The sequence below is a fragment of the Sphingomonas sp. SP5 genome, assembly GCF_058313455.1.
Genome location: NZ_JBZFLF010000003.1, coordinates 435167 through 545029, shown reverse-complemented (window position 1 = coordinate 545029; position 109863 = coordinate 435167). Strand labels below are relative to the sequence as shown.

Here is a 109863-nt window from a genome sequence, read left to right as displayed (position 1 = left end):
CTCGGCGCGGTTGCCGCCGCCGTCGTGCAGCAGGATGACGTTGCGGCTGCAATCGTCGGCGGAATCATCGTTGCAGGTCGGCGGCGCGCTGGTGACGCGGGCGATCGTGTCGTCGATGATCCGCTGCACGCCCGGCCGCTTCCAGTCGCCCGGATCGACGTGCAGCCCGACGGAGATGTAGCCGCGCTGCTGCGCCGTCCACACCGGGTCCATTTCGTCGGCGGTGGTCGGCTCGGCATCGCCGAAATAGGGCGGGCGGAACAGGCGCAGCGAACGCCCGGTAAACGCCTGGAACAGGCGCTGGTTGGCGTTGAGTTCGAACCGCGTTTGCGCCGGCGATGCGGTGGCGAGATTGGGATGCGTATAGGTGTGGCTGCCGATCTCATGCCCCTCCAGGATCATGCGCTGGAGGATGCCGCGGTTGGTCAGCGCGTTCTCGCCGACGATGAAGAAGGTGCCGGGCGCATGTTCGTGCTTCAGCACGTCCAGGATCTGCGGCGTCCAGGTCGGGTCCGGCCCGTCGTCGAAGGTAAGCGCCAGCAGGCCCTTGCGATAGCCGGTCCGATCGACCTCGAACGGGGTCGGCAGCCGGTCGAACTGCATGTCGCTGATCGTGCCGTCCTGCGCGGTCGTCGTCCGCCGCACGCCGCCGACCGGCGTCGCCGCGATCTTCAGGATTTCGCCCGGCCCCTCGATATCGACATTGGTGCCGGCGGGGATCGCATCGATCGCATTCGCGGCGGGCAGCGTGCGATGATCGCGGCCGAACATCGCCCAGACACCGGGATCCTCGGCGCCCAGTCGCCACAGCGCGATGCTGTTGACGCCGGCGCGGTGCAGGAACGCCATCTGGTTGTAGGCCGATGCCGCATCGAGCAGCCAGATCGTATGTTTCGCCCCATCCTCCATATAGGCGAAGCTGCTGTTGCCGCTCGCCCGGTCGAAGGTCGGCATGACGCCCGATTCGCGGGCATTCTCCCACGCTTCCTCGACGCTCAGCGACTCGCCGCCCTTGTCGTGCCAATCGTAGGCATAGGATCCGATCGCCACGACCAGCTTGGCCGCCGGAATGCCGCGGGCGGCGTTGGCGACCTGTTCGGCGAACCAGTGCTGCGAGGCGATCGGCCCCGGCGCGCCGGACGTCTCGTGCTCGTCATAGGCCATCAGGAAGATCTTGTCGGTGACGGCGGCGTAGGCGGGCAGGTTCCAGTCGGGGTTGCCGACCGGCGCGGCGATCGCGACCACCCAGCCGCGCGGTGCGAAGCGGCGCTGCGCCTCGGCGAGGAAGGTGCGGTAGTTCGCCTGCGCGCTGGCGGGCAGTTCCTCGAAGTCGAAGAAGGCGCCACCAGCGCGGTTCTGCGCCAGCCAGGGGACCAACCGATCGAGGAAGGCGGCACGCGCGCGCGGATCGGCGAGCAGGGCTGACGTGCCCGCGGCATCCCATTGTCCGTTCAGCGCATTCTGGATCATCGGCACGACCAGCGGCCGGTGCACGGCGCGATTGAGGATGGTGCGCCCTTCTGTGTCGCGGAACACGGTGATGCGGTGGTCAGGCCCGGTGACCGAGACCCAGCCCGGGATCACCCAGTCCAGTTGCTCGATGTGCCGCCGCAGGCTGGCCGCACTGGACGGATCCCATGGCGTATGGAATCCGATGGCGAGCGCCTGGTTGCCGGAGGCCGTGCCCTTGGCGCGGGCCGTGCCGAACAGCCGGTTCGCATAATAATCGATGCCGCGTTCCGCGCGCCGGATCACCCCGCGCGGTGCCGCCAGCCGATGCACCACCGGCCGTTCCACCTCCACGGGCAGCAGCGGCGCCGCCGGCACCGCGCCGATCGACACGGCAAAGGCCGCCACCGACAGGATCAGCAGCACGATGAAGGCGAGCACGCCGAGCGTGAAGCGGCGTTTGCGACGGCCGCTGGCATCATAGAAGACGGGATTGAGAGACATGGGCGACACTCCGGATCGTCGCTTTGCGGCAAGGCGGATGGCGCCGCCCCCACGGCATCATGACAAACACGTCATCTGCGCGAAGCAATGGGCGGCAGCGGGCTCAGTTCATTGCACTATTCCGGTGACGATGCCGGCCGGGGCGGCGCCTTGCGGCCGGCGGGCGCGCCATCCCTGACGATGCTGCGCGCGATCTCGCCGACCTTGGTCACACTGCGCTGGTTGCCCGATCCTTCGTAAAGCGCCTTCAGGTAGCCGCGGTCGAAGGGCGTCATCGCCGCCGGCGGCGTCGCCGCACCCGGATCGAACAGGGTCAGGATGGTGTCGCCACCCGTCGCCCCCTTCGGCCGCACGGCGGCGAGTGTCCGCATCGCGACATAGTCGGCGACCTGTTGCAGGCTCCGCCCCAACACCGCCTTGCGATCGATGAGGATGAGCGATGTCAGCATGTCGCGGCGGGTCGGCAGCACGATGCGGGACGCGATCGGCACGTTCAGCGTCGGGATATTGTTCGCCCCCAGGTACAGCCGGTCGCCGTCGCGGCTGCGGACCTCGCTGACGGTCCAGGCATGCACCGGACCGGGTTCGTTGATGACCGCCCGGATCGCGCTCAGATCCATATTGCCGAACAGGCTCGGCCGCCGCTTGAGCAACCGCTTCACTTCCGCCTGGCCGTCATCGACGAACAGCAGCAGCACGTTGACGTCGCAGCCCTCCCCGGCAAGGCGGATGCCCGCCTCCGCGGCATCGTCGGCGAGGCGCGCACCGATCGCCTGCAGCATGTCGCGCGAAAGGCCGCCGGTGCCGAAGCACACCGGATCGGTGAACCGCGCCAGCGGCTCGTCCCAGCCGGTACGCGGCGTGATCGCCCGCGCCAGCGCCCGGATCTTCGCCTCCTCCGGCAGCGGCCGCGCGGTGACGATGATCGGATCGCTCGCCTGCGCCTGCGCCTGCGCCGACGGCGGAGCGCTGGCCGGCGGAGGCGCCTCCTGCGCGAACGCCGCCGTCGGCAGCGCAAGCGTCAGAACCGCCCATATCGCGCCTCGCCCGATCCTCATGCGCGTCGTGCCCCATCGCCCCCAACGGTGTCGCCCGAGGGGTTCACCACCGCCTTATCCCAGCGGCGTTCCCGTCAGGCAATGGGGTTCGGCGTCACACCAGCAACACGCTGCTGCCACGCGTCTCTCCCGCCTCCAGCGCGCGATGCGCCTCGGCCGCATCCTCCAGCGCAAAGGTCTGGCCGATCTCCGGCCGGATCGCGCCCGAACGCAGCATCGCGAACACCCGCTCGACACCCGCCCGCCGCTCGTCGGGCGTGACGTAATAGTCGAACAGGGTCGGACGGGTGACGAACAGCGAGCCCCTGCTCGCCAGCACGCCCAGCCCGACGCCGGTCACCGGCCCACCGGCATTGCCGTAGCTGACGATCAGCCCACGGCGTGCCGTCGTCGCCAGCGTCGTCTCCCATGTCGCCTTGCCGACGCCGTCGAACACCACGTCGACGCCGCGGCCGTCGGTGATCGCCTTCACCCGTGCCGCGACATCCTCGTCGCGGTGCAGGATGACGTGGTCCGCGCCGGCGACCGTCGCGTGCGCCGCCTTGTCGCGCGTGCCGGCGGTGCCGATTACCGTGGCGCCGATCGCGTGGAGCCAGCCGACCAGCAACTGCCCGACGCCGCCCGCCGCAGCCCACACCAACACCGTCTGCCCGGCCTGCACGCGGGCGCAGCGTTCAACCAGCGCCTCGGTGGTGCAGCCCTTCAGCAGCAGCGCTGCCGCCGTCCTGTCGTCCACGTCGTCGGGCAGCGGCAGCAGTTGCGCCGCGGCAACGTTGCGCGCTGTCGCATAGGCCCCGCGCGCCGGGCCGAAGGTGCCGACCCGGTCGCCCGGCGTCAGGCCCGTCACGCCCTCGCCCACCGCCTCGACCACGCCCGCCGCCTCGCTGCCGAGCCCCGCCGGCAGGTCGACCGGATAGACGCCGCTGCGGTGATAGGTGTCGATATAGTTGAGGCCTACCGCCCGGTGGCGCATCCGCACCTCGCCCGGCCCCGGCGGCGGCAGGTCGACATCCACCCATTCGATCACCTCGGGGCCGCCGGTGCGGGTGATCCGTGCCACGCGCTCGCTCATCGCCTTGCATCTCCTTCGTGTCCGCGCATCCGAACGGCAGATACGCGTTTCGGGTTGCAACCTTTCGCGCGCCGTCGCACTCTCCCGCCCAAGCGATAGGCGCGGGAGAGCGATGCCATGAACAGCGAACATTTCTACATCGACGGCGCGTGGGTAGCGAGCGACGGCGGCCGCAGCCACCAAGTCATCGACCCGTCGACCGAACAGCCGGTGACGACGATCACGCTCGGCACGGTCGCCGACGTCGATCGCGCGGTCGCCGCCGCGCGCCGCGCCTTCGATGATTTCTCCCGCACCAGCCCCACCGAGCGCGCCGACCTGCTCGACCGCATCGTCGAAAGCTACAAGGCGCGCATCCCCGATCTCGCCCGTGCGGTCAGCCGCGAAATGGGCGCACCGGTCGGCTTCGCGCAGGCGGCACAGGCGCCGGCGGGGCTCGGCTACATCATGGGCACGCTCAAGGCCCTGCGCGAATTCGAATTCTCCGAACGCGTCGGCAAGGCCCGCGTGGTGCATGAACCGGTCGGCGTGGTGGCGATGATCACGCCATGGAACTGGCCGCTCAACCAGATCTGCGCCAAGGTCGCGCCGGCGCTCGCCGCCGGCAATACGATGGTGCTGAAGCCGTCGGAGGAGGCGCCGAGCTGCGCGATGATCCTGGCCGAGATCCTGCACGAGGCGGGCGTGCCGGCCGGCGTCTTCAACCTCGTCAACGGCGACGGCCCGACGGTCGGCGTGGCGCTGTCCAGCCATCCGCAGGTCGACATGGTGAGCTTCACCGGCTCTACCCGCGCCGGGATCGCGGTGGCGCAGGCGGCGGCCGCGACGGTGAAGCGCGTGCACCAGGAACTGGGCGGCAAGGCGCCCAATCTGGTGCTGGAGGGCGCCGACCTCGCCGCCGTGCTGCCGCCGACGTTGCAGGGCGTGCTGGCCAATTCCGGCCAGAGCTGCATCGCACCCACCCGCCTGCTGGTCCACGACACGCAGGTTGACGACGCCGCACAGGTCGCCCGCAGCATCTTCGAGGCGACGCCGGTCGGCGACCCGGCCGAACTCGGCGCCCATATCGGCCCGGTGGTCAACAAGGCGCAGTTCGACAAGATCCAGGACCTGATCCAGTCGGCGATCGATGAAGGCGCGACGCTGGTCACCGGCGGCCCGGGCCGGCCCGACGGCCGCAATGCCGGCTATTACGTGCGCCCCACCGTCTTCACCGACGTGACCCCGGACATGCGCATCGCGCGCGAGGAAACCTTCGGCCCGGTGGCGACGATCACCCGCTACGCGACCCTGGACGAAGCGGTACAGCTGGCGAATGCGACCGAATACGGTCTGTCCGCCGCGATCTCCGGCGATCCGGCAGCGGCGGCGGAGGTGGCGCCGCGGCTGCGCGCCGGCCTCGTCACCATCAACGGCTGGAGTGGGACGATCGGCACGCCGTTCGGCGGCTACAAGCAATCGGGCAATGGCCGCGAGGGCGGCAAATACGGCATCGCCGACTTTACCGAGCTGAAGACGATCGTCGGCGAACCGGGCTGATCCCCGCCTTCCGCTACCGTCCCGTGGCGAACCAGATGGTGTGGGTCGCGCCTTTGCCGTTGCTGCGGGCGCGGACGCCGACCTCGTCGACGGCGAAACCGCCTTCGCGCAGGCGGCGGGTGAAGGCGGGGTCCTTCGCCGCGGACCACACGGCGAGCACGCCGCCGGGCGCCAGCGCCGCACGGGCGGCGGCGAGGCCGCGCGCCGAATAGAGGCGGTCGTTGGCGGGCCGCACCAGCCCGTCCGGCCCGTTGTCGACATCGAGCAGGATCGCATCATACGCGCCGCGCGCGTCGGCGATCACCGCGCCGACATCGGCGAACGTCACCGCGACGCGCGGATCGTCGAGGCAACCCGCGGTCAGCGCCGCCATCGGCCCTTGCGCCCAGGCGACGATCTCCGGCACCAGTTCGGCGACGGTCACGCGCGCCTCCCGTCCCAGCTTCGCCAGTGCGGCCCGCAGGGTGAAGCCCATGCCATAGCCGCCGATCAGCAGGTGTGGCGCCTTGCGACCGCCGAGCCGCTCGATCGCCAGCGTCGCCAGCGCCTCTTCCGACCCGCTCGTCCGGCTGTTCATCAGCTCGTTGCGATCCATGACGATCATGAAATCGTCGCCGCGTCGGAACAGGCGCAGCGGCTCGCCGCCCGGCACTTCGGCGGTTCCCAACAATTCTCGCGGCGTCATCGCCCTGATCCCTCGCGCTATTCCCTCGGTCGCCAACGCCCTACAGCCACGCCTGGCCGGAAGCGAGCGACGTTCCGCATCCGTGCCGATGGCACGATTTTGGAGATTCGCGCGTTTTGCTTTATCGGGCGCGGCGGAATGGCGCGTATCCGACGTGCCACGACACACCACGACAGGATCATCATCACCCACATGCCCGCCTACAAGCCCCAGACGTTCCAGGAGCGCGCCGCCCTTTCCGCCAAGGCCAAGGAAGCCGCGCTCGAGAAACTGCGCAACAAGGCGCCGGTCGACCCCGAAATCGTCGCCGCGCGCGTCGCCGCCGCCGAGGCGAAGGAAGCCGCCCTCGCGCAGAAGCGCGCTGAAAAGCAGGCCGAGCGCGAACGCGCGATCGCCGAGAAGAAGGCCGCGGCCGAAGCCGCCGCCGCCGCTGCCGCGGAAGCCGCCGCCAAGGCGAAGCCGCGCATGCCGACCGAGGCGGAGATGAAGGCCGCGCGCGACGCCCGCTACGCTGCCCGCAAGGCGCGCGTCGGCAAGCGCTGACGTTTGCCGCTCCCCCCTCGGCGCGCGGCCGGGGGATCGGACACGAAAAAGGCCGGCTGTTTCCAGCCGGCCTTTTTGCGTCGGGAAAGGTCCGGCGCACCCGCGCCGGACCGATCGATCAGAACTTCACGGTCGCCGCAGCGCGGAAATAGCGGCCGAGGATGCCCGAGAAATAGGTGGTCGTGCCACCGCCCGCCGGCGACGGATACGGCGGATTACGGTCGAAGACGTTGTCGACGATGAAGCGCAGGCCGAACTGCTGGTTCACCTTTACGCCCACCGTCGCGTTGAACACCGTCCAGGCACCGACGCCGCTGATGTCGCGGGCATTGTCCGCCGCATCGAGATCGAACGCGCCCTTGCCGATGTAGCGCATCTGGAACAGCAGGTTGAAGGCGTCGGCATCGTAGGTCAGGTTCGCCGTGCCCGAATGGCGCGGATAGCCGATCTCGCCGGCGTCGTGGTTGATGTCGCCGGTGCCGACCTGCGTCTCCAGCTTGTCGCGGTAGAAGTAGTTACCCGACAGGCCAAGCGTGCCGCCGCCGGTGACGCCGATGTTCTCGAGCGGCAGGCGATAGGCCGCAGTGACGGTCAGGCCGGCCATCTTGTACGCGGCGGCGTTGAAATAGCCCTCGCGAATGGTGGTCAGCTGGCCATCGGCACCGCGATCGAACGATCCGCAGAACTGGTTCGGATAATCCGCCGAGTCATAGCAGGCGTTGAGGATCGACGTGCCGTCGAGTGAGGTGATCGCGTCCTTCAGCTTGATGTTCACCCAGTCGACCGCGAGCGAGAAGCCGCGGATGAACTTGGGCTGGAAGATCGCGCCGACCGTCCAGCTATCCGCCTTTTCGTTACGCAGATCGGGGTTGCCGGCGATCGTCACCGGAATGGTGAAGTTGCTGAAGTTCGAATCGAACGTCGCGGTGTTGATCCCCGCCGCCGCGCAATTCGCCGCGCGCGTCGCCGGATTGGCACCGCCGCCGACATAGCGCGAATCGCAGGGATCGTTGCCGGTGTCGAACGCACGCGACGTCGGGTTGAACACCTCGGTGATCGCGGGCGAACGGATCGAGCGGGTGAAGTTGCCGCGGAAGGTGAGATCGCGGAAGAAGCCGAGGCGACCACCCGCCGTCCAGGTGAGGTCGCCACCCGACAGCGAGTTGTCGACGTAACGGGCCGCGCCGTCGAACTCGAGCGTCTTCAGCCAAGACAGCTCGTTCTTGCTCGACACGAACGGCACCACCAGCTCGCCGAACACTTCGTCGGTGTTGAACTTGCCGGCGATCGGATCGATCGGGATCGAGCGGCCGTACTGCTGGCGGCTGCCGTCGGCCAGCGTCTCGCCATAGTAATAATCGCCCGGATCGAAGCGCGTCTTCTCCTCGCGATGCTCATAGCCCAGCGACACGTTCACGTCGTTGCCGAACAGCTGGAACACCGGGCCGTTGATGTTGGCGTTGAACACATATTGTTCGTTCACCGACCGCGGCGTCGCGATCGCGAAGATATAGTCGCGTGCCGCCTGGCTCGCCTGACCCTGGCCGAAGATGTTCAGGGGTGCGCAGGTGCTGTTGAGCGTCGGAATCGTCGCGTTGACGGCGCCGGGGCGGCAGGTGATGTTGCCCGAGGCATCGCGCACCGCATCGATCGCATTGGCGAAATTCTGCTGCACCAGCTCGTAGTTGCGGCCGGTGGTCTCCGACCGGCCATAGACGCCCGACACCTCCCACTTGAATTCGTGGCCGGCGACGCCGAGCGAACCGTCGAAACCGCCGACGAAGCGATAGGTCTCCACGGTCGCCTGCGAGCGGCCGGTGGTGAGGTCGGCGAGCGCGCGGCCGACGTAGAATTGCTGCTGGCCGGGCGCGAGGTTGGCGGCGATCGTCGCGCGGTCGGCGGCCGTCAGATACGGGTTGTTGATGTTGACCAGCAGGTTGCCGTCGGCCGTGCCGGCATCGTCGAACAGCGCGGTGTTGTAGTTGGGCTGGTCGATCAGGTTGACGCCCTTGGCATGGACATACCAGCCTTCGCCGAAGAAACGGATGTTGTCGGTGAGCTGGTAGCTCGCCTGGACGCTGCCGATATAGCGTTCAGAATTGGTCAGCAGGTTGGACTGCGCGGGCAGGTCGAACCCGTTGCCGCCGCTGCTGATATAGCCCTGGCGCAGCACCGTGCCCAGGTCGAGCGGCACCAGCGTGCCGTTCGACCCGAACTGGAGCAGCTGGCCGGCCGCATTGCGGATGCCCGAACGCGAGGCGAGGTAATCGTCGGCGCTGAACGGCACGCCGCCGATCGTGAACGCCGAATAGCGCTGCGCGGGATAGAGCAGGCGCTGGAACTGCGAATTGGCGGACGCGGGCGGCGTGCCGAAGAAGTTGCCGGCGGCGGTGATGCCGCGATCGGCGGCGGTGAGGCCGGTGACCTTGTTATACTCGCCCGAGATCGTGATGTTGCCGCGGCCATCCGCGAAGTTCTTGCCGGCCAGCAGGCTGAGGCGGTTGTCCGGTGCGTCGCCGCGGTCGGAGATGCCCGCCTGCCCTTCGAGGTTCAGACCTTCGAAGTTGCGCTTCAGGATGATGTTGACGGTGCCGGCGATCGCGTCGGACCCGTAGATCGGCGCGCCGCCGATCGCGACCGTCTCGATCCGCTCGACCAGCGTCGAGGGGATGTTGTTGAGGTCGACCTGCGTACCCGCCGAGACGGGACCGAAGATGCTGGCGGTGTTGGATGATACGAAGCGGCGGCCATTGACCAGCACCAGCGTGCGCTGCGTGCCGAGGCCGAAGAAGTCGACGAAGGTCTGCGCCGGGCCGAACGACGACTGCGCGCCGACGCCGCTGTTGCCCGGGGGGCCGAAGGCCGGCAGCTCGGTCAGCGCCTGGCCGACGTTGGTATAGCCGCGGTTCTGGATCTGCGCGGCGCCGATCACCTGCGTCGGTTGCAGCGTCTCGAATTCGGGACGGGCGATGCGCGAGCCGGTGACGACGATGTCCTGGCCGCCGGCCTGATCGCCCGCCGCTGCATCGCCGGCCGTCTGGCCGGTGCCGGTCTGGTCCTGCGCCGGGTCCTGCGCGGCGACGTCGGGTGCCTGCGTCGGCGCGGGCGTGGTGGTTTGAGCGGCAGCAGTGCTGGCCAATCCGGCGAGCACCAGAACGCTCGCACCCATCAGCGCCCGCGAGCGCAAGATACCAAGATACATAGCGATTTTCCCTGAACCTTATGATCGACTACAACGTCGTGGTTAGGTTCGCGCCTCGCACTGGGTCAACGTAGCTGCCCGATAAAAATGGGAAAGTTTCAGACTGTTGCGGAAATGAGACAGGATGCGTCACCCATTGCCGCAATGCAGCCTCGTCCGGCCATTTTAGCGCAGGCGGCCGCTCGCGGTGTCGCGGGCCGGATCAATAGTCCTTGGACACGCGCACGTTGGCGCTCTGGCGGCCAAGCGTCGAAATGCTGGACAAGAGCGAAAGCCAGCGGGTGACCTGGAACTCGACCTGCGTCGCCGAATAGCCCTGCCCGTCCGTGACGATCTCGGCATACAGGCGCCGCGTCACGAACTTGCCTGCGGCGATCGACGTCCCCTGCCCCGTCTGCGGATCGGCGGGCAGGATGCGTAGCCGGTCGAGACCTGCGGCGCGCCGCACCGCGTTGATCGGGTTGAGGCCCCTGCCGCCATCCTGCAGCGCCGCCACCGCGGCGGCGAGCTGCAACGCCTCCGGCGCGGACAGCCGCGTGATCGACGTGCCGAACAGCAGGCGGGACAGCAGCTCGTCCTCGGGCAGCGCCGGCACGCTGCTGAAGCCGATCTCCGGCTTCAAGGCGGTACCTGTCACCCGGATCGAGGCGCTGAGCCCGGTGGTGTCCGCATTCGCCTCGATATCGAGCGCTGGGTTGGCCGGCACCTCGCCGGCGAAGCGGATGATGCCGCGGCGCAGCTCGAACTTGCGGCCGGCGAATTCGTAATCGCCGCGCACCAGATTGGCCTGGCCGCTGATTGCCGGATTGTCCGGCTGTCCCGCGATGCCGAGGTCGGCAGACCATTCGCTCGACAGGCCGAGGCCGCTGACGATCACCTTGTCGGCTGCACGCGCCTTGATCGCCAGCGTCCAGGGAGATGCCGGCGCCTCATCCTCCTCGCCGCCGTCGGGCAGGTTGATCTCGCGGATGTTGAGCCGCGGCACGGCGGTGGCGGCGGTCGCCTGGCCAAGGCGATAGCGGCTGCGGTTGAGCACCACGTCGCCGCCGATCCGCCCGCCCGCGCCATCGGAGGTGAAGGTCAGCGGCCCGGTGACGGTCGCGCCCACATCGTCCCGGTTTATCATCACCGCGTGATCGGCCTGCAACCGGATATCGAGCCCGATGCCGTGCGCCGCGGCGAAATCGAACCCGCCGCTGCCGGTGACGCGTCCGCCCTTGCCGGCGTCGGCGGCGAAGCGGTCGATCTGGAGCCGCGATCCGCCGAAGCGGCCGTTCGCCACGACATTGGTCAGCACGGTGCCGGTGGTGGCACTCTCGATCCGGGCGCCGTTCGCCTGCAACGCGCCACGGATGACGGGCGCGCCGATGCGGCCGCTGACGTCGGCTCCGATCGCGACCGGACCCGACAGGTCGAACAGCTCGACCCCGGTCAGCCGCCAGATCGTGTCGGCCGGCCCCTGATAGCGGACCTGCGCGATCAGCGGCGCGGCCGCGATCCGGTCGGCGAGGTCGCCGCTGCCGAGCGGCTTCAGCAGCGCCTGCGCCCGCCCGATCGTCTTCCCGCCCGACGCCATCACCGCGCGCACGCCCAGCCGGTCGGCGGTCAGCACCGCGGCGAGCCCGAGGTCGATCGGACGCGCCGCCAGCACCAGCCCCGCCCGGCTCAGCCCGCGCACGGTCACGTCGGCGCGGCCCGTGGGCGCCTCCCCGTCGGCACGCGCATAGCTGAACGACCCCGATGCCGTGCCGCCGAGCCCCAGGCGGGGAAAGCCGATGTCGAGGATGGCGAGCGGCATCCGCGTGAGCGAGGCATCGATCGCCAGCCCCGTCCCGGCGAAGCGTCCGGCCACCTGCCCCTCGCCGCCGGCAAAGCTCAGCCGCGTCGGCGCGAGGCGCCAGCCGTCGCCGTCCCGCGTGAACTCCGCCGGGGTGAGTAGTTTCAGCGGCCGCCGGTCGAGCGTGCCTTGTGCCGCGACCGAGACGCTCTGCGGCGTCACTTGCGTCACGCTCTGGATATCGAACGCCCGGCCGCGCGACCCCGCGATGGAGGCGCGGATCTCTCCCGTTCCCCCGCGCAATTGCGCATGGCCGGCGAAACGCGCGAGGCTGAGCCGTCCCTGCCGCAGGCCCTGGCCGGTCGCCGTCGCCTCCAGCGACGCTCCCGCCGGATCGAGCAGCACCACTGCGTCGAGGTGCCCGCGGCGCAACGTCGCGCCGGCGAGTTGCGCGTTGGCGGCATCGAGGTGCGTCTCGATCCGCTGCACGGTGTCGACCGGCCGGAACAGCAACTCGCCCGTCATGCCTCCACCCGCTACGGCCAGCCGCCCGTTGAACCCGCCGCTGACGATCGCGAGCCGCCCCGCCGCCGCGGTGCCGCTGACCGCCAGCCGATCGACGATCAGGATGTCGTCGACGCCGGGCGGCATCAGCAGGATCGATCCGGCGAGCGTGAACGGCCCCAGCCGCGATCCTCCTTGCGCCCGATAGACGAAGCCCTGCGGCGTCGGATCGAGGTGCGCGCGAACCTGCGCGAGGCCCAGCGTCGCATTGGGGCTGGTGAAAGCGAGATCCAGCGTCGGCCGATCGATCTTGCCGTCGAGCGTCAGCGTGACGGGGCCATAGGTGCCGTGGCGGCCGCTCGCCTCGATATGGAAGGTTTCGTCGCGGCGGCGATAGCCGTTGCCACGCAGCGTCAGCAGCGGCGCGGTCAGCACCATGTTCGAAAAGTGCAGCACGCCGTCGGGGCTGCGCTCCAGGCCGGTGACGATCCGCGGCAGGCCCCCGGCCAGCCCGCGCAGGAAGCCGTTGTCGAGCCGCACCACCTGCACCGCGCCGCGCCCGACGATGCGTGTGCCCCGCCCGCCGGCGCCCGGCACGACGCGCAGGTCGGATCGCAGGTCGACCACCCCCAGCCCCTTGATATACAAGCGGTTGAGCGTGCCGTTGAGGCCGACCTCATAGCGGCCGGTGGCGAAATCGATCGCCAGCATCAGCCGCGCGGCGAGCTTGTCGGAGCGCAGCCGCAGCGCATCGCCGGTCAGCAGATTGCCCTTCAGCGTCAGCGGCCCGTCGAGGCTGAGGTTGCGCAGGATACCGCCGGCGACGGCGCCGATGCCGGTCACCTCCGCTGCGGCGAAGCGGGTCGGCATGACGAGGTGACGCTGGCCGAGACGGCCTTGGCCGGCAAGCCGCACCCCGCGCATGCCGGTGCGATCCACCGCCAGCCGATCGGCCCGCAGGCGATAGTCGAAGCGGGCGGTGGCGAAGCTGCCGTCGAGCACCATCCGCGCCTCCATCCCGCTGCCGCTCATCGCCGGGATCACCGCGGCGGGCCGGAGCAGCCGCGTGACGATGCGGACGTTGCGCCACGCGTTGGCGCCGAGATCGATCACACCGGTCGCGCGCGCCGCCAGCGCCGGGCTGCGCAGCGACAGCGTGCCGTCGAGCCGCCGTGCCGCGAAGGTCGCCCTGCCGTCGATGCGGACCCGCGGCCCCGCCAGCCGCTGGACCAGGCCACCGAACTGCCCGGCGGGCACGAGCTCACCCGCCAGGGCGTAGCGGCCCGCGTCGGCGGCGAGATTGAGGTCGATCAGGCGCGCGGTGCCGCTGCGCCCGATCGCGCGGCCGCGCCAGTGCGACCAGCTGCCGGTACCGCCGATATCGAGCGCCAGCGACCGGCGGCTGCCGATGCTGCGCGCCAGCACGCCGCCCGCCGCGCCCGCGGCGCGCACGTCGATATCGAACCGGTCGCGGTCGGGCTCGGCATCGAGGCGCAGCGCGAGCCGGTCCGAGCCTGCCACCGATGCGGCGAGCCGGACACGCGCGTGACCGCGGCGGATATCGGCACGGCCCCGCACCCGCCCGACCCGCTCGGTGCCGAGCACCGGTCGGGCGAGCACCAGCCGGTCGATCGCAAGATCGCCGATCGCGATATCGAAATCGGGCAGGATCGGGCCACGCCGCCGCGAAGGCCGCGTGTGCGGCGCGTGGAACAGCGTCGCCTGCGGAATCGCCAGCCGCCGGATCACCAGCCGGTTGTCGAGCCACAGCCACGGCGCCCAGTCGAGCGTCACCGCCGGCGCCTGCGCCAACAGCCCGTCGAGGTCGTGGACCCGCACGTCCTTCAACTGCGCCCGCCCGTACAGCGAACCGTCGATCCGGCCGACCGTGAAGCGCAGCCCGTTGGCGGTGCGGATCGCACCGATCCGCTCGGCGACCCAGCGATGGCCGACATCGGTGTCGACGATCGCCAGCGCCAGCGCGACGATGCCGGCCAGCGCCGCGAGCACGCCGGCGATGCGCCGCAGCCAGCGCGTCAAAACGCCTGCCCCAGCGATACATAGACCGCGATACGGCTGTCGCCCGGCTGCGGGTTCAGGGGCGTACCGACGTCGAGGCGGATCGGACCGAAGTTGGAATAATAGCGCACGCCGACGCCGGCACCATATTGGAAGTCGCCGAGCCGCGGCAGCGCGCTGGTATAGATCGTGCCGCCGTCGAGGAACGGCACGATGCCGAAATTGCCGAACGCCTTGACCCGCGTCTCGATCGAAAATTCGGCGAGGCTGCGGCCGCCGATCGGGTCGTTGTTGACGTCGCGCGGGCCGATCGCCTGATAGCCATAGCCGCGCACCGAGGCGCCGCCGCCTGCGTAGAAGCGCCGCGACGGCGCGATCCGATCGCGCGAGGCGCCGAGGATCGATCCCAGCCGGATGCGCTCTGCCAGCACCACGCCGCGCTTCACCGGCTGGTACGCGCTGCCGTCGACCTGCAATCGGGCATAGCCGAAGGCGGCGCCCTCCAGCGAGAATTCCGGGCTGATCCGGCCGCCGAGGCGGAAGCCGCGCGTCGGGTTGAGCAGATCGTCGGACCCGTCGTAGTTGAGGCTGGTCGGCGCGGCGGCGATGTAGAAGGTGCGCCGGCGCGGCTGGCCGGTGGCGGCGATCACGTCGCGCTCGTCCGAACTGAGCAATTCGCCGCCGAGCGACCAGGTCCATGCCTTCTGGAAGAAGATCGTCGTCTGCCGTTCCAGGCTGGCGGCGAGCGTGAACGTCTTGGCCTCATAGGCGTCGCGCTGGACGTGGCTGGCGGCGATCTGCGCGGTCAGCACGCGGTCGCGCGCCCCGAGATTGTTGCGGCGGAACACGACGCTGCCCAATTGCTCGCGCGTACCCAGCACGCTGCGCAGGGTCAGCGCGCCTTCGGGCGGAAACAGGTTGCGATGCGTCCAGCTGAGTTCCGCGCGCGCGCCCTCGCCCGATCCATAGCCCAGCTCGCCCGCGATGGTATGCGGCGGCGCCGGCTCCAGCTTGACGCCCACATCGACCGTCTCGGGGTCGCTTCCCGCCACCGGCTTCACCTCCACCGACGAGACGAGGCCGGTCTGCACCAGCGCCCGCCTCAGGTCCTCGAGCGACGCCGAATCATAGGGGTCGCCGGGGGCGAATCGCGCGATCTCCTGCACATGGTGCGGGCCGAACACCTGGTTGCCGGGCAGCGCCACGACCTGGCCGAAGCGGCGCGCGCCGCCCGGTGCCACGGCGAGGTCGAGCGTCGCCGTCTTGGTCGCGTGATCGACGACGATCTGCGGCTCGCCCACGTCGGCGAAGGGAAAGCCCTCCTGCCCGATCCGCGTCGTCAGCCGCGCCTGCCCCGCGACGATCGCATCGGCATTGACCGGATCGGCGGGCTTCACCCCGAACGCCTGGCGCAGATCCTGCGCCTTGCCCTCCGCCGCGGCGATGCCGCCCAGCGTCACGTCCTTGAAGCGGTAGAGCGTGCCCGGTTCCGCCTGCAACACCACCAGCGGCTTGGGCCCCGGTTCGACCCGCGTCGTCACCCGCGCATCATAATAGCCTTCGCCGCGCAGCAGCGTCTGCAACAGGTCGGCATCCTCGCGCGCCCGGCGATCGAGCTGCGCGGCATTGGCGGGGCTGCCGTCGTTGGCGTTGAGCGTCGAGAGTTCGTCGAAGCGCTGGCGCAGCAGCGGCGTCGCCGCGCTATCCAGCCCGTCGAGCCGCCATGCATAGCGCGCCTCCGCCGCCACGTCGGTCGTCGCGACCGGCGTGGCGGCGGCCGCGTCCTTGCCGAGGTCCGGCCAGGCGACGCCGATGTCGGGCAGCGGCGCCAGCGGCGCATCGGGGTCGAGCGGGATCGCCTCCGCGGGGCTGGTCTGCGCCGCGGCCTGCCCGGAAAGAAGAATGGCGGCCGCGCCTAGCCCGAACCACCCCACACGCGACACCATGGCATGCGTCCTAGCGTGGCGCGACGCTGGACAATAGTCCCCCGACAGGCACTTGCCCGATCGGTCCGGCGCGGCCGCGAACCCGACCGTCGGAAGGACGCGCTCAGTGGACGGTGCCGACCGCCTCTTCGGACACCATCAGCGCGACCAGCCGCTCGGTCTGCCGCCAGCGGCAGAAATGCAGATAGTTGCCGATGTCGCGCATGTGCCCGGCGCGAATCGCCGCCTCGACCGGCGCCTGCTCACCGAACGTCGCGATCAGGTCCGCCGCATCGGCAACCTGCTGGGCGTCGGCAAGATACATGGCGGCCATAAAAAATTCCTGAAGGCGTGGGGTTGGCCCGCCCTTCTTCACAACGCGTGCCAAGTTTCCCCCGGGTGCGGTGCACGGCGGCTGCCGATGGTAAACAGGGCCGGCGCGGCGCCGTGGGCGTGTCCCATATGTCCCGGGAGGGGACGGGTGGCGTCCCGCGGCGGGACGTGGCAGGGCGTCCCGCATGGCCGAAACTCCTCCTTCCGCCGCGGGCGGCATCCTGATCGCCATCTGCTCGATCGGCGGCACCGTCGTCGGATTGATGCAGGGTCAGGTGACGATCGGCTTCCTCGCCGGGCTCGTCATCGGCAGCCTCGGCGCCGTGGCGGTGTGGCTGCGCGACCGGCGCCGATAGGCGCGCTCGTCCGCCGTCTCATTGCGGCGCGCGCATCAGCCACACCACGCGGCCGATCACCTCGATCGTCCCGTCCGGCAGCGGCAGTGCCGCCGGGTTGTCGCTGGTCGCGATCAGCGCCCCCCGTGCCGCCCGGACGCGCTTGACCATCACCGCATCCTCGATCCGGATCACGAACACCCCGCCCCGCGCATCGGGCGCACGGCGGGCGCGATCGACCACGATCAGGTCGCCGTCGACCAGCCCCGGCTCCATCGAATCGCCGCGCACCCGCACGATCGCCGCCTGCCCGTCGCGCAAGCCCAGTTGCGCGGCGAGCGCCGGGTCGATCGCCGCCGCCCCGAGCACGATCTCGCCATCGACGAACGCGCCCGGCCCTGCCGATGCCGCCACGTCGAGCCGCGGCAGCGCGAAGCTGCGCCGGCGCGCGTCGGCGCCAAGCTCCACCTCGTCCACCCCGAAATAATCGGCGAGCCGCCGCCGGTCCTCGCCATCCAGCCGCCGCGGCGATCCGCGCGATACGAACTGGTGGAGATAGGCGGCATTGCGCCCCAACATCGCCGACAGCGCCGCCAGGCTGTCACCGCGCGCAGCCGCCAGCGCCCGCAGCCGCTCCCTGGGATCGATCGTCTCCACAGTGGATGCGATGCCATAGGAAATTTTCCTAGACAAGTTGGATCATGCGGAACAGATCAAGAACACAAATCACTGGACTCGAGAGGGAACGATGTGCCTGCTCATCAAGATCGACCGCTATCTTCGGCAAACCCGTATGTCGCGCACGCAGTTCGGGCGGCTGGCGGTCAACGATCCGCGGCTGGTGACCGACATGATGCGCGGCCGCGTCATCGGGCCACGGACCGCGGCGCGGATCGAACGCTTCATGGCGCGGAACGGGTGATGGTGCACCGGCCGAACCCCGCCGCGCGGCTGCTGCGGGCCCTCGCCGCGGACGCACACGGGTACGGGCTGACCCTGCGCCCCGTCAGCGACGACACGATCCCTTGGGCGAGCGCGACGTTCGTCGGCGTGCGCCTGTCGGTGCATCTGGCGGTGACCGGCGGCGATCCCGCCGCGTGGCTCGCCGCCCTGCCGGAAGCGGACCTGCCCGTTCCCGGCCACCTCGTCGCCGACTGCGTCGTCGCCCGCGCCGATCCGTCGGCGGTCGCGCTCGACGTGCTGCTGCTGGAGGCGTGAACGGCGATGCGATAGACAGGCGGCCATGACCCTCACCTACCGCAGCTACCTGCGCCTGCCCGAACTGCTCGACCTCCAGTCGCCGCTCAGCGGCGTGCACGACGAATTGCTGTTCGTGACCATCCACCAGGCATCCGAATTGTGGATGAAGCTGTGCCTGCACGAACTCGGCGAGGCGCGGCGCCGGATCGCGGCGGACGACCTGCCGCCCGCGCTCAAGATGATGGCGCGGGTCAGCCGCATCCAGGCGCAGCTGATCCAGTCGTGGGAGGTGCTGGCGACGATGACGCCGGCGGATTACGTCGCGATGCGCGGCAGCCTGGGCAGCAGCTCGGGCTTCCAGTCCGATCAATATCGCTGCCTGGAATTCGTGATGGGCAATCGCAACGCCGCGATGGTCGACATCTTCGACGAAGCGGCGGTGCGCGAGCGGCTGGCCGACGAACTCGCCCGTCCCAGCCTGTACGACGAGGCGCTGCGCCTGCTCGCCCGGCGCGGGCTGCCGGTGCCGCCCGAACGGCTGGAACGCGATTTCGCCCGCACCGCCCCGCCGAGCGACGCGGTGCAGGCCTGCTGGGCGACCGTGTACGGCAACCCGCACGATCATTGGGACCTGTACGAACTTGCCGAAAAGCTCGTCGACCTCGAATATCACGTCCAGCTCTGGCGCTTCGGCCATCTCAAGACGGTGGAGCGCGTCATCGGATTCAAGACCGGCACCGGCGGCACGTCGGGCGTGCAATATCTGGCCAAGGTGGTGGAACAGCGCTTCTTTCCCGAACTGCTCGACGTGCGCACCAGCCTGTGACGCACGGTCATGCCGAATTCACTTTGATATAATGTAACATCTCCGCTAAGGGCGCGTGCGATTGCACCCACGCACCAGTATCCCCGCGGAGTATCGATGCTGAAATCCACCCTGTTCGCCGGCGCCGCCCTGATCGCCCAACCCGCCCTGGCCCAAACCGCCGTGCCCGCCCCCACGCCCACGCCGGCACCCGCAGCTGGCCAGCAGGGTCGCGACATCATCGTCACCGCCGCCCTGCCGCAGAGCGAGCGAGACGTGCTGCAAGGCACCTCGGTGCTCACCGGCGAGGAACTGGCGCGCAACCTGCGCCCGACGATCGGTGAGACGCTGGCCCGCCAGCCCGGCGTGTCGGCGACCTCGTTCGGCCCCAGCGCCTCGCGGCCGATCCTGCGCGGTTTCCAGGGCGACCGCATCCGCGTGCTGACCGACGGCATCGGGTCGATCGACGTCAGCAACACCAGCGTCGACCATGCCGTCATCATCGATCCGCTACTCGCCGAGCGCGTCGAGGTGCTGCGCGGCCCGGCGGCGCTGCTGTACGGGTCGTCCGCGGTCGGCGGCGTCGTCAACGTCATCGATACGCGCATCCCCCGGTCGGTGCCCGAAAACGGCTATCGGCTGAACGGCATCGCCAATTACGGGTCGGCCGCGAACGAGCGGTCGGGCGGCGCGGCAGGCGACGTGGCGGTGGGCCAGCACCTCGTCCTGCATGCCGACGGCTCCTACCTCAAGTCGGACGACCTGCGCACCGGCCACGGCTATATCTTGTCGCCGCAGGCGCGTGCCGCGGCGCTGAGTCAGGTCGGCCTGCCGCAGCCCGGCGCCGACGAGCCGATCGACTTCGCCGCCTCCGCCGCGCTGCGCAACCGCCTGCCCAATTCGGCGGCCGAGACGTGGACCGCCGGCGCCGGCGCGTCGATCATCACCGACACCGGCAACCTCGGCATCTCCTACAGCCATTACGACAGCCTCTACGGCGTGCCGATCCGCTATGCGACCGAGGTCGGGCAGGAGCAGGAGGCACCGCGCCTGTCGGTCGTCCAGAACCGCGTCGACCTCCGCGGCGAGGTGCAGACCGGCGGCGGCTTCCTCGATCGCGTCCGCATCCGCGCCGGCCAGGCGAATTACCGCCATTTCGAACTGGAAGAGGACGGCAGCGTCGGCACCGCCTTCTACAACAAGGGGCTGGAAGGGCGGCTGGAGGTCGTACAGGCCAACCGCGGCGGCTGGCAGGGGGCGAGCGGCGTCCAGTATTTCAACCGCATCTTCAACGTCGTCGGCGACGAAGCCTTTCTGCCCAAGAACGAAACCAACCAGACCGGCTTCTTCACCCTGCAGCAATATGCCAACGGCCCGTTCCGCGCAGAGGGCGGCCTGCGCTACGAACTGACCGACGTCGCCGGCCGCGTGCCGGTCGGCAACGATCGCTTCTACGGCGGCACCCGGCATTTCGATGCGCTGTCGGGATCGATCGGCGCCTCCTATGCGATCGGCGACGGCATCCGCGTCGGCCTCAACGGCTCGCGCACCGAACGCGCGCCGTCGGCGGAGGAACTGCTCGCCAACGGCCCGCATGCCGGCACGCAGGCCTATGAACTGGGCGATCCGAACTTCCGGCTGGAGAAGAGCTGGGGCCTGGAAGCGACGCTGCACGCGCATGGCGACGGCTACAGCTTCGATGCCTCCGCCTATTACAACTGGTTCTCCAACTACATTTCGGAAAACCGCGTCGATCAGGCGGTGTGCGAGGCGCGCTCGGACGAGGTCGACCTGCCCTGCTTCCAATACCAGCAGGGCGATGCCCGCTATTGGGGCTTCGAGGCGAACGGATCGGTGCGGCTCGCGCGGATCGGCGGCTATACGATCAACGCCGACCTGCTCGGCGATTACGTGCGCGCCAACATCGTCGACGTCGGCCCGGTGCCGCGCATTCCCCCAGCGCGCGTGCTCGGCGGCCTGGAGGCGCAGGGCGACCGGATCGGCGGCCGCGTCGAGGTGGAACACGTCTTCCCGCAGAACCGCCTCGCCGCGTTCGAGACGCGCACCGCCGACTATACGATGGTCAACGCCACCGCCTCGTTCAGCCCGTTCGGCAAGGACAGCCGGACCAGCCTGCTGGTGTCGGCGAACAACATCTTCGACGTGGTAGCGCGCCGGCATTCCAGCTTCCTCAAGGACTTCGCGCCCCTCGCCGGCCGCGACATCCGCGTAACCCTCCGCTTCGGCATCTAAATAAATCCTCCCCGGCACGGGGAGGGGGACCGCGCCGCAGGCGTGGTGGAGGGGGCTCTCCGCGCAACATGTCGCCTGTGGAAGCCCCCCTCCGTCAGCGCTGAAGCGCTGGCACCTCCCCGTACCGGGGAGGAATTAGCGCCCCCTTGCCCCCCGCCCCATCCTCCCGTACCGCGCCTTCAAAAGGAGACGGATGATGGCCGGCATGGGCAAGTTCGACTGGGCGGACCCGTTCCTGCTCGACGAGCAGTTGAGCGAGGACGAGCAGATGATCCGCGACACGGCGCGCAGCTATGCCGAGGATCGGCTGGCACCGCGGATCGTCGAGGCGTTCCAGCACGAACATACCGATCCCGCGATCTTCCGCGAGATGGGCGAACTCGGCCTGCTCGGCCCGACGGTGCCGGAGGAATATGGCGGCGTCGGCGCAAGCTATGTCGCCTATGGCCTGGTCGCGCGCGAGGTGGAGCGGATCGATTCCGGCTATCGCTCGATGATGAGCGTGCAGTCGAGCCTGGTCATGTACCCGATCTACGCCTTCGGATCGGAGGCGCAGAAGCGCACCTTCCTCCCCAAACTCGCCAGCGGCGAATGGATCGGCTGTTTCGGCCTCACCGAACCCGATGCCGGCTCCGACCCCGGCGGCATGACGACGCGGGCGCGCAAGGTGGACGGCGGCTATGTGCTGTCGGGTACCAAGACGTGGATCTCGAACGCCCCCATCGCCGACGTGTTCGTGGTGTGGGCGAAGAGCGATGCGCATGGCGGCGCGATCCGCGGCTTCGTGCTCAACAAGGGCGTGTCCGGCCTGTCCGCGCCGAAGATCGAGGGCAAGCTGTCCCTGCGCGCCTCGATCACCGGCATGATCGTGATGGAGGATGTCGAGGTCGGCGAGGACGCGCTGCTGCCCGATGTCGAGGGGCTGAAGGGTCCGTTCGGCTGCCTCAATCGCGCCCGCTACGGGATCAGCTGGGGCGCGCTGGGCGCCGCCGAGTTCTGCTTCCACGCCGCGCGGCAATACGGGCTCGACCGCAAGCAGTTCGGCACGCCGCTCGCCGGGCGGCAGCTGTTCCAGAAGAAGCTCGCCGATATGGAGACGGAGATCGCGCTCGGCCTGCAAGCCTCGCTGCGCGTCGGCCGCCTGATGGACGAAGGCCGCTTCGCGCCGGAGATGGTGTCGATCGTCAAGCGCAACAACGTCGGCAAGGCGCTTGATATCGCCCGCCACGCCCGCGACATGCACGGCGGCAACGGCATCTCGGGCGAATATCAGGTGATGCGCCACGTCATGAACCTCGAAACGGTCAACACCTATGAAGGCGCGCATGACGTCCACGCGCTGATCCTCGGCCGCGCGATCACCGGGATCGCGGCGTTTTGAGTACAACCGAAAGCCCCTCCCCTTCAGGGAAGGGGCTTAAGAACACCCCCCTCGCCGGCCTCAAGGTCCTCGAACTCGCCCGTATCCTCGCCGGGCCATGGGCGGGACAGGTGCTCGCCGACCTCGGTGCGGAGGTCACCAAGGTGGAATCCCCCGCCGGCGACGACACCCGCACATGGGGGCCGCCCTTCGTCGACAATGGCGACGGCACGCGCGATGCGGCCTATTTCCACGCCTGCAACCGCGGCAAGACCTCGATCGTCGTCGACTTCGCCACCCCCCAGGGCCAGCAGCGCATCCGCGACCTCGCCGCGGAGGCGGACGTGCTGATCGAGAATTTCAAGGTCGGCGGCCTCGCCCGCTACGGCCTCGATTACGCCAGCCTCTCCGCGCTCAATCCGGCGCTGGTCTATTGCTCGATCACCGGGTTCGGGCAGGATGGCCCCTATGCCCCCCGCGCCGGCTACGACTTCATCGTGCAGGGGATGAGCGGCATGATGGACTTGACCGGCGAGCCCACCGGCGCGCCGCAGAAGATCGGCGTCGCCATGGCCGACATCACCACCGGGCTTTACGCCGTGATCGCGATCCAGGCGGCACTGGCGATGCGCGCACGCACCGGGCGCGGCCAGCATATCGACATGGCGCTGCTCGACACGATGACCGGCGTACTCGCCAACCAGGCCGCCAATTACTTCGCCAGCGGCGTCTCGCCGGCACGGGTCGGCAACGCGCACCTCAACGTCTGCCCCTATGCCGTGTTCGAGACGGCGGACGGATGGTTCATCCTCGCGGTCGGCAACGATGGCCAGTTTCGCCGCTTCTGCGGCGTCGTCGGCCTGGACGCGGGCGATCCCCGCTACGCCAGCAATGCGCTGCGGCTGGAGCATCGCGAGCCGCTGTTCGCAGCGATCACCGCGGCGACGCGCACCTTCGCGCGGGACGACCTGCTCGCCCGGCTGGAGGCGGCGGGCGTGCCGGCCGGCCCGATCAACACGGTCGAGCAGGCGCTGGCCGATCCGCAGGTGCTGGCGCGCGGCATGGTGCTGGACGGCGGCCCGATCCGCGGCTTGCGCACGCCGATCCGCTTTTCGGATGCGGAACTCGCGACCGGCCGGCCGGCCCCGCGGCTGGGATCGGGCTAGGCGGGCTGACCCTTTTCCCTCCGTCCATGCCGAGGGACAACGGGGCATAACATTTGTTGTGCTCCTTCGACACCGGGCCTAGCCTCTCCCGAAAAGGAGAGACACATGGCGCCACCGCCGCTCGCAGGCCTGCGCATCGTCGAGATGGCGGGGATCGGACCGGGGCCATTCTGCGGCATGATGCTCGCCGATCATGGTGCGGAGGTGATCCGCATCGATCGCGGCGTAGAGCCCGGTTTCAGTGACCCCGCGAAGGACCCGTTGCTCCGCTCGCGCCGCTCCGTGGCGCTCGACCTCAAGACCGCCGCGGGCGTTGCCGCGGTCAGGCGGATCGCGGCCGGTGCCGACGGCCTGATCGAAGGCTTCCGCCCCGGCGTGATGGAGCGGCTGGGGCTCGGCCCCGACGTGCTGCTCGGCGACAATCCGCGCCTCGTCTATGGCCGCATGACCGGCTGGGGGCAGGACGGACCGCTCGCCCAGGCGCCGGGTCACGACATCAACTATATCGCCCTGTCGGGCACGCTCCACGCCTTCGGTCCGGCAGGCGGCAAGCCGACACCGCCGATCAACATGGTCGGCGACTTCGGCGGCGGCGGCATGCTGCTCGCCTTCGGCATGCTGGCCGCGCTGCTCCACGCGCAGCGTACCGGCACCGGTCAGGTCGTCGATGCCGCGATGACCGACGGGTCGGCATTGCTGATGAGCATGATCTGGGGCTTCCGCAGCATGGGTCGGTGGAGCGACGCACGCGGCACCAACCTGCTCGATGGCGGCGCCCCCTTCTACGACACCTACGCCACCGCCGACGGCCGCTGGATCGCCGTCGGTGCGATCGAGCCCGCCTTCTATGCGGCGCTGCGCCGCGTGCTGGCGCTGGATGCGCCCCTGTGGGACCGGCAGTTCGATCCCTCAGCGTGGCCGGCGATGCGAGGGGAGCTGACGGCGCTGTTCCTCACCCGCTCGCGCGACGACTGGGCGGTGGCGTTCGCCGGCACGCAGGCATGCGTGACGCCGGTGCTCGCCCCCGACGAAGCGCTCGCCGATCCGCACAATCGCGCACGCGGCACGCTGGAGGTGGTGGACGGCGTCGCCCAGCCCCTCCCCGCGCCGCGCTACTCGTCGAGCGGCACGGTGCCGCCGGCACTCGCCACCCGGCGTGACGATGCGGTGGTGCTCGCCGACCTCGGCTTTTCCGCCGCAGAGATCGCCGCGCTTCAGGCGGCGCGCTCGACCTCGGGTGCCGGACGGCGCGCGTAGAGGCCATAGCTCAGGATCAGCGCGTAGCAGATCGCCGGCAGCAGCAGCGAAAACTGCATCGATCCGGTCACGTCGGCGATCATGCCGGTCAGCGGCGGGATGATCGCGCCGCCGACGATGGCGGTGGCGATGACGCCCGATCCCTCCGCCGCGCGCTTGCCCAGCCCCTCGCTGGCGAGGGTGAAGATGGTCGGGAACATGATCGAATTCATCAGCCCGATCGCCAGCAGCGTATAGCCCGCCACCGCGCCGGTGGTGTTCGCCGAAACGAGGATCAGCGCGATCGCACCGGTCGCCACCGCCGCCAGCACCTTGCCCGGCGCGATGCGGGTGAGCACGTAGGAACCGATGAAGCGGCCGACCAGCGCACCGCCCCAATAATAGGGCACGTAATTGCCCGCCGCCTGATCGCCGATGCCGAACACCGATGCCTGCATCAGGTACAGCACGATCACCGATCCGATCGCCACTTCCGCACCGACGTAGAGGAAGATGCAGGCCGTCCCCATCGCGAAGCGCGGCCGCTTCAGCAGGGTAAAGGCGTGGAAGATGCTGCCGGTATGATCCTGCTCTTCCTTCAGCCGGTTGCGCCGCGTCCACACCACCGCGGCGATGACCAGCAGCGCGACGGCGAGGCCCAGGTAGGTGTGCACGATCGCCTGCGCCGCCTCCTGCCGGTACGAGACGAGCGCCGCACCGGTCAGCGATGCCGCACTGACGCTGGCAAGGCTGCCGAGGATCAGCGACGAGCCGACGCGCGGGAAGATCGTTGTGCCGAGCGAGTTGAAGGCCTGCGCGAAGGTCAGCCGGCTCGACGCCGTCTCGGGCTTGCCGAGCAGCGAGATCAGCGGATTGGCCACCACCTGCACGATGGTGATCCCCGCCCCCAGCACGAACAGCGCGACCAGGAACATGGCGAAGGTGGCGCTCTGCGCCGCCGGGATGAACAGCAGGCAGCCGACCATCATCGTGACGAGGCCGATCGAGGCGGTCCGCATATAGCCCGCCCGCCGCACGATCGCCGCCGCGGGCAGCGAGAACAGCGCATAGGCGAGGAAGAACGCGGACTGCACCAGCATCGACGTCGCATGGTCGAGCGTGAACAGCTCCTTCAGCTTGGGGATGATGATATCGTTGAGGCTGGTGATCCCGCCGAAGATGAAGAACAGCGCGATCACGAAGACGCGCAGGTCGGGCGCATCATAGCCGTGCTGCGCATCGCCGGAGGCGGCGGCCGCGCTGGAAGACGTGGTATCGACATGCATGGCCATGGAAGGGCAGCCTTTTGGCAATAAACGAGTGCGCCGGGCATAGGCGTCGCCCCCCGCGGCTGGCAAGCATCTGGATCGCCTGCCCTCCGCTCGGCTAGAGCGGCTGTCATGTCGCGCCTCACGGTCAACAACCAGCCGGTCGAATACCGGCTCGATCCCGCCACGCCCCTGCTGTGGGCGCTGCGCGACGCCTCCAACCTCACCGGCACCAAATACGGCTGCGGCACCGGCCATTGCGGCGCCTGCACGGTGGATGTCGACGGGCGGGCGGTGCTGGCCTGCCAGGTGCCGATCGGCTCGGTCGAGGGGACCTATGTCACCACGATCGAGGGGCTGTCGCGCGAACGCAACCATCCGCTGCAACTCGCCTTCATCGCCGCCAACGTGCCGCAGTGCGGCTTCTGCATCCCCGGCATCATCATGGCGGCATCGGTGCTGCTCAAGCGGCGGCCCGACCCCAGCGAGGACGAGATCGGCGCCGCGATCCGCAACCTGTGCCGCTGCGGCATCTATCCGCGGCTGGTGGAGGCAATCCAGCAGGCCGGCCGCGCCAGCCGCGGCGAAGAGACGATCCCCGCGGCGGCGCGCCCCGGCATCGACCCCGCCGATGCCGCCCGCGTCGTCCCCGCCCTGGTGCCGCCGCAGCGCGACCGTCCCGACAAGCTGTCGGAACGCTGACGAACCCATTTAACCTGCGCACACGCAGGCGCGGCTATACCCGGCGTCATCATCGGGGCCGGCTCGTGCGCCGGCAGGGTTTGAGGACACAGGCGTCATGAGGAGCATGATACGGGCGCTGCTGGCGGCATCGATGCTGATGCCGATCGCCGCGCAGGCACAGGCGCAGGAGGGGCGCGAACGCGGCGAGCGCCCGAATCGCGAATGGGGCGAGCGCGGCGGCCGTCCGCAGCGCGCCGCGGAGGTCGGGCCGGACGCGCAGGTCCGCAACGAACGGCCGCAATGGCGCAGCCGCAGCGAGGGCCAGCTCGATCGCCCGCCAGCCCAGCCGCCGGCGGCAGGCGAGCGCCCCGCCCGCGTCGACTGGCGCCAGCAGAACAGCGGCGGCGACCGTCCGCAATGGCGCGGTGGCGAGCGCCAGCCGGGCGAGCGCAGCCCGGTGGACCGCGGTGACGGCCGCTGGAACCGCGGCGACCGGCCGCAGCCGGGTGCCGACGGGCGCCGCCCGGCCTTCGGCACCCCCGACGGCAACGCCGCCCCCGGCTGGCGCAACGGAACGCGTGATCCGCGCGCCGACGGCCGTGGCCGGGACGGCGGCGGCTGGAACGGCGACCGGCGGCAGGCAGATCCGCGGCAATGGCGCGCTGACCGCGGCAGCGATGGCCGGGGCTGGAATGATCGCGACCGCAACGACCGGGGCTGGGACGGGCGCGGCTGGAATGACCGCGGTCGGGAAACGCGCTTTGGCGGCACCTGGAACCGTGGCTGGCGCAACGACCGGCGCTACGACTGGACGCATTATCGGATGGAGAATCGCGGCGCCTATCGCCTGCCCCGCTATTACGCGCCGTCGGGCTGGGACTATGGCTATCGCCGCTTCTCGGTCGGCGTGTCGCTGTCGTCGATCCTGTTCAGCCAGAACTACTGGATCGACGATCCCTTCGCCTATCGCCTGCCGGAGGCTTATGGCCCCTACCGCTGGGTGCGCTATTACGACGATGCGCTGCTCGTCGACATCCGCAGCGGCGTGGTGGTGGACGTGGTCTACGACATCTTCGACTGATTCGGCCACGAAACGACACAGGGGCCGGTGGTTACGCCGGCCCCCTTGTCTGCATCCCGGCGCAGCGCCATGATCGTCGCCATGTTCTCCCGCAGGAAAGCACCCGCCGCCGCCGCCGCCCCGCTCCAGCAGATGGGGCTGGAGGTCGCTCGCCGCCTCGATGCCAATCCGGCCGTCTCCAATGCCGGCGTCGCCGGTATCCAGGTCTATTATCACCTCGACTTCCTGGATGCCGCGCAATGCGACATGCTGGTCGCGATGATCGACGCGCGGCGGCGTCCCTCGTCGCTGCTGTCGGATCGGGCCGACCCCGATTTCCGCACCAGCGACAGCTGCGATATGGATCGCTACGCGCCGCAGGTGCAGCCGATCGACGAATCGATCGCCGCGCTGCTCGGCCTGCCTCCCGAACATGGCGAGACGATGCAGGGCCAGCGCTACGCCCCCGGCCAGCATTTCCGCGCGCACCACGATTATTTCCACGCATCGGAAAGCTATTGGCAAAAGGTCAGCGAGGCCGGCGGCCAGCGCACCTGGACGACGATGATCTACCTCAACGACGTACCCGAGGGCGGCGCGACCTGGTTCCCGCAGGCCGGCTTCAAGGTGGCGCCCCGGCGCGGGCTGCTGCTCGCCTGGAACAACATGAACCCGGACGGCACGCCCAACACGCTGACCCTGCACGAAGGCATGGATGTGGTGGAGGGCACGAAATACATCGTCACCAAATGGTTCCGCGAACGGCCCTGGATCCAGTGACCGGCATGCACGGATAAGGCGCGGGACCGAAGGGCGGCTACCGAGGCCAGCCCATCAGGCCGATCCCCCCGTTTGCCCTGAGCCCGTCGAAGGGACGCCCTCCACACGCGTTACGTCAGCAGCTTCACGCGCTTCCGACGCCCGACGAGGATAATTGCATCCGGCCGATCCACCCCCCCGTTCGCCCTGAGCTTGTCGAAGGGCCGCTCTCCACACGCGTTACGCCCGCGGCTCAACGCTGTTCCGGCGCCTGACCAGGATAATTGCATCGCCCCCCCCCGTTCGCCCTGAGCTTGTCGAAGGGCCGCTCTCCACACGCGTCACGTCCGCGGCCCAACGCTCTTCCGGCGCCGCACGCGAAATTCCGGTGCCGCATGGCCGTGACGATGCTGTGGAAGCGTCCCGGCAAAGCCGTGACGTCGGACTGCGCCGGGCGCAGCCGGCCGCGCAGCATGAGCCCGCTCATGCTGCGGTGGGAGCCGGGACGACCCGCGGCGAAATCGTTGCGGCTGCTTCCTTCCGGACCTGACCGGGTTGGCGACGACCACGTCCGCCCGACTCCCGCGCGTCCTATGGCGGGGTCGGGCGACGGGATCAAGCCTTTAGTGCATCAGCGATAGGCGCGGAAACAGCGCCGCTCCGGCCCGTAATAGCCGCGCACGATCCGGCAGACCACACGGCTGCGGCCATAGCCCCGTCCATAGCCATAGCCACGCCCGCGGTCCCAGCCCCGGCCGCGATCCCAGCCACGCCCACGATCCCAGCCGCGCCCACGATCCCAGCCGCGACCGCGATCCCAGCCGTGACCGCGATCGTGATGGCGATCCCAGCCGCCGCGGTCGCCCCAGCGTTGCGCGTCGGCCGGTGTGGCGGCGACCACCGTGCCGGCGGCCAGCGCCACGGCACCGAACATTGCGATGAGCTTCATCGATCCTACTCCTCACACGCCCGTCATCGGGCATGCCGCCACACATGACGCCCCCGCCATGCACCCGTGCTGAACCCCCGGTTGTGGAAATGTCAGGATCGCGAACCCATCGCTCAGCCGGGCACGCGCACGCTCAGCCCGTCGAGCGACGCCGTCAGCCGGATCTGGCAGGCGAGCCGGCTGGTCCGCGACGCGGCCGGTACCAGGTCGAGCAGGTCCTCCTCCTCCTCGCGGGCCGGGGGGAGGCGCGCAAAATCCTCCGCGGCGACGACGACATGGCAGGTCGCGCAGGCCATATCGCCATCGCACGTCCCCTCCAGCGGCTGACCCGCCGCCTGCGCCACGTCGAGCAGCCGCGCGCCCTCCACGCCCGATGCCTCGCGCACCGATCCATCCGCAGCGACGAAGCGCACGCGGATCACGCCGCCAGCCCCTGCCGCGCCGCCGCGGCGGTGATCGCCGCCAGACCGTCGCGCAGTTCCGCCTCCGTCGTGTAGCGACCGAAGCCGATCCGGATGCTCGATCGCGCCTGCGCCTCGGACAGCCCGATCGCGCGCAGCACGTGGCTCGACCGGCCCGATCCGCTGGCGCAGGCGGAGCCGGCCGAAAAGGCGACATCGCGGCATTCCGACATCAGGCGCGCGACATCCAGGCCATCGCGCTGCGCGTTGAGGTTGCCGCGATAGCGCCGCTCCACCGCACCGTTGATCGTCCAGCCGGCCAGCATGGCCGATGCCATAGCCCACAGCCGGTCGACATGCCGCTGGTCCGCATCCCGCGCTTCCCCCATCGCCTGCGCCGCCGCCCCGAAGCCCGCGCACAAGGCCGGCGACAGCGTGCCGGATCGTCCCGCCGCCTCCTGCCCGCCGCCGTGGATCAGTGGTGAGAGGGCGACGCCCTTGCGGATCCACAGCGCCCCGATCCCCTTCGGCCCGTGCAGCTTGTGCGCCGACACCGCGATCAGGTCGCAGGCCGGCGGCACCGCGATCCGGCCATAGCCCTGCACCGCGTCGCACAGCATCAGCGCACCGGCATCATGGGCCAGCTTCGCCAGCGCCGCGATCGGCTGGATCACGCCGATCTCGTTGTTGACCAGCATCGCCGCGACCAGGCCGGTGCCCGGCCGGATCGCCTCGGCAGCGCGATCGAGATCGACCAGCCCGTCCGGCCCGACCGGCAGCACCGTCACCGCACGGCCGCGCGCCGCCTCCGCCGCCACGGTGTCCAGCACCGCGGCATGCTCCGTGGCGAGCGTGACGATCGGCCCGCTGGTCCCCTTGATCGCCCAGTTGAGCGCCTCGGTCGCACCGCTGGTGAAGGCGAGCGTTCCGTCGGCGGCGGGGCCAAGGCCCAGCACCGCCGCGCGCGCGACCTCCACCGCCGCCCTCGCCGCCCGGCCGGGGCGGTGCGCGGAATGCGGATTGGCATGCTGCGATTCGAGCCAGGGCAGCATCGCCGCCAGCGCTTGCGGCGCGAGCGGCGTCGTCGCCTGGTAATCGAGGTAGATCATGCCGCGCGCCGCACCTGCTTCGCCATCGCCCGCCATGCGGCGATGAAGGCGTCGACCTCTGCCTCGCCGGTGGTGCGGCCGAAGCTCACCCGGATCACCTCGCGACCCGCCCCCTCGTCCCAGCCCATCGCGGCAAGGACGTGGCTCGGCTTCATGCTGCCGCTCGAACAGGCGCTGCCCGCCGACACGGCGAAACCGGCGCTGTCGAGCAGGATCAGTTGCGCCGCCGCGGCGGTGCCGCGCAGGCGGTAGGATCCGATCGCCGGATGGCGCGGGCCGTCTTCGGCGACGATCTCCCCGCCCGAACGCCGGATCGCATCGTCGAGCCGCGCGCGAAGGCGGGCGTGGTCGGGCTCCGGCTCGGCCAGTGCCGCGGCATAGCCGAGCGCGCCCGGCAGGTTTTCGGTCCCCGGCCGATAGCCACGCTCCTGCCCGCCGCTGGGATGGAGCAGGCCGAGATCGCGCACCAGCAGCGCGCCGACGCCCGGCGGCCCGCCGCGCTTGTGCGCCGACAGCGCGACCATGTCGGCATATTCCGCCAGTTCCGCCGACGCGGGCATCTGCGCCGCATCGACCAGCAGCCGGCCGCCCGCGGCGCGTACCACCTCCGCGATCGTCGCCAGCGGCTGGCGCACACCGGTTTCGCTGTTCGCCCATTGCACGCAGAGGAGCGCCGGTCCGTCCGGCATCGCCCGGGCAACCGCGGCCGGATCGACCAGTCCGTCGGTGCCGACCGGCACCACCTCGGCGCCCGGTGCCGCGCGCAGCACCGCATCATGCTCGACCGCGGTCACCAGCCGGCGCGCCAGCGTGGTGCGGCCGAGCGCGATGGCCAGCGCCTCGCTCGCGCCGCTGGTCAGGATCGTCTCGCCCCGCCAGCCATGGGCCGCGGCGATGGCGCGCCGCGCCTCCTCCAGCGCCGCCCGCGCCGCGCGCCCCTCGGCATGCGGCGACGAGGGATTGGCCCACAGCGCCTGGCCGCGCGCCATCGCGGCGCGCGCGGCGTCGGTCATCGGCGTCGTCGCGGCGTGATCCAGATAGATGCGGTTGGCCAGGATTCGTTCCAATTGCGTGAGCGAGGCTCCGTCCTATATAGCGCGCAACATTCTGCGCTCCACCGGCGCCTCCTCATTCCGTGGCGAGACCCATGCCCGAAGTCATCTTTCCCGGCCCCGAAGGCCGTCTCGAAGGGCGTTTCGCCCCCGCTCCCCGCCCCCGCGCGCCGGTCGCGATGATCCTCCATCCGCACCCGTCGGCCGGCGGCACCATGAACAACCGGCTGGTGCAGGAGCTCTACAAGACCTTCCAGCGCCGCGGCTTCGCGACGCTGCGCTTCAACTTCCGCGGCGTCGGCAAGAGCCAGGGGACGTTCGACAACGGCGTCGGCGAATTGAGCGATGCGGCGAGCGCGCTCGACTGGGTGCAAAGCTTCCACCCGGAGGCATCGACCACCTGGATCGCGGGCGTCAGCTTTGGCGCGTGGATCGGCATGCAGCTGCTGATGCGCCGGCCGGAAATCCGCGGCTTCATCTCGATCGCGCCGCCGGCCAACATGTACGATTTCAGCTTCCTCGCCCCCTGCCCCTCCTCGGGCATCATCATCCAGGGCGAGGCGGACGAGGTGGCGACGCCGGGCGCGACGCAGAAGCTCGTCGACAAGCTGCGCACGCAGAAGCACATCACCATCCACCACGACACCATTCCCAAGGCGAACCACTTCTTCGAGAACGAGACGCCCGAACTGATGCAGTCGGTGGACCGCTACCTCGACATGCGGCTGGACCCGAACTCGCCGATCCGCTGACGGCGGACCGATGGACAGGCGGTGGCGTATTGGTATGGTACCAATATGCTCCGCCGCATCGCCCCGCTCGCCCTGGCCCCCCTTACTCTCGCCCTGTGCCTCACCTCGCTGCCCGCAACCGGCTGGGCGCGCGACGGAGCGTCGCAGCCCACGGACGCACGCCCACTGAGCAAGGCTGCCGCAGCGCAGGCGCTGGTCGCGCTCACCGCCGAGCGGCGGCGGGCGATCGTGGCGGAATACGGCCCGGCGATCGCCGCCAAGACGCTGACGATCGGCGACAAGACGATGAAATGGGGCGACCGTGAATATGGCACCGCGCCCAGGAGCGGCCACAGCCTGTGGATCTCGCTGCACGGCGGCGGCAATGCCGAACCGGCGGTCAACGAACAGCAATGGCATAACCAGATCCGCCTCTATCGGCCAGCCGAGGGGCTGTACCTGGCGCCGCGCGCGCCGACCAACACCTGGAACCTGTGGCATGAGAGCCATATCGATCCGCTGCTCCAGCGACTGATCGATGCCGAGGTGGCGGTGAACGGCGTCGATCCGGACCGCGTCTACCTGATGGGCTATTCGGCGGGTGGCGACGGCGTGTGGCAGCTGGCGCCGCGCATGGCCGATCGGTTCGCCGCGGCGGCGATGATGGCCGGCCATCCCGGCGATGCCTCGCTGCTGCCGCTGCGCAACCTGCCGTTCGCGATCTTCATGGGCGGGGCGGACAGCGCCTATGATCGCAACAGGCTCGCTGCGGAAAAGACCGCGGACCTCGACCGGCTGCACGCCGCCGATCCGGCCGGCTACGTCCATATGTCGCGCATCTACGAAGGGTTGCCGCACTGGATGAACCACCGCGATGCGGAGGCGGTGCCGTGGATGGCGACCTTCACCCGCGATCCCTGGCCCAAACGCATCGTCTGGGTGCAGGACGACGTGCCGCACGACCGCTTCTACTGGCTGCAAATCCCCGATGCGGCGGCGGCCAGGGCTGGCGACAGGATCGACGCGACCGTCACCGGCCAGACGATCGCCCTCACCGGCAACGTGCCCGCCGGGCTGACGCTGCGCCTGTCGGACCATCTGGTCGATCTCGACCGCCCGGTCCGCGTCACCGCCAACGGGCGCGCGCTATTCGCCGGCCGCGTTCCGCGCACGCGGGCCGCGATCAGGGCGTCGCTGCTGGAACGCTTCGACCCCAAATCCGCCGCAACCGCACTGCTGACGCTTCCCTGACGGGTGGAGGGAGGGTGCGGGAACTGCCGCTCATGCCACCCTACATCTGCCAGATCAGCACATTCCCCAGCAGCACCGCCGCCATCACCAGCAGCAGAACGGCTTTCTTCCGGTCGCCCCCACGCGCGATCAGCGCACCGCCGCCGATCAGGCAGGCGAAGCAGCCGAGCATCGCGATGGCGGGGGCGGCACTGGCGATCGATCCGAGGGGGCCTTGCATGATGCGATGTTGGAGCGGCCCGGCCCGAATGTCGAGCCAAGCCCCGCGTCGGCAAGGGATTCTCCGCACCGCCCACGCGGCGCTGTCCTATTCCCGCCGGGCATGGCACATGACACGTCCGCCGCTCGGAAGGCCCGCTCCCCCAGCCGCCGCCGACCGGTGACGGGACCCGTCTGGGCGTGACTTTTGTGACCTTTCGCGGCGTTGCCGGTCACGCGATCGCGCGCGCATAGGCCTCGATATCGACATTGCCGCCAGACAGGATGACGAGCAGCCCCGGCTCCACCGCCACCTTGCCCGCCAGCACCGCCGCCAGCGCCACCGCGCCGCCCGGCTCCACCACCAGCCGCAGGTGTTCGGCCGCCCAGCGCTGCGCCGCCGCCGTCTCCGCCTCGCTCACCGCAACGCCGGTGGCATCGCGTCTAGCCAGCACGTCGAAGGTGAGCGGCGATACGCGCTGCGTCTGCAACGCATCGCAGGCGGTCGGCGGCGGATTGTCACCGACCGGCTCGATCCACGAGGCTTCCAGGCTGCGGCGCATGTCGTCCCAGCCCTCCGGCTCGACGACGGTGATCGCCGCGTCCTTCAGCCCGAGGGCGATTCCCGCCGCCAGCCCGCCGCCGCCGCACGGCACGACGACCCGCGCCGGTGCCGGCAGGCCGAGCGCCAGCATCTGCGCCTCCGCCTCCAGCCCCGCACTCCCCTGCCCCTCGATGATCCAGGGATCATCGAAGCTCGGCACCAGCGTCGCGCCGCGCGCCTCGGCCAGGCGCGCCGCGATCTGCTCCCGGCTCTCCGTCGCCCGGTCGTAGCGGACCACCTCGGCCCCCAGCGCCAGCGTCCCCTCCAGCTTGGCGCGCGGCGCATCCGCCGGCATCACGATCGTCGCCGGAAGCCCGAGTCTCCTCGCCGCCCAGGCGATCCCCTGCGCGTGATTGCCGGACGAGAAGGCGACCACCCCGCGGCGCCGCGATTCCTCGTCCAGCGCGGTCAGCCGATGCCACGCGCCGCGGATCTTGAACGCGCCGATCGGCTGCAGCGATTCAGCCTTGAAGACGACCTCCACCCCTTTGATCGCCGACACATAAAGCGGCGTCGGCGGCAGGATGCGCGCGATCTTCTCGGCGGCGTCGCGCACGCCTGCGCGTGTCGGTTGTCGCAGAATCGTCACTTTTCATCCTTTCGTGCGCTAACCCACTTTACATGGGGGTCGGACGACCATAGATCGCGCCTCCGCTGCCCCATGGGACTTCCAACCGCAAGGCAGCTTTTGTCACCGTATGCCGCAAGGCAATTGGAGGTCCCTTGAATTGGCCAAGCACGATAGCGCGCTGGGGCTAGCGCCCCGTTCGACCGCTTCCGCACCCGTTGCCGGAGGCATCGACATCGCCCAGAGCCGCCCGGTCGATCCGGTGACGCTCGTCCGTCCGCACGCCGCGGCACGGGCTGCCCGATTTTTTGTTCAGGAGTTTCCGGGCCGCTCGATGTACGCGGTGAAGGCGAACCCGAGCGCGGCGTTGCTCCAGATCCTCTGGGACAACGGCATCACCCATTACGACACCGCGTCGATCGCGGAGGTGCGCCTGGTCAAGGCGACGCTGCCCGACGCCACCTGCTGCTTCATGCACCCGGTGAAGTCGGAAGAGGCGATCGCCGAGGCGTATTTCGTCCATGGCGTGAAGACCTTCTCGCTCGACAGCCTCGAGGAGCTGGCGAAGATCGTGCGTGCCACCGATGGCGCGACCGACCTGACGCTGTGCGTGCGGCTGCGCGTGTCGTCCGAATATGCCAAGCTCAGCCTCGGCTCGAAGTTCGGCGTCGGCCAGGCCGAGGCGAAGGACCTGCTGATCGCGACCCGCCAGGTGGCGGACGCGCTCGGCATCTGCTTCCACGTCGGCAGCCAGACGATGTCGCCGGATGCCTATGCCAACGCCATGGAGCGGGTGCGCGCGGCGATCGTCGAGGCGGCGGTGACCGTGGACGTCATCGATGTCGGCGGCGGTTTCCCCTCGGCCTATCCCGGCATGACCCCGCCGCCGCTGGAGCGCTATTTCGAGACGATCCATCGCGCGTTCGAGAGCCTGCCGATCAGCTATTCGGCCGAACTGTGGGCGGAACCGGGCCGGGCGCTGTGTGCCGAATATGCCTCGGTCGTGGTGCGCGTCGAGCGCCGCCGCGGCACCGAACTCTACATCAACGACGGCGCCTACGGCACGTTGTTCGATGCGGCGCATATCGGCTGGAAGTACCCGGTCCAGCTGCTGCGCGAGCCGCAATCGGACGCGCGCGACATGGACTTCGCCTTCTGGGGTCCGACCTGCGACGACCTTGATTACATGGCCGGCCCGTTCCCGCTGCCCGCGGACACCAACACCGGCGACTATATCGAGATCGGCATGCTCGGCGCCTATGGCTCGGCGATGCGCACGCAGTTCAACGGCTTCGGCGTCAGCGAGACCGTCATCGCCACGGACGAGGCGATGCTGTCCGTCTACCTGCGCGACGAGGCCGAAGGCGAGCGGCGCACGACCAACGTCGTCAAGCTGTAACGCCCGAGCTATAGTCCACCGTCTTCCCTCCTCCCGCCCTTGCGCGGGAGGAGCGGCCCCTGGGTTTCCGCGTCCCCAATGATGAACGACGACGGGTTCTGGATAGCCAAAGGCGAACCATGACCGACACCCTCACCAAGACCGCCGGCGCGAACGCGCCGATCAACGACACCCGCAAGGCCGAGCTGCTCAGCAAGCAGGTCAAGCACATCGACATCAAGAGCTTCGACGCGCGCCCGATCGTCGAGGCGATGGCGGACATGAGCTTCACCAGCCGCGATCTCGGCCGCGCGACCGGCATCTACAACCAGATGCTGGCCGACAAGGATTGCTCGATCTTCCTCGTCATCGCCGGATCGACCTCGGCCGGCGGCTGCATGGACCTCTATGCCGAGCTGGTGCGCAACAACATGGTCGACGGCATCGTCGCCACCGGCGCGTCGATCGTCGACATGGATTTCTTCGAAGGGCTCGGCCACAAGCATTTCCAGGCGCTGGAAATCCCCGACGACGACACGCTGCGCTCGCTCTACATCGACCGCATCTACGACACGTACATCGACGAGGAAGCGCTCCAGAACGTCGACCACACGATCTTCGAGATCGCCGAGAGCCTGGAGCCGCGCGCCTATTCCAGCCGCGAATTCATCCGCGAGATGGGCAAGTACCTGGTCGAGCACGGCAAGAAGGAGAACAGCCTCGTCAAGCTCGCCTACGAGCATGACGTGCCGATCTTCTGCCCGGCGTTCGTCGATTCCTCGGCGGGCTTCGGCCTCGTCAAGCATCAGGTCGATGCCGCCAAGGCGGGCCGCCCGTACCTGATGATCGACGCGGTCGCCGACTTCCGCGAACTGACGCAGATCAAGATCGAGGCGGGCGTCACCGGCCTCCTCATGATCGGCGGCGGCGTGCCGAAGAACTTCATCCAGGACACCGTCGTCTGCGCCGAGATCCTCGGTCACGACGACGTGCAGGTCCACAAATATGCGGTGCAGATCACCGTCGCCGACGTGCGCGACGGCGCCTGCTCCTCCTCGACGCTGCAGGAGGCGGCGAGCTGGGGCAAGGTCAACACCGGCATCGAGCAGATGGTGTTCGCGGAAGCGGGCTCGGTCATGCCGCTGCTGGCGTCCGACGCCTACCACCGCGGCCTGTGGAAGGACCGCCCGGTCCACCGCTGGGCCAAGCTGTTCGACAAGTAAGCGTCACATCCTCCCCGGCACGGGGGGGGGTCATCGCATATGGCCGGGAAGGCTGCTGGCTTCGGGTGAAGGGCCATGCCCTCCCAGTATCCTTCGTCACCCCGGACTTGGTCCGGGGTCCACCGTGCCACACATCGATAGCGTATTGATGGGCGGCACGGTGGATGCCGGACCAAGCCCGGCACGACGGAGGATTGAAGAACACCACCGCGGACCAGACAGCTCAGATGCGATGGCTATGCCCGCCCACGGGGGGCGCGTCACAGCCGTGACGGGGGGGCCGCCCGGCAGCACAACGCCCGCAGCTGCCCCTTTAGTCGCCTTCCCGCGGGACGATCGCCCCCGCGCAGGCTTTGACCTCGCATCGAGAACGCGCCACACTCGCTCCGCCATCTCTTTTGGGGGAAAGAGTCGATGCCGATCCTGATCGCCGCGCTGCTGCTGCAAGCCGCGCCCACGTCCGTCCCGCCACCCGCCGCAGCCGATCTGACACGCATGGTCGCGCTGTACGACGAAATCTGCCTCCAGACGTTTCCGATCGACGCGCAGGTCGATGCGTTGATGGCAAAGAAGGGCGCGACGCCGCTGACGCCCGAGCAGGTCAAGGTGACGCTGCGCGACGATCCGGGCCGCGGCTGGCAGTTGAAGGACGGGGAGCGTACCTACTCGGTGTTCCTCGAACTGCCGCCCTATCACGCCTGTTCGGTACGAGCGGGCATCGGCAGCGGCACACCCGATCTTGCCCCTTATCGTGCCACGCTCGACGCATTCAAGGCGACGCATGCCGGCTTCACGCCACAGCCGCCCCAGGATGTCGATCTCGGCCCCGTCCACGTCCACGCCGCCAGCGAATTTCGCGCACTGCCGGGCGGAACCGGCGAACAGCTGATGGTCATCGACCAGCATATCACCGACCCCGACCGCCGCGCCAAGGGCGAGACGGGAACCGAACTTCGCTTCGTGCACCAGATCAAGGCAGGGGGATAGATCATGCACGCCGATATCCTGCGACCGATGGCGGCGCTGGTCGCCTGGACGCTCGTCATGCTCGTCTGGACGGTGGCGACGCGGCTGCCCGCGATGAAGGCCGCGGGCGCCGATATCCGCAGCCTTGTCGGATCGAAGGCCGCCGATGCCGACCGCGCACTGCCGCCGCAGGTGCAGTGGAAGGCGCACAACTACAACCATCTCGTCGAACAGCCGACGCTCTTCTATGCGATCTGCACGGTGATCGCGCTCAGCGGCACCGGCAATGGCGTCAACGCGGCGATCGCCTGGGTGTATGTCGTGCTGCGCGTCGCGCATTCGCTGGTGCAGGCGACGGTCAATCGGGTATTGCCCCGCTTCATGCTGTTCCTCGCGTCCTCGCTCGCGCTCGCCGCGCTCACCCTGCATGCATCCATGGCGGTGTTCTGATGGCCAAGGGGGACGCGTTCGAACGCCACCGTCAGCCCTGGACCGCCGACGAGATCCAGAAGCTGCACACCCTCGCCAAAAAGGGCATGGCGCTGAAGGCGATTGCCAAGGCGCTGAAGCGCAGCGAGGAATCGACCAAGAATCGCGCCAAGGCCGACGGCCTGTCGATCGCCAAGCTGCGGTAGACCGCCGCCTAGCCGAACAGCCGCCTGGCGCTCCGCTCCAGCATCAGCAGCTGCCACAGAGTCCGGCCGTGGTCACTGCGGCCGCTGCGATGCTCGTCCGCGATCCGCGCGACGGTGGCCATGTCGAGCCAGCCGCTGTCCGCCAGCGTCCGCGACCGGGACAGGGCCTCCGCCTCGCCCGCCAGCGGTCCACGAAACCAGTCGCTGATCGGCGTCACGAACCCCATCTTGGGCCGGTAAAGGATCTCGCGCGGCAGGTGGCGTTCCAGGCTGCGCTTCATCAGCCATTTGCCGGTGCCATGCCGCAGCCGCATCCGTGCGGGCAGCCGCGCGCAGAATTCCACCAGCCGATGGTCGAGCAGCGGCTCGCGCGCCTCCAGGCCGACCGCCATGCTGGTCCGGTCGACCTTGGTCAGGATATCGCCGGGCAGCCAGATCTTGAGGTCGGCATATTGCGCACGGTCGATCGCGTCGCGCGCCGGCGCCGCCCGCATCGCGGCGACATACCGGTCCTCGGCCCGATGCCCGCCGAGCGCACGCCGCGCCGCCGCGCTCAGCAGGCGCATCCGCCATTCCGGCGGCGTCACGCCGACGCTGCGCGCATAGGCCTCGTCGCCGTCGCTGCCCAGCGCGAGCAACGTCGCCTTGGCGCGCAGCGGGCGCGGCGCCCAATCGGCCTTGGGATACCAGCGGCCGAGCGTCCCGAACGCCGCCGCGCGCCAGTCGGCGGGTAGCAGCCCGCGCACCCGCTCCTCCGCGGCCTGGAACCGATAGCGGCGATAGCCGGCCAGCGCTTCGTCCGCGCCGTCGCCGGACAGCGCGACCGTGACGCGCTGCCGCGCCAGCGCCGCGACCTGGTAGGTGGCGAGCGCGCTGCCATCCGCGAACGGCTCGTCGAAATGGCGGACCAAGGTGTCGATCAGCGCGAAATCGTCCGGCCGCACCACCTGCGCCTGATGATCGGTGGCGAAGCGGCGGGCGACGGCGGCGGCATGGTCGCGCTCGTCATGCCCCGCCTCGTCGAAGCCGATCGTGCAGGTGCGGACCGCCGCCTTGCTCGCCTCCGCCATCAGCGCGACCACCGCCGAACTGTCCACCCCGCCCGACAGGAAAGCGCCGAGCGGCACGTCGGCGACCATGCGGCTGCGCACGCCCTCGCGCATCCGCGCCAGCAATTCCTCGCCCAGCGCATGCGCCGATCCGCTCGCGCGATCCGCGAAGCTGACGTCCCACCAGCGCTGCGGGCGCGGCACGCCATGGCCGCGCCGCACGATCAGGCAATGGCCGGCGGCAAGCTTGCGCACCCCCGCCACCAGGCAGACATCGTCGGGAACATAGCCATAGGCCAGGAAATCCTCCACCGCCGTCACGTCCGGCACCCGGCGCAGCAACGGATGGGCCAGCAGCCCCTTCAGCTCGGAAGCGAAGGCGAGGCTGCCGTCGGACAGCTCGACATAATGCAGCGGCTTCACCCCCAGCCGGTCGCGCGCCAGCACGAGCGCGCCGGCATCGGCATCGTGCAGGGCAAAGGCGAACATGCCGTTGAGCCGGTCGAGCAGCCCCGTCCCCCAGGCACGCCAGCCGTGCAGCAGCACCTCGGTATCGCCCTCGGTGGCGAAGCGGGCGCCCTTCAGCTCGAGTTCGGCGCGCAGTTCGGCGAAATTGTAGATTTCACCATTATAGGTGACGGTCAGCGCGCCCGATCGCATCGGCTGCGCCGAGCCGGCGAGGTCGATGATCGACAGGCGGCGGTGGCCCAGGCCGACGCCCGGCGCGGTCCAGATCCCCTCCCCGTCCGGCCCGCGATGCGCCTGTGCGGCGATCATCGCGGCGATGCGGGATGGGTCGACCGGCTTGGGCGTGGCGGGATGGAAGATCCCGGCGATGCCGCACATCAGCGCGCGCCCGCGGCCGCGTCGCCCACTTGTCCCATAGGCCCCAGCGCCTGCGCGAAGGCGGCGATGGCGGCGCGCGCGTCACCGCCCGGCACGACCTCTGCCGACAGGTGAATCGCCACCGCCCGCTGCGGTCCGCCCAGCAGCTTCGCCTTCATCGTCTCGATCTTCACCACGCGCTCGTCCGCCGTCACCCTGTCGCCGGCGACGTACCATGTCGCGACGATCCGCTCCACCGCCCGTCCCGCCGATCCGGGCGCGGTCATGCGCAGCACGCCGCCGCCGGCGATCGGTTCGCCGTCCGCGATCCGCACCCAGCGATCCTCCTCGCGGATGACGCCGGTGCCGAAGGCGCCGATCTTGTGCCCCTCGCCCTGCGACCCGAACACCGCGATTGCCAGGTCGACCGTCGCGCCGCCCCGCGCATAGCGGCCGAACAGCTGGTGATCGGCGCCGGGGTAATAAGGCTGCCACGGCGCAACGGTGCTGAGCGGCACGCGCCGCCAGCCCGCCATCTGCGGCAACGCGATCTGCGCGGGCAAGGCGCCGCCGCGCCGGGCGATCACGGCGCTCCACACCGGGCCGGTGCCGGCGACCGCGATCGTCAGCAGCACCGCGATCGGCAGCGCGATGATGCCCGGTCCGACCGGTGGCAGCCGCACGGGGTCGAAGGCGGGGGCGTCGGGCGCGCGGTCGAACCAGCGCCAGCCCGCCGCCAGCACCGCCGCCATCACCAGCCCGAAGAACACCCAGCCATAGACGATATGGTCGAACCCGGTCGCCGCCTCGACGCTGGTGAGGTTGGCGGCATAGATGGTGGCGAAGGCGCGCAGGCCGTTGGCGATCACCGGCACCACCAGCGCCGCGACCATGAAGCCCGCCCGCCGCCGCCACGACACGAAACAGGTCGCCGCCACCAGCACCCCGAACGCCAGCATCGCGATGACGAACTTGGCGCCGGAACACGCCTCCGCCACCTCGAACCAATAGCGGCCGGCGTGGATGATGACGCCGTTCGATTGCGCGGGCACGCCCGCCAGGTGGAGCAGCGGCATCACCATGCGCACCGTCACCGCCTGCAACGGCGGCTCCAGTGCCTCGCCGAACGGCACCAGGAACAGGGCATAGCCCAGCGGGAACAGCAGCCCGCGCGCCACCTGCGCGCCGAGCAGCGTCACCACTGCGCCCTGCAGCATCACCACGAGCCCCAATTGCCGCGCGAAGCTGACCGATCCCGCATCGCCCATCAGCCAGCCGAGGCTGCCCACGGCGACCAGCGCCAGCCCCGGCCACCACGCGACCGGCGTCAGCCCGGCGAGTTCACGCCGGCGCTGCCACACCAGCCAGGCGATCACCGGACCGATGAACAGGCAATGGCCGAAGGTCGTGCTGGTCCACCAGATCGTGACGAGCTGCACCACGTCGGCGCGAAGCAGCAGCAGGATCGCAATGCTGGCCACCGCCAGCGCGATGCCATGCCGGCGCCACGGCGCGCTCATGCCGCGTCCAGCCCGACAAATGCATCGAGCGGTGCCAATCGCGCCTGCCAGTCGTAGCGCGCCAGCACCCGCGCGCGGGCGGCCTCACCCAGCCCGCGGGCCGCCGCCGGATCGTCGAGCAGCGCGGCGATCGCCTGCGCCTGATCCGCCGCACCGTCGGCGACGCGCAGCGTGCCGGCATGATCGATCCCCTCCGCCGCGGCCGAGGAGGCGACCACCGGCCGCGCCATCGCCATCGCTTCCAGCACCTTGTTCTGGATGCCGCGGGCGAGCGACAGCGGCGCGACGCACACATCGGCCGCCGCCAGCCACGGCCGCACATCCTCCACCGCGCCGGTGACGATCACCGCATCGCTCGCCAGCGCCTGCACCGCCGCGGTCGGCGCCCGGCCGACGATCGCGAAGCGCACGTCGCGCGTCGCGCGCAGCCGCGGCAGCACCTCCGCCGCGAAGCGGGTCACCGCCTCCACATTGGGGCGATAATCCATCTGCCCGGTGAAGACGACGAGCGGCCCCCTGGCGGGCCGACCTGCGACCCGGCGCGGGTCGAAGGTCGCGGCATCGATGCCGTTCTCCACCGCCGCGATCCGGCCGGTGCCGCCACCGCTTCGAAACAGCGCCGCCTCCGCCTCGCTGACGAACAGGCTCGCCGCCGCGCGGCCTGCCACCTGCCGCTCGAACGCGCCGAGCAGCCGCGCCTCGCGGCGCATCATCCAGCGCACCGGTGGCGAACCCCGATCGGCGAAGGCCGCGAACTTGGCCGAATCGACGTCGACGAAGTCCATCACCGCCGGCACGTCCGCGGGCAGATATTGCGCCATCTGCCCCGAAAAGCAGTAGACCGCATCCCATCGCCGCGCCGCCACCGCGTGCGCCATCGCCGGCGCGGCAAAGGCGGTCAGCGACACCGGCAAACCCGTCGCCAGCGCCTGTACCGCGGCGAGCGCCTGCGGCTTGCTCCGCCGCAGCAGCGCGAACCCGGCCAGCCCGGCGGCGATGTCGGCCGGCACGTCGAAATCCGCCTCGGTCTCGCCGAACGCCAGCAGGTGCACCCGCGCCCGCGCCTTGAGGTAGCGCAGGACGTGATAGCTGCGGATCTTGTCGCCGCGATCGGGCGGAAACGGCGCGCGATGAGCGAGGAACAGCAGCTCCATCACCCCAGGCCGCGCGCGATCCAGGGTCCGATCGCATTGGCGACCGGCAGCGGCAGCCGCTGCCAGCTGCGCACCATCAGCGCATATTTGGGGTTGAGCGGATTGACCTCCCGCGCCGCGCCTTCGCTATGTCGTGCGTAGCTGCGCGGGACGGGCGCGAACCCCCAGTTCTTCTTGAACGCCGCCGCGCCGGTGCCGGTCTTCGACCGGCCGAAGTCGAACCGGGTGCAGCCACGCCGCCGGGCATGCTCCATCAGCGCGAAATACATCCGGTCGTTGGCGCGCAGCGCCCGCGCCGCCGCCGTGCCGCCGCCCCAATAGGGATAGACCGTGCCGCGGAAATACAGGCTGAGCACGCTCGCCACCGCCCGCCCCCGATGCCGGACGGTCAGCACGTCGGCATCCATCGCATCCATGACGCTGCGGAACAGCCGCGCCGGAAACACCGGCGTGCCGAGGTTGCGCACCGATTCGGCATAGACGCGGTAATGATCGCCGAGCAGCGCCGCGCCGCCCGTCTCCACGGTCAGGTCGAGCGCCAGCGCCCGCCGCACCTCGGCGCGCTGCTTGCGCGGAATGGCGAGCAGCTCCGCCGCCTCGTCCGCCGCCAGATCGCGCGCGAAGCCGAGATAGGCGCTATCGTCCGTCTCCCACCCCGCCGGTGCCGGCCCGCCGCGCAATTCGACGCCGGGACAGCCCAGCCGCTGCGCCAGCGCCCAGGCCGCGCCGGCGAGCGACTCGACGCCCTCGCCCAGCACCCCGCCATCGACGCCGAACCCGGTCGAGACCAGCGCCTTGCCGAACAGCGCCGAACGCATCTCGGTCAGCGGCAGGACGCCGGCGATCCGGCCCGCCGCATCCTCGGCGACGAGATAGCGCGCCCGCTGGCCGCAGCCGCGCGCGACCGCCCGGCTCCAGGCCGGCAAATGGAACGGCGTCGCTCCGGCGGCGGTGTGTACGAAGGCATCGATGCGCGCGCCCTCCCCCGCATCGGACAGGTCCGCCTCGCGCACGGCCAGCGGCCGCTCCAGCAGCGCCATCGTCATCGCAGCCGCGCCGCCTCGCGCGCCACCACCGCATCGACGCGCCCCCAGTCATGCCGCCCGATCAGCCCGCGCAGCTTGCCCGCCATCGCGCCCAGCCGGCTGTAATGCCGCACCCGCGACCGCAGCGGCGCCTGCGCGACGCGCGGCTGGCCGGGATCGACCTCCCACGGGTGGAAATAGAAGATGCCGCCATGCCCGTCGCGATTGACCTGCCGCACCGCGAAATCGGTGATGGCGGCAGGCAGCAGGCGGAAGAAGCCGCCGCCGGTCGCCCAATGCCGCCCCGCGATCCGCGCCACCGTCACCGGCAGCTCGATCAGCGCGGCATCCTTCACCGGGCGGAAGGCATAGCGCGGCGCATCGCGCCAGCCGTAATGATCGTGCACCACGGGCGCGACGCTGGACGAATAGGCATAGCCCGCCTCGGCGAGCACATCGAATGCCCAGGGGTTGCGCGCGTCGATCGAGAAACTCGGCGCCCGATAGCCGATCACCGCCTGGCCGCCCGCATCCTCCAGCGCCGCGCGGGCGCGGGCGAGGTCGGCGCGGAACGCGGCCGCATCCATGGTGAACACGCGCCGATGGTCCCAGCCGTGGCTCGCGATCTCATGGCCGCCCGCGACGATGCGGCGAATCAGCCGCGGGTGCCGCTCCGCCACCCAGCCCAGGGTAAAGAAGGTCGCCGTGACGCCGCTCTCGGCGAACAGGTCGAGCACCGCGCCGGTATTCGCCTCGACACGGCTGGCGATGCCATCCCACGCATCGCGTGCGATCGTGCGTTCGAAGGCGCCGACCTGGAACCATTCCTCGACATCGACCGACAGGCCGTTGAGCACGCGATCAGGCGGCATGATCCCACGCGGCAGGAGCGCGGATCGGTACGTGGTCCTGACGGATCTCGGTCGCACCGGCGACCACCGCGGCGGCAGCGGCTGCGGCTTCGCTGCGATCCGCCTCGACCCAGTCGACAAGCAGCGTCAGTACCCGACGCAGCGCCGCCTCTTGTTCGGCGATGCGCGTCTCCAACGCCGCGATCCGCGCCTCGACCGGCGCCGCGACATCGGCGACCGGTTCGGGCGCAGCCTCGGGCGGCACCTCGGCGATGACGGGTTCGGGCTCCGCCGCCTCGACGTCGGGTTCGGCCGCGATCGGTTGCGGCTCGCTCGCCGTCTCCAGCCATTGCGGCGTGCGCGGGATGAAGCTGCGCACCGGGCGGGTCGGCAGGGCGACGACCTGCTCGTGCACCGGCGGCAGCGGCTCGGTAGGCTCGGGCTCCATCCGCGGCACCTCGTGCAGCACAACCGGCGCGGGCGTCTCGACCGCCTCGGCGATCGGCGTATCCTCCACCGGCTCGGGCGCCTGCTCCATCGGCGCCGGTGCCGGCTGCGGCTCCGTGCGATCCCCCTCACCCAGCATCGGCAGGTCGGCATGCAGGTCGCGCAGCACCTGCCGCACCACCCGGCCGTCGATCAGCGCCAGATCCTCGATCGCGGCATGCAGCATCACCCGCCCGGCCAGCTGGTTGAGCCGCCGCGGCACGCCGCCAGAGCCGCGATACATCGCCTCGAACGCATCGTCGGCAAAGTCCGGCTGCCCCTGCCAGCCGACCACCGACAGGCGGTGCGCGATGTAATCGGCGACCTCGTGCGGCTCCATCGGGTCGAGATGGTGGATCGCGATCACCCGCTGGCGCAATTGCTCCAGCCGGTCGGATCCGTGCAGCCGCTCGCGGAACTCGGGCTGGCCGAGCAGCAGGATCTGCAGCAGCGCATGGCCCCCCGCCTGGAAGTTGGAGAGCATGCGCAGCTCTTCCAGCGCATCGACCGGCAGCGCCTGCGCCTCGTCGACGATCAGCAGCGTCCGCCGCCCCGACCGCGCCACCGCATGCAGGCCGCGCTCGATCGCGGTCAGCAGCTGCGCCTTGGCGAGGCCGTGCGGGTCGACGCCCAGGCCGGTCGCGACGATGCGCAACAGGTCGTCGGCGGGAATGGCGGTCGACACGATGGTGATGACGTTCAGGGCGGCGGGATCGATCATGCCGGTCAGGTGCCCGACCAGCGTCGTCTTGCCCGCGCCGATATCGCCGGTGACGACCACGAAGCCCTCGCCCTGCGCCAGCCCATAGCCGAGATAGGCCATCGCCTTGCGGTGCGTCGCCGTCTCGTACCAGAAGCGCGCATCGGGCGTCAGCTGGAAGGGGCGGCCGCTCAGACCGAAATGCGCGTCGTACATCCTTGAGCCCTTAGAACGAGTAGCGCGCGGCGAGCAGCGCCTGCGCCGACCAGGTGGTATCCACAGGACCGGTGTCGAACGCGTAAACGCCCGCGCTGGCCGAGGTGGTGATCCGCCCGAAACTGTGGCCGTAGCTCGCCGTGCCGCCGTACGACCACACGCCCGCCGCCTGGGCGATGCCCGATTCGTAGTAATTGACGAGAAGATTGGCATCGATCGTCGAGGCCTGCGTCAGCGTGCGGTTCCAGAACAGCTGGCCATAGGCGCTCTGGTCCTCGACGCCGTACAGCGTCACGCCCGGCACGCTGTCGCGGTTGAACAGCTTGCGGTTGGCATAGCCGATGCCGCCGCCGAAGGTCGACCGGCCGCGGGTGATCGACAGCACCGCATCCGCCCCGCGCGCGCGATAGCTGGCGGTCGAGATCGACTGGAACACGTCGTTCAGGCAGCCGCCCGGCGTCGCGCCCTGCGTCGAAAAGATGCAGCCGTTATATTGCTGGGTGAACGCATCGCGCGCCGCGATGAAGCTCGTCGGCAGCTGCTCGAGGCCGGTGCGCAGCTGCCGGCCAAAGGTGGTGACGCTGTCGTAGACGTCGGCGCCGAAGCCGACATGCTCGGACGCCTGATAGGTCAACAGGCCGGTGTAGCTCACCGATCCGTAGCGCTTGCCGACATGCGCCTCCGCCGAGGTGCGGCGGTTGGGCCGCCACACGACGCCGGCATCGTAATAGACGCCATCGGTGCGATAGGCGATGCGGCGCGGCGAATTCGCGTCGGTCACGAAGCGGCCGTCGCCATCCACCACCGGCGCGCCGGCGGTGGTCAGCAGGGCCGATCGGCTGCTCGTCTCGATCCGTTCGTAGCCGACGCCGCCGGTCAGCGCGACATAGGGTGACACCGGCGCCAGCACGTCGCCGCGCACTCGCCACGCATCGTAGCGGCCGTCGAGCTGGCCGGCATCCTCGCGTTCCCAGCCGGCGCTGCCGGTCAGGCCGATCGGCAGCACCTGCCCCGGCTGCACGCCCGCGCTGACGCCGGCGGCCTGCCCGAACGAATCGTCGTAATAATCGAGCCGCGGCTGCCCCGCCGGCACCGCCGTGAAGCCGGGGCTCTGCACCTTGGTATAGCCCGCGCGATAGCTGGCGGCGATCGCCACCGGACCGGCATGCGTCGCATAGCTCGGCCCGGCATAGACGGCATAGACCTGGCTGATGTTGTCGACATCGCCTTCGGCAAGGCCCGGCGCCGCCCCGCGGATATCGGCGCGCGCCCGCGTCGCGATGCCGCCCGCCTCCAGCGTCAGTCCGCGCGCGACCTGCGCCGACACGCGGGCCAGGCCGTAATGCACGTCATTGTCGCCGATCCGGTCGTCCCAGGCGATCCGGCGCTCGTAGCGATAGGAAAGCTGGCCGTTCACCCGCGCCGTGCTCGCCGCCACGTCGATCCCGACCGCGACCGAGGAATAGGTCAGCACATCCCCAGTGTTGAGGTCGGCGTCCAGCACCTGCCCCAGCTCGATATACGGGGTCGCCGACACCTGCCGGCTCTGCGCGCCCGCCGCCGTGCCGATCGTCAGCGCGCCCAGCGCCGCCCCCGTCGCCAAGACCCGGATCACTGCCCCCCCTCCTGTCCGTAATAGGTGCCGTAGCGGTGCCCCCCCGGCACGAACGACACGGCATTCAGCACCAGCGCGATCTCATCGCAGCCGTCCAGCCGCTGCACCGCCTCGCGCAATTCGCTTTCCGGCGTATGATCGGCGCGGACCACCAGCATCACCTGCCCGACCAGCATCGCCAGCACCGCCGCCGGCGACGCGGCAAGCGCGGGCGGCGAATCGAAGATCACGATGCGCCGCGGATTGGCTTCCAGCAGCCGCGCCAGCACCGCGCGGGTCCGGGCGGAGGCGAGCAATTCGGTATCCGTCGCCGTCTTCGTGCCGGCGGGCAGGATCGACAGGCCGCCGACATCGGTACGGATCACCAGCGTCTCCACGTCGATCCGGCCGTCCGCCAGCGCATCGAGGAACCCCGGCTGTTCGGCAAGCCCCAGTTGCGCCAGCACGTCGGGCTTGGCGAAATCGGCGTCGACCAGCAGCACCTCGGTGTCGCGCTCGGCTGCCATCGACAACGCCAGATTGACCGCACAGAACGTCTTGCCGTCACCCGGCCGCGCCGAACAGACGAGGGCGGTGCGCGCCTTCTCGCGATCCCCGGCCTGCGCCACGCGTTCGCGGGTGATGAGCAGCTGGCGCTTGATGAGGCGGAATTCCTCGGCGAGCGGCCCGACCGGCGCGCCCGGCACGATCATCCCCGCCTCGGCCAGCATGCCGCGGTCGATCGCCGCGATATCACTGAGCTCGGGCGCCTCGTAGAAGGACGCCGGCAGCTCCTGCCCGATCGGCGCGCGCAATTCGGGCGGGATCGCGAGGAAGGTCGGGTCGAGCTCGGGCGCCGCTGGGGCGGGCACCGCCTCCGGCTCCTGCACCGGCACCCGCTGCACGACCGGCTCGGCCACCGGCGGCAACGGCGCGCGCGGCCGCAGCTCCGCCCCGAAGTCATAGGTCCTCGCCGCGCGTTCGAGCAGCGATTCACGGCGGATCGGCTTGTGCATCATCGCGTCTTCCCCCGCCCTCACGCCGCCATGCCGCGCTGGAGCACCTCGACCCCGAGCAGCAGCACATAGGCCGCGACGAGCCCGGCGGTGCCGCCCAGGAACAGCTTCAGCCGCTTGGCACGGCTGTCGGCCTGCAACCGCGTCACCACCTCGCCGATCGAGCCGATCACCGGCATGCCGGTCGCCTTCTCCAGCCGCGGCCCGGTAGCGAAGGTCGCGCGCAGCTGGCCGAGCGCGAACGCGGCACCGATCCCCACCCCCAGCCCGACGATCAGCACCCCGGTCAGCAGCAGCATGCGGTTGGGCGCGGTCGGCGCGCGCGGCATCGTCGGTGGGTCGATGACGGAGAATTTGACGTTGTCGGTCTGCGTCTGCGCCTGGCCGCGCAGCGCGATCTGCTGGCGCTGGGTCAAGAGCTGGTCGTACTGGTCCTTCAGCACCTGATAGTCGCGGTCGATCTGGCCCTGCTCCGCGGCGACTTCGGGATCGCCCGACAGCTTCGCATTCAGCTGGTCGAGGTCGCCTTGCAGCTGCGCCTTGCGCATCTTGAGCGCGGCCACCGCCGATTGCTTGTCGGCGACCATCGACTGCAAGGACAGATAGAGCGGATTGGGTGTCCCCGCACTGCCGCCACCCAGCGGTTCGCCGCGCGCTGCCGCCTGCGCCGAGGCAAGCTGCCGCTTCAACGCGATCACATCGGGATGCTGTTCGGTATAGCCCCGCGCGCGCGCATCGGCGAGCTGGCCCTGGATGGCGTTCAGCGCCGCGCGCGCCGGCCCCGCGGCGACGCCGCCCGCGCCGGGGATCGTGGCGGCAGTGCCGGCCATCTGCCCCTGCACCGCGGCGAGGCTGGATTGCGCGGCGGCGAGATCGCCGTCGACCTGCGCCATCTGGCTGCGCGCCGCGCCGATCCGGTCGCCGACCGAACCCGTGCCGGGCAGCGAGCCGAGGTAGCGCGTCTGGAAATCCGATCTTTTGGCATCGGCGTCCGCCAGCTGCTTCTGCAACTGGTCGAGCTGCTTGTTGAGGAAGTCGAGGCTCTGCGTCGTCTGGGTACGGTCGCGGCCCAGATTCTGTTCGACGAAGATGTCGATCAGCTTCTGGGTGATCGCGCGCGCCAGTTTGGGCGAGGATGCCGTGGTGGTGATCTGGAACAGATTGTCCTGCTGGCTTTCCACCTTGATCGCGGTGGCGAGGCCGGCAACGCGATCGGCGACGTCGCGGTCGCTCGACACGGTCTGCGCAAGGTCGGTGCCGCGCACCACCTTTTCGAGGTTGACCGCGCTCACCAGCGTCTGCCGGATCGTGTCCACGTCCTTCTGCTGGGTCTGCGCCGGCGCATCCATCGACGCCGGCAGGATCGACTGCATCTGCACGAACACGCGCGCCCGCGATTCGTAGCGGCTCGGCATCTGGCTCACCACGAACCAGCCGAGCACGCACACGCCCCAGGCGACGGCCAGCGCCAGCCACCGCCGCGTCCAGATCGCATGCAGCGCCAGGCGCGCCTCGTCGTAGATGCCGGTCATGCGGTCACCCGCTTATGGAGGGGGGTCAGGCCCCTCCGTTCGTGCTGAGCCTGTCGAAGCACGGTGAGACTCATGCCCTTCGACAGGCTCAGGGCAAACGGAGGGTAGGTCATGCTCACCCTCAGAACATCGATTCGGGGATGATGATGACGTCGCCCGGCTGCAGGCTGACGTTGGCGCTCGAATCGCCCTTCTTCAAAAGGTCGGCGATCTGCAGCTTGTATTCGTGCTGCTCGCCCGTCTCCCGGTCGTGGCGCACCAGCTTGGCCTTGTTGCCCGCGGCATATTGGTTCAGCCCGCCGACCGCGATCATCGCATCGAGCAGCGTCATGTTGGCGCGATAGGGAATCGACGCCGGCTTTTCCGTCGCGCCGATGATCCGCACCTGCTGGCTGTAGGTGCCTGAAAAATTCTCGACGATGACCGAGACGATCGGGTCCTTCACATATTGGCCCAGCGCCTGCTTCATGTCGGCGGCCAGCATCGACGGGGTCTTGCCGACGGCGGGCATGTCGTTGATCAGCGGCGTGGTGATGCGGCCGTCGGGGCGCACCTGCACCTTCGCCGACAGTTCGGGATTGCGCCAGACGAAGACGTTGAGCTGGTCCAGCGGCCCGATGACATATTCCTCGCCCGGCTGTTCCTTGCTCGCGACATAGGTCGCGGGCGGCAGTTCGGGGCGGCCCCCGCCACTCGAACAACCGCCGAGCGCCGAGGCCGCGGCACCGGCGGCGAGCAGGACACGGACGGAAACACCGGAACGCATGCGACTTCTCCTGGCCGCCCGGCGCATCCTCGAACGCGGCACGGGCTTCCAGCGGGCTATGGGCGGATAGAGGTGAAGATAGCGTTAGGAACGCTTGGGAACGCCGTGGCTTGCGCCTAGGCTGCGCGGATGATCCGCTACGCCGCCCTCCCCTTCGCCCTGGTCTGCGCACCGGCGCAGGCGCAATCCGCGCCGCCGCTCACCGACCTCCGGATCGTCGCCGTCACCTCGGCCAGTCAGGCCGAACGCATCGCTCCCGATCAGCAGGCGACGGTGAAGCGCCACGCCGGCCCGGTCACGCTGATCGTGCGCGAAACCGGCATCGGCCGCGCCCGCGTGCTGCGGCTGAACGGCGCCGTCGCCAACCCTCCCTCGACCACCCGCCCGCTATGCGGCGCGGCGGTGACGCCGGGCGCCTGCCGGTCGGGCGAGAGCACGACGGGGGTCGAAATCACCTACCATTTGGGCGCGCTGGCCCCCGACACGATCGTCGCGGTACAGGATCAGTCGGCGAACCTGCCCGCGGCGAACCTCTCGGCGGAGCTTGTCCTGCGCTAACCCGCCACCACCTCGCTCGCGGGCGGATGGCCCAGGAACGCCGCCGGGCTTGCCGTCGCGCCGTACGCCCCCGCCAGGAACACCGCGACCACATCGCCCACCTCCGCCCGCGGCAGGGCGATACGATCCCCCAGCCGGTCGAGCGGCGTGCATAACGGCCCGACCACCGACACCGTCTCCTCCGCCGCGCCGCCGACGGCATGCGCCAACGCCAGCGGGTAATTCCGCCGCACCACCGTTCCGAAATTGCCGGACGCCGCCAGCTGGTGGTTCAGCCCGCCGTCGGTCACCAGGAACGTCTCGCCCAGGCTCTCCTTGCGGTCGACGATCCGGGTCAGATAGACGCCCGCCTCCGCCACCAGCCAGCGCCCCAGTTCGATCGCGAACCGCGCCCCGGCCAGCGCCGTCGGCCGGCGTGCGAGCGCCTCCGCCAGCGCGACGCCGACCCGCTCCACGTCCAGCGGCGTGTCGCCGGCGAAATAGGGCACGCCGAAGCCGCCGCCCAGATTGACCAGCGGCGGCGCGGCCCCTGCCTCATCCGCCAGATGGGCGGCGAGCGCGATCGTCGCCGTTTGCGTGTCAACGATCGCGCCGGCATCCAGCGCCTGGCTGCCGGCATAGATGTGAAAGCCGCGCCAGTCGGCACCGGCGTCGACGATCCGCCGGACCAGCGCCGCCGCCCGTGCCGCATCGACGCCGAAGGGCGACGCCCGCCCGCCCATCTTCATCCCCGATCCGCGCAATTCCACGTCCGGATTGACGCGCACCGCCAGTCGCGGCGCCACACCCAATTCCTCGCCCAGCCGCAGCGCCCGCTCCGCCTCGCCCTCCGATTCGAGGTTGATCGTCGCGCCGCTGCGGATCGCGCCGATCAGCTCGGCATCGCGCTTGCCCGGCCCGGCGAAGCTGATCGCCGATGCAGGCTTCACCGCCAGCGCCGTTTCCAGTTCGCCGCCCGATGCGACATCCAGCCCGTCGACCAGCGGCGCGATGCGGTCGAGCAGCGCGGGCAGCGGATTGGCCTTGATCGCATAATGCAGGTCGACGCCCGCGAACGCCGCCCGGAACCGCGCGATGCGCGCCGCGACGATCCCCATGTCGTAGACGAAGGCCGGCGTTTGCGCCGCCCAGTCCGCAGCGGCCACGCCGGCGATCGTCAGCACGCCCGATTGGCTCGCGAACTCAGGCGGCAGGGGTCCCATCGGCTTCATGCGAGCAGCGCCTGCCGGATCGCCGCGCGATCCAGCTTGCCGTTGGCGTTGCGCGGCAATTCCTCGCGCCACACGTAGCGGGCGGGCTGCATGAAGCTCGGCAACAGGGTGCGCAGCCGCGCCCGCAGCGCCGCCTCTCCCGCCGGATCGCCCGCCAGCATCACCGCGATTCCCTGTCCCAGTCGCGGGTCGGGCACGCCGACCGCCACCGCCTCGCGCGCCTCGTCGCCTGCCAGCACCCCTTCCTCCACTTCCGCCGGGCTGATCCGGTTGCCCGCGCTTTTTATCATCTCGTCGTCGCGGCCGACGAAGCGGAACAGGCCGTCCTCGCCCTCCACCACCGTGTCGCCGGACCACACCGCCATGCCGCCGCTGCTGGCCCAGGCGGGCGCCGGACGAAAGCGGGCGGCGGTCCGTTCCGGATCGCGCCAATAGCCTTGCGCGACCAGCGGCCCGGCATGCACCAGTTCGCCCGGCACCGCCACCGCCCGGCCGCCGTCCGGCGTCACCGCCATCACCTCGGCGAAGGGAATCGCGCGGCCCATCGCATCGGGGTGAGAATCGATCAGCGCCGGATCGAGCCACGTCGAGCGAAACGCCTCCGTCAGCCCGTACATCGCGACCAGCTCCGCCTGCGGAAAGCGGCTTCGCAATTTCCGCACCAGCCGCTCGGTCAGGGCGCCGCCCGAATTGGTCAGCCGCCTCAGCCGGGCGGCCGTCTCCGCCGGCCAGTCCGCATCGAGCAATTGCACCCACAGCGGCGGCACCCCGGCCAGCGTCGTCGCGGCGACGCGCTCCACCGCCTTCACCACGTCGCGCGCCGTCAGATAGTCGAGCGGCGCGACCGCGGCACCCGCATACCAGCTGGAAAGCAGCTGGTTCTGCCCATAGTCGAACGACAGCGGCAGCACGGCGAGCACGCGATCGTCCGGCGCGATGGCCAGGTAATGCGACACCGATACCGCCCCCAGCCACAGATTGGCATGGCTCAGCATCACCCCCTTGGGCCGTCCCGTCGACCCCGAGGTATAGAGGATCGCCGCCAGCGCGGCGGGATCGTGCGCGGACCGCCCCGGCCCGGCGCGATCCAGCGGCACCTCGCGCTCGTCTACGACCCCGCACTCCGCCGGCACGTCCCCGGCCGCCAGCGTCTCCGCCCGCGCGGCCTGCGTCACCAGCAGCGCCGCGCCGCTGTCCGCCAGGATATGCGCCACCTGCGCGCGCCGCAGCGCCGGATTCACCGGCACATGCACCAGCCCTGCCCGCGCCGCCGCCAGCGGCATCACGCAGGCGAGCAGGGTCTTGGGCAGCCATGTCGCCACCCGCGCGCCCGCTTCCAGCCGCCGCGCCGCCAGCCAGCCGGCGACGCTCGCCACCATTGCCTCGACCTCGGCGTAGGTCCAGCTGCCCGTCCGCTCGATCAGCGCCGGCGCATCCGGCTGCCCGCGCAGCAGGTGATCGAGCGGACGGGGTTCGGGATCGGGCGTGGCCATGACGCCCTCATAGCGCGGGGGCGTTGCCGAATGCAGCCCCAGCCTCTAACGCGTGGGTACCGCAACCGATCAGGGCGACGCTGTGCTTCCCGAAGGCTATTCCTCCGTCGAAACGACCGTGCGCGCCGTGCTGGCCGATGTCCTCGGCCTCTCCGCGGATCGGGTCGCCGGCTTCACCGCCACCACGCCGCTGTTCGGCGCGCTGCCCGAACTCGATTCGATGGCGGTGGCGGGCGTCCTGACCGAGATCGAGGATCGGCTCGGCATCCTGATCGAGGATGACGAGGTGGATGGCGACATGCTCGAGACCTTCGGTGCGCTGACCGAATTTGCCGCGGGCAAGGCGCTGGTCTAATCTTTCGCCCCCATGGGGCTGCGCATCGATCATTACGACTGGAATGGCGGCCGCGAGGCGATGCTGCGCTTCGGCCCCGATACCGGCCCGGTGCTGGTCGCGACGCTGCCGCTGTTCGAGGAGGCGAACCGCACCCGCACCTTCACGGTCGGCCTGCTCCGCCGCCTCGCCGACCGCGGCATCGCCAGCCTGCTGCCCGACGTTCCCGGCCAGGGCGACAGCCTGGTGCCGCTCGCCGACTGCACGCTGCCCCGCATGGCCGCGGCGATCGAAGCCGTGGCCTGCCGGCAGCGCGCCACCGGCCGCACGCCCTACGCGCTCGCCATCCGCAGCGGCGCGCTGCTCGACGCGGCCGCGCCCTTCGCCGGCCGCTGGCACCTCGCCCCGCAGGACGGCGAATCGCTGCTGCGCGGCCTGCACCGCATCTGGCGCGCATCGGGCCATGTCGCGACCCGCAATGCGATGCTGCGGGGCGCCACCATCGCCGGCAACGCCCTGTCGGCGGAGCTCCTGTCCTCGCTCGCCGATGCGGCCCCCTGCGACCGGCCCGACGTGCCGCGCCGCATCGTTCCCGCCCCGCCCGGCGACGTGCCGCTGTGGCGCCGATCGGAACCCGGCGACGACCCTGCCCTCGCCGACACGCTTGCCGACGACATCGCGCAATGGCTCGCCGCATGCGAAGCCTGATCGCCTTCCCCTGCGCCGGCGAGAGCCTGGTCGGCACGCTCGACGGGGCACCCGGCACCACCGGCCTGCTGATCGTCTCCGGCGGCAACGAGATCCGCTGCGGCGCGCACCGCGGCATGGCGCTGCTCGCCGCTTATGTCGCAGCCCACGGCTACCCCGTATTCCGCTACGACCGCCGGGGCATTGGCGATTCGACCGGCGAAAACCGCGCCTACCTCTCGGCGGCGCCCGACCTCGCCGCCGCCGCCGCCGCCTTCCGCGCGGCGATGCCGCACCTCACCACCATCGTCGGCTTCGGCAATTGCGACGCGGCGAGCACGCTCGCGCTGTTCGGCGGCGCGGCGAACGTCGACCGCCTGCTGCTCGCCAACCCCTGGACGCTCGAAACCTACGACGACCTGCCCCCCGCGGCGGCGATCCGCGCCACCTATCGCGCGCGGCTGACCGACCCCGCGGCATGGCGCCGCCTGCTCGGCGGGCGAATCAATATCGTCAAGGCCATCAGGGGCCTGCGCAAGGCTGCCGACACCCGCCGGCAGCCGCTCGCCACCCGGATCGTCGGCGCGATCGAGGGCTGGGGACGATCGGCCGAGGTCGTCCTCGCCACCGGCGACGGCACCGCCCAGGCCTATGCCGCCGCCGCCCCGCACCTGCCCGCGCACCGCATCGATACATCCTCGCACAGCTTCGCGCCGGCGGAGGATCAGGGGCAGCTTTGGGAGATGGTCCTCGCGACACTGGAGCGGGCCTAGCGCGGAATACCGTCCGCCTCACCCGTCATTGCGAGCGCAGCGAAGCAATCCAGAGCCGGGCCATGACACCCTGGATTGCTTCGCTCCGCTCGCAATGACGACTTGGATCAGCCTCATGTCACGCCTCTCCCGCGGAAAAGCGAGGAGGCGGCGGAAGGGCAAAGGGTGAGCCCCCCTACTCCGCCGCTTCCGCCAGCTCCGCAAATTCCGCCGCCGCCAGGAAGCGCTCGGCGTCCAGCGCCGCCATACAGCCGGTGCCCGCGGCGGTCACCGCCTGCCGGTACACCTTGTCCGCCACGTCGCCGCAGGCGAACACGCCCGGCACGCTGGTGCGCGTCGATCCGGTCTCCACCGCGATATAGCCATCGTCGTCGAGCGCGAGATGGCCGCGGAACAGCTCGGTCGCCGGATGATGCCCGATCGCGACGAAGCCGCCCTCGACGTCCAGCCGCGAATGCTCGCCGGTCACCGTATCCTCCAGCGTCAGCGCGACAAGGCCGGCATTGCCGCCGCCGTCGACGAACTCCCGCACTTCCTTGTTCCACAGCACGGTGATGTTGGGATGCGCGTGCAGCCGCTCCTGTAGGATGCGCTCGGCGCGCAAGCTGTCGCGGCGGTGGATCAGCGTCACGTCGTCGCTGTGGTTGGTGAGGTACAGCGCCTCCTCCACCGCGGTGTTGCCGCCGCCGATCACCGCCACCTTCTTGCCGCGGTAGAAGAAACCGTCGCAGGTCGCGCAGGCGCTGACGCCCTTGCCCTTCATCGCCTCTTCGCTCTCGATGCCCAGCCACTTGGCCTGCGCGCCGGTCGCGATCACCAGCACCTCGCCCTCGTACACGTCGCCGCCATCGCCGATCAGGCGGAACGGACGGCTGGACAGGTCGACCTCTACGATCGTATCCCACATCAGCCGCGTGCCGACATGCTCGGCCTGCTTCTGCATCTGCTCCATCAGCCACGGCCCCTGGATCACGTCCGCAAAGCCGGGATAATTTTCGACATCCGTCGTCGTCGTCAGCTGCCCGCCCGGCTGGATGCCCTGCACCACGATCGGCGCCATCCCCGCCCGCGCGCCATAGATGGCGGCCGACAGCCCCGCAGGCCCCGAACCGAGGATCAACATGCGCGTGGAATGGGTGGTCATCGGAACGGGTGCCTGTCGGATGGAAGGGGATTCGACCCCTCACTTAGGTGATCCGCCACCGGATTTGAACCGGGGAGCGCCATGGCTGTCCTACACGCCCAAACCTCGCTAGCATCGCGCCATGACCCATCCGTCCGCCGTTACCGCCGCCACCGCGCGCGGCGACGTGCGGAAGGCGATTTTGACGCACACGTGCCGTAAACTTCGCCAACTTCCGCGCCCGCGAATCAGTACGGTTGCGGCTTGCATCCAACCCGCGCCCGGCGCGTTCCGCTGGGGAAGCGGAAGGAATGGCAGTGAGCGACGAGACGATCGATACGAAGCCCTATACGGGCCCCGCCGGCGGCTGGGGTTCGATGAAGTCGCTGGCCAAGATCGGCCTGCGCGAGAAGGTCGGGCCGGAAACCGCGCGCGAGCTGACGCGCCAGAACAAGCCCGGCGGCTTCATGTGCGTGTCCTGCGCCTGGGGAAAGCCGGCGCATCCGCATGTCGCCGAATTCTGCGAGAACGGCGCGAAGGCAACCGCCTGGGAACTCACCAGCTATCGCAACACGCCCGAATTCTTTCAGCAGCACACCGTCACCGAGTTGCGCGGGTGGAAGGATTTCGACCTCGAACAGGCGGGGCGGCTCACCCATCCCCTGAAATACGATGCGGCGAGCGACCGCTACGTCGCGGTCAGCTGGCAGGATGCCTTCGCCGATATCGGCACCCAGCTGAAGCGATACGATCCGACCAAGGTGGTCTTCTACGCCTCCGGCCGCGCGAGCCTCGAAACGAGCTATATGTGGCAGCTGATGGCGCGGATGTACGGCAGCCAGAACCTGCCCGATTCGTCCAACATGTGCCACGAGACGACCTCGGTCGGGCTGAAATCGGCGATCGGCTCGCCGGTCGGCACCATCCACCTGTCCGACTACGACGTGTGCGACGCGATCTTCTACTTCGGCCAGAATCCGGGGGTGAACAGCCCGCGCTTCCTCCACCCGTTGCGCGCCTGTGCCAAGCGCGGCGTCGACATCGTCGTGTTCAATCCGTTGAAGGAACGCGGGCTCGAACGCTTCACCGATCCGCAGAACCCGATCGAGATGGCCACCGGCAAATCGACGCCGATCGCCAGCCAATATCATCAGGTGAAGGCGGGCGGCGACATCGCGGCGCTGCTCGGCATCTGCAAGTATGTGATCGAGGCGGACGACCAGTGCCGGCGCATCGGCGCGCCCGCGATCCTCGACCATGCCTTCATCGCCGAACATACCAAGGGCTTCGAAGCCTTTGCCGCGATGGTCCGCGCGACCGGCTGGGAAACGCTCGAACAGGAAAGCGGGCTTGTCCGGGCCGACATGGAGGCGGCCGGCGCCGTCTACGTCAAGGCGAAGCGGGTGATCTGCGTCTACGGCATGGGCCTGACGCAGCACGTCCACGGCATCGACAATCTGCACACCTTGGTCAATCTGATGCTGCTGCGCGGCAATGTCGGCAAGCCCGGCGCGGGCTTCGGCCCGGTGCGCGGCCACAGCAACGTGCAGGGCCAGCGCACCGTCGGCATCACCGAAAAGCCCGAACTGGCGCCGCTCGATCGCCTCAAGGAACTCTACGATTTCGAACCGCCGCGGGACAAGGGGTGGGACACCGTCGAGGCGTGCGAGCATATCATCGACGGCAGCGCGCAGGCGTTCCTCGGCCTCGGCGGCAACCTTGCCCGCGCGGTCCCCGACACCGCGGCGATCGAGCCGGCCTGGCAGCGTCTCGACCTGACCGTCAGTATCGCCACCAAGCTGAACCGCACCCACCTGCTGCCGGGCAAGACCTGCTACCTGCTGCCCTGCCTCGGCCGGATCGAGACGGACGAGCAGGCGAGCGGTGCGCAGGCTGTGACGATGGAGGACAGCTTCAGCCGCATCTACGGCTCGCGCGGGCGCGCCACGCCGGCGGCCGATACCCTGCTGTCCGAACCGGCGATCGTCGCCGGCATCGCCAAGGCGACGCTGGCGCCCAACCCCAAGGTCGACTGGGACGGCTGGGTCGGCGATTACGGCAAGGTGCGCGACGCAATCGAGACGACCTATCCCGACAAGTTCGCCCGCTTCAACGAACGCATGTGGGTGCCCGGCGGCTTCTGGAAGGGCGTGCCGGCGGCGCACCGCCAGTGGCTGACCGAGAGCGGCCGCGCCGAGTTCAACGTGCCGACCGCGCTCAATGCCACCGGGTTCGAGGATGCACCGGGCCGGTTCCGGCTGATGACGCTGCGGTCGAACGACCAGTTCAACACCACCGTCTACGGCTATCACGACCGCTTCCGCGGCATCAAGGGCACGCGCGACGTGGTGATGATGAACCGCGGCGACATGGCCGAGATGGGGCTCGCCGAACACGATCTGGTCGATCTCGTCGGCGATGCCGGGGGCAATGGCGACCGGCGCGTCGCCAAGCTGCTCGTCGTCCCCTACGACATCCCGAGGGGCTGCATCGGCGGCTATTATCCGGAATGCAACATCCTGATACCCGTTACCCACAAGGCCGAGCAAAGCCATGTTCCGGCTGGTAAATCCGTACCGGTGCGGGTGGAGCGATCGTCCTGATCCTGGCCGCGATCCTGGCGGGCGGCCAATCGAGCCGCTTCGGGACGGACAAGGCGCAGGCCGTGTTCGAGGGACGACCGCTGCTCGATCACGTACGTGCCCTGGCCGGCGTCCATGCCGATGCGGTGGTGGTCGTCGGGCGGGCGGGCGGCGTGCCCGACCTGCCGGTGCCGGGTCTGGGGCCGCTCGGCGGCATCGCCGGCGCGCTGGATCACGCCGCCGGCCATGGCTTCGCCACCGTGCTGACGCTGGGTTGCGACATGCCGCGGCTCCCGGCCGGGCTGATCGATGCGCTGCTGCGCCGGGCGCCGAGCTATTGCCTCGATGCGCCGATCATCGGCCACTGGCCGTCTGCGCTGGGCGCACAGCTGCTCGCCCATATCGAGCATGCCGAGCGCCGTTCGGTGACCGGCTGGGCGCGCAGCATCGGCGCGCTGCCGATTCCCGCGCCCGCCCCGCTCGCCAACGTCAACACGCCCGAGGATCTGCTGGCTTTATGAGCGCCTCGCGCGTCGAGGCGACGCGAATCGTGCATCCCGACGGCAGCCCCCGCGACGGCACCCGGCAAATCGCGATCGAGGCGCCGGTGGCGATCGAGGTCGACGGCTTCGGCTATGCGGTGATGATGATGACGCCGGCCGATCTCGACGCCTTCGCGATCGGCTTCATGCTGACCGAGCGCCTCGCCGATCGCCCCGACGACGTGCTGGAGGTCGAGCCCTTCGAAGCGCCCGCTGGCTGGATCGTCCGAATTGCGCTTGCCGCACATTGCCGGAACCGCATCCAGGATCGGATCCGCCATCGCACCAGCGACACGAGTTGCGGCCTGTGCGGGATCGCCAGCCTGGAACAGCTCGTCCGCCCCGTCGCCAGCCGCCCGCCCCGCCCGCGCGCGGGTGCGACCGCCCTGTTCGCGGCGCTGTCACGGCTGCGCGGCGCGCAACGGCTCAATGCGGAAACCGGCGCCGTGCATGCTGCCGCCGCCTGCACTGACGACGGCCGCATCGTCGCGCTGTGCGAGGACGTCGGCCGCCACAATGCACTCGACAAGCTGATCGGGCGCCAAGCGCGGGCGGATGCGGCCGCCTTTACCCTGGTTACCTCACGGATCAGCTTCGAAATGGTCGACAAGGCCCTGGTGGCGGGCACGCCGCTGCTTGCCGGCATCTCTGCGCCGACCAGCCTCGCGGTCGATCATGCGCGCGCCCACGGCCTGACGCTGGTGGCGCTCGCCCGCGCCGATACGCTGCTGGTGCTGAACGACCCCTGGGGCGTCTTCGCTCAGTGACCCCAATCCCACACATGTGCCGACCAGTCGCGCGCGTTCGCCGCCATGGTGCTGAACCAGTCGATCACCATGTGTCGATAGCCGCCCTCCAGGAACACGCTGTCGGCGAGGATCAGGATCATCACCACCGCCGCCCACAGCACGCCGCGGTGCATCGGCTCGCGCTTGCGGACGAGCTTGACCTCGGTGACCCGCCGCTCCGCCTTGCGCCGCTCCGGGCCTGCATAGCCGGCGGCGGGCGCGACACGGCGCTCGATCCGACGGCGTTCGTTGGGAAAATGATAGGACATCGTCGCGCCTTGACCCTGACCGGCAGGCACGATCGCACGGTAACGGTTGATAAATCGTTCAATGCGGACAAGTCGTTCACACCGGCGGCGCTACCGATTGTGGTAGCGGAGGACCGCAGCCAACGTAGCCGCCAGAGGCGATCCTTCATGACCTGACCTCCCCCGCGCTCAGCCGCGGGGGCTCTCGGCCCTGGTCCGCACGTGCGCCGCCATAGCGCGCACGCTCTCCCAAACACCGCAACCACCACGTCTAGCGTCGTCTGACCCCGGTTCAGGCGCCGCTTTCGTGCGCCCATCGACTTCCCATCCCGGGAGCCGACACGATGTCGCTTACCCTCTCCTCGACGCCCACCATTGCCGCCTTCGGACACCTTGCAGGCCGAATCGCCCGAGCTGCTGATCCGAAACCACGGGAGCGAGGTCCCGATCGCCGCGTGCGCGCAGGCTCCATCGATGAGGCGACGCCTGCAGCGCAGCCCTGGGATCGGAACAGGTTCGGCACGTCGGCAGAGCGCATATCCACGACCGAGTCCTTGGTCGCGATCACCAAAGAGTTGCAGGCCGAGCACGCGAAGGCGTTCCCGCGCGGGTCCCTGCTGCAGCTGAAGGCGGACCAGCAACGTCTCCGCGCCGAGGCCGCCGAGCTGGACGCCCTGCCCGCCCAGCAACGTCCGATCGGACGCCCGGCGATGATCCGGATTGAACTGGAAAAGATCGAGGCAGCGCTCGATCAGCATTCGCTCGGCATCAGGCGCGCAGACGTCGCGATATACGAAGCGCTCTTGAGCTTCATATGCTTCGCGGGATCGGGGCGCTGGTTCCCCTCGGTGGCAAAGATCGCGATAGCCGCCAACACCTGCGAGAGGAGCGTGACCCGCGCCCTGCGCCGGTTCAAACATCACGGCCTGCTCGCCTGGATCAGCCGCAGCACGCTGAAGTCGCGGCGGTGCGATCCCGCCAAGAAGCAACGCGTGCAGACCAGCCACGCCTATTTCCTCGATTTGAAGAAGCGGATGGCCGATCGCGTCTACCAGCGCTTCGTCCAGCTCCGAGAACGCCGGCTAAAGCGGTTCGGCCTGGCGAAGGCGCCGCCCGCCCCCGTGGATGCCCCCTCACCCGCGCTCAGCCGCGACATTGCTGAACAGCGGCGGTCGATCGCGAGCCTCGGCGCCGCCCTTGCGGCTCCAGACGGACATCTTGGCTGAGTATGGAGCATCGAGTTCTATAGTGGATGAGGAACGTCTCCGCTGAACGCGGAGCCGGCGCTATTTTAGATCTCCCGAAGCCGAAACGGCACGCGAAACGCAACCGACCGCCAAGACCCGGCTGTCGGGACGCGGCGGCTTGCGCCGCCACGATGCTGCCGAGGGCGTCAGGGTTTGGGACAGGTCTGGACTAACCCAGAGCCCGCGCGCCCGCGGCGCGCGATCGACGTCGATCTTTTTGCTCTGGAACACGTAGCAGTGCGCACGAAGCCACTGCGCGGTGTCCGGCCTCCGGCCGGGCCCAGTTTCGACCCCCCCGCCCCCGCCCGGCGGCCGCGGCGCTGGCGGCGAGCCTCGGTCTGAGCTTAGGCGGCCGCGGCGCCGGCGGCCGGGCCGTCCAGCTCGTCCGCCCAGATTTGGAACAGCTGGGCGCGCAGCGCGAGGTGGGCCGGCCGCTCGCCCGACCGATTATAGGCCGCCTCGACCTTGCGGTTGATGCCCGCTTCCTTCTCCGCCTTGCCGTCGCCGGCGTGACCGAGCGCCTTGTCGATCGCCGCGCGATGTTCCGGGTGCCGATCGTTGAGGATCGTCGAGAACGACGCCCGCCATCCATGCGGCACATGCCGTCCGGCGAAGCCCGCCCGATCGTACAGCGCGCCGATCGCCGCCTCGCCGATCTGTCGGCCGCCGACGCCGGCGAAGATCAATCCTGTATCGTCGAAGGCCTCCGACGTTACACAAGTCGACTTGGCGACGGCGGATGATCGACAAAGGCGCAGCAGCTCGGCCGCCTGCTGCGCCAGCGGTACCAGGTGATCGTTGCGAGCATCGAGCTTCTTGGCCGCCGCGAGCTTCATGCGGGCCGCCGGCACGCGCCACAGCGGCGCGGCGCCATCGAGGTCCTCGATCTCGTTCCACCTGGCGCCGCGTACCGCGGCGAGGCGGACCGCGGTCAGCGCCAGGAATCGCGACGCCAGCTTCACCACCGGCGCAACGTCGACCAGCTCGGCCGCAGCGAGCAGAGCGCGAACGTCCTCGATCTCGAGGAGCGAGGCGTGGTGCTCGACCGGCGGGGCAATCGCCATCAAATCGTCGATATCGGCCGCCGGGTCGCGGTCGATCAGCTGCTGCCGCTTCGCGTGTCGGAACACGCGCGAGATCCGCTGCCGGACCCGGTGCGCCGTGACGACGCTACCGCGCGCCTCGATCGTGTGCAGGACGTTGAGGATCACGGGTACGGTGATCGCACCGATCGGCATGGCGCCGATCGCCGGGAACACGTCACGCTCCAGGCTGGCCAGCACATCGGCCGCATGCACCGGCGTCCAGCGCTGAAGCATGTGGGCGTGCCACGCCCTGCCGATCGCTTCGAAGGTCTGAGCCTGCGGATCCTCACCGGCGCGCGCCTGGCGGGGATCCTCGCCGCGGCCGAGCTGTTGGCGCGCGAGGTCTCGGGCGCTGCGCGCCTGGTCGAGCGACATCTCCGGCCAGCTCCCGAGCGTCAGCAGCTGCTCCTTGCCACCGATACGACAACGCCAGCGGAAGGATCGGAGGCCGGTCGGGGCGATGTAGAGGTGCAGCCCGCCGCCATCGGTGAGCTTGTAGGCAGCCGCGCGCGGCCGCGCGGCTTTCACCGCAGCGTTCGTGAGCATAGTAATGTCCTCGAGGGAGAGGGTTATGGATTGGCAGTTGATCGTCGACGTCGCGGGAAAGCTGGGTCCCGCCACCATCGCTCTGCTGGTTCTTCTCACAAGCCGAAGCCAAAATTCGGCGATCAATGCGGTCAGCCTGAGAGCCGCAAAAGTCGAAGATCAGAAATTCCGGCTCGCTGTTCTCGACCGACGGCTTGTCGCTATCGACGCCATGCGAGAAGCTGTTGCTCATTACACCCGCACCGGCGAATTGGGGGGAGAGGCACTCGCGAAATTGCTAGATTCGTTGCGTGTGGCCGAAGTCGTTTTTGGCCCTGCGCAAGAAGAGGAGATTTCCCTCTGCATCCGCATGGGATTACGATGGCGCCTCTTGAACCGCCGGCTGGAGCGAGAACGTGACGAGACGCGTCGCAACGCTCTAATCGACGACCTTGTGCAGCTCGATACCAACTACGAACAGGCAATCAGCGCCCTTGTCTTGTCACTTATCGAGGCAACACGGGTCAGCGATATTCCTCCCCTGGAATGGCCCACGCCTTGGTACCGCCGGCGGATCCGCTTGCGTCGATCGTTATTCGGGCGTCGACCATTCCGCAGAATCGGGGTCCGCTTTCGACGATGGTGGCGCAAGCGGCTTACCGTATCCGCGCCTTCTTGACGTAGCACGGCGGAGATGCCCTCCGCCACGATCACGCATTTCTGCGGCTTTGCGGCGCGTCGATACCCGCTCGATCGCGCCGCGATACCCGCACTTTCCTCGTGCTATGACTCGGAAAACGTCAGCCTCGGCATCCCCTATTCAGCCGCCTCGGGCGTCCAGCTGGTGAGCAGACTTGAGAACTGCCCACGCGAGCGCTGCAGCCATGCTGCATACCCCGTTACCGGCGCCCCGGGTGCGGTCCAGCCGATCGGCCACCCCATCATCATCTCGTAGAATTGCGGGTTGGGCTTCAGGGCGCGCAGCCAGCAGCCGCTCCCATGCTTGAAGCTCACCCGGACCGGGGGCGAATAGCGGAAGCTCGCTGTCGTTGCCGACCACCCCACCGCCTTCAGCGTCGACCAGAGCGCCGTCCAGGCTCTCGCCGATTCGCTGACCGCGAATTGCCCCCCGCTGCCCGTCGCCAGATCCGCCGGCGACACGATCTTGATCCGGCCGGCCTCGATCAGCAGATCCGGCACATAGCCGCCATCGCTCGCTGTCGGCGTGGGCCAGGATGAAGAGGCGGCGACGTCGGTGCCGAGCGCCAGCTTCTCGCGCTGTGAACAGGCCCGCCTTTGTCGTGTAGCCCAGGCTCCGTAGGCTGTCGACGACGTCGGGAAATCCCAGAGTGAGGTGGCCTTCGACGTTTTCGCACCACACCCATCGGGGGCGGACCTCCTCGACGACGCGGGCGACCTCAGGCCAGAGGTGTCGAGGATCGGCGTCACCGCTGCGCTTTCCGGCGTAGCTGAAGGGCTGGCAGGGGTAGCTGGCAGAGACGAGATGAACTCGGCCGCGGAACGGCCGACCGTCGAAGGATCGGAGATCGCTCCAGACAGCCGCCTGATCCAGGGCCGCGTCTGCCATCCGCGCCACGAGAGCGGCCGCAGCGTGACTTTCCCGCTCAACGAAAGCCACAGTGCGGTACCGGGGCTCTGCGATGTGGAGGCCGAGATCGAGGCCGGCATAGCCGGCGCACAGGGAGATGCCGCGCAGCTCGTCGCTGTCGGGTTCGAAACAGGTACGTACGTCCACAAGGTCCGCTCCATTGATCGCGAGGCGATCGTCGGTGCGCTCGGCTATGCGCGCGGATGGGTGCCGGTCGGAATTGACCGGCACGCACACCACAGCGGCAGAAGGTTAACGCGACACAGAGGCGGTGCCGCCGCACGTCGAGCCGTGGCTCGCGCGCGGCCGATTGCGGATGATCAGCTCGGTCACCTTCGCCCCGGCGCCGGTCATCTTCGTGCCGATCGTCCAGGTGGTTGGCACCTCCTCGATATCGAAGCTGGCGAACGTCTCGCGTATGAAGGGCGTGTCGTTGATCGACATGATGAACTCGCCGGCGATCGCCGCCAGCTGCGCAGCCATGGCGACGTAGTCGTCACGGTCGAACGCCAGCCCGTATCCTGTGGTCTGGTCGTATGGCGGATCCAGATAGAACAGCGCATCGGCGCGATCGTAGCGCCGGATGATCTCGGCGTAGGGCTGCTGCTCGATCTTTACCGGCTCCAGGCGGCGGCTCAGCAGCTTCAGCTCGCCGCGCAGCTTGCCGAGGTTGAAGCGTGACCCGCAATTGCGATCCACGCCGAACTGCCGCCCGATCACCTTGCCGCCGAATGCCTGGCGCTGGAGGTAGAGGAAGCGGACCGCCCGCTCGATATCGGTGAGCGTGCTCGGATCCAGACGGTTCTGTCGGTCGAACTCCGCCCGGCTGGCGATCATCCAGCTCAGCTCGTCGACGAAGGGCTCGTAATGCCGCCGGATGATCCGGAAGAGATTGGCCACGTCGCCGGACAGGTCGTTGATGACCTCGACGGTCGGCCGGCGCGATCGGCGCAGGAAGACGCCGCCCATACCGACGAAGGGCTCGATGTACGCCGTGTGGGGCGTGGCATCGATGAGCGCACACAGGCGAGCAGCGAGATTTCGCTTGCCGCCCAGGTAGGCAGCAGGCGGGCGGGTGACGATGACGGGTTCCATGTGGGTGGTGCTCTCATGACGAGACGCTCGGCTATGCGCGTCATGATGGCCGCCGATCGGACGATCGACGGGGTCCCGGCCAGCTGGCCGCGGATGGGGTGGCGACGATCGTCGCGGATCTGTTGAAGGGGATGCTGCGCGGCCATCCACCGGACGGACCGGGTGGATAGCCGCGCAGGCTCTGGGGTCTACGCCCCGCCTATTCCCCAAGCGGGTCTTCTATTCAGCGGGCCACCCGGCGAACCGGAGACCCAGAGCGAACCGCGCGCGCGGGCCAGTCCTCGCGGCTATGCTCGGAGAGGCGGGGTCCGTATGGCAGAACAGCCGCCCGCGATCACGCGGTTTCGGTGCGCTACCGCTCAGTCGAAGATGACCGCCTGCTCCCAGGCCGGGTGCTCGCCGAAGCTCGTCGAGGCCACGAACACGATGGTCGCGCGCCGGCGCGGCGTGCCGCCGCGCAGCCAGAACCGCATGACGGTGCCCTCATAGGTGATCCGATCGACGATCAGGCTGGGGTCGGTGCTGGTGGCCGTGATCTGTCCGACCAGCTCCGCGCCGGCGAGATCGGCCGCCCAGTCTGCCGAATAGGCGCATTCGGCGGCAGCGCTCTTCTTGATCGGCGACATGCTTACCCCTCTGCGGATGATGAAGGCGCTCTGTCGCGCCGGAATGACAAAGCGGCGCTGCCGCCCCGGGATGACGAACCGATTGGCCGGAAGGATCTCGAAGCTGGTGGATCGCGCGAAGGTCAGCGCACCGCCTACGAGCTTCAGAGCGGCGCGAGCCGCGGGTAAGACTCGCCGGCGCAAGGCCCCGACCGGTGCAACGGCCACGATCATCGCGGCAGCATCAGCGATCAGACGGCGCGATCGAGCTGTGTCCACCTGCGCCGGCGTCGCCGCGAAAAAGCCAGTCTCAGCCTTAGCCAGGATTCGACGTCGGATCGCGACACCGGGTGCGGAGAAAACATAGCTCGCGCCATCGAGGCGCGTGCTGCCCGCTCGCCGAAGGGTTGCCCCGTTGCCGGTCAGCAGCAGGGCCGCCGGCGCCGCCAGGAGCGTGTGGCCCCGGATCAGTCCCGCCGCCCCGCCCGTGGTCGCGTAGCCGCCCATGATGGCAGGCACGACGCGCGCGACGCGCAGCTCGGCCGAGCCCGCAACGGCGAAGCCGCCACGGGCGGCGCTCACCCTGCGTGCGGCGGTACCGCCGGCGACGTCAGGTGAGGTGAGCGTGTACGTGCCTCGCCCCGCGACGATCGCTCGCGCCGGCAGCAGCCGGGCGTCGGCGCCGGCGACAGCAAAGCCGGCACGATCGGCGCCGATGAGGAAGCCGCGGCGAAGAGCAGCAGCAAGATACGTCGCGGCGAATGCGGCTGCGCCGACCTGGGCGACCCGCGCCAGGCGGAGAGACACAGGGGGACCGGTGACGGTCGCCGCGTAGCCGTTGAGCACCTGGCCGCCGCCCCGGCGCAGCATTGCGGCCGAGCCGGTCAGCGCGATCGAGCCTCGCTCCGCGGCGAGGCTGAAACCTCGCCGGATCGATGCGGCCTGTCCGGCCGTGACGAATGACCCTGCTGCGGAGCTGACCACGAAGCCGCGGCGGAGATCCGCAGATCGGCCGCCGAGCGTGATCCCGCCGGCGCCGGCCGGGATCTTGCGCTGAGCGCGGATCGCGGTGGCGGGGCTGGTCAGCGCGAGCAATCCGGCCGCTGCCGGCAGGATCCGTGTGCGGCGCGGCATTACCGCTTGGCCGCTGATGACTATCTGCCCTTTCGACGCCGGCAGCCCAAAGCCGCGGGCGAGCCGCGCCGATCGGCCGGCGACGCTCAGCGAGCCGGCTGCAGCCAAAAAGGTGTAGCTCGGCGATGGCGCTGAGACGGTCGGTGCCGCAGCCTTGTAGGGGTGAGCGGCGGGCAGTGCCGCCTGCCTCCCCCAGCGCCAGGCGCAATAGCCTTCGATCTGCTGCCGCTCGGCGAGCGTCGGCACATAGCCGAGGACGAGGACTTCGCCGATCGAGCCATACCAGCCGCCTGGTCCGATCGCACCGCTTCCGCTACCCGTGTTGAAGGCGCCGGACACCTCGTAGGGTGTCGGATCACCGTTGCTATACGACCGGACGAGGTTGCCGCCGATGTAGGCGCCGACGATGATCGTGCCGGCCGCGGAGTCGATACCGGTGTTTCCATCCCGCCCGTTATTCGAGGCGACAAGGAACGATGTGCCTCCGGTCGCGAAGATCTGGCGCTGCTGCCCCGATGTGGTCGGACCGTAGTGAAAGACTTCGGGATAGAAGCCGCTGCTGGTCTGGGCGGCGACCGCGATGATGGTCCCGTCGGCGGTGCCGATGGGAAAGCCGTCCGTGCTGGAAAGCTGGATCGGCTGCGTGCCGCCGCCCGCGAAAACCGCCGCAGGATAGCCACCGGGAAAGGCCGTGGCCTCTCGACCGACGCTGGTACCCGTCCCTGCCCCGGTGATTGCGCCAACCTTGCTCCGCCATTCGGCGATGAAGTTGCCGTTTTCGAAGGTGAAGGTGGACGCATCCTGAGCGTCGAACCACGCGACTGGTGGCGTGGCGAGATTGGCAGGGGTCCATAGGGTCGGCATGTGGCCCCCTCAGTCGGTTGGGTAGGAGTAGATCCGTGCGGCCAGGGTGAGGCCGGCCGCACGAATGACGGTCAGCCGGTGCGGCCGCCGAGCGCGCGGGCGATGAGCGCGGCTTCCTGATCGAGGTCGAAGAGATCGACCTCGATCGCGCGGATCTCGGCGTCGATCGCGGCGGCCGCGGCGGCCGCCTCGCGCACCAACGTGTCGCGCTGCTCCCGCTTGGGCGTCGATGCGGCGATGATGCCCTCGCGCGTCTGGGCCAGTTCGGAGAACCGCGCGCGCAGCTGCTCGGGCTTGGTGAAGTCGACCATGGGTGATGCTCCTGAGGTTAGGCGATCTGGATGACGCCGTTGGTGTCGTCGAAATCGACCGTCAGGGTTTCGCCGGCGCCCTGGGTGAAGGACGAGCCATAGTCCCACCAGCCGATCAGCAGCCCGGAGGTCGCGTTGTAGAGGACGGCGTATCGGCACGGGCCGATCGAGCCGCCGCTTGCGGTGATGACCGTATCGGCCAGCACGAGCTTGTACGTGCCGTTGGTCTGCGCCGACGAGCTGACGGTCGCCTGCGGGCCGCCGGCGACATAGCCGTTGCCGGCCGCGATCTCGGTGATGTCGGCCTTCACCGCGTTGCCAGCGACCGGCAGCGTGTTGGTCAGCATGACCCGCAGCGTATCGCTCTGCAGGTTGTGCTGCTTCTCGGCCAGCGCCTCGACGAAGGCGTTGAACTTGTTGAACGTCGCCATGTCTGGTTCCTTATGGCTGGGGGCAGCCCGCCGGCGCCGTGCCGGTGGCCATGATGGCGGCGGTGCAGGCGCGTTCCTGCACCAGGCCGCCGATGCGGGTGTTGAGGCGCTCGACCGCGCCGATCGCCGCGGCCGCGGTGGTGACCAGCCCGGCGAGGACGCCGCGGTCGATCGTCACCAGCTCGCCGGTCGGCTTGGCGTCGACCGGCGCCAGGTGTTCGGTACGGGTCAGCTCAGGGGAGAGCTTCGGCAGTTGCGGCCGCTCGGTTCGCGCGATCGATGCCGGCGTTGAGCGTGTCGCGCAGGCTGTCGACAGGAGCGGGAGGAGGAGCAGCGCCAGCAGCTGCGGGCGGAACGGCATCGATCGCATCGCGGAGATCCTTCACGGTGGCTTGGAGGGCGGCGGTCGACAGATCGTCCGACCGGGTGACGCGGCGCTCGATTGCCGCGGCGACGTCGCCGGCGGTGCGCTCGTCGGTGCGCGCCTCGACAACCCGGGCGCTGTGGTCGCGCTTGGCGCGGTGCTCGACCTTGGCGGCGCCGGCCTTCTCGCCGCCCGCGCGGATCCACACGACAGCGGCGATGATCGCCAGCAGCACGAGGCCGCCGGCGATGATGCGGATCCGGGTCACGCCCTGGGCGTCCGGCAGTGGGCGCGATCGACGTTGCCGACGCGCTGGTTGATCCAGCCGCGGTAGAAGACCTTCAGCGACGGGTTGTTGCGGACCAGCCGGCCATATTCCTCGTGCTGCTTGGCATCGAGGACCTCGAGCATGGCGACGCATAGCTTCGTAGCGCCGAGGCCAACCTGGCAGCCCTTGTAGGCGCCGATCGTCGCCGGGCCGACGCGGCCGTCGACGAGCAGCTCCGAGCCGCACAGCTCGTTGATCCCCTGCTGGAACCACCGGCCTGGGCGCGGCGCACCCATGTTGACCGTGGTGTCGAACAGCTCTTCGGTCACCGCCGCGTCGATCGCGATCAGCGGCGCATAGCCGGGCTCGACCAGGTACCGGTCGTAGTAGATGCTCTGCGCCACCTCGCGTGGCAGCGTTCGCATGGGGCCGGTATAGCCGTTCTTCACGGCGACCTGCTTGGTGATGCCCATGTTGGTTTCGCCGCCCGGGTCGGCCGGATGGTTCACATAGCCGCCTTCGACGGCGATCACGCCGGCGATCATGGCGAGCGCGGCCGCCGCGATGCCGCCGGCCTTCTTCGGCGCAACCTTGCCGGCGACATCCTTCAGCAGGCTCTTGCGCTCGGCCGCCGGCGTCTGCGGGATCATCCGGACGACCGCTGTCAGGACGAAGAGGATCGTCGGCACGAGCTGGCCGAGGGAGGCGGGCACCAGCACACGCAGCTCGTCGGGTAGCGCGTTCCAGAGCTGGAGCAGCGTGTCGGGGGTGGCGGCCGCGATAGCGGTCAGCAGCGCGCCGAGGGCGGACACGCGGACAGACCACAGCGGCCAGGCGCGCGACCACAGGTCACGCGCCCGACGCAGGACGTCGAGAGGGTTCATGATGTTCTCCAAGGTGAAGGCGGCTGCCGGCCGCCGGCGGGTCAGCGGTCGAGCGGTGCCGGCGCCACGATCGCCGCGGGCCGGCCGGGCAGTGCCGGCTCGTGAGGGATCGGAAGGAATGCGACGGTGGCGAGCATGCCGGGACCGCGCAGGTGCGGCCGCAGCGCGGCGATCGCCAGGCGCGCCGGCATCGCCATCTGGATCACGACGCCGGCGATGATCATGGTGGAGCCGTCGATCATCGCTGCGCTCCCTTTGGCCCCGGTACCAGGATATCGAGCTTCGTCTCGATCCGGATGGCGCGATCGTCGATCGTGCGCAGCCGATCGGCCTGAGCGGCGTCGGCCGCCTCGAGCTTCTCGATGCGGCGGGTGTTTTCCTCGACCTGCTTATCGCGACCGCCGTCGACGCGCAGCGCGCCGCCCAGCACCACCGCCAGGCCGGCGAGCGAGCAGGCGATCGGCACCACGTCCTTGAAGGTCAGGCGCGGCGCCGGCGCCGGGTCAGCCATGCTGCACGTCCACCCAGGGGCGGCCCTCACGGATCGCCCACACGGCGCCGATGCGGCGCATGTATTGCTGCAGGGTCATTTCGGCCTCACGCACCGCGGTGACGCCGATGCCGGCACCGCGCGCGACGGCGACGAGGTAGACGCCCTCGCCGTCCGCCAGCGCCGTCTCGCAGGCCGAGAGGGTGGACGCGCTGACGTTCACCGGCACCTGACCGCTGAAGGCGATGCGATCCACCGTCTGGCGAGCCTCCTCGAGGTCGGCCTCCCACGCGGACAGCGCCGCCTTGTAGGTGGCGACCGCCGCGTCGTGCTCTGCCTTGGCAGCCGGATAGGCGGCCAGCGCAGCCTGATAGGATGCCAGAGCAGCGGCGTCAGCGCTGGCGGCGTTGGTCGCGACCGAGAGCGCGATCAGGTAGGCGACGCGACGGTGGATGAAGCCGTCGTCGTCCTCGTCTTCCTCGCCCACGGGCTCCGCCGGCAGTGCGCCGGCCGACGGGGTGGGCGCGATCGGCACGGTCGGCGCATCCGCTGGCCCCTCCGGCCGAGGCGGCAGGTGGGAGGCCCAGGTGTCACCGCCGACCAGGTTCGGATCGGTCGATTTGACGACGAACCGAACCGCGTCGGCCCAGGTGCGGGTAAGCAAGCCATCGCGGGTAATGCCGCAGACTTCCCCCTTGGCGATCGTACCGCAGCCGTTCGCCTTGGTTAGATACTCGGCATAGTCGGCGCCGCTGGCGTTGATCGTTCCGCCGGCGTTAATCGATCGGCCAGAGTTGCCCGCCCGGCCCACCCATTGAGCCGCGTTGGACTGGCTATATCCTGCCTGATCGCAGGTCAGAAACTGTGTGGTGACGACAGACCCGTTGTCGACAGACATGATGTAATTACCGACCGCGAGCACAGGGCCCTTAAACCTATGCGCGTTGCCGAATCCGGCTGAGGTCGTGACGCCGACGAGCAGGTTGCCGGCATGATCGAAGCGAGCAGCTTCGATTGGCCCCACGTTCTGTTTGTAGGTTTCGAAAGAAAGGCCAACCGCTGCCGGCGATGTTGCCTCGACGATCGACGAGATCCCCGAGCCAGTAGCGCCGGGGATCTGCCCGGTCACGATCGCCGTCTTGCCCGCATTGACCAGATAGACAGCCAAGCGCGACAAGGGGTTGGTTGTGCCCAACCCCACGTTGCCGCCGGCATCGACAGTGATCCGGTCCGAGCCACCGGTCACCAGCGACAAAACGTTCTCTGCGATGCGACGGAAGCCGGTATCTTGATCAGCAGCAAAGCTGACTGCCGGCGCGACGAGCGAGCCATCTCCGAAGCGGCCGGCAAGAACGCCGCTGACCCAACCCTGGATCTGGCTGAGGAAGTCGCTAAGCCGCGTGGCTGCCGTCTGCGCGAAGCCCTGGTTCGGCTGCACGCTATACGACTGGCCGCCGGCGCTGCCGCCGAGATAGGGCGAGCCCAACGTGATCTGGGTGTTGCTGTCGACGGACAGCACCTCGTAGGCGCGGCCGTCCGGCAGGTTGAGGGCATGGCCTGCCTGGACGTTGGCGACCCATGCAGTGCCGGCGCCGGTGACCACGGCCGAGCCATTCGTCACCGTCGCCGAACCGGCGCGATACCATGCCATAATAATGCTCCTGGGTAGGGCCGCTACAGGGCGGCGCGCTTGATCTCGGTGATCTCGATGTACGCGCCGGCCTTCACCGTCAGGGCGCCATCGGGCTCCTGGTTGCGGATCGAGAAGATGACGTCGTACTGGCCGGCGGGCAGCCCGGTGACGAAGGTGGGGATCGTCTTGGCGTCCTGCGCCCGGCTATTCTGGTTGTCGAAGACGAGGTTGATCGGCGTGACCTGGCGCACGACGCCACCGATGGTGACGTAGGCGATCAGCTGGAGATCGTCCGGGCTAGCCAGGCTGGCGTAAACCAGGACCTTCAGGACGCTGCCGGCCTGCTGCTTGGTGAAGGGCACCGTGAAGATGGCCGTGCCAACGTTGCTGCCGCCCCCGGCACCACCGCCACCCCCGCCGCCCCCGCCGACGGGCGTGCCGTCATCGCCGATCTCCGGCTCTTGCTCGATTGCCATGGCGACCTCAGCCGTATGCGATTGTGATATCGGCTTCCGTCATCCGGAACACCGTCTGCTGCACGGCAGAGGCGGCGATCTCCCGCGCCGTCACGACTTCCGCGCCGAGGTTGGTGACGCGGACGTCTGGCATCTCCACCACGCCGTCGCCGGCGATCGAGAAGACGGTCCGCCCGCCCGAGCCGTCCGGCTGCGCGATCTTGAAGGTGTTGACGACGAAGGTGGCGTCGGTGCGGCCGGAGCCATTGTTGAGCGCGAAGCCGGTGACGGCGCCGTTGCTGTTGAACTCGACGCCCCAGCGCAGCCGCAGGCCATCGATCGACTGGCCATAGGTGGTCAGCGTCGCCGTGTGGCCGCCGACGGTGGTCGACAGGCTGGTGACCGTGCCGCTCAGCGCGGAGAGGTTTCCTGCCACAGTGCCGATCTGCGTGTTGGCCTGGCTGAGCGCGGTGTCGGTCTGCGACCGGTAGGATTGCAGCGCCTGCGCGTTTGCCTGATCGCCGGCGACCCAGGCGGTATGCTCGTCCGTGATCCTACCCGAAAGGGTGCCAAGCGAGGCGTCGTAGGCGTCGAGGCGTCCGCTCAGCGCCGTCAGCTTGCCCGTGTTTGCCGTGATCGCGGTATTGACGGTCGAGAGCGCTCCATCAGTGGCGGCCTTGTAGGTCGCGAGATCCGACACCGTTGCCCGGTCGCCATCGATCCGCGCCGCCTGCTCGGTGCTGAAGAGCGCGGTGACGGCGCCGATCTGCGCGCCGAGCTGCGTCGCGAGCGAGGCGATCGCGCTGGTGTTGCTGTCCGTAAAGGCCCGAAGCTCGGTCTTGGCCGCAGCGATCGCGAGCAGCGCGCTGTTCTGCGCGTTGAAGCCGCCGAGCAGCGACAGGATGTCGCTGGCGCCGGCGACGTCGGCGTCCGCCGGGGCGCGGCGCGAGGCGGTGACCGAGTTGGAGATCGAGGCGCCGTCGAAGGCGTTGATCACCTGCTCCGCCAGCGTCAGCCTGGCGCCGAGCCCATCGACCACGGTCTGGCTGGCCTTGGACGCGATCAGCCCGTTCAGCGCATCGAGCGATTGGTTGATCGAGGTCACCGACCCTTGCAGGCCGGAGACGATCGTCGCGTCCGCCTTCAGCTGGATCGATGCCTGCAGGCCGGAGATGCTCGTTTCAGCCGAAGTCAGGCGGACATAGATCGAGGACAGGTCAACGCCGCTGCCGTCCAGCTTGGCCTGCAGGATGGCCTGGTCGACGTAGTTGACGGTCGCCTTCAGGTCGATCGATGCGAGTGCGGCGTTGAGCGACACCGACAGACGGCTGATCTGCTCGGCGCGGCTTTCGATCGCGAACAGCTTGGCGACGCCGCTCGCCTGGTCGACGAAGAGGCCGGCATCCCGGAACACGTTGTTGACGATCTGCTGGCCGGCCGCGAGCTGGGTCACCGCGGCCGAGAGTGATGCAAGGTCGCTCTCGAGCTGGCGGCGTGCCGCATCATTGGCGGCCCCCATGTCGATCAGGTTGAGGCGGCCCAGCGGGCGCGTCGTATTGCCGATCGTCGCGACCAGCGTCCCGTCAGGCTGGAGCACCAGCGCGCTGTTGAGCACGTCGATCGGCGCGAGGATCTCGCCGGTCGGGGTCTTGATGTCCTTGCCGACCGTGCCGCCGACCGTGGCGTTGGGCTCCGGCCGGGTGGGGCCGGTGACGCCGCTGTAATCGAGTTTCGATCCGCCGGTGACAACCGGGCCGATGATCCGGCGATCGCCGGTGAAGCCCTGCTTGCGGTAGCTGATCGCCACCTCGTAGGCGGTGCCACCGCGGACGCTGGTGATCTGCTGCCGCGTCAGTGACGGCTCGAACACCCCGGCGCCGGTCCAACCTGCGCCGGCGGCTTGGCCGTCGATGAACAATCGATATTCAACGACGATCGCCTCGGCCGTGCCGGCATCGACGGCGCCGGTGACGATCAGCGCTGGCGCTTCGGCGCCATCGGAGACGATGCTGGTGCCGGAGATCGTCCAGGCAGCAGCGCCCGGTACCGGGATCAGCATCGGGCCGGTCACCCCGGGCGTCGGGGGCGGTGTGGCGGTCTGGCCAAGGGCGAAGGCATGCTTCGCGGCCGTCTCGCTGCGCGCGGTCATGGTGGTGATGCCGGCCGAGGGGTCGAGGTCGCGGTTGAGCAGCAGGATCGGCTGGTTGTTCAGGCCGACCTCCGGGAGGTCCGCGGTCACGCAATCGCCGGGCTTGTAGCCCATCCATACCAGCTTCAGCGGCAGGACGATCGGCCCGAACTCGCGCGCGTTCTCGATGTCGTAGCGGACGGCCGTGCCGACCTGCGGCGTGTTCTGGATGAACGGATAGTCCAGCACCTTCGATCGCTTGCCGCGATCCTCGGCGACGTGGGCGGCGACGCTGATCGGCGAGCCGGGCAGCAGCTGCCAGTTGTTAGCCTCCAAGCGGTACCGCGGCGTGATGGTGTTGACCCGGTCGCGCCGCGGCTGGGTCGCCGATACGCTCGCCTCGCCGATCACATCGTCGATGGTGATGGTGGCGAGGCTGACCTTGGGCGCATTGACCAGGCAGGAGATCTTGGCGCCGAGCGCGAGCGGCTCGCCCATGCCGGCCTGCAAAATCTTCTTCATGCTGGCCCATTTGTCATCGCCAGAGAAGATGATGCCGCCGCAGGTCCAGCCGTTCGCCTTGGCGATGTTCCGGCCCTCGACGAAGGCGGCGACATCGATGCCGGTCCACGGCGCGCCCATGCCCATGACACGTTGATAGGTCGAGCCGGCCACGCTGGGATCGCGCTGCCAGAAGCCGTGCGCCCAGCGCAGGCCGAGCAGGTACGGATCCTCAGTCCATTCCCACGTCGCGACCGCTGCATCATAGGCGGCCGTGTCGGCCGGGTCGGCCATGCGGTGCGACCCGCTGCCGCCCGGGTAGGTGCTGTCCTTGGTCGGATCGTAGGCGAGCGCACCGCGTACCGTCCACATCGGCGCAGGAACGGTGCCACTTTGGAAGACCTTCGCCTTGGTATCGAACCGCAGAGTCCACGACGCGGCCGCGAGGCCGGATAGCTTGTGCTGCGCGGTCCAGCCCGGCGGGGTGCCGGCGCCAGCGCCAAAGCCTAACGCCGCCGGCTCGGGCAGCGCGCCCAGCTGCGTCATCGACCACATGAACCCGGCAAAGGCGCCGATCGCCGCGCCGGTACCGCCGAAGAACGTCGGGACCTTATCGACGGTCATGCCCTCGATCGCGCCGATCGGGCCGAGCGACAGGATCGAGACGAACGCCTGGCGGTCATTGTCGCCGGCATCGCGCGTGTCCCAGCCGCGGCGGAAGCCGATGTTCCCGGCGGTGCCCGTGCGCCCGAGCGCGAGCGGTATGCCGGCATCCGGATCCGCGCTGAATTGTTCCTGTGAGCCGGTGGCGGTGGCGGTCGGCTTCTTCGCAGTCAGGCCGGCCGCCAGCGACAGCACGCCAGCCGCAACAGACGCGACGGTGGCGATCGTCGCAACGGACACGCCGGCCGCGACAACGGTGCTAGCGGCAGCGGCTGCGCCGATCGCGGCGCCGACGCCGGTCGCCACCAGCGCGACCGCGCCAACCACCAGGGCTGCCGTCTTGAGGGCTTTTGCCATTTTCGCCCTCCGGAGGATGCAGCAGCGGCCCGCCGCGCGGAGGCGGCAGGCACACAGGCGTGATGACAGGGTGCTCGATCGAGCGAAGCGCCGGAGCAGGCTGCCTCACCGGCAGCCGAACGTTACAGGGTGCGCCAGGCCGATCGGAACTCGATCGGCTGCAGCACGGCCGCCGCTGCGATCTCTTCGTGGTAGCCGACGACACGGCCGTTCCCGAGGCAAACGGTCAGCGCGCCCAGACGGTCCACCCCGGGCAGCATCACGATATCGCCGACGATAGCGGCCGCCGGCGCGATCCGTTCCAGCCCCATGCCGTCGAGGGCTACCTCGATGCTGTCGAAGCCGCGGGCAGCAAGCGCCTTCAGCGCGCTGTTGACGGTCCGGTACGATCCCGATGCCGGCAGCTTCACCTGGTGCCCGAGCAGCCGCAGGTGCGATGCGGTCATGCGGACGCAGTCGGAGGTGCCGAGCTGCATCGGTCGCTTGGACCAGATATCGAGCGTCTTCTGCGCGGCGTCCCGCCGGCGGACGAGCGGGTCAGCCTGCATAGCTGATCCCGGTCGGGTTCTGGCCGGCGATGCCCCAATATACCGGCTCGGCGACCCCGGTCACGAAGTCGAGTCCGGCCTCGCTCGGAAAGATGCTGCGGTGGAAGCCGGCGGACAGGCGGGCGCTCTCATCGTCCTCGAACAGGCGCTCGAAGACGCTAACGATCTCATAGTCGAGCCGCCTGCCCTCCTCGCCGCTGACCAGGGCCGGCACGTCGATCTCGCCGAGGAAGATCAGGTGCGGTGACGGAATCACGGCGCCGGTCATCTTGTTGACGGCGCCGAGATAGATCGCGACTGGCGACCCCTGCATGGTCGGCGAGGCCAGCGCGGCCGCGGCGGCATCGCCGGCCGGGAGCAGCGTCAGGCCGATCGCCGGCGCGTTGTCGCCGGTGCCATCGGTCAGGTTCTCGACGTCCGATATGGTGCCGAACGTGTCGTCCTGGCCGACATAGGTCCGGCCGCCGAATTCCAGGAGCCCTGCGCCATCGAGGAGGTTGACCTCGCCGGAGGGCAGCGTGATCGACACCGCGCCGAACACGAGCGGCGCATCGCTCTTGAGCGCCGCCTCCAGCGCCGGGGTCAGGTTTGACATGGATCAGGCTCGCTCGGTGATGAGGATGGCCGGGATATCGGAACGCGCGCTGGTCAGCTCGTTGTCGATGCTCGCGCCTGCGACGATGCCCTCGATATATGGTTTCGCGAATTCGCATACCGCACCGTCAGCCGGCTTCACCCGCAGCAGCGGGTAGAGGCCGAGGGTCATGCCGCCGTTAGCCGCCGCCACGGCATCGCTGGAGGCGCAGTGCAGATAGCGCCGGCCGCCATGGATGATGCTGAAAAATTGCCCCTCGCGCACCACATAGCCCGGCGTGAAACCGCGCAGCGACAGCGCCAGCCCCGCCTGCCCGGCGCCGTTCACCACCGGCACACCGGGCGCGCCGGTGTCGAGGCCCGGTTGCGGGACCGGGAACAGCGCACCCTCGGTTTTCGCCTGCCGCAGCCGCGATGACAGGATGCGGCCGTCCGGCTCGGGCTTCAGCCGCGGATAGGTGATCTCCAGCGCGAAGCGGTTGCCGAGCCGGTTGAGCCGCTGAAAGGCGCCGCCCATCGGCGCCTTCTGGTCGGCGCCCCAGTCGAGCAGCTTCGGCACCGCCTTGGACGGCAGGCGCGGCTGCGGCAGTTCGATCGCCATGCCTCAGCGCACCGTCAGCGAGCGACGGCGCTGTTTCGCCTGCTGCACGCTGCCGAGGCGCGCAGCGCCCGCGGCGATCCCCGGGGCGGCCGACTGCAGCTGGCCGCCCGAGATCGTGGACACGGTCGCGGTGAACAGGTCGGTATTGAGGTTGATGTCCACCGCCATCCGGCCACCACCCGTGTCGTTCGCCGCCATCATGCGGCGGGACTCGGCCGCCGGGTAGATGCGGGTGCCGCTCGGCAGATCCATGATCTCGTTGCCGTTCTCGTGCACATAGGTGAGACCGCCCGACCAATTGGCCGTCCCGACCGCGTTGCCGGAGAGCAGGCCAGACGTGCCGATCGTCGTCGTCGCGGCGGCCGCACCCTTCCCGCCCCCGAACAGGCTGCCGAGCTTGCCCAGCGCGCTGGTAAGGGTCGGCAGATCGCTGTTGCCGTTGATGAGGTTCTTCAGCGGGTTCATCAGCGCCAGCTTCATGAACTCGGCCTGCAGCTCGCGCGTGATCGCCTTGCCAGCCGAGCCCCAATCGTCCCAGTTGCTCGGATCGAGGACGGTATCGACCAGGCCGGCGCCGAACGCCTTCAGCTCGCCCATCGCCGCGGCCGCGACCTTCAGCTTCACGTTCATCGCGTCCTGGGCGGCGATGCCGGCGACGATGCGGTCGACGTCGGCGGCCGCCATGTCGGGGAACTGGCGCCGGATCTCGAGCGACACCTTCAGCTTGTCGAGCTCGGCCTCACGATAATTGTCGTTGGCGCCGACGAGCTCGAGCTCGCGCTGCGTCAGCGCCAGCCCGTCGCGCTGACCCGCCAGGGTGTCGGCGACATACTTCGCCCGATTGGCCTGGTAGCTGGCCTCCGCTTCCTGCTCCCGCTGCCGGATCAGGCGCGTGCGCTCGGCGGTACCCGCCTTCATGCCCAGGCCATCGGCCTCGATGTTCGCGGCGCGGTTCGCGGCGTTGAGCGCCTTGTCGAGCGGCGCGAGATCGATGTCGGCGATCGCGCTCTTGAATTCCTCGGCGCGGTCGACGCTGCCCTGCATCGCCTTTTCGAAAGCGATACCGGTTTCCGCCGTCCGCGCCCTGGTCATGGCATCGCGATACTGATCGATCAGCGTGTTGAGCTTCGTCAGCGCATCGCCCTGCGCGATCGTGCGCAGCGCCAGCAGCGGCCGCAGGGCGGCTTCATCGGCCAGCGCCGCGGACATATCCGATACCGCCAGGGTACCGTCGCGCACCTGGGCGAGGATGCCCTCACGTGCCGTCGTCTCGTTGCGCATGCCCGCCAGGGTCTTGGCGCCGTTGGCGACCCCTTCCGCGACATTGAGCGCGAGCTGGCGCCGCACCTGGGCATCGACGTCGGTACCGCGCTTGGTGGCGTCGGTCAGCGCCTTGCGCCGCGCCTCCGCCTGCAGGCCGGCAGAGCTGCTCTTGAGATAGGCATCCGCGACATCGAGCGCGGCGCGGGCGCTGGCCTCCATAGAGGCGGCCTCGCGCGCAAGTGATGCGGCTCGGCCCGCGCCGCTACGATCCGCCTGGTTGCGCGCCCGGTTGCCGGCCTCGGTCGCGCGGGTCTCGGCATCCTGGCGGCTGATGACGGTGCCGGCGAGCTCGAGCCGCTGGCGCTGCGCGGCAAGCGCGGCCTTCTCCGCAGGCGTCTTGGCCGCGGCCAGCCGGGCGTCGATCGTCGCGAGCTGGTTGGCCTTCTCTTGTCGCGGGATGAAGGTGTCGACCGCGTTGGTATAGGCGGCGATGGCGGAGGTGATCTGGCGGCGATCGTCGGCGGACGCGTTCGATGGGAGCGCCTTCAGGCCGGCGCGCAGCGTGCCGAGGCGCTTCTGATATTCGTCGCGGCTGTCGCCGGCGAAGTTGCCGGCAACGTCCATGGCGCGCTGCAGCGCCTGGTTGTTCGCGGCATCGACCTTGCGCTTCTGCGATTCCACGCCCGGCAGCAGGCCGCCGAGGCCCTGGTTGATGAGAGCGACCTGCCCCGCCATGTCGAGGTAGCGGCCGAGCGACACCCACGCGGCGTCGGTCTTCACCTTCACCTGTTCCCAGACGTAGGCGAGCCCTTCCGTCTTCGACGCGGCACCGCCGATCGCGCCCTGCAGGTCGCGCAGCAGCTCGGCCTGGGCGCGCGTGTAGTCGCCCTCCTCGACCAGCTTGGCGATATGCTCAATCTGCGCCTGGGTCAGAAAGCCATACTCGCCTGCCAGCGCCTGGGCGCCGGCGATCGGATCCTGGAAGCTGCCGGCGAGCACCTTCTGCGCGCCGGCCAGATCCTGCCCGGTGGCTTTGGCGAAGTCGTTGGTGACTGCCGTGAGGCCGATCAGCACGTCGCCTGATTTGGCGACCTGCAAATAGCCGGCGGTGATCTGCCGGGCGGCATCGGTGGTCATGTTGCCCGCGGCCGCCGCAGCCTCGGCCGACGCCTCCAGCTGCATGCCGGAGAGCCCGAGCGACAAGCCAGTGCCGCGCGCGGCCGCGTTCAGCTTATCGGTTGCGGCCGAATAGTCGTACCACGCCTTCGCGCCGATCGCCGCGGCGGCTCCTACGGCGCCGATCGCGACGCGCGTCGGGGTGAACAGGGCCTGCAGCTTCTTCAAGCCGCCGGCGACGCCGCCCTCGTCCATGCTGAGGACGGACTCGAAGTCGCCCGCCTGCATGATCGCCGCGCGCATGATGGGCGTACCTGCCGAGACGCTGTCGAAGAAGTTGCGGACGGCGGCACCACCGACCACCATCTGCATGCGGTTGAAGCCCGCCGCATTGGTGTGGCCTTCCACCGCCTTCTTCGCCTCGTTGAGGCGCTGCGTCGACATCGAGATCAGCCGGGCATGCTCGACCTCGTTGATGTCGGTCCGCTTCAGCAGATCGTCGTAGGTGGCGAGCTCCTCGTCGTAGCGATGCTGCGCGACCGTCAGCGGATCGAGCAGCGCGCGCAGCTTCGCCACCGTCGCGGCGCGATCGTCCTCGGCCTTTTGCAGCAGCTTCTGCGCCTCGGCCGCCTCGCGGGCGCCGCGCTCCTCCTCCTCGAAGGCGGCAGCGAACACGGCAGCGGACGCCTTGGCCGCGCCGGTCGAACGGTCGAGGTTGACCGTGGCGAACTGCGTGGGGTTGCCGCGCTGGGCGAAGCGGGCGTCGAACGTCGAGTTGGTCGACATGCCGGCGGCCGCCAGCTTCGCGGCGTTCGCCTGTTTCTGGTAGCTGTCGATCTGGCGCTTGGTGAACGTCTCGGTCGCCTGGGCGGCACGCTCGCCCGCCTGTTCCGCGGCGACGGCAACACCGTCCATCGCGTCGACGCCGGTCTTCTTCACCTCGGCGAAGTCGTTCTTGACCTCCGCCTTGCCATCCATTCCGAGCCGGAAGCCGACGTTACGCATCGTCATGGTCGTCCTCCTCCTCGTCGTCGGGCTGGGCCGGGTTGATGATCGCAGCCTCAATCCGGGGCAGGATCGAGACGAGCATGCGGGAGTCCACGCCGGCGGCCGTCGCCATCATCATGACCGCGGCATTGTCGAGGCCGACGGGCCGGGTCGTGAAGCCCTCGGGCGTCGGGATGGTGGCGAGCCTGACCTGATTACCGATACCGGCGATCAGCTCCCAGAGCGCCTGCCCTTCCTCGGTTTGGCAGGCGTCGACGTCGTAGGGACAGGCGGGCTCGCCGGTGTCGTCGTCACGGCATCGACCGTGCTCTCGATATCGGCAGCTAAGCTGGCAGTATCGGGATCCGGCGTCACCGCCGCTGTGGTGCCACTCACAGAGGCGGACGATCCGTTTTTTTCCGCATCCAGCGCCACCCAGGGCGACACATATTCGCGATCGGCGGCCTCAACGAGCCGCGGCTCGGCGAGGAAGGCGGAGATCGTGCCGAGCTCGACGTCGACCACCGCGCCGTCATCGTCGGTGATCTCGCGATCATGAGTGGGCATCACTTCCCCGCCCGCCGCATCGCCGATCCCCGACCAGCCGGTGAGATTGTAGCGGATCACCGCGGCCGTGAAGGCATCGGCAGCTCGCTGCATGCGATCGGGCTGACCGTCACGCATCACCGCTGCGACCGCCGACCGCGCCGCGCGCAGCGACAGCGGCGTCGGTTGCGGGTTAAAGGTGGCGGTGACCGCCGGACGATCGCCGTGCGCGGCGATCAGCGTCCTGGTCACCGGCTGGGGGCTGCCAAGCTGGAACATCAGCCTTCCTGCCCGCTCTCGCCCTCGTCGTCGTCGACGGGCGGCTCGATCCACTCGATCCGGATCTTGCGATCCTCCTCGATGACGACGAACGCATCGTTCTTGCGGACAAGGTTGCCGTCTTCAACCGCATAGCGGGACACCTTGCCGGCATCGCTGTCGGCAGTGATGACGCGGATGAGCGGCTCACCGGTCGCCGCATCGACGACACGGAGGTTGGCGAGGATGTCGCTCGGCGTGGTGCCGAAAGCGATCGACGTGGGTGCGGCGACTGCCGCCGCGATGTTGCGCTTGGCCATGTGATGCTCTCCCAAAGGGCTCAGGCGTACGACGGGACGTCGTTGACGAGCGTCGTGGTCAGCTGCGCACCGGACGCGCCGGATGCCTGATAGTTGAAGGTTGCCTGGATGCCCTTCGGGCCGGACACCGGCCGCTTGGGCTTGGGCAGGAAGATGCGCGGCAGCGAGAAGATCAGGCTGCCACCATCCTGCGTCCAGCCGTAGCTCACCACGGCCGGGAGCTTGGCACGGGCCTTGGCGAACAGCGTGCCGCGCGGGCCGCGCGCGGTCAGCGATCCGCTGGTCATCGCCTTACCGGGGTCGACACCGCCGATCCGGCCATCCTCGCGGATCACCTCGACCTTATCCAGCTGGTTGCTGTAGGCGATATCGGCCGAGACGATGTCGGCCGCGGTCACGCCCTCGATCGTGATCTTGCCGGTCGCCTGGGCGAAGCGTGGGCCTCGCAGCGACGTGGCGATGCCGGCGATCGACACGGTGACCGGGTCGCTTTCGCCCTGCGCGATGAACGATAGCGTGGCGTTCAACATGCCCGAACGGGCAAGCGAAATCTTGAGCGAGTTGACCACGGCGCCGTAATTGGTCGTGTAGGACGGCTCGTCCGGGTAACCCATCTCGATCGACGTCGACGGCAGCGACTGCGCGCCCGACGTGAAGACGTGGGTGTATTTGCCGTTGACCGGGCCGGTGGTCGTCGGCGGGCCGAAGGTCTGGCGCAGCCAGAAGCCGATGCCGCGCAGGTCGACCGGCACCACGACATCGCCATCGTTGTTGATGACGTCGGGCACGGGGTCGAGGCCCTCACGGCCGAAGCCGAGCTGATCGTCCTCGATCAGGCCCTGCTCCTCGCCCATGGTGTGGCTGACGAGCGCCAGCTTGGTGAAATTGGTGGCGGGGGTCTGGCCGTACGTCACCTCGGCGACGGCGTTCATGACCATGTTGATGCCAATGGGGCGACCCATAGACTTGTCTCCTGGTGACGGTGGGAAAGGATCAGCCGAGCGGGCTGTCGGTCGAGTAGGAAGCGATGATCGCGAAGTCTGCCCAGCCGATCGGCCTGGCGCCGGTCTTGTCGAGCTCGCCATCGGAAGGCGGCTCGGCGTCGAGGTAGATGCACAGACCGCCGAGCGTGCGGTCCCCCTCGATCGCGACGTCGATCGCCGCGATCATGTCGTCGAGCGCCTCCTGATAGGTGCGCGCCGAGGACTGATAGCCGGCGAGCTCGATGGGGATGCGATGCTCCCACCAATAGGTTCGTGGGGAGAGGTCGACATCCGGCGTGCCCGGATCGCCCGAACGGACGATCGCCATCCCCAAGTCGCTAGCGCGCGCGGGCTTGGCCTCCTCGGCGTCCATGCCCAGCACGTCGGCGCCCGGCAGTGCCTCCTTCACCATCGCCTTCACGGCGGTGAGCACCGCCAGCCGCTTGCGCATTGGCCTATCTCCAGCGGGCGTTGAGGTGGCTGTCGAACCGCTGCTCGGCGATCGCCGCGGGGGCGGACAGGTCGACCGACTTCGGCTTCTTCACCGAGCGGACCAGGCTGAACATGATGACCGCCTGCACGGGACGCGGGTTGCGGGTCTTGCCGCTCAGTTCCCGCTCCGTTGCGCTCTTCCACCGGCCGCTGCGCTTGTTGATCACAAGCCCTTTCAGGACGAGATACGCTACCGCGCGGTGACGGGTAGAGGGCGTCTGAAAGCCGCGATCCCCGGGGGTGATCAGTACGAGGCGCTTGCCGAATTTCGCTTCGACCTTTTCGGGGGTGGCAGCTCGGCCATTCCGTTCGCGTGGACAATCGTCAGTTGGGACGGCGAGGAACTTGCGGCCGTTACGCGCGACCAGCATGCGGCCATCGGCGTAGCTCTCGATGATCGCCGCGGCGCCGCGGCCGTCTTTTGAGGGCTGCGCGTAGATCCAGCCGGACGGCTCGAGGCTGTGGCGACCGCTACGGTTAGGATAGGCGACGCCGCGAACGGCATCGGCCAGCCGATCGCCGAGGCCGGCGGCACGCACCTGGTCGCGGAAGGCTTCCTTCACGTCGTCGGTGGTGTCGCCCATCGCCTCGGTGACGAAGCGGGCAACATCCTTTTCGGACCCGTCGAACAGCTCGCCGAAGTCGGGCCGCTTCATCCTCGGCCGCAGCATGGCCTACAGCGGCTCCAGCTCGCAGGCATGGATATCGCCGGCGCGGTTGAGCCGCGGCTCGCCGGTGACGCGGAAGGCTTCGCCGGTTCGGATGATCACGACGATGCCGCCATGCGGTTCCGGCACCTGGGCGATCGGCAGGTGCATGATGTTGGTGTCGATGACCACGCCATGCGCGTTGAGATCTGCCACCTCGGTCCCACGATCCCAGATACCGGCGATCCCGCCGACGCCATTGAACGTGATCGCCTCGCCGAATTCAGCGGCGTTGAAGAACACGTCCATGTCGGCAGCGGGATCGAACGGCATGGAATCAGGCCTGGTCCGCCGCGTCGGCGGCCGCAGCGGCCATGGTATAGACGTCGACCAGCTTGACGTGGCCCGCCTCGATCAGATCCTCGACGTCCTCGACCTCCAGGCCGGCTTCCTCGGCGATCGCCTTGGTGATGACAGTCCCGGCGGGGATCACGTCCTCGGGCGACACGTGGATTTCCGAAACGGCCTGGGGCAGCTGAACGGTCTCGGGCTTGTCGAGGACGGCGCCGATGATGTTCTTGGTCACCGCCGCGGCGGTTGCGGCGAGGCTCGCCTTCTTCGTGGACCGGCGGCCGGTCGCTGAGGTCTGGGTCATGATGGTCTCCTAGGGTTCATCGAAACCGTGGAGCGCGGCCCGCGCGGCTTCGAAGAACCGGGCCGGCGCTGGTGGCCGGCCCAGTCTGTCAGGCGTCCGTGTCCGCTATCAGCGGACCGTCACGCACATGGTCGCAGCGGCGCGCTTGGGAATGAGGAGACGCGAAGTCTGCGTCTGCACCCACTCGGCCGCCGGGTTCTCATCGATCCAGTTCTTCGGGAACCACTCGATCGGCACGTAGCCGGCGCGCGGATCGAGGATCGCGCCGTAGGTTGGCGTGCCCTCGTAGGCCGCCGGCGCACCGAGGATCACCGTGTAGTCCGGCAGCAGCCACTTCTTCGAGCCGTCATCGTCCTCGTAGAAGTCGTTGTAGACGTAGAGCTCGACGGTGCCGATGCGCCCCTTGAAGACGGGCGAGCCCGGCGCGCCCGGCTGGAAGCCGAGTTCCACCGCGCTGCGCGACTGGCCGAGCGTGAGGTCGATCTTCGTCTTGAACGCCGGGTCGGCCGCGAACAGCGCCCAGGCCTTCTTGTCGTAGATGACATGGCTGTAGGCGGCGCCGACCTCGCTCGACCCTTCATCGAGCCAATCCTCGACGTTCTGCACCGGCGAAACGCCGGTCTCGCCCCAGCGGGCACCGAGCAGCAGCACCTTCGTGAGGTTGGACGGACGATCGAAGTCGACGATCGAGGTCGGATAATCCTCGCCCTTCATGGTGACGCGGCCGGTGCGGATCGTCTCGGCCGCCATGACCTCGTCGCGCCGCTCGATCGCGGTCTTATGCTGAAGCATGTAGTCCAGCATCAGGAGGTCGCGGCGATCGGACATCGCCAGCTCGCCGCCCAGCGCCTCGCCGGGGCGACGCTTCTGGAGCTTGCTCGGATCGACGCGATCGGTCGGCTTCTGATAGCCGGGCACGAAGCTCTCCGTCTGGAAGCCGCGGTCCTGGCGGGGGCGGCCGGCGACGTAGGGGCTGACGAAGGGCGACAGACGACGATCCTCGAACACCTTGTCCCACTTGATATCGGGGGTGTCGAACAGGATCGGCGTTGCCGAGAAGAACAGGCTGCGCAGGAAATTGCCACGAATGCTGAGCGGCTCGATGATGCCGTACAGCGTCGTGACGTCGTAGAGATAATCGTCGTCCATGGGGCTTCTCCAGATAGGCACACGACAAGGGCCGCCCGATCTCGACCGGGCGGCCCTTCAGGATGGAAACTGAGGCGGGGTCGCTGCCCGGATCAGCCGAGGGTGATGTTGCGCCGGCGCAAGGCCTCGCGCGCGCCGTCGGCGGTGATGCCGGCGCCGAACACGAGCTGGTCACGCAGGAAGTCGCCGCTTTCGTAGGCGATCGCCTCGACATCACCGGCGGTGGCGTCGACGTCATAGGCGAGCACCAGGCTCGGCTCCTGGCTGCCGTCGATCGACGCGGCCGCGGCAAGCTTGGCGCGGTCGATCCCGGCCACCTTGGGCGCGGCACCGACGGTCACGTCGAAGCCATCGCCGACGATGAAGTCGGTTGCGCCATCGGTCAGCGTGCCGCGGATATGCTCGTTGACGACGGCGGTGCCGCCGGCGCCGGCGGTGATCACGACATCGCCGAGGACGTAGCCGTTGGGATCTTCCAGCCGGAAGGTACCGCCGTTCGCCGCCGCGACGATGCAGCGCAGCGTATAGGTGCCCGGCATCGCGCGCGGGCCCAGCGGCGCAGCGCCATCGAGGGCAAAGGTGCCATTGCCGGTGTTGCCGCCGGGCCTGGCCGCAACGGCTGCGGCGCCCAGCATCACGATGCCGAGCACCGAGGCGGCCAGGAACTTGGCGCCCGAGAGCACAACCTTACGGCTGCGCAGCTGCGCCTGGGAGCGGATGAAGGTCTTGGGCGCGGCGAAGTTGCTCACCGATCGCGAGGCGCGTTCGTACATGGGTCACGTCCTTGTCAGGAGGATAGCGCGAGCGCAGCTCGCACCAGTTCGGGATTGGAAAGGCGATCAGCCCTTCTGGGCGAGGTGGGCGACCCCACGGATGCCCATCGATGCCGCCTTTGCGACGATCGCGGCCCCGCGCGCCTTGCCGGTCGGCGCCTTCAGCCCCGACTTGGCGCCCTGTTTGGTGTCCGTGGGCAGTTCGCCGGGCTGAACGGCGCCGGCGCGCAGCTGGTCAACGGTAGCGCCGCGGCCCTTGGCAGCCTGCGCAAGGCCGATCGCGAAGTCGCCAGCGGCTTGGCCGCCATCGATCGCCGTCTGGAGCGACGCGGAGATCGTCGTGTCGGGGCACAGGTCGACCAGCGCCATGATGCGGCCGCGCTCATCTTCCGCGGAGGGACCGCTGGCGGTCGGCGCAGCGTCGACGGCCGTGACGGTCACGCCTTCGGCGCCGGCGGCCACGAGGGCTGCCTGGATGGTGGAGGCGTTGTCGGCCGAGCCGACGATCGTGATGGCCGTGAGGCCGGCGAGGATGGACACGGTGCTGGGCTCCTGAGATGCGCGTGTGGCCGCCTTGGCCTTGCGCGTGGGGGTCGATGCCGGCGCGGGCCGGCCATTCACTTTTGCGACGAACTCGGCTTGCGCTTCCGCCCAGCCCATCACCTTGTCGGCAAAGCCGATCTTGACGGCCTCATCGCCGCGAAAGACCCGCGCCTCGGTCGCGCGGACTGCGTCCACGGACATGGCCCGGCCGGCCGCGACGTGATCGACAAAGCGACCGTAGGCATGATCGATATCCGCCTGGATCGATGCACGCACGTCGTCGGGCAGCGCTTCGAAGGGGTTGCCGTCCGCCTTGTGCTCGCCCGCCTGGATCAGGGTGACCTTGATCCCAGATTGCTCGAGCTGTCCCGAGAAGTCGGCATGCATGGTGATGACGCCGACCGAACCGGCGAACCCGAGATCCTGCACGGTGATGTCGTCGCAGCAGGCGGCCAAGGCATAGGCCGCCGAGCATCCGACCCCGCGGATGATCGCGCGGCTAGGTTTCGAACCGCGGTCGTTCATCATGCGCGCGCACAGCTCGAACAGGTCCTCGACCTCGCCGCCAGGCGAGCTGATGTCGACGATCGTGCCGCGCACGTTGGTGTCGCGCTGGGCGAAGCCCCAGGCGGCGCCGATCGCGTCATAGCCGGTAAAGCCCGAACTGGGGCTGACCCCGCCCCCGTTTTCCGCAACGAGCTCGCCGCGAACGTTGATGTGCGCGATACCGTCCTGCACATCGAGGACGTCGGTCGCGTTGAGATCGGGACGGCGCTGGTCGGCACCGCGCTGCGCGTCGATGCGGCCGCGCTCGCCGGCAGCGAGCGTCACCAGCTCGGCGATGTCGCGCTGCTCTCCGCCGGCATGCATCAGCAGCTGACTGACGTCGAAGCGCGGGCCTACCGCGCCGAGCACGATCGCAGCGGTCGAGGGCAGGACCGCCAAGGGCGTGTTGAACAGCCGGCGGGTGATGCCGGCGCGGCTGAAGGAGCGGAAGCTCATTCCTCGTCGTCCTTCTTCTTGTCGCCTTCGTCGGCGGGTTCGGGCTGAGCCGCTTTGGCGGCGCCGGCCTGCGTCGGCACGACGAGCCCCTCGGCCACGAAGGCACGATGCTCGGCGCCGCGCTTGCGGATGTTCTCGCGGAAGCTGCCACCGGTCAGCTCGGCGGTGATCTCCTCGCCGGTCTTCCAGCCATGAGCTTCGTGGATCTCGTAGCCCTTGGCTTCCTGCAGCGGGTTGAGCGTGATCTTGCCGTCACCGCGCCAGCCCACGCCTGCCCAGGCGGCACGACGTCGCAGGTCGGAGAAGAAGCCGGGCATGTCATAGTCGCCGCGCGCGATCTTCTCCGCGAGCCAGCAGACATATTGCCAGACGGCGATATCGCCCTCGAGCCAGGCGCGTTCGGCGCGCACCTGGAGGTAGAACACCTCGAGCTCCGCCTTGCTGGCGGTGTAGGAGCTGTTGAACATTAGCATCAGCACGCCTTCGGGGATGCCGATGGCGGCGCCGATCTGGCGAACGATGGCGTGGAAGAACGGCTCGAATGCGGAGTTCGGCCGGCCGGGCGACTTGATCTCGACATCGGCATCGCTGTCGATCTCGAGAACGGAGCCGGACTCGAAGCGGTAGTCGTTCGGCGGCTCTGGAGGGGCGACGCCGCCCTCCCCGCCCCCGCCACCGCCGGTGCCCGCTTCATCATCCTCGTCGCCGAAGTCCGGCATCGGCATCGGGCTCGCGCCCTTGGACTTGTAGATGACGGCGATCATCGCCGACATGACCGTCGCGTAGAGCTCGGCGTCGCTCGCGTCGGACACCGTCTTCAGAGGCTCGATGATCGTCGCGAGCAAACCGACGCCGCGCACCTGCTCGGGCCGCTCTCTCTTGAACAGGTGGATAACGCGTGGAAGCTGCAGCGTGCGATCCCAGGCCTCAATCCGCTCAGGGACAAGGTTGTAGCTGGGCCGGATCTGCAGATCGCCGGGGTGCTGCCGCAGAACGTGATAGGCGACCGGGGCGCCATAGCTGTCGACCTCGACGCCGCCTGCGATCATGTTGCCGGTGCGCGGATCGATGGCGCCGTCCGTGACCGTCGGCGGATTGCGCAGCCGATCGGCCTCGATCAGCTTCCACGCGGTCTCGGTGCCGCGGCCGGGCTGATCGGCGGGCATGACGCGCATCGCCAGCATGTCGCCGGATGTGATGGCGCCACGGTAGGAAACCGCCTGCAGGCCGTAGCCTGTCGATTTGCGCTCCGCGTCGACGTCCTTGGACGCCATGTAGGCATCATAGTCGGTGGCGATGCGACGGTGCCAGGCCTCGACCTCTTCCGGCTCCAGCCCCAAGGCCACGCCGTCGATCGCCGGCAGCGCCATCAGGCCCGAACCGACGACGAACGTCACCATGCGGTTGATCGCGGCCGTCGCGATCGGCGCGTTCATCACCGCGTCGCGCTGGGTGGCGCGCAGCCGCTCCGAACCGGGCAACGTGTCGGCATTCGCCGACCGGGCGCGGGCGAACCAGCCGCGCCGCTTGCCGCGATCGCCGCGGCCGCCACGGTATCCGCTGCCCCCACCGAACAGGCTGGTCGTGGCAGCGATGCTGGTCCGCGCGACCATGCGTTCGGCGCCGGCTTTGGGCGCGAAGTAGGAGATTGCCCTATCGAGAAGGTTCTGGCGCGCCTGGATCTTCACGTCAGCGGATCCGGTACCGGCCGCTGCGCATCCGCCCGACCGGGCGAGGCGTCGGCAGCGCCCGCTGCACGGGGTTGAGCTTGTCGACCCAGTCCGACCAATAGGCGATGCCCGAGCGGATCGCATCAAGATCCGCGCGCGTCATCTCGCGATCGTCGATCTTGTACGCCTGGCTCGACAGCACCGCGGTCTCGGCCGCCATATACTGCTGAAGCCGACCGTCGGCGATCTCGAGGGTGATGCCTGCCATCTGTGGCTCCTCAGCGTGAGCGGACGACGCGGACACCGCGGCGAGGTCCGGTGGATGTCAGCCGTGCCGGCGTGCCCTGGCGGCTCACCCGCGGCCCGGTAGGGCGCGGCGGCTGCGGAGCAGGGTCGTCATCGGTTGGCGGCGGCAGGACGATCGTCGGCGCCGCGTTCCGCGGTGGGCGCGCCCAGGGCGGCACCATGGAGAGGTTGGGATCGCGCCCGACCTGCTTCATCATGACGACCAGCGAGTAGACGAAGAGGTCCCACGTTTCGTTACGCACGCCTTCCGGCTTCACCCAGAGGCCCTCGATCTCTTCCTCGGCGCGCAGCTCGGCGATCCAGGGGTTGACCAGGCGGTTGAGCGGCAGGTCGGCGAATTCGCGAGGCAAATCGATGAAAGCGGGCCCGGGCGCCGGCCGGCGCAGTCGGTAATCGGCGATCGACTTGAACCGGTTGACGTTGGGCACCCACAATTCGCATTCCGGCGCGTCCGGCATCTGGCGCTTCGCGTCGATCGTCGGGGGCGGCAGGAGCTTACCCTTGGGTCGGTTGCCGCCCTTCAGCAGCACGATCATCGATGCCGGCAGCGCGGGCCGGCGCTCGGCGAGGTTGCCCGACACCATGTCGTGCCACCACGCATAGGCATTGTCGGTCGCGTCCTCGGCGCCGCCCGTATCGAGCCCGGTGCACAGCACCCGCATCGACTGCGAGGGGTCACGCTGCATCGGATAGCGCTTCGCCAAAACGCGCTTGTAGAGGACCTTCCAATGTTCGCGCCGGCGGAAGGGCTCGACCTTCGTGATGCCGTCGTCGAGCGTCAGGATATCGAAGCGGTCGATGATCCACGCCCGGTTGTTGAGACCATGGCCTACAGCGAGGACCGAGAAGCGGTCGACGCCGAGGTCGACCGTATGTGTGATGGCGACGACGCCATCGGGCACCGTGCCCATCCGATAGGTCGACGCCTTGGCACGTTCGGTCAGCGCATCCTCGGTCACCGGCGCGTCGCCGCGCCCGCGGCCCGGATCGTTGCGACCGATCTTCGTCTGCCAGAACGACTTGATCGGGCCGTCATCCTGGTGCTCCTCGAACCGAAGCTCGGCCGAGCGATGCTGCCGCGCCAGCGAGGACCACGGCGCCAGGCCGAACACGCCGTCCCAATAGTAGGAATCGGTCGTGTTCGGCTCGATGTCCCCCGTCTTGCCCGAGTTGCTGCCGGTGGACCACGGTACCGCCGTCTCACCCTTCCCCACCCAGCGCCCCGTCGCCATCAGCGCGGGCTTGTCGGTCTGGAGGTGGATGCCGCCGCAGCCCTCATGGGGGCAGACCATGACGGCGCTATCCGCCGCCTCCACAGGCGTTCCGTCCTGGCGGAAGCTCAGGCGCTCCCACGCCATTTCGAACGGGTCGCCGCACATCAGGCAATCGACCCACCAGCGGTTGCCGGTGCCGGAGGCGACGAGCGCCTCGATGCCGCGCTTCGGACCCTTCTTGGGGCTGGAATTGACGTAGAGCTTCCAGCCGTAGCCCTGGAAGCTGGTGGTGCGCCCCTCGAACAGCGATACGGCATCGCCCTGGCCGCCGATATCATCGTCGAAGTCGTCGAGATCGTCGAGGCGGCCGCGCGAGAAAGGCCGGGCGCGAAAGTTGGAGCCGGTCGGCCACAGAAAGTGCCAGTCGCAGCCGCGGAACTGCTTCAGGTGGATGTTGTCGGCCGACGATCCGGTCAGCTGCCGGGCCTTCACGTCCGGGCATTCGTCGAGCAGCTTGTCGATCTGCGTCGTTACGTAGCTGTGGATCAGGTTCTTGTCGCAGAGCCAGAACCCGATGTCCGCCGGGTCGTATATGACCGAATGGACCTGCCAGTTGTTGCCGATCTCCGACTTGCCCATCTGCGATGGACCCATGATCGCGATGACGTTGTACGAGCACGTCATCATCAGATTATTGGTCGGCTGCACCAGGTGCTGCATCGGCTCGGGGCTGTCGCGCCACGGTCCGCTGTACGCACCGGGGTTGCGCAGATAGCGGTGACGGTTCGCCGCCTCCATCGGCGTCACCTTCTCGGGGAACGCCACCTCTGCGAAGGCTTTGACGATCGCGGCGCCGGCGTCGGCGAACCTTGGCGGCTCCCGGCGACGCTCCATGAGCATCGCCAGTGCGCCCAGGCGCGGCGCCTGCGCTTCCTCAGTCTCCGGCGCCGACATCGACGCCGAGCTTCTTCACGAACGCAGCCAGCCGGTCGCCGATCTTCGTCTCGATCGCCAGCTCGGTCTCCTTGTCGAGGCCGAGCTCGCGCCGGATCTCAGGCGCGACACGCAGCAGCTGGCGTCGGAGCTCGATCACCGCGTTCACGGTCTCCTCGTAGATCGTCGCGGCTTTGACGAGCTCGCCGATCGCCTCGCGGTATTTGAGCTCGACCATGCCGGCCTGAAACTCGGCCGATCGCTCGCTCCCGGTCATCCGGAAGCCTTCGTCGTCTCCGCCATCGCCAAGCGCCATCAGGCGCCATTCGGCGAGCTGCGACAGGCGGGCGTCGTTTTCCGGGTCACCGCCGCGGGACCGGTCCTTCCACCAGGCCACCGCACCCGGCGCCGCGATCTTGAAGCTGACGCCGCGGCGGCCGCGCTCGATCATCCACGGCGCATCGGGCGGCGCGTCGGCGAGATGCTTGCGCATCGTCTCGGGCGTGACGCTGCAGATCGAGGCGAATTCGTCGAGGCTGACGATCAGCTCAGGCTTGGCCCGCTTCTTCTGCTGGCGGCGGGGTGGAACGGCTGTGCGCGGCATCTAACCTCCCGCCCCCGTCCAGCGGCTCGGCCGAGCAATCCGAAACACGAATAATAAGGCGTAGCCCCGGAAAATATGGGGAACGTGCACGCGTCGCGGCTTCGCCCCCCGTATCGGTCCGGCCCGCCGGGGAGGACCCTAGGGGGTCAGTCCGGATCGGATCAGACCCCCTCGGGATCGATCAGGCCAGCCCGAGGCGGCGCGTCTCCAGGATGGAGCGCGGCGTGCCGGGCGTCAGGTGCATATGGCCCGGTCTGCCCCGCAGCAGGGCACCCAAGCCTTCGATGACCAGAGCAGCCACTGCGATCAGCGGCGAGAGCAGCAGCGAGGCGAGCGAGAACAGGCTCAGCAAGAGGCGCATTCGATATCCTTCCATTGGGCACGATGCCCCGAGGCGGCAGGCATCGCGACTGATCGTGGTCCTACCGCGGGAAACAGGAGCGCTGGTCACGCTGGGTCGCAGGCGGCAGCGAAGCCTGCAGTCGAGCGGTGAAGCTTGCCGACTGCCGCTCCTGCACACCGATGAGGAGCGGCGCGAGCGCACCGCACCGGTTGAGGATCACTGGAAGCCGCGGCCGCGCACTACGGCGCGCACATCACCGGCGACCGTCTCGGTATCGTCATGCAGCACCTCTCGCTGCACCAGGCTGTGCCCCGGCGTGTCGAAGCGGTCAGCGAGGTCGAGCAGCTGCTCGGCTGCGATGCGCAGGCGATCGCCCTGCGTGAGGGGCTTGGGTGCGGCCATTGCCACCTCCGAATGTCAGACATGCTTACGACTTCCTCCGCAAGGCTGCGGGGAAGGTGTGGCGGGCGCGCAAGGGTCAAAGCCCCAGATCGTCTGTCCCGGTGACCGCTCAGGCGGTGGCGGCGGCTAGGCCGTCTGTTTGTGCTCAGCGGCTGGCAGTAGGCGCCAGCCCTCAATTTTCCATGAACGGTTGCCGAACTGGACCCGGGCGCAGGTCTTGTTGATCGACTCGACGATGCCGGTAATGCCCTCCATCGCCGGCATGCCTGTGACATTTACCCCGGCGCCAAGCGCAAAGGTCATCGGCTTGCCCCGAAGCTCGCGCAGCTGGGCCAGCTCCACCGCCCGCGCGGCGCGCCGGCGCGCGGCCTCGGTCTTGGCCTTGGCCATGCGGATCCGCTGCGTCTCCTGATAGGTCTCGGCGTCCCGTATCGCCTCGATCTCCGCCCGCTTGGCCGCTTCCTCGGCCTGCAAGCCGGCGATCTGACCACCACCAATGATCGGGGCCTTGCCGGCGCGATGGAAGATCGAGAATGCCGGATGCTGGCTGGCGGGGTCCGCGGCCTCGGCGGTCAGGGCGACCAAGTGTTCCTCCCGGGCGAAGAGGAAGGTCGGCAGGATCGGCGCGTCCACTTCGATCGTCCGCGTCCCGCTCAGCGTCTTCGCGCGTATCGTGCGCCGTGTCACCATCGATGGTGTCCAGACGTCGTAACCCGCTGCGCGCAGCGATCGCAGCAGCGGCAGCGTTTGGCCGCCGCTCGTGCGGAGGATGAACCAGCGCGCCATGAGGGTCAGGCGTTGGCGAGATCGAGGGGGATGCCACGCCACGATGCGTCAGCCGCCAGGCGCTCGTAAAAGCGAGCATAGGTGCGGGAGCCAATGACGCGAATAGAGTCGCGGAGCGCGTCCATGGCTCGATTCCAGCGCTCGTCGTCGATCGGTACGCGCAGCAGCATGAACATGCCGGAGTGGCTAATCTTCCCCTGCTTATCTACGTCGAACACCTGATCGACGAGAGACCGAAGCTCGATGCGGCTATCGGCAGCCCATTCGCGCAGGCATTCATCGATCATGGTTTTGGCGACCAGCAGCTCGGCGCCGAACTCGAGCCGGTCCTGGACGGCAATCTGCACGCGCTCGCAGCCATCGTATGACGTCAGCGTGATGTTGCCCTTCGTTCCGCCGATCGACGCGCCATAGTCCTGCGCGAGCAGAGCCTGAAATTCACCTACGCGATTGAAGACGCTTGGTCGGAAGGCGGCGAGATGTTCGCGAAACGCGCGCGCTTCGCTGACGAAGGCGCGCACGAGCTCATCCATTAGGAGATCGACAGGCTTCACCGCCTCAATCGGCACCAGCGAATCCTTGGCGTTTCGCAGGTACCATTTGCCGCCGACGTCGATCGCTGCGGGATGCGGCTTGTGGCTCATGCAGCGCTCGCCAAGTTGCGCACGGTTTGGCTCATCCCGGCGAGGCCGTCGGCGATGCGCCCGAGGTCGACGGCATCGAGCAGCGAGCGGATGTGATTTTTGTCGACAGGCAACTTCTCACCCGGAGCTTCCTGAATCAGGGCGATCAGGTCGCCCTTGCCCATAGCCATGCGATCGCCGGGCGTGGCGTCCATGAAATCTCGCATGCTCTTTGTGTCAGCCGCCATGATGCCCCCGTCAGTGCATTGGAGGCGGTAACTCAATGAGCGGGAGAACAGGGAGGTGCTCAATTGTGCCCTGGTATTCAAGAGATCCCAGAGCTTTGGAGTGACGCCATCCACCACGGCCAAGCGCCTCGTTGATCATTTCACGGCATCGCTGAAGATCACGAATGCGAATACCCCGCCGCGAGGCCAAGGGCCGCTCGATCACACCCAGCGCTACGAGTTGATCGACCAGCTTACGTGCGCGGGATTGCTGGATCGGTGGCCGCATAGCGAGCCCGATTTCGCCATAGCTCGGGCTGGTGCCGGAGCGTTGGATCCGTTCGATGATATATGCGAGCGCTTCGATGCGCCGCGGAACTGCGACGGCATCTGGCCTCGCCACCCTGTTCACACAATGCCTCAGGTTGCCAACCTCGACCCAAACGTTTGCTCGATCGATATAACGTACTTAAATTCCGGCAACACTTCATTCTTAGTGCCCATCTTTGCTGCCACCTTCACCCCCAAGCCCAGCGCCGCTGCCTTTCCCGCGGCCAAGACACTATTAGTTGCAGCATACGTCGCGGCTGCAGCGCTACCGGCAGCGCCCAAGTCTGCTAGCTTGAAATCCAACGTCAGGTTGGACAACTTAGTTATAAGACCCGCTTCCGCGATCGTTCTGCGTTGGGCCGCTGCCGCCGACGCAAGTTTATCAGCGGCCGCAGCTAAGGCGTAGCCATCTTCGGGGTTCGATCTCACAGTTTTGTAAATCTCATCTAGATACACTCTTAATGCCAAAAGCTCGTCTCTGCGCTTAGTTCTGAATTCAAGCACTTCATCGAGCGGCACGTTTAAGGCGGGAATCGCAAGAAGATTGGTAAGATCGACAAGTAGCTTCCGGGTAGAATCGCCTTTGTCGTTATTCAAAATGCTCTGCCCATGCCCCAAAGACCACCGACCTGGCTGTGTCTGTTCGGCATATGCAAAAGCTAATTCGTGAAGATTTATAAGCGTACTTTTACTATGTACACTTCCGTGGGTCCCTCCACTCGTGCGGAACATTATGCCAGCGTCTATGAGAAACTTGGCGTCGGCGCTCACGGGCACATCTACAATGTCCGACTTCGGCCAATCTAATCTATCCCACAAAAACAATGCAGATCTTATCTCGTCGGCATTAGCTCCTTCAACCCCGACTACTTCTCCATCTCCATCGTCCTGGATACCCGCCATTAATATGAGCCCCCGCTCGTTCTCAGCCAGCATTTCCTGCCGATTGATGATCGTAAAGCTGATAGGAGGCCCGTTACCTGTGACAAAGGTGTCTGGTTTCGCTTTGTCGGATAGCCTTGCACCTGTAAGCGCCGCAAACTCCTCAGGCGTCAGGCGCTCGGCAAATTGAGAAACATTTTCGACATTGCAAGGTGCAATGTAGAAGTATGCCTCGTTGTTCCCCTTCATCACGTGCGTAAAGTCACGACGTCCGGTTTTCAGAAGCATTTCGTAGAAGGGCCGCGCCTCTTTGGGCTGGGCTATGAACCACTTACCTGTTCCAATGTCAAAAGATGTGCCTCTGGGTATACGAAGCTTCGGCATTTTAAAGTTTCCTCCCGTGTGACCACTCTCTGATTTAAGCAAGGCAAGCGGTACCTTTCCTCACGTGCACGGCATCTCTACTTTCCGCTGTCAGCACCGCATCTCGCCGTTGCGTTCTTCAAAAGACTTGCGAGCTGGCGCTGTTTGAATCGGCTGAGCATCACATACAGCGCCGGCAGCTCGCATCACAACGCACATCGGCCCTTTCCGCTTTTGATTCATTCTGTGGCGGAGCACCCTCCGCGCAAATCCCGCTTTCTGGTCATAGCCAGCCCTCTGTATCCCTCAGTACAAAGCGATATTCACATCTGCCCCACCTAAGCAGATATGCTACTTTCAAGCCGCGGCATCTACCATCACCGGCGCCCGCAAGGCTCTGCTGCAAGGGACCAAATTTTGGGGAATAATACAATGGCTAACGCCACCAACCCTCGCGATCGGCGTCCAGATGTGCCGCCTGTGGTTCGCTTCTCGCCTGTGGGCGCGTGTATCTACTGCCGCCGGCAGCCGCCGGAGGTTACGTTGACCGACGAGCATGTCATCCCATTCAGTCTTGGTGGCTGGTTGATACTCCCAGATGCATCCTGCCTAGACTGCATGAAGGTCACATCTGCAGTGGCTGGTAAACTGTGCTCTTCGATGCTGCTAGCACTACGTGCGCATCATGACTTTCCAACCAGGAACAAGAAGCGGCGCCGAACCACTTTGCCGGTAGGGACATACGGCGATCCTGACGAGATCAGCACACAGGACGTTCCGATTGAGCAAGCGCCGGGCATTGTCATGTTCCCGATTTTTCATGCTCCGGCACTGATCACGGGCGGCGCCCCGTCGCCAGTCCCCGATCTGCTCGGGTTCCAAGCAGTTCCAACCACGGAGGACGCTGGCCAACGCGCCCGCGCTTTGCAAGAGAGCGGGCAAGGAAACGGCATCATAGTGGGCCACACGGCGCCCGATGCGTTGGCTCGCGTACTTGCGCAAATTGCGCTGGGCTATGACGTCTCGCAATCGGGCCGTATCCCCGACGATGATGTTTTAGCAAACATAGTTCTTGGGCGATCAAAAACGACGAATTGCTTCATAGGCGGCCTCATTATGAACATCCCATCGGTCATCCCCAATGGTCGAGCAGGTTTGGCACTAAGCCAAGTCTACCCCCTAATAGCCCGAGTAAATGGAGAAAACTACTTAGCGATTCAAGTAAGACTATTTCCATATCTAAACTCTTCCAGCCCTGAGTCCGAAGCAGTCCAACACATCATTCCCATATACCTAGTTCTAGTACGTAAAACGGTGCCAGCTGATGCAGACACCATACTCGAACTAATCTTCGAGAGAGCAGAAAATCCAGAAACAAATGACGTAGTGAAATGTTTTGAGATCACGAACGGTCAAAGAGTGGCAGAATTCATCGGATATGACGATGGCATGATGATGAGGCACGCCATCTTTTAACGTCGACACGCAACATCCCTTGCCCCAGCCACGGTACTAATGAGCTTCTGGCAGACGAAATCAGCCGATTTGGCTGCCCCTATGATCTCGTCATCGAAGCGCCGAACCTATCTTGAAGATGAAGAGACCGCCAAATACCTGCCACGCTAAGCAAGCAGCTGCGGCGGAGATACCCTCCGCCGCGCGTCCGCAACAGGCGCGGAAATGCGCGGTTTATTGACCGGGTTTTGATCGATATACCCGCGCGATACCCGCACCTATGCGCTCACGCATGCTCAGGTTGTCGGTTCTCCGCGTTCAGCTTTATGCCTAGCGCGCGGAGCACCTTCATGACCGTATCAAGACTTGGATTGCCGGTGTCGCTGAGGCTGGCATAGAGCGCCCCTCGGCTGACTCCCGTCTTTGCCGCAATTTCGCTCATTCCACGCGCCTTCGCGACGGTGCCGATCGCTGCGGCAATGTAAGCAGGATCGCCGTTGTCGAATGCGTCAGTCAGTAGTCGCGCCTGCGCACCATCATCAGCAAAATACTTGCTTGGATCGAACGCTTTGGTTCTGGTGGCCATGGTTACCGTCCCTTCTGGGCTAGTCCGGGTTACAAATATCACCACTACTTCGCGAGCTTCTTGGCACGCCTGATGGCGCGCTTTTGATCAGACTTATCGCTTCCATACAGGCTGACGAAGATCGTCAGGTTCCTGATCGTGTAATAGACCCGATAGCCGGGTCCGTAGTGGATACGCAGCTCGCTCACACCGTCGCCAACCGGCGCCGAGTCGCCGAAGTTGCCGACGCTCGCCCGGATCAGCCGGGCCGCGATTGCCTCGCGTGCGATCGGGTCGGTCAGCCCGTCGAGCCATTCTTCGAACTCGTCGGTCTGCTCGACCTGGTAATGGATGGTGGGGCGGCTGCTCATGCGTCCTGTATACAGGACACGCGCCAGCTGTCAACTATAAAGGACATCAACTGCCGATCCTGTCACAGATCGCCGTGTTGCGGTCCATCAAGCCAGGGGACGGCCGTCTGAGCCAGCCCGCTGCGATAGCAATCTGAGCACGATGCCAACCGTGATCTCTCGGCCCTTCGACCTCTACCCCTTCGCGAGAAAGGGTGTGTGGGGCGGCGCTTCCCACCTCTCAGATTGTACTGTGGATCCACACCTATGATCTACGACAAATCACAACAATTCATAGCGATCACCTTCCGCAGCCGGATCGCCCTTACTCATCACCCTCGTTGTCGTCCTTGCCCATCGTCTTCTCGATGCGTTCGCGGGACTGCGTCAAAATGAGCGTCAGCGCGGCAAACTCAACCGGGAAGCTGACACTCAGCAGCTGCAAGCCAAGCGCGACGGGCAGCGCCACGATCAGGGCGCTGACACCTTTCACAGCCTTGCCGCGCGCGTCCTTGAGAACTTCGCCGCTGAACGTCCTGACGTGACGCGCCAGCGCCTTCAGCGTATTCGACGTTGACCGGCGCCATGCCACATCGCCCAGCGCCGAGCTGGCCTGCACGGCTCGCGCCGCCTGAAGCGTTCCAAACTCACTCTTGACCGCTGGCGCCACCACCTCGTCCGGCTGCTCCAGCAATACGGTCACGACCGATTGCAGCGCTGCCTCTTCATCGGCGGTGATCGGCCGCGTGGCCTCAGCCTCAGCACGGAACTGGCGGCATACGGGGAACTGGTTGGTGAAGGCCTGTATGTCATAGACCAGGCTGCCCAACACGGCCGCAGGCAGCGGCAAAAATTCGTCTTGGATCGTTGGCAGGAGGCGGGCGTATCCGTCGATACCGACGGTCAACCCTATAACCATGTCGTCCGTAAGTGGCCGGCCGAGCATGGCTGCGATCGCGTCGAGCTTATGCTGTACCTGCCGCGAGCCGTTGCCAGCTCTGACATCGTCAGCCAGGTAGAGCGCCTCATCGCGGAGCTGCTGCCGCAACGCATCCAGCGCGGTAAAAGGGACGACTGCTTCAGGCGTCTCGCCGGGAGCTACACGCAGTTGGCCATCGATGACTTCGGCGTCGATCGGCGCCGCTGCGGGGGCAAGCGCCTCCTCCGAAACATCGGCACCGTCTTCCGGCGGAGCAGCCCAACGAAAGGTCTCGTCAGGTGGCGCCCAACGATGCGGTTGCAGGTACAGCAACTCTTGAGCGACATCGTGCAACACGCGAGGTTCGAACGGCTTGGTCAACAGGCGAGATTCCGGCTCATCGGTTCCCTCCATCACCCACGGCGAGCTCGTCGTCCATATGGCCGGCATATACGCGTAGTGAGCGTATTCGACGAGGTCCCTCAGATCGCTGCCGCCTTCCGATCTGACAGGTTCGGCGATGAGAAGATCGTAGTCGCGGATTTGCGCAACGTTGAGAGCATCCGCCGCGCGGCTGAAACTCTCCACCTCGATATGTCTGGCGACGAGGTACTCCCCGATTGCCTCGCGAATGGCGAGATCGGGCTCAACGTACAGAGCCATCCGTCGCTGGGCAAATACGCGCTCCAGCACAGAGTCAGCCCTTGCCCCGACAAGCAACTCTCGCAGCGACAACATCGAAGCGATCTGCGGGGTGCTGTAACCTTCGATCTCTCCAAGCGCGAAAATCAGGCGTTCCTCGCCATTCAGCAGCTCCAATTCGGTCTGCGCCAATTCCCGAAGTCGGGACTGGCCGTTCGCACCTCCACCGACGAAATATGGGGAGCGACGGAACAGGCGCGCCATGGCCTTGAAACCATCGGTCATCAAATTGTTGGTCGCTGGCCTACGCAGGAGGTCGATCGACTGAGGAGCGGCCAGCGTAAGCATTTCACGCACGAGATCGTCGGCATCCCGCTGATGTCCGACCAGCATCCGCGCGAAACGCCGCAGGCGGCCCAAGGCACTAGGCAGCGGGGTCTCTATCGCCATTGGATCGTCCCAGCGTGAGAATGCCCCCAGATTTTGCGCGGGTGGTCCAATGACCCGGCCGCGCCGATCGCGAGAACGTATCGCGAACGGGAGTTGAGTATGAGCGGGGCCATGTATCGATCGCAGCCAGGTTGCGAGCAGGGGTGCGTACCTTGCCGCATCAGGTGCGCCTTCCTTGCCGGGCTGAAGGCCGCGCGCCACCAGGCGCTGCTGGACGCTCGTGCTCGCTATCGCGAGGACCCGACGCCGGAGCGGCGATCTCGTGTTGAGCGGCTTGAAGGATTATGGGCAGCTGCGTGGCGATCTCATGAACGAGTTCGGCCGGCGAATAGTCCTGCCCTTCCTCAAGCAGACCAGACATCGCATCCTCCAGCGCCTCGCTGCTCGGAAGCGTGATCGGCCTCGTGGTCACCTGATGGCCGGAAAGGGAGCCTGCGATCTGCAGCAACGCGTACTGATCAGGACGGTCCATAGCCTCAAAGGCAATGAGCAGTTCCGAGGCTGAGCGGCCCAGGGCGCTCACGCCTCTTTGCCCCGTCAGGATGTACGTTGTGTCGATACCGTTCAGCTGCAGCGAGATCAGATAACCCAGCGAGAAAGGGCGCTTGCCAGACTCATATTCCTGCTGGCTGCCTCGCGTCACGTCAGCGATCGCGCCGAATGCAGTCTGATTCATACCTCGCCGATCGCGCTCTTCCTTCAGGCGAGCGCCTACCTCGACAAGAATGGGCGAAATATCTTGCACGATAGTATTGACCCTGACAGGAATTTCGCCCACCAAAGGACGGCATTGACCAACAAAGCGGGCATAGCATGGATTCGCCAGTCGCCAAGGGAAGGGAACGTAGGGGTCGCCCCGTCGCGCCGCGTCCTGACGCCGCGCGCATCGCCGCGCTGCGTGCCAGCATGGTCGCCGAGGGCAAGACGGTTGCCGCGCTCGCTGACGAGATCGGCGAGACGGCCGCCAACGTCTACAAGGTGCTGAGCGGTCGACGGGCGGCATCCGCGGGCGTCGGTCATCGGATCGCCGTCAAGCTCGGGCTGAAGGACAAGCCCGCTCCCGCTGGAGCCAGCATTGGCGCGACGGAGGCTGCACGATGAGCGGCATCAGCGATGGAGTCCTGTGAGATGATCGAGGAGCTACAATCGATCGCGCTGGTCGGGTTGGGCGTCGCGTGCGTCATACAGGGCGACAGGCTGACCCGGTTGAACGTCGCCCGAATGGAGGACAATGCCAAGCATGCCGGCCGTGACTGGTCACGGTTCTTGGCCGATTGCCGGTCAGATGATCTGCGCCGCAAGCTCGACGATCGGCAGGTTCGCCTGGAATGCCTGCAGCTGGCCACCGCCTCGTATGATCCGATCGATGGGCGGCCAGCGAAAGCGCGCGAGCTCGTTGCTGCCGCTGACGTGCTCGCACGCTTCGTGTTGGACGGCCCGGATGCGTAGTCCGTCAGCCGCCCAGCTGCGCCCCGTTCTCGATAAAGGCGAGGTAGCGCACGTATGCGCGCTTCACGGTGTTCGGATCGATATCGACTGGAACGCCTTCCTTCCTTCCAGCGAAAACGCCGCCCGTGAGAGCCATCTGCGCCTGTGTCAGCTGCGCGGCGACCAGAGCTGCAGTGTCGGCGCTTACCTTGCGATCCATCATTACGTCCTTCGTGCGTGTGTCGGAACTTGCACGATAGCCGGACGGGGAGCGGTCGCAAGCCGCTCCCCCGAAGGCCCCCTTGACCAGATCCGCCGCTCGCAGGCCGGCGGATACCCTCGACAGCAAAGGGCCGGCCTGACCACCCCGCCCGCGTCGACGGTACGAAGTCTGTGCGCTCCCAAGAGCATCGGCGCCGGCTCCCTCTCCCTGTTCGTGGCCGGCGCCGACCAGCGGCTTGATGATGAATCCGCTCGGTCGCCGGCGGGCCGGCCGGGCGTGCACCTGGGGGTGCCTGCCGGGGCCGCCCGGTCGCCCGCCACCTCACCACAAGCTCGTCCAGGCGCGATCCGTCGTCATGGCAGGAGCATTGCCGCATGAGCGAGCCGCACATCCACAACCGCTACCGCACGGTACCGGCGTCGTTGCTGCTTCAGGTCCTCGGCAACAGCCTCGAGGACATTAAGAGCGAGGACGACGCCACGGATGCCGATCTCGGCGCCGTCCTCGGCAAGCACGAGGACACCGCTGGCCGCTACCGCACCGCGCTCGCCGAGATGGGCGTCGTCGCCTTCTTGCGCGGCTGCCGGCAATGGGACGGGCGCTTCGCCAACGCTGTGCTAGCTCTGGTGGGCATGAAGCTGTGCCCGATCGAGGCCAGACACGCCGATGATCAGGTGGCGGTCACGACGCTGCTGCGCCTAACCGTTGAACTATCGACCGAGCTCGAGCGCGATGGCGACATCAGCGACGAGGATCTGAACACGCACCGCTTCCTGATCGAAGCGGTAGGCGGTCTGGTCGATGGCTTCCGCCATCGGCTCCGCACGAAGGCGATCGAGTCAGGATGATGCCACTCGACACCGGCTGAGCCAGCCTCAGCACCGAACCGCCAGACCAGACCGTCACCCGTCGATCATCGTCGCCGGGAACGGCTTTTCGCATGCCCGGACGATAGCCAATGCCGCCGCTCCCTGCCCCCGTCACCGCCCCTGCGATTACGCCCGGCACTTACGTGCGCCTGCGGCGCGAGGCGCTGCGCCTCAGCCACGAGGATCTGGCGCGCATGCTCAGCAGCGTTCCCGGTGTGTCGACGCAGCGGCGCGTCGGATGGCTTGTGGCGATCGAGAGCGACCTCGTCACGATCACGCTGCCGACGGCCTGGGCGCTGCACGAGGCGATTGGGCTCAACCTGCAGATGCTGTCCTACTGGATGGAGATCGCAGAAGGCGCGGAGCCGCCGCTGATCGGCCTGTTGCTGAGCTGCGGCGCCGTCACCGGCACCGTCTACATTGGCCTAGATCTCGCTCGCGGCGCGGACCTCACCGCGTGAACCGCCTACGCTTCGCATGGGGCCTGGGTGCCTTCCTCCTCGGCATCGCGCTCGCCTTACTGATCCGCGGCTGGGACCAGCGCGCGCCGATCGCCCTCATCATCGTCGCCTGCCTGATCCTGTTCGGCAGCGCCGCGATCCGCCCCTCCTCCATCCGGAAGGTCAAGCCATGACGCGTCCCGTCGCACGTCTCGTCTACGACCGTGACACAGCCCCGTTTGCGAAGTCCGCCCCCGTCACCTGCCACTGCGACGCATGTCGCCAGGCAGAGCATGATCGGCAGGACCAGAACGTCGCCTATGTCGTGAAGATGGCGCTCGCCGGCCTCGCCGTTGGTGCACTGCTCGTCGCGGCCGCATCGTTGCTGGGGGTGCAGCTGTGATCAACCGCGATGCGCCCCTGACGATTGAGATCGTCGATGGCCGGCTGTCTATCACCATCGGCATCGACACCCTCATGGTGGCGGTTCAGGGCGGGGACGATTGGGACGAAGATCGCATGACGATCGTCGATCCCGATACCTTCGCGGCCGAGATCGCCCAGGCGCTCGAGCATAACGAGCAGGAGGACGGTACCACAGACATCCACCTCGCGATCGACAAGGCAGCCCTGTCGGCCGTTGAGGATGGCTCACAAGCCGTGCGTCTCGTCGGCGAAGACGACGGTGAGGACGACTGATGGCCATCGTTGCTGTTCTCGTAGGCGCAGCGATCGCTCTTCTGGCAGCTGTTGCCCTGCTCGCCATCGCCGTGATGGTTGTGCGGGCCTGGCGCCAGCAAAAGCGTGCCGGTCTGCTCCGCCGCAACTCTGTCGATCCCGCTGCTCTTGGCACAGGAGGGCGCCGTGGCTGACGAGCGCGCCGAGGGCATGGGCGGCGGTCACGTCGCGGCCGACGAGCTGCGCCTCCTGATCGAGCGCGCCGAGCGCCTCGAGGAAGAGAAGAAGGGTATCGGCGAGGATCTGAAGGACGTCATGGCCGAGGCGAAGGGCCGTGGATACGACCCCAAGGCGATCCGCCGCATCCTGACGATCCGGAAGAAGAAGAAAGAGGATTACCAGGAAGAAGAGGCGATCCTCGAAGTCTACATGCAAGCATTGGGGATGATCTGATGATCGGCCATGTCATCGGCGCCGGCTTACTGGCGCTGGCATCCGTATCGTTTGCGCAGCTGGCAAAGCAAACGACCGTCGAACCCTGGGAAACCGAATCTGAGAAGAGGCTCGGCCGCGTGCTGCGGCGCATCTTCGTAGGGCTCGCGATCGCCGCGGCGCTCGGCGCCGTGCTCCTGCTCTGATGCCCCCTGCAGTGCTCGCCCTCGTGATCTGCCTATCGCCGGCAGCGCTAATGATCGCGACCAAGCTGATCGTTGGCGCTCTCCGACGGCGCCGCGAACGCCACCTCGACGAGATGCGAAGCCAGTACCGCAGTGTGCAGTCGATCCAGCGCGCGCGCGGTGAAGCCGCCAAGATCGAGCGGCAGCTGCGCGCGGTAGCCCAGAAAACAAGGTACCGGCGGTGAAGCTGCCACTCGTCCTCACCCGCCGGACCACAACGGAGCGCGTGTTCAGCGCTGGCTGCCACGTGTGCCATGGCGAGCAGGCGAATTGGACGGGCGGCAATGCGCAGGCGCTGGCCGCGAAGCACCACGACCGCACCGGTCATCATACCTGGTGCAAGATCGCGACGTCGATCGAGTACGGCCGCGCCGCACCTGACGATCGTCAGCATGACATCGAGGACGCGATCGCGTCCGCCAGTTCGGGGAGCGCGCGAGGATGCGCTCCCCTCCCCGAGTTCGACGCATCGCCCATCCCCATG

The 109863-nt window shown here is 68.4% G+C and carries 116 protein-coding genes and 1 other RNA gene (2 of these 117 only partly in view); 42 read left to right on the top strand and 75 right to left on the bottom strand.

All coding sequences use genetic code 11. The features are described 5' to 3' along the window. The 3 genes from AC4GY7_RS10410 to AC4GY7_RS10400 form a co-directional block, all read right to left on the bottom strand. A protein-coding gene (locus tag AC4GY7_RS10410) for a glycosyltransferase (RefSeq protein WP_491113551.1) crosses the window boundary here: on the bottom strand, positions 1-1953 show its 5' portion. It extends 1419 nt beyond the left edge of the window; 1953 of the gene's 3372 nt are visible here — the first part of the coding sequence; its start codon is at positions 1951-1953; its stop codon lies off the left edge, out of view. 116 nt (positions 1954-2069) lie between these two features. Next, positions 2070-3011 carry a hypothetical protein gene (locus AC4GY7_RS10405; RefSeq protein WP_491113549.1) on the bottom strand — a complete coding sequence of 314 codons (942 nt, stop codon included), beginning with the start codon at positions 3009-3011 and terminating at the stop codon, positions 2070-2072. A gap of 94 nt (positions 3012-3105) precedes the next feature. Beyond that, positions 3106-4083, bottom strand: a complete 978-nt coding sequence (locus AC4GY7_RS10400) for a quinone oxidoreductase family protein (protein WP_491113548.1) — start codon at positions 4081-4083, stop codon at positions 3106-3108. Positions 4084-4200: 117 nt separating this feature from the next. Between AC4GY7_RS10400 and AC4GY7_RS10395 the strand changes: the two genes are divergently transcribed. Next, entirely contained in the window at positions 4201-5622 is a 1422-nt protein-coding gene (locus AC4GY7_RS10395; protein WP_491113547.1) for an aldehyde dehydrogenase family protein, read from the top strand. A 13-nt stretch (positions 5623-5635) separates the two neighbouring features. Here AC4GY7_RS10395 and AC4GY7_RS10390 read toward each other — a convergent pair whose 3' ends face one another. Further along, complete coding sequence (locus AC4GY7_RS10390) at positions 5636-6307, bottom strand: polyamine aminopropyltransferase (protein ID WP_491113545.1); 672 nt, start codon at positions 6305-6307, stop codon at positions 5636-5638. 99 nt (positions 6308-6406) lie between these two features. Between AC4GY7_RS10390 and AC4GY7_RS10385 the strand changes: the two genes are divergently transcribed. After that, entirely contained in the window at positions 6407-6850 is a 444-nt protein-coding gene (locus AC4GY7_RS10385) for a DUF6481 family protein (RefSeq protein ID WP_491113543.1), read from the top strand. A 118-nt stretch (positions 6851-6968) separates the two neighbouring features. On the opposite strand, the gene AC4GY7_RS10380 is transcribed toward AC4GY7_RS10385, so the two are convergent. The 4 genes from AC4GY7_RS10380 to AC4GY7_RS10365 all read right to left on the bottom strand — a co-directional run bounded on the left by AC4GY7_RS10380 (position 6969) and on the right by AC4GY7_RS10365 (position 16611). Then, positions 6969-10052 carry a TonB-dependent receptor domain-containing protein gene (locus AC4GY7_RS10380; protein WP_491113541.1) on the bottom strand — a complete coding sequence of 1028 codons (3084 nt, stop codon included), beginning with the start codon at positions 10050-10052 and terminating at the stop codon, positions 6969-6971. A 202-nt stretch (positions 10053-10254) separates the two neighbouring features. Continuing rightward, positions 10255-14373 (bottom strand): translocation/assembly module TamB domain-containing protein, encoded by a 4119-nt coding sequence (locus AC4GY7_RS10375; protein ID WP_491113539.1) that lies wholly within the window; start codon positions 14371-14373, stop codon positions 10255-10257. Continuing rightward, complete coding sequence (locus AC4GY7_RS10370) at positions 14370-16298, bottom strand: autotransporter assembly complex protein TamA (RefSeq protein ID WP_491113537.1); 1929 nt, start codon at positions 16296-16298, stop codon at positions 14370-14372. Before AC4GY7_RS10370 ends, AC4GY7_RS10375 begins: the two co-directional genes overlap by 4 nt. A 103-nt stretch (positions 16299-16401) precedes the next feature. Continuing rightward, on the bottom strand, positions 16402-16611 hold the full coding sequence (locus tag AC4GY7_RS10365) for a hypothetical protein (RefSeq protein ID WP_491113535.1): 210 nt from the start codon (positions 16609-16611) through the stop codon (positions 16402-16404). Positions 16612-16795: 184 nt separating this feature from the next. Here AC4GY7_RS10365 and AC4GY7_RS10360 point away from each other — a divergent pair, with 184 nt between their 5' ends. Beyond that, positions 16796-16966: a hypothetical protein gene (locus AC4GY7_RS10360; protein ID WP_491113533.1), complete on the top strand. Its 171-nt coding sequence runs from the start codon at positions 16796-16798 to the stop codon at positions 16964-16966. Positions 16967-16984: 18 nt separating this feature from the next. Here AC4GY7_RS10360 and AC4GY7_RS10355 read toward each other — a convergent pair whose 3' ends face one another. Continuing rightward, positions 16985-17602, bottom strand: coding sequence for a LexA family transcriptional regulator (locus AC4GY7_RS10355; protein ID WP_491113531.1), 618 nt, complete (start codon positions 17600-17602; stop codon positions 16985-16987). A gap of 91 nt (positions 17603-17693) precedes the next feature. Between AC4GY7_RS10355 and AC4GY7_RS10350 the strand changes: the two genes are divergently transcribed. The 7 genes from AC4GY7_RS10350 (at position 17694) to AC4GY7_RS10320 (ending at position 24986) form a co-directional block, all read left to right on the top strand. Further along, the gene (locus AC4GY7_RS10350) at positions 17694-17867 is read left to right on the top strand and encodes a hypothetical protein (RefSeq protein WP_491113530.1); all 174 of its coding nucleotides are present in this window, start codon (positions 17694-17696) and stop codon (positions 17865-17867) included. A 2-nt stretch (positions 17868-17869) separates the two neighbouring features. Then, complete coding sequence (locus tag AC4GY7_RS10345; RefSeq protein WP_491113528.1) at positions 17870-18163, top strand: hypothetical protein; 294 nt, start codon at positions 17870-17872, stop codon at positions 18161-18163. 25 nt (positions 18164-18188) lie between these two features. Continuing rightward, positions 18189-18971 (top strand): tryptophan 2,3-dioxygenase, encoded by a 783-nt coding sequence (locus AC4GY7_RS10340; protein ID WP_491113526.1) that lies wholly within the window; start codon positions 18189-18191, stop codon positions 18969-18971. Positions 18972-19067: 96 nt separating this feature from the next. Continuing rightward, entirely contained in the window at positions 19068-21203 is a 2136-nt protein-coding gene (locus AC4GY7_RS10335; RefSeq protein WP_491113525.1) for a TonB-dependent receptor, read from the top strand. A gap of 196 nt (positions 21204-21399) precedes the next feature. Next, positions 21400-22584: an acyl-CoA dehydrogenase gene (locus AC4GY7_RS10330; protein ID WP_491113761.1), complete on the top strand. Its 1185-nt coding sequence runs from the start codon at positions 21400-21402 to the stop codon at positions 22582-22584. Further along, positions 22581-23729, top strand: a complete 1149-nt coding sequence (locus tag AC4GY7_RS10325) for a CaiB/BaiF CoA transferase family protein (RefSeq protein WP_491113523.1) — start codon at positions 22581-22583, stop codon at positions 23727-23729. Before AC4GY7_RS10330 ends, AC4GY7_RS10325 begins: the two co-directional genes overlap by 4 nt. 105 nt (positions 23730-23834) lie before the next feature. Then, on the top strand, positions 23835-24986 hold the full coding sequence (locus AC4GY7_RS10320) for a CaiB/BaiF CoA transferase family protein (protein ID WP_491113521.1): 1152 nt from the start codon (positions 23835-23837) through the stop codon (positions 24984-24986). Here AC4GY7_RS10320 and AC4GY7_RS10315 read toward each other — a convergent pair. Then, positions 24944-26257, bottom strand: coding sequence for a sugar MFS transporter (locus tag AC4GY7_RS10315; RefSeq protein WP_491113519.1), 1314 nt, complete (start codon positions 26255-26257; stop codon positions 24944-24946). The two genes, AC4GY7_RS10320 and AC4GY7_RS10315, sit on opposite strands and share 43 nt — an antisense overlap. A gap of 108 nt (positions 26258-26365) precedes the next feature. Between AC4GY7_RS10315 and AC4GY7_RS10310 the strand changes: the two genes are divergently transcribed. The 3 genes from AC4GY7_RS10310 (at position 26366) to AC4GY7_RS10300 (ending at position 28757) form a co-directional block, all read left to right on the top strand. Next, a complete protein-coding gene (locus AC4GY7_RS10310; RefSeq protein WP_491113517.1) occupies positions 26366-26935 on the top strand; it encodes a (2Fe-2S)-binding protein in 570 nt (189 codons plus the stop codon). Between the two features lie 97 nt (positions 26936-27032). Next, positions 27033-27998 carry an RcnB family protein gene (locus AC4GY7_RS10305; RefSeq protein WP_491113515.1) on the top strand — a complete coding sequence of 322 codons (966 nt, stop codon included), beginning with the start codon at positions 27033-27035 and terminating at the stop codon, positions 27996-27998. A gap of 69 nt (positions 27999-28067) precedes the next feature. Continuing rightward, positions 28068-28757, top strand: coding sequence for a 2OG-Fe(II) oxygenase (locus AC4GY7_RS10300; protein ID WP_491113513.1), 690 nt, complete (start codon positions 28068-28070; stop codon positions 28755-28757). Positions 28758-29227: 470 nt separating this feature from the next. On the opposite strand, the gene ffs is transcribed toward AC4GY7_RS10300, so the two are convergent. From ffs to AC4GY7_RS10275, 5 genes are all read right to left on the bottom strand, one after another. Beyond that, positions 29228-29321, bottom strand: an RNA gene (gene ffs, locus AC4GY7_RS10295) — signal recognition particle sRNA small type. Between the two features lie 46 nt (positions 29322-29367). After that, positions 29368-29685: a hypothetical protein gene (locus tag AC4GY7_RS10290; RefSeq protein WP_491113511.1), complete on the bottom strand. Its 318-nt coding sequence runs from the start codon at positions 29683-29685 to the stop codon at positions 29368-29370. Positions 29686-29798: 113 nt separating this feature from the next. Beyond that, the gene (locus AC4GY7_RS10285; RefSeq protein ID WP_491113509.1) at positions 29799-30107 is read right to left on the bottom strand and encodes a 2Fe-2S iron-sulfur cluster-binding protein; all 309 of its coding nucleotides are present in this window, start codon (positions 30105-30107) and stop codon (positions 29799-29801) included. After that, positions 30104-31195 (bottom strand): cysteine desulfurase family protein, encoded by a 1092-nt coding sequence (locus AC4GY7_RS10280; RefSeq protein WP_491113507.1) that lies wholly within the window; start codon positions 31193-31195, stop codon positions 30104-30106. The genes AC4GY7_RS10285 and AC4GY7_RS10280 overlap by 4 nt, the downstream gene beginning before the upstream one ends. After that, a complete protein-coding gene (locus tag AC4GY7_RS10275; protein ID WP_491113759.1) occupies positions 31192-32208 on the bottom strand; it encodes a cysteine desulfurase family protein in 1017 nt (338 codons plus the stop codon). The genes AC4GY7_RS10280 and AC4GY7_RS10275 overlap by 4 nt, the downstream gene beginning before the upstream one ends. Before the next feature lie 134 nt (positions 32209-32342). Here AC4GY7_RS10275 and AC4GY7_RS10270 point away from each other — a divergent pair, with 134 nt between their 5' ends. Continuing rightward, entirely contained in the window at positions 32343-32999 is a 657-nt protein-coding gene (locus AC4GY7_RS10270) for an alpha/beta hydrolase (RefSeq protein WP_491113505.1), read from the top strand. Positions 33000-33044: 45 nt separating this feature from the next. Further along, on the top strand, positions 33045-34229 hold the full coding sequence (locus AC4GY7_RS10265; protein ID WP_491113503.1) for a hypothetical protein: 1185 nt from the start codon (positions 33045-33047) through the stop codon (positions 34227-34229). Between the two features lie 40 nt (positions 34230-34269). Here AC4GY7_RS10265 and AC4GY7_RS10260 read toward each other — a convergent pair whose 3' ends face one another. Next, positions 34270-34449: a hypothetical protein gene (locus AC4GY7_RS10260; RefSeq protein WP_491113502.1), complete on the bottom strand. Its 180-nt coding sequence runs from the start codon at positions 34447-34449 to the stop codon at positions 34270-34272. A gap of 211 nt (positions 34450-34660) precedes the next feature. Continuing rightward, on the bottom strand, positions 34661-35620 hold the full coding sequence (locus tag AC4GY7_RS10255; protein WP_491113500.1) for a threonine ammonia-lyase: 960 nt from the start codon (positions 35618-35620) through the stop codon (positions 34661-34663). Between the two features lie 139 nt (positions 35621-35759). On the opposite strand from AC4GY7_RS10255, the gene AC4GY7_RS10250 reads away from it, so the two are divergent. The 5 genes from AC4GY7_RS10250 (at position 35760) to AC4GY7_RS10230 (ending at position 39801) form a co-directional block, all read left to right on the top strand. After that, positions 35760-36998 (top strand): type III PLP-dependent enzyme, encoded by a 1239-nt coding sequence (locus tag AC4GY7_RS10250; RefSeq protein ID WP_491113498.1) that lies wholly within the window; start codon positions 35760-35762, stop codon positions 36996-36998. A gap of 119 nt (positions 36999-37117) precedes the next feature. Next, the gene (locus AC4GY7_RS10245; protein WP_491113496.1) at positions 37118-38200 is read left to right on the top strand and encodes a 1,9-bis(guanidino)-5-aza-nonane synthase; all 1083 of its coding nucleotides are present in this window, start codon (positions 37118-37120) and stop codon (positions 38198-38200) included. Positions 38201-38614: 414 nt separating this feature from the next. After that, positions 38615-39187, top strand: coding sequence for an NMCC_0638 family (lipo)protein (locus tag AC4GY7_RS10240; protein WP_491113494.1), 573 nt, complete (start codon positions 38615-38617; stop codon positions 39185-39187). 3 nt (positions 39188-39190) lie between these two features. Beyond that, positions 39191-39616 (top strand): MAPEG family protein, encoded by a 426-nt coding sequence (locus tag AC4GY7_RS10235; RefSeq protein ID WP_491113492.1) that lies wholly within the window; start codon positions 39191-39193, stop codon positions 39614-39616. Further along, positions 39616-39801, top strand: coding sequence for a hypothetical protein (locus tag AC4GY7_RS10230; protein ID WP_491113491.1), 186 nt, complete (start codon positions 39616-39618; stop codon positions 39799-39801). Before AC4GY7_RS10235 ends, AC4GY7_RS10230 begins: the two co-directional genes overlap by 1 nt. Positions 39802-39809: 8 nt before the next feature. Here the strand turns inward: AC4GY7_RS10230 and AC4GY7_RS10225 are convergent, their stop codons facing one another. The 10 genes from AC4GY7_RS10225 to AC4GY7_RS10180 all read right to left on the bottom strand — a co-directional run bounded on the left by AC4GY7_RS10225 (position 39810) and on the right by AC4GY7_RS10180 (position 52535). Continuing rightward, entirely contained in the window at positions 39810-41696 is a 1887-nt protein-coding gene (locus AC4GY7_RS10225) for an XrtA/PEP-CTERM system amidotransferase (RefSeq protein WP_491113489.1), read from the bottom strand. Further along, positions 41696-43195 (bottom strand): exosortase A, encoded by a 1500-nt coding sequence (gene xrtA / locus AC4GY7_RS10220; protein ID WP_491113487.1) that lies wholly within the window; start codon positions 43193-43195, stop codon positions 41696-41698. The genes AC4GY7_RS10225 and xrtA overlap by 1 nt, the downstream gene beginning before the upstream one ends. Continuing rightward, positions 43192-44349 carry a TIGR03087 family PEP-CTERM/XrtA system glycosyltransferase gene (locus AC4GY7_RS10215; RefSeq protein ID WP_491113486.1) on the bottom strand — a complete coding sequence of 386 codons (1158 nt, stop codon included), beginning with the start codon at positions 44347-44349 and terminating at the stop codon, positions 43192-43194. The genes xrtA and AC4GY7_RS10215 overlap by 4 nt, the downstream gene beginning before the upstream one ends. Beyond that, the gene (locus AC4GY7_RS10210) at positions 44349-45395 is read right to left on the bottom strand and encodes a FemAB family XrtA/PEP-CTERM system-associated protein (protein WP_491113484.1); all 1047 of its coding nucleotides are present in this window, start codon (positions 45393-45395) and stop codon (positions 44349-44351) included. Before AC4GY7_RS10210 ends, AC4GY7_RS10215 begins: the two co-directional genes overlap by 1 nt. Then, positions 45392-46246 carry an XrtA system polysaccharide deacetylase gene (locus AC4GY7_RS10205; protein WP_491113482.1) on the bottom strand — a complete coding sequence of 285 codons (855 nt, stop codon included), beginning with the start codon at positions 46244-46246 and terminating at the stop codon, positions 45392-45394. The genes AC4GY7_RS10210 and AC4GY7_RS10205 overlap by 4 nt, the downstream gene beginning before the upstream one ends. After that, entirely contained in the window at positions 46236-47627 is a 1392-nt protein-coding gene (locus AC4GY7_RS10200; RefSeq protein ID WP_491113480.1) for an ExeA family protein, read from the bottom strand. The genes AC4GY7_RS10205 and AC4GY7_RS10200 overlap by 11 nt, the downstream gene beginning before the upstream one ends. 10 nt (positions 47628-47637) lie before the next feature. Further along, positions 47638-49242 carry a hypothetical protein gene (locus tag AC4GY7_RS10195; protein ID WP_491113478.1) on the bottom strand — a complete coding sequence of 535 codons (1605 nt, stop codon included), beginning with the start codon at positions 49240-49242 and terminating at the stop codon, positions 47638-47640. Next, positions 49239-50240: an AAA family ATPase gene (locus AC4GY7_RS10190; protein WP_491113476.1), complete on the bottom strand. Its 1002-nt coding sequence runs from the start codon at positions 50238-50240 to the stop codon at positions 49239-49241. Before AC4GY7_RS10190 ends, AC4GY7_RS10195 begins: the two co-directional genes overlap by 4 nt. 17 nt (positions 50241-50257) lie before the next feature. Beyond that, positions 50258-51769 (bottom strand): XrtA system polysaccharide chain length determinant, encoded by a 1512-nt coding sequence (locus AC4GY7_RS10185; protein ID WP_491113474.1) that lies wholly within the window; start codon positions 51767-51769, stop codon positions 50258-50260. A gap of 121 nt (positions 51770-51890) precedes the next feature. Continuing rightward, entirely contained in the window at positions 51891-52535 is a 645-nt protein-coding gene (locus AC4GY7_RS10180; protein WP_491113472.1) for an XrtA/PEP-CTERM system exopolysaccharide export protein, read from the bottom strand. A gap of 129 nt (positions 52536-52664) precedes the next feature. On the opposite strand from AC4GY7_RS10180, the gene AC4GY7_RS10175 reads away from it, so the two are divergent. Continuing rightward, entirely contained in the window at positions 52665-53093 is a 429-nt protein-coding gene (locus AC4GY7_RS10175) for a DUF4879 domain-containing protein (RefSeq protein ID WP_491113470.1), read from the top strand. Here AC4GY7_RS10175 and AC4GY7_RS10170 read toward each other — a convergent pair. Both AC4GY7_RS10170 and AC4GY7_RS10165 read right to left on the bottom strand, forming a co-directional pair. Then, positions 53090-54304 carry a pyridoxal-dependent decarboxylase, exosortase A system-associated gene (locus AC4GY7_RS10170; protein ID WP_491113468.1) on the bottom strand — a complete coding sequence of 405 codons (1215 nt, stop codon included), beginning with the start codon at positions 54302-54304 and terminating at the stop codon, positions 53090-53092. The genes AC4GY7_RS10175 and AC4GY7_RS10170 overlap by 4 nt on opposite strands. Beyond that, positions 54301-55797, bottom strand: a complete 1497-nt coding sequence (locus AC4GY7_RS10165) for an AMP-binding protein (protein ID WP_491113466.1) — start codon at positions 55795-55797, stop codon at positions 54301-54303. Before AC4GY7_RS10165 ends, AC4GY7_RS10170 begins: the two co-directional genes overlap by 4 nt. 82 nt (positions 55798-55879) lie before the next feature. Here AC4GY7_RS10165 and AC4GY7_RS10160 point away from each other — a divergent pair, with 82 nt between their 5' ends. Genes AC4GY7_RS10160 through AC4GY7_RS10150 form a run of 3 tightly spaced genes read left to right on the top strand, consistent with a single transcriptional unit; the run spans position 55880 to position 57591 of the window. After that, a complete protein-coding gene (locus AC4GY7_RS10160) occupies positions 55880-56152 on the top strand; it encodes an acyl carrier protein (protein WP_491113758.1) in 273 nt (90 codons plus the stop codon). 12 nt (positions 56153-56164) lie between these two features. Then, positions 56165-56839, top strand: a complete 675-nt coding sequence (locus AC4GY7_RS10155) for a hypothetical protein (RefSeq protein WP_491113464.1) — start codon at positions 56165-56167, stop codon at positions 56837-56839. Further along, positions 56827-57591, top strand: a complete 765-nt coding sequence (locus tag AC4GY7_RS10150) for a hydrolase 1, exosortase A system-associated (protein WP_491113462.1) — start codon at positions 56827-56829, stop codon at positions 57589-57591. The genes AC4GY7_RS10155 and AC4GY7_RS10150 overlap by 13 nt, the downstream gene beginning before the upstream one ends. A 175-nt stretch (positions 57592-57766) precedes the next feature. Here the strand turns inward: AC4GY7_RS10150 and trxB are convergent, their stop codons facing one another. Continuing rightward, positions 57767-58735, bottom strand: coding sequence for a thioredoxin-disulfide reductase (gene trxB, locus AC4GY7_RS10145; RefSeq protein WP_491113460.1), 969 nt, complete (start codon positions 58733-58735; stop codon positions 57767-57769). Positions 58736-59025: 290 nt separating this feature from the next. Here trxB and AC4GY7_RS10140 point away from each other — a divergent pair, with 290 nt between their 5' ends. The 3 genes from AC4GY7_RS10140 to fdhD are packed head-to-tail and all read left to right on the top strand — an operon-like array spanning position 59026 to position 62605. Further along, the gene (locus AC4GY7_RS10140) at positions 59026-61317 is read left to right on the top strand and encodes an FdhF/YdeP family oxidoreductase (RefSeq protein WP_491113458.1); all 2292 of its coding nucleotides are present in this window, start codon (positions 59026-59028) and stop codon (positions 61315-61317) included. Beyond that, positions 61284-61817, top strand: a complete 534-nt coding sequence (locus AC4GY7_RS10135) for a molybdenum cofactor guanylyltransferase (protein WP_491113756.1) — start codon at positions 61284-61286, stop codon at positions 61815-61817. Before AC4GY7_RS10140 ends, AC4GY7_RS10135 begins: the two co-directional genes overlap by 34 nt. Then, positions 61814-62605, top strand: a complete 792-nt coding sequence (fdhD, locus tag AC4GY7_RS10130; protein ID WP_491113456.1) for a formate dehydrogenase accessory sulfurtransferase FdhD — start codon at positions 61814-61816, stop codon at positions 62603-62605. Before AC4GY7_RS10135 ends, fdhD begins: the two co-directional genes overlap by 4 nt. Here fdhD and AC4GY7_RS10125 read toward each other — a convergent pair. Then, a complete protein-coding gene (locus AC4GY7_RS10125; protein ID WP_491113454.1) occupies positions 62599-62895 on the bottom strand; it encodes a hypothetical protein in 297 nt (98 codons plus the stop codon). The two genes, fdhD and AC4GY7_RS10125, sit on opposite strands and share 7 nt — an antisense overlap. Positions 62896-63218: 323 nt before the next feature. On the opposite strand from AC4GY7_RS10125, the gene AC4GY7_RS10120 reads away from it, so the two are divergent. Beyond that, positions 63219-64100, top strand: a complete 882-nt coding sequence (locus AC4GY7_RS10120) for a hypothetical protein (RefSeq protein ID WP_491113452.1) — start codon at positions 63219-63221, stop codon at positions 64098-64100. Positions 64101-64465: 365 nt separating this feature from the next. On the opposite strand, the gene AC4GY7_RS10115 is transcribed toward AC4GY7_RS10120, so the two are convergent. Then, entirely contained in the window at positions 64466-65752 is a 1287-nt protein-coding gene (locus tag AC4GY7_RS10115) for a tyrosine-type recombinase/integrase (protein WP_491113450.1), read from the bottom strand. 25 nt (positions 65753-65777) lie between these two features. Between AC4GY7_RS10115 and AC4GY7_RS10110 the strand changes: the two genes are divergently transcribed. Further along, positions 65778-66410 carry a hypothetical protein gene (locus tag AC4GY7_RS10110; protein WP_491113448.1) on the top strand — a complete coding sequence of 211 codons (633 nt, stop codon included), beginning with the start codon at positions 65778-65780 and terminating at the stop codon, positions 66408-66410. 141 nt (positions 66411-66551) lie between these two features. On the opposite strand, the gene AC4GY7_RS10105 is transcribed toward AC4GY7_RS10110, so the two are convergent. The 29 genes from AC4GY7_RS10105 to AC4GY7_RS09965 all read right to left on the bottom strand — a co-directional run bounded on the left by AC4GY7_RS10105 (position 66552) and on the right by AC4GY7_RS09965 (position 93481). Next, entirely contained in the window at positions 66552-67487 is a 936-nt protein-coding gene (locus AC4GY7_RS10105) for a DNA cytosine methyltransferase (RefSeq protein WP_491113754.1), read from the bottom strand. 105 nt (positions 67488-67592) lie between these two features. Further along, positions 67593-68435: a DNA adenine methylase gene (locus tag AC4GY7_RS10100; protein WP_491113446.1), complete on the bottom strand. Its 843-nt coding sequence runs from the start codon at positions 68433-68435 to the stop codon at positions 67593-67595. Positions 68436-68794: 359 nt separating this feature from the next. Then, positions 68795-71038, bottom strand: coding sequence for a phage fiber-tail adaptor protein (locus AC4GY7_RS10095; protein ID WP_491113444.1), 2244 nt, complete (start codon positions 71036-71038; stop codon positions 68795-68797). Positions 71039-71109: 71 nt separating this feature from the next. Next, positions 71110-71349, bottom strand: a complete 240-nt coding sequence (locus tag AC4GY7_RS10090; protein WP_491113443.1) for a hypothetical protein — start codon at positions 71347-71349, stop codon at positions 71110-71112. 17 nt (positions 71350-71366) lie between these two features. Next, positions 71367-71780, bottom strand: coding sequence for a hypothetical protein (locus AC4GY7_RS10085; protein WP_491113441.1), 414 nt, complete (start codon positions 71778-71780; stop codon positions 71367-71369). A gap of 10 nt (positions 71781-71790) precedes the next feature. Then, positions 71791-71958 carry a hypothetical protein gene (locus tag AC4GY7_RS10080; protein ID WP_491113439.1) on the bottom strand — a complete coding sequence of 56 codons (168 nt, stop codon included), beginning with the start codon at positions 71956-71958 and terminating at the stop codon, positions 71791-71793. Positions 71959-72013: 55 nt separating this feature from the next. Then, the gene (locus tag AC4GY7_RS10075) at positions 72014-72412 is read right to left on the bottom strand and encodes a hypothetical protein (protein WP_491113437.1); all 399 of its coding nucleotides are present in this window, start codon (positions 72410-72412) and stop codon (positions 72014-72016) included. Further along, entirely contained in the window at positions 72409-73296 is an 888-nt protein-coding gene (locus AC4GY7_RS10070; protein WP_491113435.1) for a glycoside hydrolase family 108 protein, read from the bottom strand. Before AC4GY7_RS10070 ends, AC4GY7_RS10075 begins: the two co-directional genes overlap by 4 nt. Before the next feature lie 41 nt (positions 73297-73337). Beyond that, positions 73338-73538: a hypothetical protein gene (locus tag AC4GY7_RS10065; protein ID WP_491113433.1), complete on the bottom strand. Its 201-nt coding sequence runs from the start codon at positions 73536-73538 to the stop codon at positions 73338-73340. Beyond that, positions 73535-73807 carry a hypothetical protein gene (locus AC4GY7_RS10060; RefSeq protein ID WP_491113431.1) on the bottom strand — a complete coding sequence of 91 codons (273 nt, stop codon included), beginning with the start codon at positions 73805-73807 and terminating at the stop codon, positions 73535-73537. The genes AC4GY7_RS10065 and AC4GY7_RS10060 overlap by 4 nt, the downstream gene beginning before the upstream one ends. Next, positions 73800-75437, bottom strand: coding sequence for a hypothetical protein (locus tag AC4GY7_RS10055; protein WP_491113429.1), 1638 nt, complete (start codon positions 75435-75437; stop codon positions 73800-73802). The genes AC4GY7_RS10060 and AC4GY7_RS10055 overlap by 8 nt, the downstream gene beginning before the upstream one ends. A gap of 23 nt (positions 75438-75460) precedes the next feature. Next, the gene (locus AC4GY7_RS10050; RefSeq protein WP_491113427.1) at positions 75461-75895 is read right to left on the bottom strand and encodes a hypothetical protein; all 435 of its coding nucleotides are present in this window, start codon (positions 75893-75895) and stop codon (positions 75461-75463) included. A gap of 7 nt (positions 75896-75902) precedes the next feature. Next, complete coding sequence (locus AC4GY7_RS10045; protein ID WP_491113425.1) at positions 75903-79523, bottom strand: hypothetical protein; 3621 nt, start codon at positions 79521-79523, stop codon at positions 75903-75905. A 122-nt stretch (positions 79524-79645) separates the two neighbouring features. Then, entirely contained in the window at positions 79646-80071 is a 426-nt protein-coding gene (locus AC4GY7_RS10040) for a DUF6950 family protein (RefSeq protein WP_491113423.1), read from the bottom strand. After that, the gene (locus AC4GY7_RS10035) at positions 80061-80666 is read right to left on the bottom strand and encodes a hypothetical protein (RefSeq protein WP_491113422.1); all 606 of its coding nucleotides are present in this window, start codon (positions 80664-80666) and stop codon (positions 80061-80063) included. The genes AC4GY7_RS10040 and AC4GY7_RS10035 overlap by 11 nt, the downstream gene beginning before the upstream one ends. Positions 80667-80669: 3 nt before the next feature. Further along, entirely contained in the window at positions 80670-81266 is a 597-nt protein-coding gene (locus AC4GY7_RS10030) for a hypothetical protein (RefSeq protein WP_491113420.1), read from the bottom strand. Positions 81267-81269: 3 nt separating this feature from the next. Beyond that, entirely contained in the window at positions 81270-84656 is a 3387-nt protein-coding gene (locus AC4GY7_RS10025; RefSeq protein ID WP_491113418.1) for a phage tail length tape measure family protein, read from the bottom strand. After that, positions 84643-84828, bottom strand: coding sequence for a DUF7697 family protein (locus tag AC4GY7_RS10020; RefSeq protein WP_491113752.1), 186 nt, complete (start codon positions 84826-84828; stop codon positions 84643-84645). The genes AC4GY7_RS10025 and AC4GY7_RS10020 overlap by 14 nt, the downstream gene beginning before the upstream one ends. A 35-nt stretch (positions 84829-84863) precedes the next feature. Beyond that, the gene (locus AC4GY7_RS10015; protein ID WP_491113416.1) at positions 84864-85457 is read right to left on the bottom strand and encodes a hypothetical protein; all 594 of its coding nucleotides are present in this window, start codon (positions 85455-85457) and stop codon (positions 84864-84866) included. Next, positions 85457-85756, bottom strand: coding sequence for a hypothetical protein (locus AC4GY7_RS10010; protein ID WP_491113414.1), 300 nt, complete (start codon positions 85754-85756; stop codon positions 85457-85459). Before AC4GY7_RS10010 ends, AC4GY7_RS10015 begins: the two co-directional genes overlap by 1 nt. Positions 85757-85776: 20 nt before the next feature. After that, complete coding sequence (locus tag AC4GY7_RS10005) at positions 85777-86718, bottom strand: phage tail tube protein (RefSeq protein WP_491113412.1); 942 nt, start codon at positions 86716-86718, stop codon at positions 85777-85779. Positions 86719-86749: 31 nt separating this feature from the next. Next, positions 86750-87190, bottom strand: a complete 441-nt coding sequence (locus AC4GY7_RS10000; protein ID WP_491113410.1) for a hypothetical protein — start codon at positions 87188-87190, stop codon at positions 86750-86752. A 4-nt stretch (positions 87191-87194) separates the two neighbouring features. Continuing rightward, a complete protein-coding gene (locus tag AC4GY7_RS09995; RefSeq protein WP_491113409.1) occupies positions 87195-87887 on the bottom strand; it encodes a DUF6441 family protein in 693 nt (230 codons plus the stop codon). 18 nt (positions 87888-87905) lie between these two features. After that, entirely contained in the window at positions 87906-88211 is a 306-nt protein-coding gene (locus AC4GY7_RS09990; RefSeq protein ID WP_491113407.1) for a head-tail joining protein, read from the bottom strand. Positions 88212-88215: 4 nt separating this feature from the next. Then, complete coding sequence (locus tag AC4GY7_RS09985) at positions 88216-88533, bottom strand: hypothetical protein (RefSeq protein WP_491113405.1); 318 nt, start codon at positions 88531-88533, stop codon at positions 88216-88218. 108 nt (positions 88534-88641) lie between these two features. Then, positions 88642-89682: a major capsid protein gene (locus AC4GY7_RS09980; protein ID WP_491113403.1), complete on the bottom strand. Its 1041-nt coding sequence runs from the start codon at positions 89680-89682 to the stop codon at positions 88642-88644. Positions 89683-89774: 92 nt separating this feature from the next. Next, on the bottom strand, positions 89775-90455 hold the full coding sequence (locus AC4GY7_RS09975; RefSeq protein ID WP_491113401.1) for a head decoration protein: 681 nt from the start codon (positions 90453-90455) through the stop codon (positions 89775-89777). Between the two features lie 66 nt (positions 90456-90521). Next, positions 90522-92000 carry a S49 family peptidase gene (locus AC4GY7_RS09970; RefSeq protein WP_491113399.1) on the bottom strand — a complete coding sequence of 493 codons (1479 nt, stop codon included), beginning with the start codon at positions 91998-92000 and terminating at the stop codon, positions 90522-90524. Further along, positions 91997-93481: a phage portal protein gene (locus tag AC4GY7_RS09965; RefSeq protein ID WP_491113750.1), complete on the bottom strand. Its 1485-nt coding sequence runs from the start codon at positions 93479-93481 to the stop codon at positions 91997-91999. The genes AC4GY7_RS09970 and AC4GY7_RS09965 overlap by 4 nt, the downstream gene beginning before the upstream one ends. Here AC4GY7_RS09965 and AC4GY7_RS09960 point away from each other — a divergent pair. Further along, entirely contained in the window at positions 93399-93644 is a 246-nt protein-coding gene (locus tag AC4GY7_RS09960) for a hypothetical protein (protein ID WP_491113769.1), read from the top strand. The genes AC4GY7_RS09965 and AC4GY7_RS09960 overlap by 83 nt on opposite strands. Positions 93645-93689: 45 nt before the next feature. Here AC4GY7_RS09960 and AC4GY7_RS09955 read toward each other — a convergent pair whose 3' ends face one another. From AC4GY7_RS09955 to AC4GY7_RS09915, 9 genes are all read right to left on the bottom strand, one after another. After that, positions 93690-93938 (bottom strand): DUF6148 family protein, encoded by a 249-nt coding sequence (locus AC4GY7_RS09955; RefSeq protein WP_491113397.1) that lies wholly within the window; start codon positions 93936-93938, stop codon positions 93690-93692. A gap of 10 nt (positions 93939-93948) precedes the next feature. Next, positions 93949-96144, bottom strand: coding sequence for a terminase gpA endonuclease subunit (locus AC4GY7_RS09950; RefSeq protein ID WP_491113395.1), 2196 nt, complete (start codon positions 96142-96144; stop codon positions 93949-93951). Beyond that, positions 96125-96727 (bottom strand): hypothetical protein, encoded by a 603-nt coding sequence (locus tag AC4GY7_RS09945; RefSeq protein WP_491113392.1) that lies wholly within the window; start codon positions 96725-96727, stop codon positions 96125-96127. The genes AC4GY7_RS09950 and AC4GY7_RS09945 overlap by 20 nt, the downstream gene beginning before the upstream one ends. Before the next feature lie 181 nt (positions 96728-96908). After that, positions 96909-97088 carry a hypothetical protein gene (locus tag AC4GY7_RS09940; protein WP_491113390.1) on the bottom strand — a complete coding sequence of 60 codons (180 nt, stop codon included), beginning with the start codon at positions 97086-97088 and terminating at the stop codon, positions 96909-96911. A 198-nt stretch (positions 97089-97286) separates the two neighbouring features. Further along, positions 97287-97472: a hypothetical protein gene (locus tag AC4GY7_RS09935; protein ID WP_491113388.1), complete on the bottom strand. Its 186-nt coding sequence runs from the start codon at positions 97470-97472 to the stop codon at positions 97287-97289. Positions 97473-97598: 126 nt separating this feature from the next. Continuing rightward, positions 97599-98258, bottom strand: a complete 660-nt coding sequence (locus AC4GY7_RS09930) for a hypothetical protein (RefSeq protein ID WP_491113386.1) — start codon at positions 98256-98258, stop codon at positions 97599-97601. A 5-nt stretch (positions 98259-98263) separates the two neighbouring features. Then, on the bottom strand, positions 98264-98902 hold the full coding sequence (locus AC4GY7_RS09925; RefSeq protein WP_491113384.1) for a DUF3164 family protein: 639 nt from the start codon (positions 98900-98902) through the stop codon (positions 98264-98266). Continuing rightward, entirely contained in the window at positions 98899-99096 is a 198-nt protein-coding gene (locus AC4GY7_RS09920) for a hypothetical protein (RefSeq protein WP_491113383.1), read from the bottom strand. Before AC4GY7_RS09920 ends, AC4GY7_RS09925 begins: the two co-directional genes overlap by 4 nt. A 432-nt stretch (positions 99097-99528) precedes the next feature. After that, positions 99529-100704, bottom strand: coding sequence for a DUF6236 family protein (locus AC4GY7_RS09915; protein ID WP_491113381.1), 1176 nt, complete (start codon positions 100702-100704; stop codon positions 99529-99531). A gap of 411 nt (positions 100705-101115) precedes the next feature. Here AC4GY7_RS09915 and AC4GY7_RS09910 point away from each other — a divergent pair, with 411 nt between their 5' ends. Continuing rightward, positions 101116-102159: an HNH endonuclease gene (locus AC4GY7_RS09910; protein ID WP_491113379.1), complete on the top strand. Its 1044-nt coding sequence runs from the start codon at positions 101116-101118 to the stop codon at positions 102157-102159. A 265-nt stretch (positions 102160-102424) separates the two neighbouring features. On the opposite strand, the gene AC4GY7_RS09905 is transcribed toward AC4GY7_RS09910, so the two are convergent. The 4 genes from AC4GY7_RS09905 to AC4GY7_RS09890 all read right to left on the bottom strand — a co-directional run bounded on the left by AC4GY7_RS09905 (position 102425) and on the right by AC4GY7_RS09890 (position 105842). Next, the gene (locus AC4GY7_RS09905; protein WP_491113377.1) at positions 102425-102724 is read right to left on the bottom strand and encodes an addiction module antidote protein; all 300 of its coding nucleotides are present in this window, start codon (positions 102722-102724) and stop codon (positions 102425-102427) included. A 44-nt stretch (positions 102725-102768) separates the two neighbouring features. Then, positions 102769-103074: a type II toxin-antitoxin system RelE/ParE family toxin gene (locus AC4GY7_RS09900; RefSeq protein WP_491113375.1), complete on the bottom strand. Its 306-nt coding sequence runs from the start codon at positions 103072-103074 to the stop codon at positions 102769-102771. Between the two features lie 304 nt (positions 103075-103378). Continuing rightward, a complete protein-coding gene (locus tag AC4GY7_RS09895; protein ID WP_491113373.1) occupies positions 103379-105064 on the bottom strand; it encodes a hypothetical protein in 1686 nt (561 codons plus the stop codon). A 160-nt stretch (positions 105065-105224) separates the two neighbouring features. After that, entirely contained in the window at positions 105225-105842 is a 618-nt protein-coding gene (locus AC4GY7_RS09890; RefSeq protein WP_491113371.1) for a helix-turn-helix domain-containing protein, read from the bottom strand. 35 nt (positions 105843-105877) lie between these two features. Here AC4GY7_RS09890 and AC4GY7_RS09885 point away from each other — a divergent pair, with 35 nt between their 5' ends. Beyond that, complete coding sequence (locus AC4GY7_RS09885; RefSeq protein WP_491113369.1) at positions 105878-106165, top strand: helix-turn-helix domain-containing protein; 288 nt, start codon at positions 105878-105880, stop codon at positions 106163-106165. 27 nt (positions 106166-106192) lie between these two features. Continuing rightward, on the top strand, positions 106193-106513 hold the full coding sequence (locus tag AC4GY7_RS09880) for a hypothetical protein (RefSeq protein ID WP_491113367.1): 321 nt from the start codon (positions 106193-106195) through the stop codon (positions 106511-106513). Positions 106514-106517: 4 nt separating this feature from the next. On the opposite strand, the gene AC4GY7_RS09875 is transcribed toward AC4GY7_RS09880, so the two are convergent. Beyond that, positions 106518-106715, bottom strand: a complete 198-nt coding sequence (locus AC4GY7_RS09875) for a hypothetical protein (RefSeq protein WP_491113365.1) — start codon at positions 106713-106715, stop codon at positions 106518-106520. Positions 106716-107089: 374 nt separating this feature from the next. Here AC4GY7_RS09875 and AC4GY7_RS09870 point away from each other — a divergent pair, with 374 nt between their 5' ends. The 9 genes from AC4GY7_RS09870 to AC4GY7_RS09830 all read left to right on the top strand — a co-directional run. Then, on the top strand, positions 107090-107563 hold the full coding sequence (locus tag AC4GY7_RS09870; protein WP_491113363.1) for a hypothetical protein: 474 nt from the start codon (positions 107090-107092) through the stop codon (positions 107561-107563). 110 nt (positions 107564-107673) lie between these two features. After that, the gene (locus AC4GY7_RS09865; protein ID WP_491113361.1) at positions 107674-108045 is read left to right on the top strand and encodes a hypothetical protein; all 372 of its coding nucleotides are present in this window, start codon (positions 107674-107676) and stop codon (positions 108043-108045) included. Next, the gene (locus AC4GY7_RS09860; RefSeq protein WP_491113359.1) at positions 108042-108218 is read left to right on the top strand and encodes a hypothetical protein; all 177 of its coding nucleotides are present in this window, start codon (positions 108042-108044) and stop codon (positions 108216-108218) included. Before AC4GY7_RS09865 ends, AC4GY7_RS09860 begins: the two co-directional genes overlap by 4 nt. Beyond that, positions 108215-108427, top strand: coding sequence for a hypothetical protein (locus AC4GY7_RS09855; protein WP_491113358.1), 213 nt, complete (start codon positions 108215-108217; stop codon positions 108425-108427). The genes AC4GY7_RS09860 and AC4GY7_RS09855 overlap by 4 nt, the downstream gene beginning before the upstream one ends. After that, a complete protein-coding gene (locus tag AC4GY7_RS09850; RefSeq protein ID WP_491113356.1) occupies positions 108424-108723 on the top strand; it encodes a hypothetical protein in 300 nt (99 codons plus the stop codon). Before AC4GY7_RS09855 ends, AC4GY7_RS09850 begins: the two co-directional genes overlap by 4 nt. A 189-nt stretch (positions 108724-108912) precedes the next feature. Then, positions 108913-109155 (top strand): DUF2312 domain-containing protein, encoded by a 243-nt coding sequence (locus AC4GY7_RS09845; RefSeq protein WP_491113748.1) that lies wholly within the window; start codon positions 108913-108915, stop codon positions 109153-109155. Next, positions 109155-109340 (top strand): hypothetical protein, encoded by a 186-nt coding sequence (locus AC4GY7_RS09840; RefSeq protein WP_491113354.1) that lies wholly within the window; start codon positions 109155-109157, stop codon positions 109338-109340. Before AC4GY7_RS09845 ends, AC4GY7_RS09840 begins: the two co-directional genes overlap by 1 nt. A gap of 50 nt (positions 109341-109390) precedes the next feature. Continuing rightward, positions 109391-109564 (top strand): hypothetical protein, encoded by a 174-nt coding sequence (locus AC4GY7_RS09835; RefSeq protein ID WP_491113352.1) that lies wholly within the window; start codon positions 109391-109393, stop codon positions 109562-109564. After that, a protein-coding gene (locus AC4GY7_RS09830; protein ID WP_491113350.1) for a hypothetical protein crosses the window boundary here: on the top strand, positions 109561-109863 show its 5' portion. Its footprint extends 117 nt past the window's final position; 303 of the gene's 420 nt are visible here — the first part of the coding sequence; it begins with the start codon at positions 109561-109563; its stop codon lies beyond the right edge, outside the window. The genes AC4GY7_RS09835 and AC4GY7_RS09830 overlap by 4 nt, the downstream gene beginning before the upstream one ends.

What these genes read in the sequence shown, in the direction of transcription:
- AC4GY7_RS09955 (WP_491113397.1), bottom strand. Translation starts at nt 93,938, where the DNA reads ATGGCAGGCATCACCCTCGAGATCGCCGACGGTCGGCTTCAGCAGTAT.
- AC4GY7_RS10170 (WP_491113468.1), bottom strand. Translation starts at nt 54,304, where the DNA reads ATGAAGCCGATGGGACCCCTGCCGCCTGAGTTCGCGAGCCAATCGGGC.
- AC4GY7_RS10290 (WP_491113511.1), bottom strand. Translation starts at nt 29,685, where the DNA reads ATGAAGCTCATCGCAATGTTCGGTGCCGTGGCGCTGGCCGCCGGCACG.
- AC4GY7_RS10055 (WP_491113429.1), bottom strand. Translation starts at nt 75,437, where the DNA reads ATGGCATGGTATCGCGCCGGTTCGGCGACGGTGACGAATGGCTCGGCC.
- AC4GY7_RS10390 (WP_491113545.1), bottom strand. Translation starts at nt 6,307, where the DNA reads ATGACGCCGCGAGAATTGTTGGGAACCGCCGAAGTGCCGGGCGGCGAG.
- AC4GY7_RS10370 (WP_491113537.1), bottom strand. Translation starts at nt 16,298, where the DNA reads ATGGTGTCGCGTGTGGGGTGGTTCGGGCTAGGCGCGGCCGCCATTCTT.
- AC4GY7_RS10335 (WP_491113525.1), top strand. Translation starts at nt 19,068, where the DNA reads ATGCTGAAATCCACCCTGTTCGCCGGCGCCGCCCTGATCGCCCAACCC.
- AC4GY7_RS10090 (WP_491113443.1), bottom strand. Translation starts at nt 71,349, where the DNA reads ATGGTCGACTTCACCAAGCCCGAGCAGCTGCGCGCGCGGTTCTCCGAA.
- AC4GY7_RS10365 (WP_491113535.1), bottom strand. Translation starts at nt 16,611, where the DNA reads ATGGCCGCCATGTATCTTGCCGACGCCCAGCAGGTTGCCGATGCGGCG.
- AC4GY7_RS10180 (WP_491113472.1), bottom strand. Translation starts at nt 52,535, where the DNA reads ATGCGTTCCGGTGTTTCCGTCCGTGTCCTGCTCGCCGCCGGTGCCGCG.
- AC4GY7_RS10120 (WP_491113452.1), top strand. Translation starts at nt 63,219, where the DNA reads ATGTCGCTTACCCTCTCCTCGACGCCCACCATTGCCGCCTTCGGACAC.
- AC4GY7_RS10380 (WP_491113541.1), bottom strand. Translation starts at nt 10,052, where the DNA reads ATGTATCTTGGTATCTTGCGCTCGCGGGCGCTGATGGGTGCGAGCGTT.
- AC4GY7_RS09930 (WP_491113386.1), bottom strand. Translation starts at nt 98,258, where the DNA reads ATGGCGCGCTGGTTCATCCTCCGCACGAGCGGCGGCCAAACGCTGCCG.
- AC4GY7_RS10040 (WP_491113423.1), bottom strand. Translation starts at nt 80,071, where the DNA reads ATGCAGGCTGACCCGCTCGTCCGCCGGCGGGACGCCGCGCAGAAGACG.
- trxB (WP_491113460.1), bottom strand. Translation starts at nt 58,735, where the DNA reads ATGACCACCCATTCCACGCGCATGTTGATCCTCGGTTCGGGGCCTGCG.
- AC4GY7_RS09945 (WP_491113392.1), bottom strand. Translation starts at nt 96,727, where the DNA reads ATGCCGCGCACAGCCGTTCCACCCCGCCGCCAGCAGAAGAAGCGGGCC.
- AC4GY7_RS10185 (WP_491113474.1), bottom strand. Translation starts at nt 51,769, where the DNA reads ATGACCGGCATCTACGACGAGGCGCGCCTGGCGCTGCATGCGATCTGG.
- fdhD (WP_491113456.1), top strand. Translation starts at nt 61,814, where the DNA reads ATGAGCGCCTCGCGCGTCGAGGCGACGCGAATCGTGCATCCCGACGGC.
- AC4GY7_RS10395 (WP_491113547.1), top strand. Translation starts at nt 4,201, where the DNA reads ATGAACAGCGAACATTTCTACATCGACGGCGCGTGGGTAGCGAGCGAC.
- AC4GY7_RS09935 (WP_491113388.1), bottom strand. Translation starts at nt 97,472, where the DNA reads ATGGCCGCACCCAAGCCCCTCACGCAGGGCGATCGCCTGCGCATCGCA.
- AC4GY7_RS09855 (WP_491113358.1), top strand. Translation starts at nt 108,215, where the DNA reads ATGACGCGTCCCGTCGCACGTCTCGTCTACGACCGTGACACAGCCCCG.
- AC4GY7_RS10100 (WP_491113446.1), bottom strand. Translation starts at nt 68,435, where the DNA reads ATGGAACCCGTCATCGTCACCCGCCCGCCTGCTGCCTACCTGGGCGGC.
- AC4GY7_RS10110 (WP_491113448.1), top strand. Translation starts at nt 65,778, where the DNA reads ATGGATTGGCAGTTGATCGTCGACGTCGCGGGAAAGCTGGGTCCCGCC.
- AC4GY7_RS10165 (WP_491113466.1), bottom strand. Translation starts at nt 55,797, where the DNA reads ATGGCCACGCCCGATCCCGAACCCCGTCCGCTCGATCACCTGCTGCGC.
- AC4GY7_RS10065 (WP_491113433.1), bottom strand. Translation starts at nt 73,538, where the DNA reads ATGATCGACGGCTCCACCATGATCATCGCCGGCGTCGTGATCCAGATG.
- AC4GY7_RS10405 (WP_491113549.1), bottom strand. Translation starts at nt 3,011, where the DNA reads ATGAGGATCGGGCGAGGCGCGATATGGGCGGTTCTGACGCTTGCGCTG.
- AC4GY7_RS10300 (WP_491113513.1), top strand. Translation starts at nt 28,068, where the DNA reads ATGATCGTCGCCATGTTCTCCCGCAGGAAAGCACCCGCCGCCGCCGCC.
- AC4GY7_RS10210 (WP_491113484.1), bottom strand. Translation starts at nt 45,395, where the DNA reads ATGACGATGGCGCTGCTGGAGCGGCCGCTGGCCGTGCGCGAGGCGGAC.
- AC4GY7_RS10200 (WP_491113480.1), bottom strand. Translation starts at nt 47,627, where the DNA reads ATGTACGACGCGCATTTCGGTCTGAGCGGCCGCCCCTTCCAGCTGACG.
- AC4GY7_RS10085 (WP_491113441.1), bottom strand. Translation starts at nt 71,780, where the DNA reads ATGGCGACGTTCAACAAGTTCAACGCCTTCGTCGAGGCGCTGGCCGAG.
- AC4GY7_RS10140 (WP_491113458.1), top strand. Translation starts at nt 59,026, where the DNA reads ATGGCAGTGAGCGACGAGACGATCGATACGAAGCCCTATACGGGCCCC.
- AC4GY7_RS10215 (WP_491113486.1), bottom strand. Translation starts at nt 44,349, where the DNA reads ATGGAGCTGCTGTTCCTCGCTCATCGCGCGCCGTTTCCGCCCGATCGC.
- AC4GY7_RS09985 (WP_491113405.1), bottom strand. Translation starts at nt 88,533, where the DNA reads ATGACCCAGACCTCAGCGACCGGCCGCCGGTCCACGAAGAAGGCGAGC.
- AC4GY7_RS10275 (WP_491113759.1), bottom strand. Translation starts at nt 32,208, where the DNA reads ATGACCGACGCCGCGCGCGCCGCGATGGCGCGCGGCCAGGCGCTGTGG.
- AC4GY7_RS10400 (WP_491113548.1), bottom strand. Translation starts at nt 4,083, where the DNA reads ATGAGCGAGCGCGTGGCACGGATCACCCGCACCGGCGGCCCCGAGGTG.
- AC4GY7_RS10270 (WP_491113505.1), top strand. Translation starts at nt 32,343, where the DNA reads ATGCCCGAAGTCATCTTTCCCGGCCCCGAAGGCCGTCTCGAAGGGCGT.
- AC4GY7_RS10265 (WP_491113503.1), top strand. Translation starts at nt 33,045, where the DNA reads ATGCTCCGCCGCATCGCCCCGCTCGCCCTGGCCCCCCTTACTCTCGCC.
- AC4GY7_RS10025 (WP_491113418.1), bottom strand. Translation starts at nt 84,656, where the DNA reads ATGACGATGCGTAACGTCGGCTTCCGGCTCGGAATGGATGGCAAGGCG.
- AC4GY7_RS10115 (WP_491113450.1), bottom strand. Translation starts at nt 65,752, where the DNA reads ATGCTCACGAACGCTGCGGTGAAAGCCGCGCGGCCGCGCGCGGCTGCC.
- AC4GY7_RS09875 (WP_491113365.1), bottom strand. Translation starts at nt 106,715, where the DNA reads ATGATGGATCGCAAGGTAAGCGCCGACACTGCAGCTCTGGTCGCCGCG.
- AC4GY7_RS10155 (WP_491113464.1), top strand. Translation starts at nt 56,165, where the DNA reads ATGGGGCTGCGCATCGATCATTACGACTGGAATGGCGGCCGCGAGGCG.
- xrtA (WP_491113487.1), bottom strand. Translation starts at nt 43,195, where the DNA reads ATGAGCGCGCCGTGGCGCCGGCATGGCATCGCGCTGGCGGTGGCCAGC.
- AC4GY7_RS09925 (WP_491113384.1), bottom strand. Translation starts at nt 98,902, where the DNA reads ATGAGCCACAAGCCGCATCCCGCAGCGATCGACGTCGGCGGCAAATGG.
- AC4GY7_RS10205 (WP_491113482.1), bottom strand. Translation starts at nt 46,246, where the DNA reads ATGCCGCCTGATCGCGTGCTCAACGGCCTGTCGGTCGATGTCGAGGAA.
- AC4GY7_RS09900 (WP_491113375.1), bottom strand. Translation starts at nt 103,074, where the DNA reads ATGAGCAGCCGCCCCACCATCCATTACCAGGTCGAGCAGACCGACGAG.
- AC4GY7_RS10125 (WP_491113454.1), bottom strand. Translation starts at nt 62,895, where the DNA reads ATGTCCTATCATTTTCCCAACGAACGCCGTCGGATCGAGCGCCGTGTC.
- AC4GY7_RS09990 (WP_491113407.1), bottom strand. Translation starts at nt 88,211, where the DNA reads ATGCCGTTCGATCCCGCTGCCGACATGGACGTGTTCTTCAACGCCGCT.
- AC4GY7_RS09970 (WP_491113399.1), bottom strand. Translation starts at nt 92,000, where the DNA reads ATGAGCTTCCGCTCCTTCAGCCGCGCCGGCATCACCCGCCGGCTGTTC.
- AC4GY7_RS10330 (WP_491113761.1), top strand. Translation starts at nt 21,400, where the DNA reads ATGGCCGGCATGGGCAAGTTCGACTGGGCGGACCCGTTCCTGCTCGAC.
- AC4GY7_RS10190 (WP_491113476.1), bottom strand. Translation starts at nt 50,240, where the DNA reads ATGATGCACAAGCCGATCCGCCGTGAATCGCTGCTCGAACGCGCGGCG.
- AC4GY7_RS09980 (WP_491113403.1), bottom strand. Translation starts at nt 89,682, where the DNA reads ATGGACGACGATTATCTCTACGACGTCACGACGCTGTACGGCATCATC.
- AC4GY7_RS10035 (WP_491113422.1), bottom strand. Translation starts at nt 80,666, where the DNA reads ATGTCAAACCTGACCCCGGCGCTGGAGGCGGCGCTCAAGAGCGATGCG.
- AC4GY7_RS09880 (WP_491113367.1), top strand. Translation starts at nt 106,193, where the DNA reads ATGATCGAGGAGCTACAATCGATCGCGCTGGTCGGGTTGGGCGTCGCG.
- AC4GY7_RS09835 (WP_491113352.1), top strand. Translation starts at nt 109,391, where the DNA reads ATGATCGCGACCAAGCTGATCGTTGGCGCTCTCCGACGGCGCCGCGAA.
- AC4GY7_RS10175 (WP_491113470.1), top strand. Translation starts at nt 52,665, where the DNA reads ATGATCCGCTACGCCGCCCTCCCCTTCGCCCTGGTCTGCGCACCGGCG.
- AC4GY7_RS10305 (WP_491113515.1), top strand. Translation starts at nt 27,033, where the DNA reads ATGAGGAGCATGATACGGGCGCTGCTGGCGGCATCGATGCTGATGCCG.
- AC4GY7_RS10150 (WP_491113462.1), top strand. Translation starts at nt 56,827, where the DNA reads ATGCGAAGCCTGATCGCCTTCCCCTGCGCCGGCGAGAGCCTGGTCGGC.
- AC4GY7_RS09840 (WP_491113354.1), top strand. Translation starts at nt 109,155, where the DNA reads ATGATCGGCCATGTCATCGGCGCCGGCTTACTGGCGCTGGCATCCGTA.
- AC4GY7_RS10245 (WP_491113496.1), top strand. Translation starts at nt 37,118, where the DNA reads ATGACCGACACCCTCACCAAGACCGCCGGCGCGAACGCGCCGATCAAC.
- AC4GY7_RS10280 (WP_491113507.1), bottom strand. Translation starts at nt 31,195, where the DNA reads ATGATCTACCTCGATTACCAGGCGACGACGCCGCTCGCGCCGCAAGCG.
- AC4GY7_RS09920 (WP_491113383.1), bottom strand. Translation starts at nt 99,096, where the DNA reads ATGGACGCCACGCCCGGCGATCGCATGGCTATGGGCAAGGGCGACCTG.
- AC4GY7_RS10005 (WP_491113412.1), bottom strand. Translation starts at nt 86,718, where the DNA reads ATGGGTCGCCCCATTGGCATCAACATGGTCATGAACGCCGTCGCCGAG.
- AC4GY7_RS09975 (WP_491113401.1), bottom strand. Translation starts at nt 90,455, where the DNA reads ATGTACGAACGCGCCTCGCGATCGGTGAGCAACTTCGCCGCGCCCAAG.
- AC4GY7_RS09905 (WP_491113377.1), bottom strand. Translation starts at nt 102,724, where the DNA reads ATGGCCACCAGAACCAAAGCGTTCGATCCAAGCAAGTATTTTGCTGAT.
- AC4GY7_RS10260 (WP_491113502.1), bottom strand. Translation starts at nt 34,449, where the DNA reads ATGCAAGGCCCCCTCGGATCGATCGCCAGTGCCGCCCCCGCCATCGCG.
- AC4GY7_RS09940 (WP_491113390.1), bottom strand. Translation starts at nt 97,088, where the DNA reads ATGCGCCTCTTGCTGAGCCTGTTCTCGCTCGCCTCGCTGCTGCTCTCG.
- AC4GY7_RS09910 (WP_491113379.1), top strand. Translation starts at nt 101,116, where the DNA reads ATGGCTAACGCCACCAACCCTCGCGATCGGCGTCCAGATGTGCCGCCT.
- AC4GY7_RS10095 (WP_491113444.1), bottom strand. Translation starts at nt 71,038, where the DNA reads ATGCCGACCCTATGGACCCCTGCCAATCTCGCCACGCCACCAGTCGCG.
- AC4GY7_RS10030 (WP_491113420.1), bottom strand. Translation starts at nt 81,266, where the DNA reads ATGGCGATCGAACTGCCGCAGCCGCGCCTGCCGTCCAAGGCGGTGCCG.
- AC4GY7_RS10230 (WP_491113491.1), top strand. Translation starts at nt 39,616, where the DNA reads ATGGCCAAGGGGGACGCGTTCGAACGCCACCGTCAGCCCTGGACCGCC.
- AC4GY7_RS10000 (WP_491113410.1), bottom strand. Translation starts at nt 87,190, where the DNA reads ATGCGCAAGCGGCTGGCGGTGCTCACCGCCGTGAAGGCGATGGTGAAG.
- AC4GY7_RS09895 (WP_491113373.1), bottom strand. Translation starts at nt 105,064, where the DNA reads ATGGCGATAGAGACCCCGCTGCCTAGTGCCTTGGGCCGCCTGCGGCGT.
- AC4GY7_RS09915 (WP_491113381.1), bottom strand. Translation starts at nt 100,704, where the DNA reads ATGCCGAAGCTTCGTATACCCAGAGGCACATCTTTTGACATTGGAACA.
- AC4GY7_RS09950 (WP_491113395.1), bottom strand. Translation starts at nt 96,144, where the DNA reads ATGTCGGCGCCGGAGACTGAGGAAGCGCAGGCGCCGCGCCTGGGCGCA.
- AC4GY7_RS10315 (WP_491113519.1), bottom strand. Translation starts at nt 26,257, where the DNA reads ATGGCCATGCATGTCGATACCACGTCTTCCAGCGCGGCCGCCGCCTCC.
- AC4GY7_RS10070 (WP_491113435.1), bottom strand. Translation starts at nt 73,296, where the DNA reads ATGAACCCTCTCGACGTCCTGCGTCGGGCGCGTGACCTGTGGTCGCGC.
- AC4GY7_RS10060 (WP_491113431.1), bottom strand. Translation starts at nt 73,807, where the DNA reads ATGGCTGACCCGGCGCCGGCGCCGCGCCTGACCTTCAAGGACGTGGTG.
- AC4GY7_RS09845 (WP_491113748.1), top strand. Translation starts at nt 108,913, where the DNA reads ATGGGCGGCGGTCACGTCGCGGCCGACGAGCTGCGCCTCCTGATCGAG.
- AC4GY7_RS09885 (WP_491113369.1), top strand. Translation starts at nt 105,878, where the DNA reads ATGGATTCGCCAGTCGCCAAGGGAAGGGAACGTAGGGGTCGCCCCGTC.
- AC4GY7_RS10310 (WP_491113517.1), top strand. Translation starts at nt 26,366, where the DNA reads ATGTCGCGCCTCACGGTCAACAACCAGCCGGTCGAATACCGGCTCGAT.
- AC4GY7_RS10045 (WP_491113425.1), bottom strand. Translation starts at nt 79,523, where the DNA reads ATGGCAAAAGCCCTCAAGACGGCAGCCCTGGTGGTTGGCGCGGTCGCG.
- AC4GY7_RS10225 (WP_491113489.1), bottom strand. Translation starts at nt 41,696, where the DNA reads ATGTGCGGCATCGCCGGGATCTTCCATCCCGCCACGCCCAAGCCGGTC.
- AC4GY7_RS09870 (WP_491113363.1), top strand. Translation starts at nt 107,090, where the DNA reads ATGAGCGAGCCGCACATCCACAACCGCTACCGCACGGTACCGGCGTCG.
- AC4GY7_RS10340 (WP_491113526.1), top strand. Translation starts at nt 18,189, where the DNA reads ATGACCCTCACCTACCGCAGCTACCTGCGCCTGCCCGAACTGCTCGAC.
- AC4GY7_RS10240 (WP_491113494.1), top strand. Translation starts at nt 38,615, where the DNA reads ATGCCGATCCTGATCGCCGCGCTGCTGCTGCAAGCCGCGCCCACGTCC.
- AC4GY7_RS09960 (WP_491113769.1), top strand. Translation starts at nt 93,399, where the DNA reads ATGCGGTTGATCGCGGCCGTCGCGATCGGCGCGTTCATCACCGCGTCG.
- AC4GY7_RS10320 (WP_491113521.1), top strand. Translation starts at nt 23,835, where the DNA reads ATGGCGCCACCGCCGCTCGCAGGCCTGCGCATCGTCGAGATGGCGGGG.
- AC4GY7_RS10235 (WP_491113492.1), top strand. Translation starts at nt 39,191, where the DNA reads ATGCACGCCGATATCCTGCGACCGATGGCGGCGCTGGTCGCCTGGACG.
- AC4GY7_RS10350 (WP_491113530.1), top strand. Translation starts at nt 17,694, where the DNA reads ATGTGCCTGCTCATCAAGATCGACCGCTATCTTCGGCAAACCCGTATG.
- AC4GY7_RS10360 (WP_491113533.1), top strand. Translation starts at nt 16,796, where the DNA reads ATGGCCGAAACTCCTCCTTCCGCCGCGGGCGGCATCCTGATCGCCATC.
- AC4GY7_RS10015 (WP_491113416.1), bottom strand. Translation starts at nt 85,457, where the DNA reads ATGTTCCAGCTTGGCAGCCCCCAGCCGGTGACCAGGACGCTGATCGCC.
- AC4GY7_RS09995 (WP_491113409.1), bottom strand. Translation starts at nt 87,887, where the DNA reads ATGAAGCGGCCCGACTTCGGCGAGCTGTTCGACGGGTCCGAAAAGGAT.
- AC4GY7_RS10010 (WP_491113414.1), bottom strand. Translation starts at nt 85,756, where the DNA reads ATGGCCAAGCGCAACATCGCGGCGGCAGTCGCCGCACCCACGTCGATC.
- AC4GY7_RS10050 (WP_491113427.1), bottom strand. Translation starts at nt 75,895, where the DNA reads ATGGCAATCGAGCAAGAGCCGGAGATCGGCGATGACGGCACGCCCGTC.
- AC4GY7_RS09865 (WP_491113361.1), top strand. Translation starts at nt 107,674, where the DNA reads ATGCCGCCGCTCCCTGCCCCCGTCACCGCCCCTGCGATTACGCCCGGC.